Source organism: Nonomuraea sp. B12E4 (assembly GCF_039871825.1).
Taxonomy (GTDB): domain Bacteria; phylum Actinomycetota; class Actinomycetes; order Streptosporangiales; family Streptosporangiaceae; genus Nonomuraea.
In genome coordinates this window covers 222,553-337,895 of sequence record NZ_JBDPME010000009.1, presented here as the reverse complement: position 1 = coordinate 337,895, position 115,343 = coordinate 222,553, and the positions used below count along the sequence as shown (strand labels likewise).

Sequence of the window (115,343 nt, the reverse complement as noted above, 5' to 3'; positions counted from 1 at the left end):
CCCCCGGTTAGGATCATGAACATCTTCACAGAAGATGCCAGTGACCGCCCAGATCCGGGTATATACGGCTGGGAATGGACTGCAGGAGGCCCCCCATGCAGGTCAAGAAGGTGATCACCTACGTGGCTGTCGCGTTCGTGGTCTTCTACCTGTTCACCAAGCCGGCCGAGGCTGCTGCCGCAGTGAACGGGGTGTTCGACGGAATCCTTCAGGGAGCGGATCAGTTGGCCACATTCTTCACCGCGGTTCTGACCTGACGGCGGTTCTGTCTGCGTTGGACGCTTCCCCGCGCTGCCAGATCGTGTTACGCAGGCAGAATGAGAGATCGCCCGAGCGGGACCAAGTCACATCAGCTCGACCCCAACGCACGGCGGATCCTCGAGCGTGCTGAGCTCGAGGGCATCGAGCTGATCCGTTTCCTGTACGCCGACCACGGAGGCGTGATCCGTGGCAAGGCGGCATCCAGGTCCCGGCTGGCCGAGCGGCTCAGCACGGGCATCGGGCACACGGTGGCCATGATGGCGATGAACATGCTCGACCAGCTCCAGGAGGTCGAGCAGATGGGTCCGGTGGGCGAGGTACGCATCGTCCCCGACCCCGCCACATACGTCCCCCTGCCGCACGCGCCAGGTGCGGCCGCGATGCTGTCGGACCTGCGACTGCCGGACGGCTCGCCGTGGGGAGCTTGCGCGCGCACGTTCCTCAAGGACGCGATCGCCGAGCTCGCCACGGAGGGTTACACCTTGGTGGCGGCGTTCGAGCCGGAGTTCACGCTGGGCCGCCGCCTGCCCGACCCGAGCGGCCACGACCGGCTGGTGCCGCTCGACGACTCGCTCTGCTATGCCGGCAACGGGTTCGACACGGCGCACGACTACACCATCAAGCTCATCCGCGCCCTGGAGACGCAGGGCCTGCGTGTCGAGCACTACCACCCCGAGCTGGGTCCGGGGCAGCAGGAGCTGTCCATCCGGCACGCGCCCGCGCTGCGTGCCGCCGACAACCACGTCCTCTACCGCGAGACCGTGCGCGGGGTGGCCCTGCGCATGCAGATGTGGGCCACGCTCGCCCCCAAACCGCTGGCCGACCAGGCGGGCAACGGCGCGCACCTGCACCTGTCACTGTGGCGGGAGGCGCACAACGTGTTCGGCGAGGACGGCGAGACGCGCGACGGGTTCATCGGCGGCCTGATCGCCCACCTCCCCGCCCTGACCGCGCTGACGTGCGGCAGCGTCAACAGTTTCCGCCGCATCACGCCGCGCACGTGGGCCGGCGCCTACACGGTGTACGGCCCCGACAACCGCGAGGCCGCGGTACGCGTCTGCTCACCGCTCGGCGAGAGCGGCGAGGCCAACCTGGAGCTGAAGCCGTCCGACTCCTCGGCGAACCCCTACCTGTCGCTCGGCGCCGTCATCCACGCGGGCCTGGACGGCATCCGGCGCAAGCTCGACCCCGGCGCGCCCGTGGACGTCGACCCGGACACCCGCCCGGGCCGGTATCCGCGGCTGCCGACCTCGCTGGACGAGGCCCTGGACGCGCTGGAGGCGGACGAGGTCCTCATGGAGGCACTCGGGCCGCTGCGGCGCAGCGCGTATCTGGCGGTCAAGCGGTCGGAGGCGGCGGCCTTCGCCGCCAAGGACACCGCCTTCGAGCTCTTCCACCACCTGCGGGTGTTCTGACCCGCGGGCTCAGCGAACCGGGTGACCCGCCGAGCGGAGCGTGTCCTTGACCGCGGAGATCTTCAGCGTGCCGAAATGGAACACCGAGGCCGCCAGGACCGCGTCGGCGCCCGCCGCGACCGCCGGGGGGAAGTCCTCCAGCCGGCCCGCGCCGCCGCTGGCGATCACCGGCACCCGCACGGCCGCCCGGACCGCGCGCAGCATCTCCAGGTCGTAACCGTCGAGTGTGCCGTCGCCGTCCATCGAGTTGAGCAGGATCTCGCCCACGCCCAGCTCCTCGCCGCGTGCCGCCCACTCCACCGCGTCGATCCCGGTGCCGCGCCGGCCGCCGTGCGTGGTCACCTCGAACCCGCTCGGGGTGCCCGGCGCCCGGCGGGCGTCCACGGACAGCACCACGCACTGGGCGCCGAACCGCCGCGACGCCTCGGTGAGCAGCTCCGGCCGGGCGATGGCGGCGGTGTTGAGCGACACCTTGTCGGCGCCCGCCCGCAGCAGCCGGTTGACGTCCTCGACCGCGCGCACGCCGCCGCCGACCGTGAGCGGGATGAACACCTGCTCGGCCGTCCGGCGCACCACGTCGAGCATGGTCTCGCGCTCTCCCGAGGACGCGGTGATGTCGAGGAAGGTGAGCTCGTCGGCGCCCTCCTCGTCGTAGCGTCTGGCCAGCTCGACCGGGTCGCCCGCGTCGCGCAGGTTCTCGAAGTTGACGCCCTTGACCACGCGTCCGGCGTCCACGTCGAGACAGGGAATGACTCTTACCGCCACGGTCATGCTCGCAGTGCCTCGATTTCGATCTCGACCAGCATTCTCGGATCGACCAGTCCGGCCACCCTCACTCCGGTGCAGGCGGGCCGTACTTTGCCGAAGACCTCGCCGATGGCCTTGCCGACGAGGTCGAAGTGCCGCTGATCCACCACGTAGTAGCGGACCATGACAACATCTTCGCAGGTCAGGCCGCCCATCAGCACGGCCTCCAGCGCGATGTCGATCGCCGTCAGGCTCTGCAGGTAGGCGTCGCCGAGGTGGCGCACCTCTCCGTTGATCGTGGCCGTGCAGCCGGACACGATGACCCGATCGCCCGCGACGACCGCCCGGGCATAGCCGTACTTCTCCTCCCAGACACCGCCCGAAAACACCCTCAGGCCGGTGCTTTCCATCTCCACGCTCATTCCGCCCCCTCCCGGCGAAGTTACACGCGTACAGCGGCCAGCGCGTTCTCCAAGGTGAACGCGTGAGCGTACAGGGCTCTGCCCACGATGGCCCCCTCCACCCCGTCCGGGACGAGAGAAGCCAGTGCCACCAGGTCGTCGAGAGTGGACACGCCGCCGCTGGCCACCACGGGCCGGTCGGTGCGGGCACAGATCTGGCGGTAGAGGTCGAGGTTCGGGCCCTTGAGCATGCCGTCCTTGGTCACGTCGGTGACGACATAGCGGGGGCAGCCGTCGGCCTCCAGGCGGGCGAGCACCTCCCACAGGTCTCCCGCGTCCTCGGTCCAGCCGCGAGCGGCCAGCGTGGTGCCGCGCACGTCGAGCCCGACCGCGATCTTGTCACCGTGCTCGGCGATGATCTTCCGGCACCAGTCGGGCCGCTCCAGCGCGGCGGTGCCGATGTTGACCCGGCGGCAGCCGGTGGCCAGGGCCGCGGCCAGGGAGTCGTCGTCGCGGATGCCACCGGACAGCTCCACGTTGACGTCGAGCCGGCCGATCACCTCGGCGATCAGCTCCCGGTTGCTCCCCCGGCCGAAGGCGGCGTCCAGGTCGACCAGATGGATCCACTCGGCACCCGCCTCCTGCCAGGCCAGCGCGGCGGCGAGCGGCGCGCCGTAACCGGTCTCGGTCCCGGCCTCACCCTGGACGAGGCGCACGGCCTGGCCGTCGACCACGTCCACGGCGGGCAACAATACGAGCGACATTCAGATCCTCCGGTCGAAGGCGAGGGTCACCACAACGGGTGCGAGCAACAGGGAGAACACCAGCACGGCCAGGCTGACCGCGAGCGAGCCCCAGACCAGCCACGTGGCCACCTGGACGAGCAGGAAGCCCAGCGCCACCACGGCGTTCTGGGCGCGATGGCGGCGGGCCAGCACGCCGCCCTGGCGGTAGAAGCGCACCGGGCGCGGAACCAGGCGGGCGAGCAGGGCACGACGGCGGGCGCGGCGTGCCTGCCGCTCCTCGTTGAGCCGCATCGCGCGTGCGCGCTCCGCCTCCCGCGCGGCCCTGCGCCGCGCCCGCTCCTTGCTCACGAGGCCGCCGGACCTGCGAGTAAGGGGCTCACGTGTCTCATCGGCCGCCCGCTCACAGGGTCTCGAGCCAGTTCTTCAGCAGGACGGCCCCCGCGTCCCCGGATTTCTCCGGGTGGAACTGGGTGGCCATCAGGGGGCCGTTCTCCACGGCGGCCACGAACGGCACGCCGTGCTCGGCCCAGGTGACGAGCGGCTCGGCGAACCCCTCGCCGGGACGCAGCTCCCACTCGCGCACCCCGTAGGAGTGCACGAAGTAGAAACGCGTGGCCGCGTCGAGCCCGGCGAACAGGACGCTGCCGGCCGGCGCCTTGACCGTGTTCCAGCCCATGTGGGGCAGCACGGGGGCGTCGAGCCGCTCGACCGTGCCCGGCCACTCGCCGCAGCCCTCGCTCTCCACGCCGTGCTCCACGCCCCGGGCGAACAGGATCTGCATGCCGACGCAGATGCCCAGCACCGGGCGGCCGCCCGACAGCCGGCGGCCGATCGCCTGCTCGCCGCGGACGCCCCGCAGGCCCCTCATGCACGCCTCGAACGCGCCCACCCCCGGCACGACCAGCCCCTCGGCCTCCAGGGCGGCGTCGAGGTCGGCGGTCACCGTCACGTCGGCGCCCACCCTGGCCAGCGCGCGCTCGGCCGAGCGCAGGTTGCCCGAGCCGTAGTCGAGCACCACGACGTCGCGTTTCCTCACCACCACAACACCCCCGCCGTGATCGCCATCACCGCGCCCACCACGCAGACGGCCGCGCCGATCTTGATCCCCTGCTTGAACAGTGAGATCACGCCGCCGATCAGGAACAGCCCGACGAACACCATCACGACGGCGAGGAGGTTGTCCGTCACAACACCCCCTTGGTGCTGGGGACGCCCGTGGCGCGCGGGTCGGGCTCCGACGCCTCGCGCAGCGCCCGGGCCAGCGCCTTGAACTGGGCCTCCACGACGTGGTGCGCGTTACGCCCGTACGGCACGTGCACGTGCAGGCAGATCGCCGCCTGGGCGACCAGCGACTCCAGGATGTGGCGCGTCATCGTCGTGTCGTAGTCGGGGCCGATCATCGGTGCCAGGCCCTCGGGCTCGGAGTGCACGAGGTAGGGGCGGCCGGACAGGTCGACGGTGACCTGGGCCAGCGACTCGTCCAGCGGGCACGACGCGCTCCCGAACCTCCTGATGCCCGACTTGTCGCCCAACGCCTCGCGGAAGGCCGCGCCCAGCGCGAGCGCGGTGTCCTCGATCGTGTGGTGCGCGTCGATGTGCAGGTCGCCCTCGGTCTTGACCGTCAGGTCGAACAGCCCGTGCTTGCCGAGCTGGGCCAGCATGTGGTCGAAGAAGCCGACCCCGGTCGCGACCTCCACCCGGCCGGTGCCGTCGAGGCCGACCTCCACCAGGACCGAGGTCTCCTTCGTCACGCGCTCGACGCGGCCTACCCGGCTCACAGGATCCCTCCGCTGGTGAGGCTGGAGTCGCAGGGCATCGTGTTCTCCTCGTCGTGTCGGTGGAGCGTCATTGGGTGGGCGGCGGTCAAAGCACTCCTTCCAGAGCCCGTCGGAAGGCCGCCATCTCCTCGCCGGTGCCGATCGACACCCGTAGCCATTGTGGCGGGCCCACCTCGCGGATCAACACCCCGCGCTCCAGCAGCCCCTCCCACACCTGGCGCCGGTCGGGGAACCGCCCGAACAGCACGAAGTTCGCGTCGGAGTCGGCCACCACCAGGCCCCTGGACCGCAGCCACGCCACGATGTCGTCACGGTCGCGCCGCAGCACGTCCACGGTGCCGAGCAACTCGGCGTGGTGCCGCAGCGCCACCCGCGCCGCCGTCTGGGTGAGCGTCGACAGGTGGTACGGCAGCCGCACCAGCAGCAGCGCCTCCACCACGGCCGGGTGGGCGGCCAGGTAGCCGAGCCGCGTGCCCGCCATGGCGAACGCCTTGGACATCGTCCGGGTGACGATCAGGCGCGGGTGCCGCGGCAGCAGGGTGAGCGCCGACGGGGTGCCCGTGCGGGCGAACTCGGCGTAGGCCTCGTCCACCACCACCATGCCCGGCGCCGCGGCCAGGATCGCCTCGATCGTCTCCAGCGGCTGCGCGGTGCCCGTGGGATTGTTCGGGGAGGCGATGAAGACGATGTCGGGCCGGTGCTCCTCGATCGCGGCGACGGCTTTGCCGGGGTCGAGCGAGAAGTCCTCCTCCCGGCTGGCCTTGATCCACTCCGTGTTGGTGCCGCTGGTGATGATCGGGTGCATGGAGTAGGACGGCTCGAACCCGATGGCGCTGCGGCCGTGGCCGCCGAAGGCCTGCAGGATCTGCTGGAGCACCTCGTTGGAGCCGTTGGCGGCCCACACCTGCTCGGTGGTCAGGCCGTGGCCGAGGTAGGCCGCCAGGCCGGCGCGCAGCGCGGTGGCGTCCCGGTCAGGATAGCGGTTGAGCTCGCCCGCCTCCGCCCCGATCGCCGCGGCCAGGTCGGCGACCAGCTCGGGCGAGGGCGGGTAGGGGTTTTCGTTGGTGTTGAGCCGGACGGGCACGTCGATCTGGGGCGCGCCGTACGGCGACTTGCCCCGGAGGTCGTCCCTGATGGGCAGATCGTCGAGAGTCACGCGTTCTCCGTGGGGATTTGCCAGTCGAAACGGGCGCGGATGGCCGCCCCGTGGGCGGGCAGGTCCTCGGCGTCGGCCAGCGCGGACACGTGCCCCGCCGCGCCCGCGAGCGCCTCGCGGGTGTAGTCGACGACGTGGATGCCGCGCAGGAACGACTGCACCGACAGGCCGCTGGAGTGGCAGGCGCAGCCGCCCGTGGGCAGCACGTGGTTGGAGCCCGCGAGGTAGTCGCCGAGCGACACCGGGGCGTACGGGCCGACGAAGATGGCACCGGCGTTCCGGATTTTTCCGGCTATCGCCGCCGCGTCGGCCGTGTGGATCTCCAGGTGCTCGGCCGCGTACGCGTCCACGACCTTGATGCCGTCGCCGATGGAGCCCACCAGCACGATGCCCGACTGCCTGCCGCTCAGCGCCTCGGTGATGCGCTCGGAGTGCTTGGTGGCCGACACCTGGCCCGGCAGCTCCTTCTCCACCGCGTCGGCCAGCTCAGCGCTCGTGGTGACCAGCACCGCGGCGGCGATCACGTCGTGCTCGGCCTGGCTGATCAGGTCGGCGGCCACGTGGACCGGGTCGGCCGTCTCGTCGGCCAGGATGGCGATCTCGGTCGGGCCGGCCTCGGAGTCGATGCCGATGCGCCCCTTGAGCAGCCGCTTGGCCGCCGCGACCCAGATGTTGCCGGGCCCGGTCACCATCGTGGCGGGCGGGCACTCCTCGGTGCCGTAGGCGAACATGGCCACCGCCTGCGCCCCGCCCACCGAGTAGACCTCGTCCACGCCGAGCAGCGCGCACGCGGCCATGATCGTGGGGTGCGGCAGCCCGTCGAAGGCCGCCTGCGCCGGGCTCGTCACCGCCAGCGAGCCGACCCCGGCCTCCTGAGCGGGGACGACGTTCATCACCACGCTGGACGGATAGACCGCGCGCCCGCCGGGGACGTAGAGGCCCACCCGGTCGACCGGCACCCACCGCTCGGTCACGGTGCCGCCGGGCACCACCCGGGTGGTGACGTCGGTGCGCCGCTGGTCGCGGTGGACCAGCCGGGCCCGCCTGATCGACTCCTCCAGCGCCGCCCTGACCTTCGGGTCCAGCTCGCCGAGGGACCTCTCGATGGCCTCGGCGGGGACGCGGGTGGTGGCGATCTCGACGCCGTCGAACCGGGCGGTCAGCTCCCGTACGGCCGCCACCCCACGATGGCGCACGTCGTCGCAGATGGTCCGCACCTTCTCCAGGGCGGCCTCGACGTCGAGCTCGGCGCGCGGCAGCACGTCGCGCAGATCATCAGGCAAGGAAGCGCGCATGTCGATACGGGAAATCACCCTGACAGTCTACGGAGGTCCGACCCCCGAATCCGGTTCTGTCCGGTATACGGGACACCACACGCCCGGTCTCTGACCGAAACCCCCGGGCGAATCCCTGGGTGGATCTTGGCCGGATCTTGGCCGGGCCTCCGTACGCGGCCCCCGGCTTCGGCGGGCGGGCGGCCGGATTTCTGGCAGCCGCGGGGGCGGCGCTCGCCGACGCCGCGCCCGCGGCCACCGATCGCCCCGGACCGGGCCTGCCGGGACGCTGCCGTGGCCGTCACGGGGGCACGGCCACGACCGGGAAAAGCCTGAGAGCATCCCTATTGCCCGAGCCGGCCGCCCCTCTAACGCGTCATGCCAAGAAAAACTTTGAGTAACTAAAATCTAACCTGAAGTACGTTTTATCCAAGGTGCGTGTCGCGCCCTTAGAGCTGGCGAACGCTTTGAGATTATCTGTCCATTATGTTCGGGCCCTTATTCTGATTTGTCATGGGACAGTGGCGGGGCCCGGGGGGCATCCTGGTCGAGGCGATCATCCTGGATGATCGCCCGATGCTACGCGTCTCCCACCGGGTCAACGGCATCACCTACCTGCGCGGCTACTGCGCCTCCGTCGACGAACTCGGCGAGCACGGCGTCGACCTGGCCGAGCTGATGGAAGACACCGCGCTTGACCATCTGTAGACCTCGGTCCGCCACTGTCGATCAGCCGGACCGGGTACGGCCTGCACCATGGTGCGGCTGCCGGCCTACGCGCCGATGCTGGCCCAGCTCGGGACCCTGAGCTCCGTCCAGGGGACGGGCTGGGCCGTGGAGATGAAATGGGACGGCGTACGCGCGCTGGCCTACGTCGAGGACGGCAGGGTCCGCCTCATGTCGCGCAACGGCAAGGACATCACCCCCGCCTACCCCGAGCTCCAGCTCATGGCCGCCGCCACCGGCGGGCACGCCGCCGTGATCGACGGGGAGGTCGTGGCCTTCGACGAGGCCGGGCGGCCCAGGTTCGAGGCGCTGCAGCCCCGGATGCACCAGCGCCACCCGGCGGCCGTGGCCGAGCTGACCCGGGCGGTGCCGGTCACGTTCATGGCGTTCGACCTGCTCCACCTCGACGCCGACAGCATCGTCTCCCGCCCCTACACCGAGCGCAGGCAGGCCCTGGAGACCACCCTGACGCCCGGCTACCGGTGGGAGGTGCCCGTCTGGTTCTCCGACCAGGCCGAGCGGGCCTTCGACTCCTCCAGGGAGCTCGGGCTCGAAGGCGTCGTGTGCAAGCGCCTGACCTCCCCCTACCGGCCGGGCCGGCGCAGCTCCGAATGGACCAAGGTCAAGAACGTGCGTGCCGTCGAGGTCGTCGTCGGCGGCTGGAAACCGGGCGGCGGGCGGCGCTCGGGCATGATCGGCTCACTCCTCATCGGCGCTCACGACCCGCGCGGCCGGCTGCTGTTCGTGGGGCATGTGGGCACCGGGTTCACCCAGGCCATGCTGCGCGATCTGAGCGAGCTGCTGGCGCCGCTGGAGCGCCCCGACCCGCCGTTCGACGTGCCGGTGCCGCGCGAGCACGCCCGCGACGCCCACTGGGTCGAGCCCCGGGTGGTCGGCGAGGTGCAGTACGCCGAGGTCACCGGCAACGGCCTGCTGCGCCACCCCTCCTGGCGCGGGCTGCGGCCCGACCGCGAACCCATCGAGGCCAGCACGGCGGAGATCCTGCCGCCGGGGATGACCGGGGACACCGCCGCCGGCTGACCACGAACCCCACCCGAACACATTTCGCGTCCATATGATTACTTATAGTGATCGGACGTAATCGAGCTGTTTGGGGGCATCGTGCCGAAGACCTTGGTCATCGCGCTGACGCTGGCCGGCGTCACGCTCACAACACCCGGCCCGCCCCCAGCGGCCACCGCCTCGGCCCACCACCAGCCTGCCGCCCCCGCAGCAGGCGATCGGCCCGTGCTCGCCGCCGACCGGCCGGTGCCCGCCGCCGTGCCGGACGTGGCCTGGGGGGCCGAGGTGTCACCGTCGATGCGCCCCCGCCGGGCCGTGCGCCACTGGACCGCCGCCATGCAGGCCAAGGCCGCCGACCCGCCGGAACGCCTGCCGCGCCCCGCCGCCGCCCCGCGATCCGGCCAGGGCGTCGCCCACCGGCACAGCGTGCCCACGGGCAAGCGGCTGACCCCCCGCGCCGACGCCAACGGCTACACGCACATGCGCCGCCCCTACACGCGGTCGGCGCTGAGCCGGATCAGCGGGCGGCTGTTCTTCGTCAACGCCGCCGGGACCGGCGACTCCTGCAGCGCCTCCGTCATCCGCTCCGCCACCCGGCTGCTCGTCGTGACCGCCGCCCACTGCGTGTACGGGGTGCCCGAAGGCTCGCTGACCGGCCAGTGGCACACCGACATCGCCTTCGTCCCCGCCTACGACGGGCGGGCGGCCTCCGCCCGGCAACGCGAGCCCTACGGGCGGTGGGGCGGGCGGCGGGTGTGGAAACCCGACGGCTACACGGGCCTGACCGGCGGCGACTGGAACTCCGTCTACGACATCGCCCTCATCGAGGTCGGCCGGCGCGACGTCACCCTGCAGGAAGCCGTCGGCGCCTTCACCCCCATGCTCAACGAGGGCGGCCGGCACTCCGTCATCACCACGGGCTACCCCGGCCTGTCCGGCAGGAAGCCGTACGACGGCCAGGACCAGCTCTTCTGCCTCGCCAGGACCCGGCCCGCCACCCGGCCCCCCGCCGACGACACGGCGCTCGCCGCCCACGCCACCGCGCCCGGGCGCATGGAGACCGACAACTGCCACCTGCACAAGGGGCACAGCGGCGGCCCATGGCTGATCAGGGGCACCGACGACCTGGTGGGCGTGCTGTCGGCGGGCAAGGAGGACGGCGAGTCCGAGGGCAACTCCATCGCGACCACCCTCAACGTCGCCGGCTACGGCGCGATCGTGCGGCACGCTGACCCACACGGCGTGTACGACGCGCTGTCCATCCGGGCCTCGGGACCGTCCCGGCCCGTCCGGCGTGGCACCACCACCACCGTCGCCGCCGTCGTCACCATGCGCGGCCTCATGGCCGCCGCCCAGGTGCCCGTCACGCTCACCCTGCCGCCCGGCACCAGCCTGGGCACCGTCACGGGGGCCACCTGCGTGCCGGCGGACCGCCGGGCCACCTGCACGATCGCCGCCGTCCATCCAGGCAGGCCGGTCAGGATCTCGGCCAAGGTACGCGTCGGACGCCACGCGGCGGGCCGGCTCGAACTCGCCGCACACGTCACGTCCACCCGCCTGGACCCCTCCCAGGGCGACAACGACGCCACCGCGCCCATCCTCACCCACTGACTCCGCACCGGCCGGCAGAGCTCCGGGACGCGGTGGGGCAGGCCGGGTGGTCCCGCCGGTCAAGCATGCGACGTCACGGTCCTCACCCGCGCGCCCGAGGGGCGTTGAACGGACGGGGCTCCGGGACGGCGGCGGGGGGCGCCTTCCCGTGCTGTGCCGTAAAAGATCATTCAGGTTCGTGCAGCGTGCGGGAGAGAAGCCACGCCAGGACGGGGAACACGATCAGGCACGAAAGCGCCGTCCGTAACGTCGTCGCCTCCGCCACAGCCCCCACCAGCGGGCTGGCCAGGCCGCCCGCGCTCACCGCCAGCCCCAGGGTCACGCCCGCGGCCGTCCCCACCCGGCTCGGCAGGAAGTCCTGCCCCAGCGTGACGTGCAGCGAGAACGGGGCGTAGAGGGTGAGTGAGGAGGCCGCGATGAAGACGAACGCCATCGGCCCGGGCGCCAGCACCACACCCGCCACCGCGGGCACGGACAGCGCATACGCCAGGCGCATCGTGCGCATCCTCCCCCATCGCGCCGCCAGCCTGCCGCCCAGCACCGTGCCCACCGCACTACCGGCGAACAACACGAACAGCGCCACCGCGCCCTCCGTCCCGCCCCCCATGTACAGGGCCACGAACGCGCTCAGCCCCACATACACGACCGAGCGGAACACGATCACCAGCGTCAGCCGGATGAACGACGGCCAGTCGTCTCGGCCGGACACCGACGCCGCCGCGGCCGCCCGGCCTCCGTTGACCGTCGCCAGGATCGCCGGCAGCGTCACCACCGCCCCCAGCACCGCCGGCACCGCCAGGAACGGCGACGCCCCGAGACCCCACCCCGCCAGCAGCGGCGTCACCAGCACCGGAGCCATGGCGAAACCGAGCGTGCCGCCCAGCGAGAACCAGCTCATCCGGACGTGGCTGCCCGCGCTGGCGATCCTGGCCAGCCGCGCGGCCTCGGGATGGTATGCCGCCACGCCCAGCCCGGACAGCGCCACCGCCAGCCAGGTCAGCACGTAGGAGTCCGTCACGCCGCCGAACGCCACCCCGGCACCCGCGACCACCATGCTCAACGGGATCAGCCACGGCATCCGCCACCGGTCGGTCAGCACGCCGAACACCGGCTGCACGATCGACGACGACAACGTGGCCGCCAGCACGATGCCGGAGACGGCGACGTACCCGTACCCGCGGCCGGCCACCAGGAAAGGCACCAGCGCCGGGACCGCACCCTGATAGAAATCCACGGCCGCGTGCCCGCCCGAAAGCATGGGGACTCTTTTCACGCCCTCGATCCTTTACCCGGCGATCGCTGGCCTACTTCCGATAAAATGCCAACCAATGCCGGAAATCCGCCATATCTCGCAAGCCCCCACCGGACGCCGCCCCCTGGCGCGGGGATCCGGCATCGACGCGCACCGGCACGACACCCACCAGATCGTGTACGCCTGCCGCGGAGTGGTCTCGGTCACCACCGACGCCGGCGTGTGGGTCGCCCCGGCGAACCGGGCCATCTGGATCCCGGCCGGAACCGTCCACGAGCACCGCGCCCACGGCGACACGGACCTCCGCCTGGTGGGCCTCACCGACAACCCGCTCGGCCTCAACCGCCCGGCCGTCCTCGCGGTCGCCCCGCTCCTCCGCGAGCTGATCACCGCCTACACCGCCGCTCCCGAACCCCCAGCCCGCGACTGTGAACCCCCGACCCCCGGCACCCATGAACCCACAACCCCCGCCCACCCCGCGTCCAGCACGGAACCCGCTGACGGCACCCACCTCGACGGGCGCCACACGGCCGCGGGCATCCCGCCTGAACGCGACGCGGCCGGAGGCGGCACAGCGGACGCCCACGCCTTCGGAGTTGGTGCGGCTGAAGACGGCGCCGCGGGACACGAAACGACCGCTCTGGGTGAAGCGGAACACAGCACGACCGCCCGGGGTGCGGCGGGAAGTGGTGTGGTCGGGGGCGACGAGCGGGGGCGGTTGCTGGCGGTGCTGCTCGATCAGCTCAAGCGGGCCCCCGAGCAGCAACTCCACCTGCCCACCCCGGAAGACCCCCGGCTGACGGCCGTCTGCACCGCCCTGCACGAGGATCCCGCCGACAACAGGACCCTGGCCCAGCTCGCCAGGCAGGCGGGGACCAGCGACCGCACGCTCGCCAGGCTGTGCCGGCGCGAGCTGGGCATGAGCTTCCCCCAGTGGCGCACCCAGCTACGCCTGCACCACGCACTTCTCCTGCTGGCCGACGGCGAACCCGTCACCGCCGTCGCCCACCGCTGCGGGTGGGCCTCGGCGAGCGCGTTCATCGACGTGTTCCGACGGGCGTTCGGGTACACCCCGGGCCGGGCCTTTACATTGTAGATTCGCTACAATTGAATCCCGTGAGCAAGTCGAAGAGCAAGACCGGGGGCACCCCGGCCACCGTGGCGCTGACCAAGGCGAAGGCCGAGTTCACCCTCCATCCGTATGAGCATGACGCCTCCGCCCAGGCATATGGCGAGGAGGCGGCGGACGCGCTCGGCGTCCCGTACGAGCGGATCTTCAAGACGCTGGTGGCCGAGGTCGAGAGCGGCCTGGCGGTGGCGGTGGTGCCGGTGGCGGGCAAGCTCGACCTCAAGGCCCTGGCCGGCGCCCTGAGCAGCAAGCGCGCCGCGATGGCCGACGCCGCCAAGGTGGAGCGGGTGACGGGTTACGTCGTGGGCGGCATCAGCCCCCTCGGCCAGCGCAAGCAACTGCCGACGGTGGTCGACTCCTCGGCCCTCGGCTTCGAGACGATCTACTTCTCGGCCGGGAAGCGCGGCCTGCAGATCGAGACCGCGCCCGACAACCTCATCACCCTCACCCGAGCCGTCACCGCCCCCATCGGCAAGGCCGGTTAAGAGGACTCAGTCGAGCGGCCAGTTCCGCAGGCCCGGCAACTCACCCCACGGCCGCCCGCCCCTGGATCGCTCCCCCGAAGCCCGCTCCCCCGAAGCCCGGCCACCAGAAGACCGCTCCCCCAGGGTCCGCCCACCGCTGGGCCGCCCAACCGAGGGCCGCCCACCGGGCCGCTCGCCCAAAGGCCGCCCCTCCAAGGACCGCCCACCGCTGGGCCGCTCAGCCGGGGGCCGCTCAACGGGAGGGCGCTCAACTGAGGGCCGTTCACCACCGGATCCCCCTCCCGAGGGCCGCTCACCCCAGTCACCCGAGAGGGGCGGCTGATACCCCTCCTGCCGCTGCTCAGGCGCGTACCGCTGCTCCTCCCACCCGAGCCGCGACTCCAGCGGCCGCCGGCCGAGCAACCAGTCGAAGAGCCGGCGATAGCGACGCCCGAACGGATGGTCGCCATCGCGCCCGCGATTGCCGCGATCCTGCTCGGCCAGCGCCTCCTCCAGGCCGGGCGTGTGCCCGCCACCGAAGCGCGCCATGTTCGGCGCCGTGAACCCGGTGGCCTCGACCCGCCGCAGCGCGGGCCCCATCGACTCCACCCAGATCGGCCCCGGCAGCGAGGCCCCCTGCACCGAGCCGTAGTACTGGTCCCCGATCTGCACCCCCTGCAGCGGGAACCGGTAGGAGCCCCGGATGTCCCCGACGCTGACCGCGGCGGCCAGCTCCGGCGTGTATCCGGCGAACCAGGCCGAGGTGTAGCCGTTGTTGGTGCCCGTCTTGCCCGCGGCCGGCCGGCCGATGCCCTGCCCCTGCATGGTGCCCTTGTCGAACACCCCGGACAGCACGTGGTTGACGGCATCCGCGACCGGCTGCTCGATCGCCTGCTCGCAGGCGGGCGGCACCTGAGTACGCCGCCCGTCCCTGCCGACGATCTCCACGATGGCCAGCGGCCGGCAGTAGAGCCCGCGGGCCGCGAACGCCGCGAACGACGCCGCCACCGTCACCGGGTCCATCTCGTTCACGCCCAGCGTGAACGTGGGCACCTCCTTCAGCGGCTTCCCGTCCGCCCTGACCACGCCGAGCGCCTTGGCCGTGCGGACCACGTTGCAGAGCCCGACCTTGCGCTCCAGCATCATGTAGAAGATGTTCACCGACTTCCAGGTGCCGGTCTCGATGCTGTGCGGGCCGCCCTCGCCCTCACCGCTGGCGTTCAGGATGCGTGTGTCCGGGTCGTTGACCGGCTTGCCGGTGCAGTCGCGGTAACCCGCCGAGGGCACCAGCGCGCCGGGCGTGTCGAAGCCCTCGCCGAACCTCCATCCCTGCTGCAGGGCCGTGGCCAGGGTGAACACCTTGAACGTCGATCCGGCCTGGAATCCCTGGCCGCCGCCGTGGGCCACGTCGGCGGGCAGGTTGAAGGTGGTCTTGGGGCCGTTCTTGCTGTTGCCGCGGTTGCGGCCGAACCGCTTGCTGGCCGCCATCGCCCTGATCCGCCCGGTCCCCGGCTCCACCATGGCCTCGGCGGCCACCTCGGTGTCCTCGGGCGCGACGTGGCCGCGGATGGCCTTGTCGGCGGCGCGCTGCGCGATCGGGTCGAGGCTGGTCCTGATCACCAGCCCGCCCCTGGCCATCCTGGCGCGCCGCTCGGCGGGCGAGTTGCCGAACACGGGGTTCGACAGGAGCTCGCGCTGCACGTACAGGCAGAAGAACGGGAACTCGCTCTGCTCGCACCCGCCGGGCTCGGGCCTCAGCCGCAGGCCGAGCGAGGCGCTCTTGGCGCTCGCCGCCTCCTGCTCGGTGATGAGCTTGAGCCCGGCCATCCGGTCCAGCACGAGGTCGCGCCGCTCGCGCAGGCGCGCCCGCTGCGAGGCGCCGAGCGAGGGATCGGTCGAGTACGGCATCCGCACCGCCCCCGCCAGCGTGGCCGCCTGGATCAGCGTCACCTTGCTCGCCGAGGTGGAGAAGAAGCGCCTGGCCGCCGCCTCCACGCCGTACGCTCCGGCGCCGAAGTAGGCGATGTTCAGGTAGCGCTCCAGGATCTCGTCCTTGCGGTACTTCTTCTCCAGCGCCAGCGCCAGCCGCAGCTCGGTGAACTTGCGGGCGAGGTTCGGGGCGCGGGCCCGGTCGCGTTCGGCGTCGGTGCGGGCGCTCTCCACCAGGATGTTCTTGACGAGCTGCTGCGTCAGCGACGAGCCGCCCTGCCGGATGCCGCCCGCCTGGGTGTTGGTGAGCAGCGCCCGGAACGTGCCCCGGACGTCGAGGCCGCCGTGCTCGTAGAAGCGGGCGTCCTCGATGGCCACGATCGCCTTGCGCATCACCGGCGCGACCGCGGCGAGCGGCACGTTCGTCCGGTTGGCCTCGTAGAACTGGGCGAACTGGCGGCCGTCCTTGTCCAGCAACCTGGTCACCTGGGCGAGCGGCTCCTCGCGCGGGGCGGGCGGCAGCTCGATGAAGGTGTTCGCGACACTCTTCGCGACCAGGCCGCCGCCGCTGACCAGGGGCGCGACCAGTGCCGCCGTCAGCACGCCGCCGAGCGCCCCCGCCAGTGCGAGCGCCCCGACGGATCTGAGTACGGTCACGCAAGATGATCTGCGACGTCCCGATCGTCGGCAAACGCCCGCTTAGGACCTCTTTACCGTTGCCTGCGGATGTTCAGACCGAGCGAGGCGAACTGCTCGAACGGACGGTGGTAGCCGCGTTCGATATGGTGCACGCCGCGCAGCGTGGACGTCCCGTCGGCCACGGCGGCGGCCAGCACGGCGGAGAACCCCGCCCTGATGTCGGGCAGCGTCACGTCGGCGCCCTTGAGCTGGGACACGCCGCGCACCACGGCCGAGTGCCTGGCGTTGCTGTCGTGGTAGCGGCAGGCCGGGCCGCCCAGGCACTGGTCGAACACCTCGATCTCGCAGCCCAGCTTCTGCAGCGCGGGCACGTACACCAGGCGGTTCTCGAAGACCGTCTCGTGCAGCACGGACATGCCCTTGCTCTGCGTGAACAGCACCATGAGCGGCGTCTGCCAGTCCGTCATGAACCCGGGGTGCGTGTCGGTCTGCACCGCCGCCGCGCGCAGCCCCTCCGGGGGCGCGGTCGCGCACAGGTACTCGTCGTTGATGTCGAACCGCGCGCCCATCCTGGCCAGCGTGGTGATCGCGGTGACCAGGCGGTCCTGCGGGCAGCCGTGCACGCGTACCTCGCCCTGGGTGACCAGGCCCGCCGCCAGGTAGGAGAACGCCTCGATGCGGTCGCCGGTCAGCCAGGTGGAGGCGCCGCGCAGCGACTCGACGCCCTCGATGACGATCCTGCGGTCGGGCGAGAGCTCGATCCTGGCCCCCATGCGCTGCAGGAACAGCGCCAGCTCCACCACCTCGGGCTCCATGGCGGCGTTCTTGAGCACCGTCTTGCCCTCGGCCAGCACCGCCGACATGAGGATCGTCTCCGTGGCACCCACACTCGGATAGGGCAGCTCGATCCGGGTGCCGACGAGCCGGTTGGCCTTGGCGAAGACGCCGGTGTCGCCGACCTCGACCTCGGCGCCCATCGAGCGCAGGGCCTCCACGTGGAAGTTCACCGGCCGCCGCCCGATCGGGTCGCCCCCGACCAGCGGCACGAACGCCTCCCCCGCCAGGTGCAGCAGCGGCCCCAGCATGAGGATGGGGATGCGGTTGAGCCCGGTGAACGCGTCCGGCACCCGCGGCTCGATGTCCTTGCCGCGCGCGATCCTGATCTCCGTACGGGAGATCTCCACGTTGATCCCGAGCGCCCGCAACATGGCGGCGGTGATTTCGACCTCGCCCACCTCGGGCGCGTTGTGGATGCTGCTCTCTCCGTTGCCGAGCATGGCGGCGACCATGTGCTTGGACACGCCGTTCTTCGAACCGCGCACCTCGACGTCCCCGCGGAGCGGGCCGGAGGGTTCAATGAGCCAGACCTCTTCTGCAATCACGAGGTGAGCCTAGCCGGGGGATACCATCGAGCTGATTCAGGCGTACATGTGAGGGGGAGTGGCGTGACGAGGGAAGTACGCGCTTTTGCGGTAACTGTCCTCACACTCGCCGCTCTCGGAGTCGCCGCCGGACTGCTCTGGTCGGGGCTGACGCCCCGGGCGCCCTACGAGGTCACGACGCAGGGGACGGTGCTGGCCGACCCCTCCACGCAGGCGCTGATCGCGGCCGACGGCTGGTTCGCGGTGATCACCGGCGGGCTGGGGCTGCTGTGTGGCGGGGTCGCGTGGTTCGTGGGACGGCGGTTCATGCTGGCGGTGCTGCTCGGGCTCTGCGCGGGTGGGCTGCTGGCGGCGATGCTGACGTTGTGGGCCGGGTCCACGTTCACGATCGGGGCGGTCGTGGTCGAGGCCGCCGCCGTGCCCGGGGTGAAGGTCGTCCCCGGGGCGCTGAGGCTCACCGCCTCCGGGGTCCTGGTGTCCTGGCCTCTTCTCGCGGTGGGGTTCTTCGGGCTGCTGGAGGGCATGCACGGGTATCGCGAGTCGCCGCTGCGGCAGCCGTTCGGGGGACTTCCCTAGAGGGGTGGGCGGCGCAGGCCGTGCTGGGTGGCCTGCTCGAACGCGCGGGCCACGCGCAGCACCCTGGCGTCCTCGAACGGCCTGCCGACGATCTGCACCCCCACCGGCAACCCGTCCTCCGTGAACCCGGCCGGCACCGACGCGGCCGGGGCGTGCAGGACGCTGATCCAGTACGCCGAGCGCATCCACGCCAGGTAGTCGGGCATCCGCTCGCCGTTGATCTCGCCGACGTAGGGGTGTTCGACCGGGAACGGCGGCACCTGGCTGACCGGCGCGATCAGCACGTCGTAGCCGTCGAAGAAGGCCGCCATGCGCTGGTAGAGGCGGCTGCGGGCGACCTCGGCCCGGGCCAGGTCGGCGCCGGTGACCTGGCGGCCCTGCTCGACGTTCCAGGCGGTGTTGGGGCCGAGCCCCGCCAGGTCGTCGAACGACAGCGCGTAGTTCCAGGCCCGATAGGTCCTGAACGCGTCCTCGGCGTCGGACAGGTCCAGCTCCACCCGCTCGACGCGGGCCCCCAGTCGCTCGAACACCGCGGGCGCCGTCGCCGTGACCGCCGCCGTCCTCGGATCCACCGGCAGCCCGCCCAGGTCCGGACTCCACGCCACCCGCAACCCCGCCACGCCCTGCTCGGGCTCGGGCGCGAACACCTCCTTGATCGCGTACGGGGAACGGCGGTCGAACCCGGCGATGGCCCCGAACATCAGCGTGACGTCCTCGACCGTCCTGGCCATCGGGCCCTTGACGGACAGGGTGTACCAGGCGGCGGTGTCGGACACGGACGGGACACGCCCGGGGGTGGGGCGCAGGCCGACGACGTTGCAGAAGGAGGCCGGGTTGCGCAGGGAGCCGCCCATGTCGGAACCGTCCGCGAGCGGGACCATGCCGGTGGCCAGCGCGGCGGCGGCGCCTCCGCTGCTGCCGCCCGCGGACTTGGTCAGGTCGTAGGGGTTCCTGGTGGCGCCGAAGACCTCGTTGACGGTGTGGGAGCCGGTGCCGAACTCCGGGGTGTTGGTCTTGCCGATGGTGATGGCCCCGGCGGCGCGGAGCCGCTCGACGATCAGGTCATCCTTGTCCGGGATATTTTGCGAAAAAAGCGGTGATCCGTAGGTTGTCCGGATATTTGCGGTGTCGACGAGATCCTTGTGGGCCACGGGCACGCCGTGCAGCGGCCGCTCCCCCACCTCCCCCGGCCCCGCCTTGTCAGCCGCCCTCGCGGCATCGAGCGCCTGCTCGGCCACCAGCGTCACGATGGCGTTCACGCGAGGGTTGACCTGCTCGATCCGTTCGAGGTGCGCCTGCAGGACCTCCACGGCGCTCGCCTGCCCGGTCCTGATGAGGTGTGCCATCTCGGTCGCTGTCATGTAGTGCGCTTCACTCACACTGCGATCCTCCTTCACCACACCACCAGAAGGCCACGTCGCGCTTTGCCATCCCCTCCCCCTCATTTCACACCCCGGCCCCCCATACCCGGCAACAGCCACCCACGGGGGTGCCGTTCCCACACACCCGGTGCACGACGCCGGCCCCGTCCAGGATCGAGTATCCCGTATGGACATGCAGGTGGACGAACGAGTCGCTGGACGACATGGAGCGGCGCCTCCCGGTCTCGTGTTGTTCCGGTGCGCTCCGAACTCTGGTTGCCCCCACCGACAGAACCGGCGCGCCGGGACCTCCCCGCCCAGCGGCACCGATATCGTCGTGCTCACCTTATGTAGTCGAGGAGACACCGAGTGCGCACGCCGGAAGACGAAGGATACAAGCACGCGCTGGGCAACCGGCAGGTCCAGATGATCGCCATCGGCGGTGCGATCGGCGTCGGCCTGTTCCTCGGCGCCGGGGGACGGCTGGCCGCCACCGGCCCCGCCCTCGTGCTCTCCTACGCCGCCGCCGGGGTGGCCGCGTTCTTCGTCATGCGGGCACTCGGCGAGCTGGTGCTCTACCGCCCGTCGTCGGGATCGTTCGTCGAATACGCCAACGAGTTCGTCGGCCCGTGGGCGGCCTTCGCCAGCGGCTGGATGTACTGGATCAACTGGGCGTTCACCGGCATCGCCGAGCTGACCGCGATAGCCGCCTACATCCATTACTGGGCCCCCGTCTTCCCCCAGTGGCTCACGGCCCTGATCGCCCTGGGCTTCGTGCTCACGGTGAACGCGCTGTCGGTCAGGCTGTTCGGCGAACTGGAGTTCTGGTTCGCGATGCTCAAGGTCCTGGCGATCTCGGTGTTCCTGGTCGTTGGGCTGGTGCTGGTGGTGTTCGCGGTGGGCGAGGCGGGCCCGCACAACCTCGTCTCCCACGGCGGCTTCTTCCCGACCGGTTTCCCGCTGGTGCTGATGAGCCTGCAGTCCGTGGTGTTCGCGTACGCGGCGATCGAGGTGGTCGGCATCACGGCGGGCGAGACGGCCCGGCCGCACGAGATCATGCCGAGGGCGATCAACGGCGTCGTGTGGCGCATCGCGATCTTCTACGTGGGCTCGGTGGCGCTGCTCGGGATGGTCCTGCCGTGGACCGCCTACCGCGCGGACACCTCGCCGTTCGTGACGGTCTTCTCCGGTCTGGGCGTGCCCTGGGCCGCCGACGCGATGAACCTCGTCGTGATCACCGCCGCGCTCTCGTCCTGCAACTCGGGCCTGTACGCCACGGGCCGCATCCTGCGCTCGATGGCCATGAAGCGCGAGGCCCCCCGCTTCGCCGGGGTGCTGAGCTCCCGCCACGTCCCGATCGGCGGCATCGTGTTCACGGCGAGCACGTTCCTGGCCGGGGTGGCCCTGTTCTACTTCCTCCCCGAACGCGCCTTCAACATCGCCACCGCCGTGGCCTCGCTCGGCGTGATCACGACGTGGGGCGTGCTGGTCTACTGCCAGCTCCGGCTGCGCAAGTCGGGCCACCGCTCGACGTTCCCGATGCCGGGCTCCCCGTACACCAACTGGCTGACGCTCGCGTTCCTGGCGCTGGTGGTGCTGCTGATGCCGTTCGCCGACCAGGACCAGCGGGTGGCGTTCTTCCTCATCCCGGCGCTGGTCGCGAGCATCGCCGTGGGCTGGCGGACCGTACGCCGCCGCCGCGCCGCGCGCAGGCCCCAGCCGTGCCTGGAGTCCGGCGACTGATGCCGACCGATCCGACCGGCCGCTGGGTAGTCTCGATGGCGCAGGAGGTCGCCATTCGGGGCTCGGGAGGACGCGCTGGACGCCACAGACCGAAAGGACCATCCGGGACCTGCGAGCCAACCGGCCACCACGGCCCCGGCCGCCCGCCCCGGACCGGTGAGCCCGCCCGACGTGGCCACCCCTCCCGGAGCCGCGAACCCGCCCGACGTGGCCGACCGCCCCAAACCGGCGGGCCCGCCCGACGTGGCCGACCGGCCGTCGCCCGAGGTCGTCCCGGCTGCCCGCCGGACGCCGGTCGGCCGGGTCGGCCGGGTCGTCCGGCCGCTCGTGGCCGCCGCGATCGGTGTCGCGCTCGCCCTGGCCTGCGTCTCCCTGGATGTCTATCCGAAGCTGGCCTGCGCCCTCCTGGACGCCGGCTGCCCGGCGGACACCCCGCCCCCGGGCCAGTTACCTCACCTGACCCGCCTGTCTCCCGTCCAAGTCGCCCAGAAGGGCAAATACGTCGCCCTCGGCGACTCCTACTCCTCCGGCGAGGGCGTCTACGACCTCGACAGGCAGCCGGTCGACGACGGCGCCGACCGCTGCCACCGCGCGACCGGCTCGTACGTGCCCGTGGTGGCGCAGGCGTACCGGTTTCCCGGCGGCACCGCCTTCTACGCCTGCAGCGGCGCCACCACCCGCCAGCTCCTGTCCGGCCAGCACGGCCAGCCGCCCCAGATCTCCCGCGTCGACTCCTCGGCCGGCCTGGTGACGCTGAGCATCGGCGGCAACGACGCCGGCTTCACCAAGGTCCTCACGAGCTGCATCGTCAAGCTGCCGTGGTCCACGGCCTGTGTCGACCAGGAGCCGGCGGTCTCCCGCCGCATCGAGGAGCTCGGCCCGAGCCTGCTCAAGGTCCTCAAGGAGCTACGCGTACGAGCGCCGGACGCCCGCATCATCGTCCTCGGCTACCCCCGCCCGTTCCCCGCGAACCCCACGGAGACCGTCGACAACCTCAGCCCGGCCGACCAGCGCTGGCTCAACACCGTGGCCAGGCGCCTCAACGACCTGGCGGGCTCGGTGGCGGCGGACTTCGACCGCGCCATCGCGGCCTTCGGCGCGCCCGGCAGCGTCGAGTACGTCGACGCCTACGAGTCGTTCACGGGCCACGAGGTCGGCCGGCCACAGCCGTATCTGAACGGGCTGAACGTGGACATGGAGGAACTCACGGTCAACGCCCGCAGCTACCACCCGACAGGCGACGGCTACCGCCGCTTCGCCGACCTGATCACGCGCCAGATCGCCGCCGGCCCCGGCCGCCCCATGAACAACTACCGTTTGACGCCCCCCTGACCGGACAGGTCGTGCCAGGCTGCCCCCTGACCGGACGGGCGTGCCCGCCCGCCGCACCACCACCGGAGGCGTAGGGAGACGCCTACTCGCGGCCCCGCTGCTCCGACAGGTGCAGGCCCGCCTCGATGATCGCGTTCATGATCGGCGCCAGCAGGGCCTCGCCGAGCGTCGGCGCCCGCCGTGCCATCGCGACGACGAGCGCGTGTTCCCTGTCCGCGTCGCGCCCCGCGAACCCGCCGACCGGCTTGAGCCGCTGCACGGTCCCCGCCAGCTCCACCCGCCGCTCCAGCAACGTGGCCAGCGCGGCGTCCACCCGGTCGATCGCCTCCCTGCATTCCGGCAGGGTGGCGGGTGTCTCGTGCCGGATCAGCGCCCCGACGATCGTGACGGCCTCCTCGGCGACGCGCCGCGCCTCCGCCTGGCCCGGCACCGGCGCCTGGTCCGCGGTCGGGCCCACTTGGAGCCGCGCCACCAGGCCGTCCGCCAGGTCCTCCGCCCGTACGAACCCCCGAGCCGCACCCCGCACGGGATCCGCGACCCCTGCCCCCTTGTAGGTCCCGATCACGCCGGAACGCCCGGCCCCGCCCGTACGCCCGGACTCGCCCGTGAGGTCCCGCTCCGGCCCGCCGTCCACGATCAGCCCGTCGGCCCCGGCCGCCACCGCCGCGGCCGACAGGCCCACGTCCTGGGACACGTCCGCGAGCACCGGCCGCCCGGAGGCGGCCCGTGCCGCCCGCATCAGCCCCAGGTCGAGCCGACCCCGCTCGCACAGGATGACCCGCCCGTCACCCTCGGCGGCGCAGTAGTCGGCCAGCATCAGCCACTCCTCCATGGAGGCCGACGAACGCCGCTCCACCACCACCGGCAACCCGAGCCCGGAGGCCGCCCGCACCAGCGGGATGTCACGCGTCCACGCGGCCCCCACCACCACGGCGTCGGCCAGCTCGGCGATGGCCGGCAGCTCGGCCGCCGAGAACGGCTCCACCAGCGCGGCCCGCTCTCTCAGCACCTCGCGCGCGTCCACCTGCCCGCGGTGCGCCCGCAGACTGACCCGTCCGCCGATCACCACGGCGGGCCCCTCGCCGACGAGCAGCTCGCCCACCGCGACGGCGTGTCTTTCCAAGGTCGATGACATCCCGACTCCCCCACTCGGCCGGTCCCTGGAACCGGCAGCAAACCAAAAAGGCAGAGACCGGGTCGTCTCTGCCCTGTGCCGACTCCAGGTGGTCGCTATCCGACGACCGGCCCTCCTGGAGCCGGCTCGGTAAACGCGTGGCGACAAGTCATATCTGAACCTTACACCCCCCACTCCACCTGCTGGACAGCTAGGCTCACATGGTGGACTGACCTTCCGGCGAGTCGCCGTTGATCCGTCGCTATGGGAGTATTTCTTGGCCTAGAGGAGGGTACGAGGCCGTTGACGTCGGATCGCAAGCAGGAGGGGCGCCGCATCGCCGGCCGCTACCAATTGCAGGAGCCCATCGGCAGGGGCGGCATGGGCATCGTGTGGCGTGCCCATGACGAGCTGCTCGACCGCACGGTGGCGGTCAAGGAGGTCAGATACGCCGCCGCGCTGGGCGAAGAGGTGCAGCTGCTGAACCGGCGGACGATGCGGGAGGCGCGGGCGGCGGCCAGGTTCGAGCACCCGAACGTGATCGTCGTGCACGACGTGATCGAGGAGGACGACCGGCCCTGGATCGTCATGCAGCTCGTGCAGTCGCGGTCCCTGGGCGCCGTGATCAAGCAGGACGGGCCGCTGCCGGCCAAGCGGGTGGCCGAGATCGGCCTGGCCGTGCTGGACGCGCTGCACCGCGCCCACGAGTCGGGCGTGCTGCACCGTGACGTCAAACCGGAAAACGTGCTGCTGGCCGACGACGGCAGGGTCGTGCTCACCGACTTCGGCATCGCCACGCTGGAGACCGAGACGCAGCTCACGGTGACGGGCCTGGCGGGCACGCCGGCGTTCATCGCGCCCGAGCGGCTCAAGGGCCTGCCCGCGCGGCGCGAGTCGGACCTGTGGTCGCTGGGGGCCACCCTGTACACGGCCGCGGAGGGCCGCTCGCCGCACGAGCGCGGGATGGCGCTGGCCACGATGCACGCCGTGCTGACCGACGAGCCGGATCCCGCCGAGCACCTGGGCCCGCTCGCCGAGGTGGTCAACGGCCTGCTCCTGAAGGAGCCGGTGCAGCGGCTGACGTACGAGGAGACGCAGCGGCTGCTGCGCAAGGTCATCGCGGACGCGAGCCCGCCGCCCACCGCGCAGTTCCCGGTCACCCAGCCGTCGGCCGGGCCGCGGAAGTCGCCGGTGGCCAAGCGGCTGCAGATGCCGGCCGTGGCCGCGTTCAAGCGCGCGCCCGTGGAGGACGACACCCCGACCGACCCGGACCTGGTGCCGGCCCCGGATTTCCCCCAGACCGGGGCCCGGCTGGCCGGCGTGGGGGCCGGCACGCCCCAGGAGCCGCCTCCGCCGTCCGGCGAGTCCACCGTGAACGCGGCCAGGCCGGACGGCACGCTCCGCACCGGGCTGGTCGTCTCGGCGGCTCTGGCGGTGGTGCTGGTCGCCGGCGTGGGCGGCTACCTCGGCCTGCGCGCGGCTCCGGACGAGACGCCGGAGCCGCGCGACACGCAGGCCCAGACGGTCCCGCGGTCCTCCCCGAGTGTCTCCCCGCCGCCGTCGGCGCCTTCCACGGCCCCCACCACGGTCCCGCCGTCGGCCTCGGCCACCCCCGCCGAGACCGCGACCGAGAAGCCGAGCGAGGAGCCGACGAAGGACCCGCTGCCGGCCGGCTGGAAGACGCACAAGGACAAGATGGGCTTCTCCATCGGGCTGCCCAAGGGCTGGAAGGAGTGGACCCGCAGCGGCAGGCAGGTCCAGTTCAGGGGTCCCGGCGCCGCGTCCCACGCCACCTACCTCATGATCGAGGAGGCGGCCAAGCCGGGCAAGGACCCGGTCGAGGACTGGAAGAAGCAGGAGCCGAAGCTCAAGAGGGGCTTCGGCGGCTACAAGAAGATCGGCATCACGAAGGTCGACGACCTCCCGGAGGGCATCAAGGCCGCCGCCGACTGGGACTTCACCTGGAACACCAACACCGGCAAGACCCGGGTGCGCGACCGCGCGGTCGTCATGGACAACGGGCGGGCGTACGCGATCTACTGGCACACCCTCAACAGCCACTGGAAGGCCGACTACGACTTCTTCGAAGGCTTCTACGCGACCTTCAAGGGCAAGAAGTAAGCTTCCCCGCGTGGAAAGGCAGGTCGGCAACCGCTATCGGCTCATCGAGCCGCTCGGTGAGGGCGGCATGGGCGTGGTGTGGCGGGCCTACGACGAGCTGCTCGACCGTACGGTGGCGGTCAAGGAGGTTCGCTACACGGGCGTCGGAGAGGCCCAGCGGGCCGAGCTCAACCGCAGGACCATCAGGGAGGCGCGGGCGGCGGGCCGCCTGGACCATCCGTCCGTGGTGGTCATCCACGACGTCGTCGAGGAGGACGGGCGGCCGTGGATCGTGATGCAGCTCGTCCGGTCCCGCTCGCTGGCCCAGGTGGTGCGCGAGCAGGGGCCGTTGCGGGTGGAGCAGGTCGCGGTGATCGGCGGCCGGGTGCTGGACGCGCTGCGGGCCGCGCACGCCACCGGGGTGCTGCACCGCGACGTCAAACCGGAAAACGTGCTGCTGGCCGACGACGGCAGGGTCGTGCTCACCGACTTCGGCATCGCCTCGCTCGACGCCGAGGCGGGGCTGACGGCGACCGGCAACCTGGTGGGCACGCCCGCGTACATGCCGCCCGAGCGGCTGAACGGCCGGCCCGCCGGGCCGGAGTCGGACCTGTGGTCGATGGGCGCGACGCTGTACACGGCCGTCGAGGGCGAGCCGCCGTTCAAGCGGGACTCGTGGGCGGCGACGGTGGCGGCGGTGCTGCGCGACGTCCCCAGGCCGCCGGCCCGCGCCGGCGCGCTGGAGCAGGTCATCATGGGCCTGCTGCACAAGAACCCGGCGGCCAGGATCCCCGCCGCGGAGGCCGCCAGGCTCCTGTACGCGGCCACCACCGCCCGCCACCCGCCCGCCCGCCCGGACAACCGGTCCCCGGCCGGGTCCTGGAGCGCCGTCACCGGCCCCCACCCGGGCGACACCCGGACGACCGCCCCCCGGCAACCGGACCCGGGCACCTCGGAGACGACCGGCCACGCGCACCCGCACCGCCCGGAGACCACCGGCCACGGACGCGGACCGGAGACGACCGGCGGCGGGCGCTCGACCGGGCCCGGCGCGGCCGGCGGCCGGCCCCACCAGGCGGTCTCGACCCGCCCCAGGCGCGGCAAGGCGCTCTGGATCGGCGTTCCCGCCGCGGTCGCCGCGCTCGCGGTGCTGGGCACGGGCGGCGTGCTGCTGTCCGAGCGCTGGACGACGAACCCGCCCCCGACCAGCCCCGTCCCCACGACCGGCCCGGCCACCGGGCCGGCCACGGGGCCGGCCACGGGGCCGACCGCCGGACCGACCGCAGAGCCGACCGCAGAGCCGACCGGTGAGCCCACCACAGATCCGACCGCTGGGCCGACCACGAGCCGCCCCGTGCCCGCCGGTTGGCGGCCCTTCACCAGCAAGGAGGGCCGGTTCTCCATCGCCGTGCCCGACCGCTGGACCGCCACCAGCCACCCCACCAGGGACAGCGTCTCCATGAGCGGCCCCGGCACCCCCGGAACGCTGATCGTCGAGTGGACCGTTCCTGAGACCCCCTGGCAGGATCCGGTGAAGCAGTGGCAGGCCCTGGAGAAGGAGATCCTGGCCAAGGGCGAGTTCCAGGGATACGACCGCCTCGGCATCACCCCCCTCACCTACCTCGGCCGCAAGGCCGCCGACTGGGAGTTCACCCGGCTGCGCGACGGCTCGCCGATCCACGTGATCAACCGCAACTTCGTCACCGCCGGCGGCCGCCCGTTCGCCATCTACTGGGAGACCCCGCACTCCCGCTGGACCAGGGACCGGCACTTCTTCGAGACGTTCACGAACACCTTCAAACCGCGGTGAAGGAGCAGGCACGCTTCTGGCGGCACCCGGCGGTGCCCGGGACCGACCTGCTCAAGGCCCGCTACGTCACCCACCGCTTCGCCCGGCACGCGCACGACGGCTACGCGATCGGCCTGATCACCACGGGCGTGGAGGAGTTCGACTACCGGGGCACCCTGCACCGCGCCGCCGCGGGCGAGATCGTGCTGGTCAACCCGGACGCCGTGCACACGGGCCAGGCGGGCACCCCGGGCGGGTGGTCCTACCGGATGCTCTACCCGTCGGTGGAAGCGCTGGCCGGGATCGCCGCCGATCTGGGCGCGCCGCGCTCGACCCCGTACTTCCCCGAGCAGGTGGTGCGCGACGAGGCGGTGGCGGCGCTGCTCGGCCGGGCGCACCTGGCGGCCGAGCGCGGTGACGCGCTGGCGGCCTCGACGCTGAGCCGCGCCCTGTTCGCCCGGCTGCTGACCAGGCACGCCGCGCCCCGGCCCGCCGCGGCGGCGCCCGGCGCGGGGCGCGGTGCCGTGCGCGAGGCGCTCGACCTGCTGCACGAGAGGCTGGTCGACCCGCCGACGCTGGACGATCTCGCCGGCGCGGTGGGGGCACGGCCGTTCGCGCTGCTGCGGGCGTTCAAGGCCGCGACGGGCCTGCCGCCGCACGCCTACCTCACCTCGCTCCGGGTACGCCGGGCGCGCCACCTCCTGCTGACCGGCATGCGCCCGGCCCAGGTGGCCACCGAGGTGGGCTTCACCGATCAGGCTCACCTCAACCGTCACTTCAAGCGCATCATGGGCGTTCCGCCCGCCGCCTACCAGCGCGCTGCAGGAACGTACAAGACCGGCGATTCCCCCGCCGCCTAGCCTCGGGCGGCATGGAACAGACAACACACCGTTCCGCCGCCGTGCGGGACGGTCTGGGCGTGGGCCTGGCCGTGGGGCTGTCAGGTGTCGCCTTCGGCGCCGCGGCGGTCACCGCGGGCCTGACCGTGCCCCAGGCGTGCGTGCTGAGCCTGCTGACGTTCACCGGCGCCTCGCAGTTCGCGCTGACGGGCGCGGTGGGCGCGGGCGGCGACCTGGTGGCCGCCACGCTGGGCGCGCTGCTGCTGGGCGGCCGCAACACCCTGTACGGCCTGCGCCTGGCCGGCCTCCTCCGCGTGCGCGGCCCGCGCCGGCTGCTGGCCGCGCACGGCGTGATCGACGAGACCTCCGCCGTCGCTCTCGCCCAGCCCTCCCCCGAGGCGGCGCGCACGGGCTTCACGGTCACGTTCGCCGGCCTGTACGTCACCTGGAACCTCACCACGCTGGCCGGCTCCTTGGGCACGTCGTCCCTGGGCGACCCCGGCGTGCTGGGGCTGGACGTGGTGGGCCCGGCCGCGTTCCTGGCCATCCTGTGGCCCCGGCTGGCGGGCAGCGCCGAGCTGCGCCGGCTCGCCGCGGTCGCGGCGGCGATCGCGCTGTGCGCCACCCCCTTCCTCACGCCCGGTCTCCCCGTGCTGCTGTCGGCGGCGGCGGTGCTGGTGGTGTCGGCGCGATGACGTTGTGGTGGGCGATCGCCGCCCTGTGCGCGGGCTGCTACGCGCTCAAGCTGGCCGGGCTGGCCGCGCCGCGCAAGGTGCTCGATCATCCGGCGGTGCGCAGGTTCGCGGAGCTGGTGCCGGTCGCTTTGCTGGCGGCGCTGGTCGCGGTGCAGATGTTCACGGAGCGGGGCGAGCTGGTGTTCGAGCCCGCGCGCACCGCCGGGCTCGCGGCCGCGGTGGTGGCGCTGCTGTTCAGGGCGCCTTTCCTGGTCGTACTGGCCACGGCGGCTGTGGTGACCGCGCTTGTCCGGATACTTCTGGGGTAGTCGCCGTGCATGTCCGACTCAGCGGGGATGATCGGTGGGCGATATCGGCTGCTCAGGATGATCGGCAAGGGCGGCATGGGCACGGTGTGGCAGGCACACGACGAGGTGCTGGGCCGGGACGTGGCGCTGAAGGAGATCCTGCCGCCGCCCGACATGACGGGTCCTGAACGCGAGGAGTTCGCCGTACGGACCTTCCGCGAGGCCAGGGCGGCGGGCCGGGTGGCCCACCCCGGCGTGGCCACCGTGTACGACGTCCTGGAGGAGCACGATCACCCCTGGATCGTCATGCAGCTCGTCCCCTCCCGCACCCTGGGCGAGGTCATCCGCGACGAGGGCCCGATGCCCCCGTCGCGGGCCGCCGACCTCGGGCTGCAACTCCTGGAGGCGCTGCGCGCCGCCCACGCGGCGGGCGTGCTGCACCGCGACGTCAAACCGGACAACGTGCTGGTCGCCGCGGACGGCAGGGCGGTGCTCACCGACTTCGGCATCGCCACCACGGAGGACGAGGCGTCCGTCACGAGGACGGGCGTGCTGATCGGCACCCCGGCGTTCATGGCGCCGGAACGCGCGGCGGGCGGCCAGGCCAGGCCCGCCTCCGACCTGTGGTCGCTGGGCGTGACCCTCTTCCTGGCCGTCGAGGGCCACTCGCCGTTCCATCGCGAGAACCCGCTGGCCACGCTGGGCGCGGTCATGCACGCCGAGCCGCCGCCGCTGGCCCGGGCGGGGCCGCTCGGGCCCGTACTGCTCGGGCTGCTGCACAAGAACCCGGTGCGGCGCATGTCGCTGGAGGAGGCCGAACGACGGCTGCTGGCGATCATGGAAGGTGGCCCGGCCACGCAGACGCGGCCGTTCACCGTGCCGCGGCGCCCGGCGCGGCGCCGCCGGCCGCCGCTGGTCGCGATCGTCGCGGGCACGCTGGCGGTGGCGGTCGTCACGGGCGGGGCCGCCTGGTGGACCACCCGTCCCGACGACGTGCCCCCCACCCCGCGTGGCTCCGAGCCGGCCGTGCAGACGACGGCCTCCCACTCCTCCCGGCCTTCGGCTGAGGCCACCGTGCCGGTCCCACAGCCGGCCTCAGAGGCTCCCGCGCCGCCTACGGAGGGAACCCATGCCCGGCGAACGGCGAGCGCCTCTCCGCCCGCCAGAGAGCGGTCCAGGACCGCCACGGCCGGCCCGAGCGAGTCGCGGCGGCCGACGCCGGCCGCGTCCGGGGAGGAGGAGGCCCCCTCCGAGACCCCCGGCCGGGTCGAGGGATCGGACGACCCGGCGGAGGACTGATCAGGAGCGCTTGACCGGGACCGGGCGGCTGATCAGGACTCGGCGCGCACGATGTCGAGCGCCTTCTGCAGGTCCTGCGGATAGTCCGTGCTGAACGACACCCACTCCCCGCTCGCCGGGTGCTCGAACGCGAGCGTGACCGCGTGCAGCCACTGCCGGGTGACCCCCAGCCGGGCGGCCAGCGTGGGGTCGGCGCCGTAGAGGAGGTCGCCCACGCACGGGTGGCGCAGCGCCGCCATGTGCACCCTGATCTGGTGCGTGCGCCCGGTCTCCAGCTTGATGTCCAGCAGCGAGGCCGCCCGGAACGCCTCCACCGTGTCGTAGTGGGTGACCGACGGCTTGCCGCCGGCGACCACCGCGAACCGGCCGTCGCCCGACGGGTGGCGGTCTATGGGCGCGTCCACAGTGCCCCTGAAAGGGTCCGGATGCCCCTGGACCAGGGCATGGTAACGCTTGTCCACCGTGCGTTCCTTGAAGGCCCGCTTGAGCCGCGAATAGGCGTGCTCGCTCTTGGCCACCACCATCGCCCCCGTGGTGTTGGCGTCGAGCCGGTGCACGATGCCCTGACGCTCGGCCGCGCCGCTGGTGGCGATGGTGTGCCCGGCGCCGAGCAGGCCGCCGATCACGGTGGGGCCGGTCCAGCCGACCGTCGGGTGGGCGGCCACCCCGATCGGCTTGTTGACCACGACGATGTCGTCGTCCTCGTACACGATCGACATGCCCGGCACCGGCTCGGCCACCGGCATGGGGGTGGTGACCGGGGGCGGCAGTGTGACGTCGAGCCACGCGCCGGCGTGCACCCGGTCCGACTTGGCCGGCTGCCTGCCGTCCACCAGCACCTCGCCGTCACCGATCAGCTCGGCCGCGCGCGTGCGGGAGAAGCCGAACAACCGGGCGAGTGCGGCGTCGAGCCGCTCGCCCTCCAGCCCGTCGGGCACGGGCAGGCTCCGCTGCTCAGTCACCCTTCGGCACCTCCCTGGCCCCATCGATCTGTACGTTGCGCCAGGCCAGGAACACGGCGAGGATGCCACCGCAGACGATCGCCGAGTCGGCGATGTTGAACACGGGGAAATAGCCGATCACGGGGAAATGGCCGGGGAGCACCTCGATGAAGTCGACCACGTGCCCCTGGAACTGGGTGGGGCGGCCGAACCCCGAGGGGTAGCGCAGCAGCCGGTCGGTGAGGTTGCCGAGCGCTCCGCCGAGCAGCAGGCCCAGGGTCCCCGCCCAGGCCTTGCTGCCCAGCTTGCGGGCGGTGCGCACGATGGCGACGACCACGCACGCCGCGATGATGGTCAGGATGAGCGTCATTCCGGTGCCGATGCTGAAGGCGGCACCGGAATTGAAGATGACCCGGAACTGCAGCACGTCCGGGATGACGACCAGCGGCGCCTTCCCCTCGAGTGTGCGCAGCACCGCCGTCTTGGTGACGAGGTCGGCCGTGTAGATCACGGCCGCCGGCACGATGAGGACGGCGAAGAGGAGCTTGCGCGACTTGCGTACCGGCGCTGCAGGCGCTGACGGCTCTGACGGCTCTGCCGGCGCCGGAGACTCCGCCGGAGTTAGCGGCGCTCCTCCTTCTGCTTGCAGGCCACGCACAGCGTCGCCCTCGGGAACGCCTGGAGACGCTCCTTGCCGATCGGCTTGTGGCACGATTCGCACACTCCATAGGTCCCTGCGTCGATCCTGGCGATCGCGCGCTCGTTCTGCGCGACCAGATCGCGCGCATTCAGGGTAAGGGCGATCTCGCGTTCGCGCTCATACGTCTTGGCGCCGGCGTCCGCCTGGTCGTCGCCGGCTCCCTGGGTGACGTCTCCAGAGGCTATCTCGGACTCGTGGCGGAGGATGTCCGCGTTGAGCTCGTCGATCTCGCTCTGGAGCCTGCCGCGTACCTCGGCCAGCTCCTCGCCCGACCACATCGACGGTGTAGCGGTCTGCGTGACTGCCGCCATGGCTGCCTCCCATTGCTGATCAAGGTCGTAAAGGGTGCGGGCAGCTTAGGATCCTGATAACGGAACGGCAAACGACCCGCCGGACGGTTTACCTCCCCCGTACTATCCCGCCTCGCGCATTCAACTCCTCAACACGGACGTCCATTCCCACAACTTTGTCGGCTTTACGTCTTCACGACCGGAGTTGTGACACTTACGGTGACACCCCTGTGCGTCACCAGGAAAACCGGGAAGCCTTCGCCTCCACTCTGCGTTATGGTTTGAGACTGCAAGGCGTTGATGGGGCCCGACTGTGAGGGATATCACCCCGGAGCCGCCGGAAGAACGGCTCATCCGAGCTCATTAGACCCGGCAGCAGACCAAAAGAAGAGGGCCCCGCCCCGGCGGGGTCAAGAAGGGTGGTACCGCGGAGCCGCCAGGCTTCGTCCCTTCACGCCGTCCAGCCGGTCCACGCGTGGAGGTCCCACCAGAAATGTCGTCTTTCCGCTCTCTTCCTTCGCAGGTCGACCTGCCCGCGCTGGAGCGCGAGGTGCTCGACCGGTGGCGCGACGGGAAGGTCTTCGAGCGTTCCGTGGAGCAGAACTCCGGCAATCCGGCCTGGGTCTTCTACGAGGGCCCGCCCACCGCCAACGGCCTGCCCGGGGTGCACCACGTCGAGGCGCGCGTGTTCAAGGACCTGTTCCCGCGATACAAGTCCATGCGCGGGTTCAGCGTCCCGCGCAAGGCCGGATGGGATTGCCACGGCCTCCCGGTCGAGGTCGGCGTCGAGCGCGAGCTGGGGCTGTCCGGGAAGAAGGACATCGAGACCTACGGCATCGCCGAGTTCAACGCCAAGTGCCGCGAGTCGGTGCTGCGGCACGTGGACGCGTTCGAGCAGATGACCGAGCGGATGGGCTACTGGATCGACCTGTCCCAGGCCTACCGCACGATGGACCCCTCCTACGTCGAGTCGGTGTGGTGGTCGCTGAAGGTCGTCTTCGACAAGGGGCTGCTGTTCCGCGACTTCCGCATCACTCCGTACTGCCCGCGCTGCGGCACCGGCCTGTCCGACCACGAGCTCGGCCAGCCCGGCGGCTACGAGACCGTCTCCAGCCCGTCGGTCTACGTGCGCATGCCGGTGACCTCGGGGCCGCTGGCCGAGCTGGGCGCCGCGCTGCTGGTCTGGACGACGACCCCGTGGACGCTGGTGTCCAACACGGCGGTGGCCGTGCACCCCGACGTGACCTACGTCGCGGCCCGTACCGCGGACGGCGAGATCCTGGTGGTGGCCGAGCCGCTGCTGCCGGTGCTCGGTGAGGACACCACGGAGGTGGCCCGCTACACCGGCCGCGACCTGGAGCGCACCACCTACACGCGCCCGTTCGACCTGGTCGACATCCCGGGCGCGCACTACGTCGTGCTCGGCGACTACGTCACCGTCGAGGACGGCACCGGCCTGGTCCACCAGGCGCCCGCCTTCGGCGCCGACGACCTGGCCGTGATCAAGCGGTACGACATGCCGATCGTCAACCCGATCGGCCCCGACGGCCGCTTCCTCGACGACGTTCCCATGGTCGGCGGCAGGTTCTTCAAGGACGCCGACGAGGAGCTGACCGAGGACCTGCGCGCCCGCGGACTGCTCTTCCGCGGCGGCCACTTCGAGCACAGCTATCCGCACTGCTGGCGCTGCCACACCCCGCTGCTCTACTACGCCCTCCCGTCGTGGTACATCCGCACCACCGCGGTCAAGGACCAGATGCTGGCGGAGAACGCCAAGACCAACTGGTACCCGGACACGATCAAGTGGGGCCGGTTCGGCGAGTGGCTGCGCAACAACGTCGACTGGTCGCTGTCACGCTCGCGCTACTGGGGCACGCCGCTGCCGCTGTGGGTGTGCACGGCGGACGAGTCCCACGTGACGTGCGTGGGCTCGCTGGCGGAGCTGGGCGACCTGGCGGGCCGGGACGTCTCCGCGCTCGACCCGCACCGCCCGTACGTCGACGACGTGACCTTCGACTGCCCCTCGTGCGGCGCGCTCGCCCGCCGCGTGCCCGACGTCATCGACGCCTGGTACGACTCCGGCTCCATGCCGTTCGCGCAGTGGGGCGAGCGCGGCAGGCCGGAGGGCGTCTACCCGGCGCAGTTCATCTGCGAGGCCACCGACCAGACCCGCGGCTGGTTCTACTCCCTGATGGCCGTCGGCACCCTGGTCTTCGGCCAGTCCTCCTACGAGAACGTGCTCTGCCTGGGCCTCATCCTGGCCGAGGACGGCCGCAAGATGAGCAAGCACCTGGGCAACATCCTGGAGCCGATCCCGCTGATGGACCAGCACGGGGCCGACGCGCTGCGCTGGTTCATGGCCTGCTCCGGCTCGCCGTGGGCGGCCCGCCGGGTGGGCCACAACGGCCTGGAGGAGATCGTCCGAAAGGTGCTCCTGACCCTCTGGAACACCGCGTCGTTCTTCACCCTCTACGCCAACGCCGAGTCCTGGACGCCGTCCCGGCTGGCCCAGGCCACGCCGGCCGCCGAGCGCCCGCTGCTCGACCGCTGGGCGCTGGCCGAGCTGCACAGGACGGTGGCAGAGGTCACCACGGCCCTGGAGGACTACGACACCCAGCGGGCGGGCCGCCGCCTGGCCGACTTCCTGGACGACCTGTCCAACTGGTACGTCCGCCGTTCCCGCCGCCGCTTCTGGCAGGGCTCGGAGGAGGCGTTCGCGACCCTGTACGAGTGCCTGGAGACGGTGACGCGGCTGATGGCCCCCATCACGCCGTTCCTCACCGACTACCTCTGGGACGTGCTGCGTGCCGCGGACGCGCCGGCCTCGGTGCACCTGGCGGCCTGGCCTGAGGTGCGCGAGGACCTGCTCGACCCCGTGCTCTCCGACCGGATGGCGCTGGTCCGCCGCCTGGTGGAGCTGGGCCGCTCGGCCCGGGCCTCCTCCGGTGTCAAGACCCGGCAGCCACTGGCCCGGGCCCTGGTCGGGGCGCACGACTGGCCGCAGCTCCCCGGGGAGCTGCGGAGCCTGGTGGCGGACGAGCTGAACGTGCAGGCGCTTGAGGACATGTCCGGATTTAGCGCTGATCTCGTGTCTTACACCGTGAAGCCCAATTTCCGGGCTCTGGGCAAGCGTTTCGGCTCCCAGACCAAGCTCGTGGCCGCCGCGGTGGCCGCCGCCGACGCCACCCGCGTGGCGCGTACGCTGCGCTCCGGTGCCACGGTCATGGTGGAGTCCGACGAGCTGGGCGAGATCATGCTCGGCCCCGACGACGTCATCGTCACCGAGCAGCCCCGCGCGGGCTGGGCGGTGGAGACGGGCGCGATCGGCACGGGCACGGGCGAGACGGTGGCCCTGGACCTGGAGCTCACGGACGACCTGCGCCGCGCCGGCCTGCTGCGCGAGGTCATCCGTCTGGTCCAGGAGGCCCGCAAGTCGACGGGTCTGTCCATCACCGACCGCATCGACCTGTGGTGGACCACTTCCTCCCCGGACCTGGCCGCCGCCCTGCGCGCCGAGGGCGGGGTCGTGGCGGAGGAGGTCCTGGCGACCACCCTCACGGAGGGCACGGCCACGGACGTCCCGTCCCACACGGACGAGGACCTGCCCCTGACCTTCCAGCTCCGCCGCGCATAACCCTCACGTCCAGACACCCGCGGGGCCGCGACCACACCAGGTCCCGGCCCCACGACCGGGACAGGCCCGGGACGGTTGCCACTCAGTGGAAGGTCGTCAGCTGACCGTCTCGCGGTCGTGCTGGCAGACCGAGCAGCTCGTCAGACCCGCCGCCTCGGCCGCCGCCAGCGTCATCGTCTCCACGCCCGTCTCGCCCGCGCCCCGGATCAGCGGGCACGCGGTGCTGTGGTAGCGGCGGGTGCCGACGATGACCTTCACCGGGCCGGTACGCTCGCCCTCGGCTCCCGCGCCACCACCCGTGGACGAGTCACCGGCCTTGGGGGAACCGGCGGCGTCGGACTCGGAGCCCGCTGCCGGCGTCTTCGGGGGTGTGCCGGCCGTCTGCGGCCTGGACGTGCCCGAGGATGACCCGCCCTTGGCCGTCACACCGGACCCACCCGTCTTGGGGGCAGCGCTCGGGCTGTCGCTCTTGGCAGCGGCGCCCGAACCGCTCGTCGCGGCCGTCGCACCCGGCGTGCCGGTCTTCGGCGTCCCGGCCGGCCCACCCGCTGCGGGCGAGCCGCCGGTCTTCGGCGCGTCACCAGATCCGCCGTTCTTCGACGCGGTGACCGGCGCTCCGCCGTTCCTTGACGCCGAACCGGACCCCTCGCTGGCGGTCCCCTCGCCTCTTAGTCCCTCGCCTCTGGCCGTGGCACCCCTGGCCGCACCGCCCTTGGCCGCGTCGCCCCCGGTCACGCCTGCCTTGGCGGCGGTGTCGGCCTTGGAGGTGTCCGTCCTGGCGGTCGTCTCGCCCTTCGAGCCCGCGCCGGAGCCGCCGGGCCTCGGGCTGGGCGTCCCGGGCTTGCCCCCAGCACCGGGGGCTCCAGGCTTGGAGCCGGAGGCCGAGCCGCCACCGGTCCTGCCACCCGCGCCCATCCCCGTGCTCGCGGCCGTATCCGCGCCCGCGCCTGCGTTCGTGCCTGTGCCCGTACTCGTGCTCGGGCGCTCGCCCGACGACCTGGTGGATGCGCCCCCACCGGGCCCCGTGGGCAGCGGGCCCTTGGGCTTGGCCTCCGACTCGGCCGAGGATGCGGGACGCGGGTGCACCACCGCGCCCGGCTCTCCCGAGGCGGTCTTCTTGGCGGCCCCAGAAGGGCGCTGCGACGGCTCGGAAGCGGATCCCGGGCGTACGGGTGCCCCGGAAGCGGTGACACGGGGCTGCGGGGCCGTGGCGGGCTCGAAGGCGTCGTCGTCATCGGACGCGTTGGAGGCGGCCTGCCCCGTCCGGGTGCCCGGCGATCCGGGCTTGCCCGGGGACTGCCCCGGCCTGGCCGCCGGCCGGCCGGGCGTCGTCGACGGCTTGGCGCCGGACCGCTCGGGCGTCCCGGCAGGCTGCGAAGGCTTACCGGACGACTGCGAGCCGGAAGACTGCGAACCCGGGGACTGCGTACCGGACGGCTTCGCGCCCGGCGGCTGGGACGGAGTGCCGGGGCGGGAGGAGGCCGGGCCCGCTGGCGGCTCGGATCTGAGCGCCGACGGCGGCCGGAAGTAAGAAGTCTCTTTCTCCGCCGGCTCGTCATCCGACTCGGCGGCGGAGGGCGGTGTGCCCCGGCCCGCGGGCGAGGCGGGCGAAGGACCGAACCACGCGGCGGCGCCCTCCTCGGGGGAGGTCGCGGGCTCCGTGGCGGGGGTGGAAGCCTTGGTGCCGGGCTTCGGCGGTGCGACCGGCGAACGGACGTCGCGGGTCTCCGCGGAGTTTTCCGCCCGGCCCTCCGCGGCGAACGCGGAGCCGGGTGGGACGACGGGGTCGGCGGCAGGCGGCAACTGCCGTCCGCCGAGCGCGGCGTCGGGCAGGCACGTCGTGCAGGGCGTGAAACCCTCCTCGCGTGCCTCCTCGTAGGTGAGCTCTTCGTGACCCCGACCGCTCAACTGCCGGCAGCCGGGCACGTGGTATCTCCTGCGTCCCGGGATCACCAGCACGATCGCGCCGGGAGCGACGCCACTCCCCGCTGGCCTGCGCCCGCCGGCCGCCGGGACGGTCGCGGTACGCGGACGGGGTGGTGGCTGGTGAGCCGTGGGGCCGGTCTGGGAGTGCGGGAGGCCGGGCGGCATGAGCCCTTTCGGGGGGGTGGCCGGCGCAGCGGCCTGCCCGCCACCGGGAAACAGCTCGTTACGCCGCAAGAACGCCCCGATCACCAGGAACAGCGCGGACAGCACGCTGACCACGATGGACCACATGATCAGGAACGGCTTCGCCAGTACGAAGCCCGCGATCAGCAGCACGACCGCCGCGAGCACCAAACCAGCACTGATAAGGATCACAGGGGGCTCTTTCGAGTGACAGGTCCTAGTGACCCGCTACTTTACCGGCGGTCGTTGTGCGGACCGTCACCACCGGGGAAGGCGCCCTGCGGAGCCTCGCCGCCGAACGGGCTGGGACCACCGGGCAGCGGCGGCTGACCCTGCGGCACGGCGTGCGACATGGCGGGGGCCTGGCCCTGCTGCGGACCACCGGACATCACCGGGAACCCGCCGCTGCCCTCGGCCGCGACGTTGAGCTCGGCGAGCTGGTTTTCCAGGTAGAGCTTGAGCCTGCTGCGGTATTCGCGCTCGAAGCTGCGCAGCTCCTCGACCTTGCGCTCGAGCTCGTCGCGGGTCTGCACCAGCGAGCCCATCGCCTGGCGGTGGCGCTCCTGCGCGTCGCGCTCCAGCGTCTCGGCGCGGGCCCGGGCGTCGCCGATGACCTGCTCGGCCTGGCGGCGGGCCTTGGTGAGGATCTCGTCGGCCTCGCGCCTGGCGCGGGTCACCGTGTCGTCCGCCTCCCGGCGGGCGTCGGAGATGGCCTGGTCGGCGGTCTGCTGGGCGAGCGCGAGCACGCGGGCCGCGGTGTCCATGTTGTCCTCGGCGGGAGGCATGTTCATGGCCACGGGGACCGGCTGCTGCACGGGCGGCGGCTCGGGGGCCCGCATGGGCTCGGGCTGCGGCGGCGGGGGCGCCATCATCTCGGGCTTGGGCTGCTCCTGGACGGGGGCGGAGGCCATGGGCATGTTCATGCCGCCCGGCACCTTCCCGCGCAGGCACTCGGCCAGCTTGGCGCGGAGCTCCTCGTTCTCTTGGATCAGGCGGTCGAGCTCAGCCTCCACCTCGTCGAGGAACGCGTCGACTTCTTCCTCGTCGTAGCCCGGCCGCAACCGGGTGGTACTGAACTGCTTGTTCCGCACATCAGCGGGCGTCAGCGGCATTTTTGGTCTCCTTGGCGCGCTTGGAGTCTGTCCGGAGGGACGGTAACCCGAATCACTTCAGCGCGGACACGAGTTGGATCACGACCGGTGCCACACCGGCCCTGTCATCGCAGCGACCCGGCGATCTGGATCAGGATCAGCACGACGATGAAGAGCACGGTGAAGCTTAGGTCAAAGGCCACCGTACCCAACCGGAGCGGAGGAATGAAACGGCGGAGGAACTTGAGGGGTGGGTCTGTAGCGGTGTATGTGGCCTCGGCCAGCACCAGGACGACACCGGACGGTCGCCACTGCCGGGCGAACGCCTGCACCGTCTCAAAGATCATCCTGCCGATGAGCAGCACCAAATAAAGAGACAGGACAACGACCAAGATCTGACTGACGATCCCCACGGCCCGGCCGTGCCTCCACTTCTGATGCGCCCTCCCGGTCTCGGCGAGACCTGGTTGGGTGCGATAGACATACAGAGACTCTAACTCTGGTTGAAGAACCCGCGTTCCGCGATTCGGGCCTTGTCCTCGGCGGTCACCTCGACATTGGCAGGGGACAACAGGAACACCTTGTTGGTAACACGTTCAATGCTGCCATGTAGGCCAAAGACCAGACCTGCCGCGAAATCGACGAGCCGCTTCGCGTCACTGTCAACCATCTCGGTCAGGTTCATGATGACCGGGGTGCCGTCCCGGAAGTGCTCCCCGATCGTACGCGCTTCGTTGTACGTCCGTGGGTGGAGGGTGGTGATGCGGGCCAGATCGGTCGTGCGGCGCTCCAGAATCGTCGTGGCGGGCCTGGGGGCGGGCACTCCTGGGTCGGACTCGTCGTCGCGGTCCTGGACCGCCACGGGCCGCTCCTCGCCGGTCCGCTGCACCTCGTCCTCGTAGGCGTAGTCGTCCGGATAGGTCTCATACCTCTCGTAGCGGTCGTCCTCCACGAGACCGAGGTAGACCGCCATCTTGCGCATCGCGCCGGCCATAGCTACGTCGTCCTCCTGCTCATGGTCGCACTCGCTCGGGCCCGTGTCAGGGTCCCGAGGCGGTAGGCGTACCCCCCTGGAGCTCACCGCTGATCGACCTCTACTTGGTCATGGGCCTGAAGACCCACTTGAGGGGACATTACCTGACGAAGGGCTTGCGGCGACCGAGCAACGCCGTACCGATCCGCACGTGTGTCGCGCCGTAGGCGACGGCCTCGGCGAGGTCATCGCTCATCCCGGCCGAGATCATCGTGGCCCGGGGGTGCTGCTCCTGCAGGAGCAGCGCCAAGTCACGGAGCCGGGCGAACGCCTTGGCCGGGTCCTCGCCCAGCGGCGCGACCGCCATCACGCCGCCCAGCCACAGGCCCTCGGCCAGCGCCACCTCGTCCGCGAGCGCGAGCACGTCACCCGGGCGGGCGCCGCCCCTGGCGGGGTCGTCGTCGAGGGCGATCTGCAGCAGGCAGCCGATCCTGCGGCCCTGGCGCACCGCCTCCTTGCTGATCGCCTCCACCAGCCTGAGCCGGTCGACGGAGTGGATCACGTCGGCGTAGCCGACCACGGAACGGACCTTGTTGGTCTGCAACTGGCCGACGAAGTGCCAGGTCAGCTGCAGCCCTGCCAGCTCACGGGCCTTGGGGGCGGCCTCCTGGTCGCGGTTTTCGCCGATGTCCCGCACGCCGAGGTCGGACAGGATCCGTACGTCCTCGGCGGGTCTGGTCTTGGTGACGGCGATCAGCGTGACCTCGCCGCGGTCGCGCCCCACCGCGTGGCAGGCCTCCGCGATGCGCGCGTCGACCTCGGCGAGCCCGGCCGCGATCTCGTCCCTTCTCACCAACTTCTCCCCCTCACTACCGGCAGCCTCGCGTCCGTCAGCACCGCTCGCGCACGCCTTCAGCACAGCAGCCACCTTTCCTGCCCCGCGGGCCGGGCCTTCCACCCCTCGCGCGACCATCTCACAAGAACGCGACGGCGCCGCTCCCGTCGCAGCGGGGAGCGGCGTCAGGCGGCGGGCTACTTGAGGAAGTCCGGGACGTCGAGCTCCTCTTCCTGCTCCTCGAAGACGACCCGAGGACGTTTCGCGGGCTCCGACATGCGGGAGGTGATGGGCGTGGGCGGGTTGGCGGGCTCGGGCGTGGGCCGGGGGATGGAGACGGGGCCGGACGGCTCGTCGGCGACGGCCTCGTCGGCGTCCGGGGCGGGGCCCACCGTAGGCTGCACGGACTCCACCGGCCGCACCGGCTCAGGACGGGGCTCAGGGCGGGCCTCCGGCCGGAAGTCGGATCGCGGCTCGGGCCGGAAGTCGGCGCGCGCCTCGGACCGCATCGGCTCAGGACGGGGCTCAGGGCGGGGCTCGGGCCGGAAGTCGGATCGCGGCTCGGAGCGGAAGTCGCGCGGCTCGGGACGCGGCTCAGGGCGCGCCGCGGGCGGCTCGGACTTCACGCTGGGAGACGAGAGGCTCGGCCGCGCGGGAGACGACACGGGCGGCGCGGGCGGCGGCGCGGCGGGACGGCTCGCCGGGCGCGGCACCTGCTTCTCCGCCGGTGCCGGCACGTCGTCGAAACCGGCGGCGATCACCGTCACCCGCACCTCGTCACCGAGCGCGTCGTCGATGACCGTGCCGAAGATGATGTTGGCGTCGGGCGCGGCCGCCATGGACACGAGCTGCGCGGCCTCGTTGATCTCGAACAGGCCGAGGTCGGAGCCGCCCGCGATGGACAGCAGCACGCCGTGGGCGCCGTCGATGCTGGCCTCCAGCAGCGGGCTGGAGACCGCCATCTCGGCCGCCGCGACCGAGCGGTCGTCGCCGCGGGCGTGGCCGATGCCCATGAGGGCCGAGCCGGCGCCGGACATGACCGACTTGACGTCGGCGAAGTCGAGGTTGATCAGACCGGGAGTGGTGATCAGGTCGGTGATGCCCTGCACACCGGACAGCAGCACCTGGTCGGCGGCCTTGAACGCGTCGAGCACGCTCACCTGCCGGTCGGAGATCGACAGCAGCCGGTCGTTGGGGATCACGATCAGCGTGTCGACCTCGTCGCGCAGCGTCTCGATGCCCGCCTCGGCCTGTGAGGCCCTGCGCCGTCCCTCAAAGCTGAACGGCCGGGTCACGACACCGATGGTGAGCGCGCCGAGCGACCTGGCGATGTTGGCCACGACGGGGGCGCCGCCGGTGCCGGTGCCGCCGCCCTCGCCCGCCGTGACGAAGACCATGTCGGCCCCCTTGAGGACCTCCTCGATCTCCTCGCGGTGGTCCTCGGCCGCCTTCCGGCCGACGTCGGGGTTGGCGCCCGCGCCCAGTCCGCGCGTGAGTTCACGGCCGACGTCGAGTTTCACATCGGCGTCACTCATCAGCAGCGCCTGGGCGTCGGTGTTTATCGCGATGAACTCGACGCCCTTGAGTCCCTCTTCGATCATCCGGTTGACGGCGTTGACTCCGCCGCCGCCGATGCCGACGACCTTGATGACCGCGAGGTAGTTCTGCGGTGCTGCCACGACGAGGGGCCTTTCCGCTCGTTGACTTGCAATTCGGTGCGGATTGGATCCGCTTTTTCTTAGTTCGGGTAACTCTCAACCTCAGGTTGAGATTTAGATTTATGTCAACCTGAGGATTGATACGGACAGTAGGAGTTACGCTCCAGGCGGGTCAACTAACCGCGCCGCAAGCACGTCCGGCGTGTCGCGGGCTGTCCGTTTCGCTCCGCAGTCGCGCCTGGTCGGGGCACTCCTCCGTCCAACCACAGGCTTACAGGCTCTCACGCCGCGACCCCCGCCTCGCACCGCCTGGGCGATGCCCTTGCCCCGCAGTTGCCAGACCCTGACGATCGTGATCACTTCAGGGTCACCACGTCCGGGGAGCTGACGTCGTACAGGGTGACCGCTTTTTCGCGTTTTAGGAGCGAAGTAAGGATGCGGGCCTTCTCCTCGGGCCGGTCGGGGCCGCCCCAGATGACGGTACGCCCGTCGGACAGCTCCAGGGTCACGCCCTCCGCCGTCCCGGCGCGCACCTGCCGGAGTCTGCCCGCGATCACGTCCGGCACCGCCTGGACGACCTGCAGCGCCGCCGTCATGACGGGGTCGCCCGTGGCGGGGTTGTCCACCTTGAGCAACGGCAGCATGGGCGGTACGGAGTTCTTCACCTCGATGACCACGCCCTGCTTGTCGATGATCGCGAACTTCCCTCCCGCCGCGATCGCGGCGACCGGCTCCCGCTCGACCACCTGGATCTTGAGCGTGCCCGGCCAGATCCGGTCGACCTTGGCCGTGGCGAGCTGTCTGATGTCCAGCACGCGGGACTCGACGTCGGCGAGGTTGACCGTGGCGAGGGGATGGAGGTCGGGCACGCCGGCCTGCTGCTTGATCCGCTCGCTCGGGACTGTGATATTTCCCACGATCTCGATCGAGCGCACGCCCAGCACGGGTGAGAAGAACACCAGCCAGGCGGCCGTGCCCACCACCCCCGCCGTGAGCAGCACCAGGAACACCGTACGAGCCTTCATCGCCCTCCCACCCGCATCCGGGGCCCCAACATGTAGGCACCGAACCTACGCCGCCACAGGACCCAACACCGCACGCCACGCCCAACGGCGCGGACGGCATAAGGCCGCCTGCCGGGCGACGGCACAACACCGCCTGCCGGGCGACGGCACAACACCACCTGCCGGGCGACGGCACAGGAGCGGCTCAGGAAAGACGCGCCACGATCTGCGGGCCGAGCTCCGTCACGTCGCCGGCTCCCATGGTCAGCACGATGTCGCCGGGCCGGGCCCGCTCGGCCACCAGCCCGGGCACCGAGGCCCGGTCCACGGCGTAGGACACCCGCTCGGCGGGCAGCGGCACCCGCTCGGCCACCATCGCGCCGGACACGCCCGGCTCGGGATCCTCCCTGGCGCCGTAGACGTCGAGCACGATCACCTCGTCGGCCAGCCCCAGCGCCGCCCCGAACTCGTCGGCGAAGAACCGGGTGCGCGAGTAGAGGTGCGGCTGGAAGACCGCGATGACGCGGCCGCTGCCGGAGTAGGAGGCGACCACGTCACGCGCGGCCCGCAGGTCGGCGGTCAGCTCGGTGGGATGGTGGGCGTAGCTGTCGAAGACCGCGATGCCGCCGGCCTCGCCCTTGGCCTCGAAGCGCCGCTTGGCCCCCGTGAAGGCCCCCAGCCCCTGCCTGATCTCCTCGAACGGCAACCCCAGCTCGTCGGCCACGGCGATCACGGCGGTGGCGTTGAGAGCGTTGTGCGCCCCTGGGACGGCCAGCCGTACGTTTCCCCTGCCCTCGATGGCGAACACCGTGCCGAACCCGTCGGGCCTGACCCCGCTCACGCGGTAGTCCTCGCCCGCGACGCCGTACGTCCTGACCCGCAGCCCCCGCTCCCGCGCCTTGCTCGCCAGCTCGGCCGCGCCGGGGTCGTCGGCGCACACGATGAGCAGCGAGCCGACCCGCTCGGCGAAACGGGCGAAACTGTCGTAGACGGCCCGCGGGTCGCCGTAGTTGTCGAGGTGGTCGGCCTCGACGTTGGTCACCACGGCGATGTCGGGCGCGAGCATGAGGAAGGAGCCGTCGCTCTCGTCGGCCTCGGCCACGAACACCTCGCCCTGGCCGTCGTCGGCGCCGAGCCCGGTGGTGACGAGCTGGCCGCCCACGCAGTAGGAGGGGTCGGCGCCGGACTTCTGCAGCGCCACGGTGAGCATCGAGGTGGTGGTGGTCTTGCCATGGGTGCCCGCGATGGCCACCGCCGTACGACCGGCCATGACCGAGGCCAGCGCGGCGGCCCGCGGGATGATCCGCAGCCCCTGCTTGAGCGCCTCGCCCAGCTCCGGGTTGGAGTCGCGGATGGCGGTCGAGACGACCACGGTGTCGACGTCCCTGATGTGGGAGGCCGCGTGGCCGATGTGCACCGTCGCGCCCAGCTCCCGCAGCTCGGTGACCAGCTCGGAGCTGCGCGCGTCGCTGCCCGTCACGCGGACGCCGCGCTTGAGCAGGATGCGGGCGATGCCGGACATGCCCGCCCCGCCGATGCCGATGAAATGCACCCGCCCCAGGTCCGCGACGGCGACGGGATCGACCAGCTTGACGAGACTCATCGGGCTATCTCCAACACTTTCCTGGCAAGCATGATATCGGCGTCTTTGCGCCCCAACCGGGAGGCGGCGTCCGACATGGCGACGACCCGCTCGGGGGCGTGCAGGATGGGCAGCACGTTCTGGATGATCCAATCGGGTGACAGATCGGCGTCGTCGACCACCAGACCGCCGCCGCCCTGGGCGATGCGGTCGGCGTTGATCCGCTGCTCGCCGTTGCCGTGCGGCAGCGGCACGTAGGCGGCCGGCAGCCCGACGGCGGTCAGCTCGGCGCACGTCAGCGCCCCGCTGCGGCACAGCGCCACGTCGGCGGCCGCATAGGCGAGGTCCATGCGATCGACGTAGGGCAGGAGCACGTATTGCGGGTCGCCGGGCGGCGGCTCGTGCTGGACGGTGTTGTCCGGGCCGAGCACGTGCAGCACCTGCACGCCGGACCGGCGCAGGACGGGCGCGGCGGCCAGCGCCGCCTGGTTGATCGACATCGCGCCGCGCGAGCCGCCGAACACCAGCAGCGTCGGCCGGTCGTTCTCCAGCCCGAACCAGGAGCGCGCCTTGTCGCCCGTGGACAGCCGGTCGAGCGTGACGATCTCGCGCCGCAGCGGGGTGCCGATGTATTCCGCCTTGGGCAGCGCGCCGTGCGGGAAGCCGGCGAAGACGTGCTCGGTGAGGCGCGCGCCGAGCCGGTTGGCCAGCCCGGGCCGGGGATTGGCCTCGTGCACGACGATCGGCAGGCCGCGCCGCTTGGCCGCCAGGTAGGCGGGCGTCGCCACATAGCCGCCGAAGCCGACCAGGATGTCGGCCTTGACCCGGTCGAGGACGCCGGCCATGGCGTTGATCGCGCCGGCCAGCCTGCCGGGCACGGTGAGCAGGCTCGGAGTGATCGTCCGCGGCAACGGCACGGCCGGCACCAGCTCCAGCTCGTAGCCCCTGGCAGGCACGAGCCGCGTCTCCAAGCCGCGCTCGGTGCCCACGCAGGTGATGCCGACGCTCCGGTCAAGATGGCGCAGCGCGTCCGCAAGGGCTAGCGCGGGCTCGATGTGCCCGGCTGTCCCCCCACCGGCGAGGACCACCCTCATCTCGGTCACTCCCTAACGTTTCGCTCGGCCTTTGGTCGTAGCCCCCAGGCCCAGCCAGCTTAGGGCCCGGGCGGCCGGTCCGGGGCCACGAGCCGCCAAGGCCTCCCGCGCGCCGGGCTCATGTTTGGCGAACGACAACAGCATGCCGAGCGCGGCCAGGGTGGGTAGCAGCGAGGATCCGCCGTACGAGACCAGCGGCAGCGGGATGCCGGTGATCGGCAGCACGCCCAGCACGGCTCCCATGTTGACGGTCGCCTGCCCGACGATCCAGGCCACCATGGCGGCGGCGGCGAGCCTGGTGAAGGCGTCGTTGACCCGCATCGCCACCCGCAGCCCGGCATACCCCAGCAGTCCGAACAGCGCCACCACCATCAGCGTGCCCATCAGCCCGAGCTCCTCGCCGAGGATGGCGAAGATGAAGTCGCTCTCGCCGTGCGGCAGCCAGCTCCACTTCTGGCGGCTGCTGCCCAGCCCGAGCCCGAACCAGCCGCCGGAGCCCATCGCGATCTGTCCCTGCACCGCCTGGTAGCCGGTGTTCTGCGCGTCGGCCCACGGATTGAGGAAGGACCCGATCCGCGCCATCCGGTACGGTTCCACCTTGATCATGATGGCAGCGGCCAGCACCGCCAGCGCCATGATGCCGCCGAACAGCTTCACCGGCGCCCCGACCACCCACAGCAGGGCCAGGAAGATCATGAACAATACCAGCGTCGTGCCCAGGTCGCGGCCCAGCATGACCAGGACGGCCAGGATCGCCGTGCCGGGCATGAGCGGGATCAGCATCTGCCGCCACTCGATCCTGCCCTGCCGCGCCCGCCGGGACAGCAGGTCGGCCCCCCACAGCATGAGCCCGAGCTTGGCCGGCTCGGACGGCTGGATGGTCAGCTCGCCGATGTAGATCCACCGCTGCGCGCCCTGCTCGGACGAGCCGATGAACAGCACCATGACCAGCGCCAGGATGGACAGCGCCATCAAGGGGTAACCGGCCCAGCGGAAGAACTTGACCGGCAGGCGCGAGCAGATGTACATCACGGGCACGCCCACGGCGGCCGACACCGACTGCCGCAGGAACCACGAGAACGGGCTGCCGGTCTTCTGCAGCGCCTCGATGCTGGAGGCCGACAGCACCATCATCAGGCCGAGCGCCAGCAGCAGCGCACTGCACATGATGATCAGGTAGTAGGTGGTCAGCGGCTTGTCGAGCAGCTCCTTCAGGGTGCCGAGCTGCTCGCGGACCCAGGTTGCCGGCCCTTCCTGCTTGACCGGCCGCTCAGCGGTCGTGCTCACGTCGCCGCCTCAGCTCGCGTACGGCACGTGCGAAGGCCTCCCCCCGCGCCGGATAGTTGGCGAACATGTCCAGGGAGGCCCCCGATGGGGAGAGCAGCACGGTGTCCCCGGGTGAGGCCAGCCGGGCGGCTTCGGCGACGACTCGTTCCATCACTCCAGTCTCGCGGTCCTCTATGTCCACGACGGGGACATTCGGTGCGTGTCGCGCGATGGCTTCCGCGATCCTGCCGCGGTCGACGCCGAGCAGCACCACGCCGCGCAGCCGGGGCGCCGCCTCCCGCACCAGGTCGTCGACGTCGGCTCCCTTGAGCTGCCCGCCCGCGACCCACACGATCGACCGGTACGAGGCCAGCGCCGCCGCGGCGGCGTGCGGGTTGGTCGCCTTGGAGTCGTCGATGTAGTCGACCTCACCGATCCGGTCCACGTGCGTCAGCCGGTGGGGGTCGGGCACGAAGTCCCGCAGCCCCCTGCGTACGGCCTCGGACGGCACGCCGAGCGAGCGGGCCAGGGCGGCGGCGGCCAGCGCGTTGGCCACGTTGTGCGGGGCGAACGGGCGCACGTCCGCCAGCGTGGCGAGCTCCTCGGCCGCCTCCACCGGATCGGCCACGAACGCCCGGTCGATCAGCAGGTCCTCGACCACGCCGAGCTGCCCGCTCCTGGGCACCCGCAGGGTGAACCCGACGGCCCCGGGGTAGGGCGCGGCCAGCCGGGCGGCCTCGGGGTCGTCGGCGTTGTAGATCACGGTCCCGGCCCGCTCGTAGATGCGGGCCTTGGCGGCGGAGTAGTCCTCCATGGAGCCGTGCCAGTCGAGGTGGTCCGGGGCCAGGTTCAGGATGGCCGCGGCGTGCGGGGCCAGCGTGCTGGACCAGTGGAGCTGGAAGCTGGACAGCTCGACGGCCAGCACGTCGTACGGCTCGGCGACGGCGCGTACGACGGGCACGCCCACGTTCCCCACGGCCAGGGCCTTGCGCCCGGCGGCGAGCAGGATCGCGGTGAGCATGCGCACGGCGGTGGTCTTGCCGTTCGTACCGGTCAGCGCGAGCCAGGGGGCCGCCTGCGCGGGCCGCAGCCGCCAGGCCAGCTCCACCTCACCGACGACCTCGACCCCGGCCGCCAGCGCGGCGGCGATCATCGGGTGGTGCGGCGCCCAGCCGGTGGTGACGAGCCGGGTGGCGCCCGGCGGCGGCTCCGTAGCCCCGAACAGGGTCTCGACGCCGATCCCGGCCAGCTCCGCGGCGGCCGCGAGCTGCCGTTCGCCCTCGACCGCCTCCACGACCGTAACCCGCTCGCCGCGCTCGGCCAGCGCCCTGGCCACAGCGGTCCCGGACACGCCGAGCCCGGCCACGCACGTGAGACTCACCTGGGCATCCACTCGACGTAGAACAGCCCCAGCCCGAGCGCCGAGCAGAGCATCGCGATCAGCCAGAACCGGACCACGATCGTGGTCTCCGCCCAGCCCTTCAGCTCGAAGTGGTGCTGCAGCGGCGCCATCCGGAACACCCGTTTACCGGTCATCTTGAAGGACCCGACCTGGATGATCACCGACAGGGTGATGATCACGCACAGCCCGGCCAGGATGATCAGCAGGAGCTGCGTGCGGGTGGCGATGGCCAGCCCCGCCAGCACGCCGCCCAGGGCCAGCGAGCCGGTGTCGCCCATGAAGATCCGGGCGGGCGGGGCGTTCCACCAGAGGAATCCGATCAGCGCCCCCAGCACGGCGGCCGCCACCACCGCCAGGTCGAGCGGATCTCGCACCCAGTAGCAGTTGGGACCGAGCTGGTCGATGCAGTTGTTGCGGAGCTGCCAGTTGCCGATCAGCACGTACGCGGCCAGCACGACGCCGGTCGCGCCGCTGGCCAGGCCGTCGAGGCCGTCGGTGAGGTTCACCGCGTTGGAGAACCCAACGATCATGAACAGCACCCAGATGGTGAACCCGATGATGCCGATCGAGGGGCCGATGTCCCGCAGGAACGACAGCCGGGTCTCGGCGGGGGTGATGCCGTAGACGTTCGGCGAGCGGGTCACCAGGAAGGCGAACACCGCGCCGACGATGAGCTGCCCGAGCGCCTTGGCGCCGCTGCGCAGGCCGAGGCTGCGCTGCTTGTAGATCTTGATGAAGTCGTCGAGGAAGCCGACCAGCCCGAGCCCGGTCATCAGGAACAGCACCAGCATGCCCGACACCGTCGGGGGGTCGAGGAGGGCCAGGTGGGAGGCTCCGTAGGCGAGCAGCGAGGCCAGCACGAACACGATGCCGCCCATGGTGGGGGTGCCCCGCTTGCCGTGGTGGCCGCCCTGCTGCAGCTCCTCGCGGATCTCCTGGCCGTAGCCACGCCGCGAGAGCAGCCGGATCGCCAGCGGGGTGCCCAGCATCGAGAGGATCAGGCCCACCGCACCGGCGATGATGATGTTGTTCACTGGGGGGCACCTCCGAGCACCAGCTCAGCCGTCCGCTCCAGTCCCATGGCCCGCGGCCCCTTCACGAGCACGGCGTCGCCGGGCCGCAGCCATTGGGCGAGCTCGGCCGCCGCGGCCTCGGCGTCGGGCACGTGCACGATACGCATCGCCTGCGCAGGATACGCCGTCAGGACACCGTGCGGCCCCACCACGGGTCCGGCGACCGGTCCGCCCTGCGCGGGCAGGCCCACCGGAGCGCCGTGCCCGGGCGCCTGCCACGCCGGCGGCGGCCCACCGCCGTCCGGCACCGGCCATCCGGCCGGCCCGCCCGGGTGCGCACCGGCCGCGTACGACCCTGCCCCCTGAGGACCCGGCATTCCGGGCATTCCAGGCACCTGAGGGCCTGGCACCTGAGGATTGGGCGCCTGGGGACCCTGAGCATGCGGACCGGGCGTTTGGGGACCCAGAACCTGAGGACTGGGCGCCTGAGGACCCGGAACATGCGGGCCGGGCACCTGGGGGCCAGGAGGGTGCGGGACGCCGTTCGCGACACCCTCGGCCGCTCCGTGGGCCACCGCCTGGGCGGCCGTGCGCGCGCCCTCCAGCACCGGCCCGGCCTCCGGCCCCGCCACGATCAGCCCCGCCAGCCCCGCGCCGCCGGCCATCCGGCCCAGCTCGGCGTTGAGCTCGGGCCCGTCCTCCCCCAGCTCCCGCAGCGCCGCGATGACGGCGAAGCGCCGCCGCCCCCGGCCGACGACCGCGAACGCCTCGAAGGCCGCCCGCATCGAATCCGGATTGGCGTTGTAGGCGTCGTTGAGGACCGTCACGCCGTCGGCCCGGTCGTGCACCTCCATCCGCCATCGGCTGGCCGGAGTCGCCTGGGACAGCTCCGCGGCGATGGTGGCGACCGGCAGCCCGAGCTCGTAGGCGGCCGCGGCGGCGGCGAGCGCGTTCTCGACCGCGTGCTCCCCGTGCAGCTTGAGCGACACGTGCGCGGTGCCCGAGGGGGTGCTCAGCGTGAAGGAGGCGCGCCCGCGCACGTCCACCACGACGCCCTCGGCCCGGATCGCCGCGGACTCACCCCGCCCGAAGTAGGTGACCCGCGCGTCGGTGCGCGTGGCCATGGCCCGCACCAGGGGATCGTCGGCGTTGAGCACCGCCACGCCGGAGCGCGGCAGCGACTCCACCAGCTCGCCCTTGGCCTTGGCGATGGCCTCCTTGCCGCCGAACACGCCCAGGTGCGCGGTGCCGACGTTGAGCACCACGCCGATCTGCGGCGGCGCGATGCGGGTGAGGTCCTTGATGTGGCCGACGCTGCGGGCGGCCAGCTCCAGCACCATGAACCGGGTGTCGGCGTCGGCCCGCAGCACGGTCAGCGGGTGGCCGAGCTCGTTGTTGAAGCTGCCGACGGGGGCGATGGTCGGCCCGACCCGGGCGGTGAGCCTGGCCAGCAGGTCCTTGGTGGTGGTCTTGCCGGCCGACCCGGTCACGCCGATCACGGTGACCCGCGGCAGCGCCCGGATCTGCGCGGAGGCCAGCTCGGCCAGCGCCGCGGCGGCGTCGGGCACGATCACCCCCGGTCCCTCGACCGGCCGGGTGGCCAGCACGGCGACGGCTCCTGCCCGGATGGCCTGGGCGGCGTAGTCGTGACCGTCGACCCGCGCGCCCCGGATGGCGACGAACAGGGATCCCGGCTCCACAAGCCGCGAGTCGATCACGACGGGCCCGCGCACCACCGCGCGGGGGTCGGCCATGCCCGACAGAGCGCCCGAGGTAATTTCGGCGATCCTGGCCAGAGGCAACGGGATCATTAGTGCTTCCTGCTTTCCTTGCGTGCGTCGATCGCTTCGGCGACCACTTCGCGGTCGTCGAAGGGGATCACCTCGCCTGAAACGTACTGACCCTGCTCGTGACCCTTGCCGGCCACGACGATCATGTCGCCGTGCCCGGCCCTGGCGATTGCCAGGCCGATGGCGGCCGCGCGGTCGGGCTCAATGATCACATGAGCGCGGTCGTGCTGCGGAACGCGGAGCGCTCCTTCCATCATCGCCGCGAGGATGGCCAGCGGATCCTCCGAACGGGGATTGTCACTCGTAAAAATTGCCACATCTGCCAGCCTTGCGGCGCATTCGCCCATGATGGGCCTTTTGCCGCTGTCGCGGTCGCCGCCGCAGCCGAGCACGATCGTCAGCGTGCCCGCCGTGACGGCCCGCAGCGAGCGCAGCACCGACTCCACGGCGCCGGGCTTGTGGGAGTAGTCCACGACCGCCTGGAACTCGTCGTCGGCGCCCGTGACGCGCTGCATGCGCCCGGGGACCCCGGTGAGGGTGCCCACGCCGTGCACGGCGGTCTGCAGGGGCACGCCGGCCTCGACGAGGGTGACGACGGCGCCGAGCGCGTTGGCGACGTTGAACGGGCCCGGCAGCGAGATCTGCGCGTCCGCCTCGACCCCGCCGGGCCCGACCACCCGGAACGCGCTCCCGTCCGCGCCCAGCCTGACGTCCAGCGCCCGCCACTCCGCCTCGGGATCGCCGAGCGCGGAGTATGTGGTCATCGGCACCTTGGCCAGGCCCAGCAGCTCGCGCCCGTACCGGTCGTCGATGTTGGTCACGCCGACGCGGCTCAGCTCCGGCTGGAACAGCCGCACCTTGGTCGCGAAGTAGTCCTCGAAGTCCTTGTGGAAGTCGAGGTGGTCCTGGGAGAGGTTGGTGAACAGGGCCACGTCGTAGTAGATGCCGTCGACCCTGCCGAGCGCGAGCGCGTGGCTGGAGACCTCCATGGCGGCCGCGCTCACGCCCACCTCGCGCATGAGGGCGAACAGGCCGTGCAGCTCTGATGCCTCCGGGGTGGTGAGCCTGGGCTCGAAGCGCAGGTCGCCCGCGTGGATCTCGACCCCGCCCACCAGGCCCACCGGATGCCCGGCGGCGCGCAGGCCGGCCTCGATCATGAACGTGGTCGTGGACTTGCCGCTGGTGCCGGTGACGCCGAGGATCTGGATGTCGTGGGCCGGCTGCCCGTACACCCAGGAGGCGATCTGCCCGAGCAGGGCCCGCGGGTCGGGGACGATCAGCACCGGCAGCCCGGTCGCGACCGCCTGGTCGCGGCCCTCCGGGTCGGTGAGCACGGCCACGGCACCGCTCGCCAGCGCCTCGGCGGCGTAGGCGGCGCCGTGGGCCTGCTTGCCGGGCAGGGCCACGTAGAGGTCTCCGCGCCGGATGCCGCGGGAGTCGATGGTGACGCCGGTGATGGCGGCGTGTGGCGACCGTGACGTGCCGGAATCGGCGTCGAGCATGGTCGCGAGCCCGGTCAGCGGACGGGGCGGGCTGGTCGTGGGACGCATAGACGACGGGGGACGCACGGCGAGAGCGTACCTTCCCTGGTCACTGTCCCGCGCGCGTCCGCACCGGCGGCGCGACGGAGCCTGTGGGAGGAATCTTCTTGCTCTTGATGGCGAACGTCATCACATCCTTGAACACGGGGGCCGCGAGCTGACCGCCGAAGTGCCCGTTGCGGGGGTTTTGCAGGACCGACAGCACCACCAGCCGGGGCTTGTCGGCGGGCGCGAATCCCACGAACGAGGCAGTGTAGCCGTCGTAACGCCCCAGTTTGGCATCGTAGCGGTTGGCCGTGCCGGTCTTGCCCGCCACCCGGTAGCCGTCGATGGCGGCGGCCTGTCCGGTGCCCTCGGCGCCCACCGCGCTCTCCAGCATCGTCGCGATCTCCTTGGCAGTCGTCGTGCTCACCACCCTGGTCTGCTTACCGGGAGGAGCGGGCACGAACCTGCCCGACGGATCGGTGGTGCCCGCGACGATCTGCGGCTCGATCTTGACGCCGCCGTTGGCGATGGTCTGGTAGACGCTGGCCATCTGCAGCGCGGTCACCGACACGCCCTGTCCGTAGGCGACGGTGCAGCTCTGGCTGCCCGACCAGCTCTTGTAGTTGGGCAGCAGGCCCGCCTCGGCGCCGGGCACGCCGCCGCCCGGCTTCGAGCCGAACCCGAACGCCTTGAGCATCTCGTAAAGTCGCTGACTGCCGATCTTGCGCGCCGCCATGACCGTGCCGACGTTGCTGGACTGGGCCATGGCCTGGCGGAACGTCATCGACTCCGACTTGTGGGCGTGCGCGTCGCGCAGCACCCGGTCGGCGCACCTGATGTTGTCGGGCACCTGGAACACCGTGTCGGGGGTCACCTCCCGCGCCTCCAGGGCGGCCGCGGCGGTGATGACCTTGTTCGTGCTGCCGGGCTCGAAGACGTCGGCGGCCGCCTTGTTGACGTAGGCGGCCGCCGGGGCCTTGCGCCAGTTGTTCAGGTCGAGCTCGGGGCCGTTGGCCATGGCGATGATCTGGGCGGTCTGCACGTCCATGACGATCACCGTGCCGCTGTCGGCGCCCGACTTGCGCACCTGCTCGGTGACCGACTTCTGGGCGGCCCACTGGATGTCGCGGTCGATGGTCAGCCGCACGTCCTGGCCGTTGATCGGGGCGGTGCGCTGGCTGCTGGTCATGGGGATGCGCTGGCCGTCGCGGCCCGTCTCCACGCGCTGCTCGCCGTCCTGGCCGGCCAGCAGCTTGTTCTTGGACTGCTCCACGCCGCCGAGGCCGTCGCCGTCGTCGCCGACGAACCCGATGAGGGTGCCCGCCAGGTCGCCCGCCGGGTAGAGCCTGCGGTAGGTCTTCTTGGCCGACAGCGTGGGCACGCGGGCCTGTAGCAGGCGGGTGGACACGACGGGATCGACGTCCCGGGCCAGGAGCTGGTAGCGGGTGTCCGTCCTGGCCAGTTTGCCGGCGATCTCCTGCTCGCTCTTGCCGAGCTGGGCCGCCAGGGTCGAAATCGTTTTCGCGCGTTCGGCCGCCGGCACCTTGGACGGGTCGATCGACAGCTCGCGGGCCTCGACGGTCACGGCCAGCTCGTGGCCCTTGACGTCGGTGATCGAGCCGCGCTTGGCGGGGATCTCCTCGGTGTGCTGGCGCTGGTCGGCGGCGGCCTCCTCATAGACCTTGGAGTCGAGGCCCTGCATCTGGATCAGCCGCCCGGCGAAGATCGACAGGATGAACGTCATACCGATCAGGCCGATGTTGATCCGCCGGCGCGGGTTGCCCAGCCGCAGCACCAGCGGCGGGCGCGGCGGAGCGGGCGGCCGGCGCGGCCCTCTCGGCGGCGGCCCGTCACCGCCCCGCCCCTTGGACGCCCCGTCACCACCGCGGCCCCGGGGCGACGGCCCGTCGCCGTCGCGGCCCCGGGGTGGCGGCGGCACCTCTCCGCCGCGGCGGGCCGTCACCCGCTCACGACCGCGCCCCGGTGGCGGACCGGCGGTTCCCGGCCGGGAGCCGCCGGACTGCGTGCGGCGCAGCGGCCCGTCCTCCTGGCCGTCCCGGCGCAGCGGGTCGCCGGCCCCGGGCCGGCCCTCGTCACGGCGCGACCGCCCGCCGCGCGCCGCCGCGCCGGACCCCTCGGCCCGGCCGCCCTGGCCGCGCGACCGCTCGTCGCGTCCCCTGGCCCCCTCGTCGCGCCCCTGGAAGGCGGCCCTCCCCCGGGGCCGGTCACCGTCCCTGGCACGGTCGCCGTCGTCGCGGGAACGCCCGCGGGTGCCGTCACCGGCGTCCCCGGGTGTCCGGGAACGAGCTCCCCCGTCCCTGGACCGCGTACGAGAGCCCTCGTCCCTGGACGTCCGCCCACGAGAGTCCTCGTCCCTCGACGACCGCCCACGTGAACCCTCGTCCCGGGCGCGGTCGGAATCGTCCTGGCGGGGCCGGCCGCGCCCGGCGGGATCCTGCGGCGGCCGGCCGCGGAAGACCGGGTCGTGACCGAAGGGCAGATCGAGGGGATCGTCGTCGGAACGTTTGCGCGGCGGATCATCCGGCGGAGCCGGGCTGCCCGCCCCCTCCGAACGGGCGGAGCCTCCCTGACGCCCTGCCCGTCCCGGGCCACCGGAACCGCCCGGCGTACGACGAGCGGCGCCTGGCCCTCCCTGAGAGCCGGCGCCGCCAGCGCCGCGGCCGGGACCCTGCCCCCTGCCGCCTGAATCCCTCACCGTTCCGTGTCCACCCGGCTGGCCTGATCCCCTGCGCTGCTCCAGCCGTTGACCGTGTCCCAGTCGGTGTGCTGGCCCTGCATCTCCGCCAGCTTGGCCAGGACGTCCGGCTGCGTGTTGCGCTGGTATTGCTGCTCGATCTGATCGTTCTCCTGGCGGGCCACCGAGATCTGGTCACGCAGGGTGGCGTCGGTGATGGCGTCCTGCGCCAGCATGGTGTTGAGCAGCAGCAGGCTCACCAGGCCGCCGCAGAGCAGACCCACGACGAGCAGCACGAACGGCGCCCGCTGCCGCCGCGCGGGCCGCCGCGGCACCGGGCGCGGCGCCCCGGCCTCGGCGCGGGACCGCTCCCCGGCGCCGGCGACCCGCTTGCCGTCGGTACGCGGCCGCTCGGCGACGGACCGCCGGCCACCGACGTCCGTCCGCCCGCGCTCCGCCACGGACCGCTTGGCGTCGGCGTCGGCCCGCCCGCGCTCGCCGGCGGCCTCGACGCGCGCGCGTTCGGCCGCCGACCGCTTGGTCTCGACGTCGGGGCGCGTGTCAGGACGGGGCCGCGGCTTGGACTGGTGTGACGCCCCCGACCGACGCGTGCCCGTCTTGGGCACGGCGCGGCGGACGGGCGCACCCCGGCCGGTCTCCTGCTCAGTCGTCAACACGGATCCTCTCTGCCGCCCGTAGCCGGGCCGAGGCCGCCCGCGGGTTGCGGGCGAGCTCTTCGTCGCTCGGGAGCTCAGCTCCCCTCGTCAGGAGGCGGAACCTGGGCTGGTGAGCCGCCAGTGGAACGGGCAGCCCGGGGGGGCTGGTGTCCCTGGTTCGCGCCGTGAGGGCCTGCTTGGTGAGCCGGTCCTCCAAAGAGTGGTAGGAGAGCACGACGACTCGCCCACCCAGCGCCAGCGCGTCGAGCGCCGCGGGGAGCGCCACCTCGAGGGCGGACAGCTCCGCGTTCACTTCGATGCGCAACGCCTGGAAAGTCCTCTTGGCGGGATTACCGCCGGTGCGCCGCGTGGCGGCGGGAATCGCCTCGCGCACGATGTCCGCAAGCCGCTTAGTCGAGGTTATTGCCTCTTTGGCCCGTTCTTTGATGATCAGGCCCGCGACACGCGGGGCGAATCGTTCCTCGCCGTAGTCGCGAAGGATGCGGGTGAGCTCCGCCGCGGAATAGGTGTTGACCACCTTCTCCGCCGTCAGCTCCTGCTCGGTGTCCATCCGCATGTCGAGCGGCGCGTCATAGGAGTAGGCGAAACCCCGCTCCGCCTCGTCGAGCTGGGGCGAGGACACCCCGAGATCGAACAGCACCCCGTCGACCGTGGTGTGCCCCGCGCGGGCGAGGACGCCGGCCAGGTCGGCGGAGGAGGCGTGGACCAGGGTGATCCGCTCTGCGTAGGAGCTCAGCCTGCGGGTGGAGAACTCGATCGCGTAGGGGTCGCGGTCGATCCCGATCAGGTGCAGCGATGGGTGGGCGGCGAGCAGGGCCTCCGAGTGGCCGCCGAGGCCGAGGTTGGCGTCGACGACGACCGGCTGCGCCCCGGCCGCCGCCGGGCGGGTCAACGCCGGGCCGAGCAGCTCCAGAACGCGCTCAAGCAGCACCGGAACGTGACCGCCTGTGCTTGTGTTGTCGTCCATCTCCAACCCCCCTCTCGCGTCTGCTCGCGGATGACGCGTGTCGATCGATCGCCGGTCATTCCTGGGTCCCCACCCCGGCGCCGCCCGGCCAGGTCCCCATCCGCACCCTCTTCGTGGACGCCTGCCATCTGACACCGGGGAAGGTGCATCAGCTGCAGACAGTGGTTGCGGGTGGAGACCTCGCCGAACGACATCACCGACGGATCGACCGTGGTCACTACAAGATCCCTGGCAGCACCTCCTCCGACAGTTCGGCGAACGCCTGCTCCTGCGCGCTGAGGTAGGTGTCCCAAGCCTGCGCGTCCCAGATCTCCAGCCGGGTGTTGGCCCCGATGACGACGCAGTCACGTTCCAGCCCCGCGTATTGGCGCAGGCTCTGCGGGATCGTGATGCGTCCTTGCTTGTCTGGTTTCTCGTCGGACGCGCTGGCGAAGAAGACGCGGCTGTAGTCACGCACCGCCTTGGCGGTGACCGGGGCGGTGCTGAGAGCCTCGGTAATGCGCTGGAACTCCTCCACGGGAAAGACGTAGAGGCATCGCTCCTGGCCTTTGGTGATCACAAGACCCTCCGCCAGCTCCTCACGGTACTTAGCCGGCAGGAACAGCCGTCCCTTGTCGTCGAGACGCGGTTGATGGGTGCCGAGGAACATCGGCGCCACCTCCCGTGCCTCGTGAAGCGCTCAGCGCTGGTGCACCGGGCTCTCCACTGCGCACCACCATACTCCACTTCTCCCCACCGTCAACTGATTCGAACCGTCTTCATCATCGGTTTCCGTTGCGTTACCGCAGGTCAGAGCGATGGAGCGGAGTGGAGGGGGCCGACGGCCCGGTCAACCCTCATGGGCGTGTCGAGGGTTCAAAACGCCGTGGAAATAGGGGATCCAGCGCTTCGCCGGCCTTCCGGGAAGGTGCCGGTGGGGGAAAGTGGTGGACACCGTGCGGACGGAGTGTCACAAGATTCGCACTGCTATGCGACATGAACCAGAACATCACCGGGGTTCCCTGAATATCCACAAATGTCGCCCAAGAACCCGCAGCGTCGTAGGGTCGTACAGACAATGGAAAAGGAATGGCATGGCTCCCGCAATGGCACCGTCCGGGGCAGCCGTCGCACTTCTCATGGAGGCCTGGTGGCAGTAACCCATGACGTCCCTCCCCAGCTCGATGAGCTGGTCACCACCGCTCACCGGATCCGGCAGGCCATCGAGTCGGTGATCGAGGGGAAGAGTGACGCCGTCCGCCTCACCCTGACCGTCCTGCTGGCAGAGGGTCATCTCCTGATCGAGGACGTGCCCGGGGTCGGCAAGACCATGCTGGCCAAGGCGCTCGCCCGGTCCATCGACTGTCCCGTCCGCCGGGTGCAGTTCACTCCCGACCTCCTGCCCAGTGACATCACCGGGGTCAGCGCGTACAACCAGCAGACCCGGGAGTTCGAGTTCAAGCCCGGCCCGGTGTTCGCCAACATCGTGGTGGGTGACGAGATCAACCGTGCCTCCCCCAAGACCCAGTCCGCGCTGCTGGAGTGCATGGAGGAGCGCCAGGTCACGGTGGACGGGGTGACCTACCAGCTCGACGCGCCGTTCATGGTGATCGCCACTCAGAACCCGATCGAGATGGAGGGCACCTATCCCCTGCCCGAGGCGCAGCGGGACCGCTTCACCGCCCGGGTCGCGATGGGCTATCCCGAGCCGACGGCCGAGCTGGAGATGCTCGACGTGCACGGCGGCACCTCGCCGCTGGACAAGCTGGAGCCGGTGGCCACCACGGCCGAGGTGCGGGACCTGATCACCGCCGTCCGCGGCGTCTACGTCTCGCAGCCGGTCAAGAAATACGCCATCGACCTGGTGGTGGCCACCCGCCACTCCCCCGACCTGCGGCTGGGCGCCTCGCCCAGGTCCACGCTGCAGCTCGTACGCGCCGCCAGGGCGCACGCCGCCCTGGCGGGCCGCGACTATGTCATCCCCGACGACCTGCAGGACCTGGCCATCCCCGTGCTCGCGCACCGGCTGCTGCCCAGCGTCGAGGCCCAGGGGCAGCGCCGCCTGCCCGAGCAGGTGGTGACCGATCTCCTCAGGCGCGTGCCGGTGCCGGAGACGCGGGGCCGCTGATGCAGCGTAGCGAGGATCTCCGTCCGCGGCACGGGCTGGGTGAAGCGTCGTGAGGACCGGACTGCGGGCGTTGACCTCCAGGGGCCGGTCGTTCCTGGCCTCCGGGATCGCGGCCCTGCTGATGGCCGTCATCCTGGGCGAGAACGACCTGTTCAGGATCGGGGTGCTGGTGACGGCGCTGCCGCTGCTGGCCGCGATGGTGGTGGCGCGCACCCGCTACCGGCTGAGCTGCGCCAGGCGTCTCGACCCGCCCAGGGCGGAGGCGGGCGGCGAGGCCACCGTGACCCTGCGGCTGGAGAACGTCACCAGGCTGCCGACCGGCCTGCTGCTCATCGAGGACACGGTTCCGTACGCGCTGGGCGTGCGGCCCCGGTTCGTACTGGACCGGGTCGAGGCCAGGGGCGTGCGCGAGATCGACTACCGGGTGCGCTCGGACCTGCGCGGCCGCTACACGATCGGCCCGCTGTCGATCCGCATCGCCGACCCGTTCGGGCTGGTCGAGCTGGCCCGCTCGTTCACGATCAGCGACACGCTGGTGGTGACGCCGCACGTGGCGGCGCTGCCCCACGTACGGCTGTCGGGCGAGTGGACGGGCGGCGGCGACAGCCGTACCAGGAGCGTGGCGGCGGCCGGCGACGACGACGTGGCGCCGCGTGAATACCGGCAGGGCGACGACCTGAGGCGGGTGCACTGGCGTTCGACGGCCCGCCACGGCGAGCTGATGGTGCGCCGCGAGGAGCAGCAGTGGCAGAGCCGCGGTGCGCTCCTGCTGGACACCCGCAGGCACGCCCACCGCGGCGAGGGCCCGCGCTCGTCCTTCGAGGTGGCGGTCTCCGCCGCGGCCTCGATCGGCGTGCACCTCGCCCACGAGGGACTCGGCCTGCGGCTGGTGACCGACCAGGGCGCCGAGCACCTGACGGACACGGGCCTGAGCTGGTCGCTGCTCGACACCCTGGCCATGGTGCGCAACAGCCCCGCCCGCTCGCTGGAGATGGGCGTGTCGGCTCTGCGGCAGGGCGGCGGCGACGGGCTGATCGTGGCCGTGCTCGGCTCGCTCGATCCGGAGGAGGCACGGGAACTGGCCAGGATCAGGCACAGTGGCATCACCGGAGTGGCGGTCCTGCTCGATGTGAGCACGTGGGAGGGCGGTGAGCGGCAGGCCGCCGACGACCACCAGGCCGTGCAGACCGTCCTGGCCGGGTACGGCTGGCGCATCGTCCGGCTGCCCGCGGGCACCTCGATCGCCTCCGTCTGGCAGGACGCCGCCAACCGCGGCAGGTACGCGCTCAACCCGACCGGAGGAGCGGCATGAGGTTGACCATCGCCTCGGGGGTGGCCGCGTTCGCCGCGGCGTTCCTGCTCTACCCCCTCTTCCAGGGCGGCGCCTGGTTCTGGGCGTCGATGGGCGCGGTGCTCGCCGTGGTGGCCGCGGGCCTGCTGAGCAGCCGCCTGGCGTTGCCCGCGTGGGCGGCGCCGCTGCTGTCGGTGGCCGCGGTGTGGATCTATCTGACCCTGGTCTTCGCCTCCGACAAGGCGTGGGCGCTGCTGGTGCCGACGAAGGAGTCGGTGGCGGAGCTGATCCGGCTGCTGGGCGTCGGCTGGGACGACATCCAGCGGTTCGCCGCCCCCGTGCCGACGACCGCGGGCATCACGCTGCTGACCACCGGCGGCGTGGCACTCATCGCCATCGCCGTGGACCTGCTGGCCGCGCGGCTGCGGCGGGCGGCCCTGGCCGGGCTGCCGCTGCTGGCGCTGGCCACGGTGCCGGCCACGATTCTTTCCGACCCCATCAGCTGGCCCGCGTTCATCGTCGCCGCGCTCGGGTTCGTCAGCCTGCTGATCGCCGACGGGCGCGAGCGGGTGGGGCACTGGGGCCGGGCGGTGCTGGTGCGGCGCACCACCCGCGCGGTCACCTCACGGACCACCTCCCCGGCCACCTCACGGACCACCTCCCCGGCCACCTCGCGCACCGCCGCCGACACGAGCGGGCTGCGGCTGTCGGGCAAGCGCATCGGATTCGCCGCCATCATGCTGGCCGTACTGGTGCCGGCCCTGCTGCCGGCGATGGAGCCGGTGTCGTTCTTCACGTTCGGGGTGGGCGGCAACGGGTCGGGGCGGGGCAACTCGATCAGCATCCCCAACCCGATCGCGAACCTGAAGGGCCAGCTCGAACTGCCCGAGCCGCGCGAGGTCCTCACCTACACCAGCAACGACGACCAGCCCCGGTATCTGCGGATCTACGCGCTGGACGCGTTCGACGGCAACCAGTTCGGCATGACGGAGCCGAAGGGATCGCCGGAGAACAGGACGGAGAACGGCCCGCTGCCGCCGCCACCGGGGATAGGCCGGGACGTGAAGCTCAACAACGTGACCACGAACGTCCGGATCAGCGACGAGATCGCGCGCCTGTCGTTCCTGCCGCTGCCCTACCCGCCCCGGCGGATCCAGGCGGACGGCGACTGGCGGGCCGACGTGGACACGCTGATGGTCTTCTCCACCCGCGACGAGGCCGCGGGCCTGGAGTACGAGGTGCAGACGAGCGAACCGGCGCCGACCCCGGACCTGCTGGACTCGCTCGACGGCCTCCAGCCGACGGTGGACGGCCGGTACCTCGATTTGCCGCGGAACCTGCCTCCGGGCATCGCCGACCTGGCCACCAGGATCACCGCGGACGCCGGGACCAAGTACGAGATGGCCGTGAAGCTGCAGCAGTTCTTCACCACGGACGGCGGCTTCGAGTACGACCTGCGCACGCAGGGCCACAGCAACTCCGCGCTGCGCGACTTCCTGCTGAACGACCGGGTGGGCTACTGCGAGCAGTTCGCCGCGTCGATGGCGGTGCTGGCCAGGCTGGTGGGCATCCCATCCCGGGTGGCCATCGGCTACACCGGCGGAACGAAGGTCGGCGACCACTGGACGGTCGGCACGAACGACTCCCACTCCTGGCCCGAGCTGTATTTCGAGGGCGTGGGCTGGTTGCCGTTCGAGCCCACCCCGTCGGGGCCGCTGGGGCAGGGCAGCGCGCGGGTGCCTCTCTACTCGCTGCCCCGGCCGGAGCCCACGAGCACGTCGGCGACGCCGACGCCGGGGGCGAGCAGCTCCGCCGGCGACGAGCCGGCCGACCCGGGCGCCCGGCAGAACTCCCGCGCGCTGGACCGGGAGGGCCTGATCTCGACCGGGACGGTGCCGCAGGACGAGTCGATGCCGCTGATCGGCAAGATCGGCATCGGCGCGGGAGCCCTCGTGCTGCTGCTGCTGATCCCCGCCGGCCTGCGGCTGATCACCAGGAACCGGCGCGTGCGCGCGCTGGGCTGGAAGGTGTCGGAACCGGCGGACGACCTGACGGCCAGGATGGTGTCGGAGAAGGTCAATGCCTCGGTCGCGGCAGCGTGGTCGGAGCTCGACGACGTGCTGTACGACTACGGCATGGCCCGCCTGCCCAGCGAGACCCCGCGGGCGCTGGCCCGGCGGCTGACCCAGCAGTACGAGTTCGGCTCCGACTCGGCGGCGGCCGTCGCGGCCATCGCCTCGGCGGTGGAGCGGGCGCTGTTCGCCAGGGATCCCGGGCCGGTCGGGCCGATGGGCAAGGACCTGCGCAAGGTGCGGCAGGCGCTGGCGGCCACGGTGTCGCGCGGGCGGCGGCTGCGGGCGGTGCTGCTGCCCCCCTCGACGCTGCGGCGGCTGCGGAGGGTCGGCGAGCGCCTGCTCGACGGGTTCGACCTGCTGGAGAATGTCAAACTGCGCAGGACGGCGGCCCAGAAGGGCTCCTGAGCCGCGCAGCGGGGCGGCCCGGAAGGGCTCCCTGCGCAGGACGGCGGCCCAGTGAGGCTCGCTGCGCGTGCCGGGCGGCCCGGAAGGGCTCCCGAGGCCGGACTGATCGAGCGTGCGGCCGATCCCCCGTCAGGGGAACGGCCGCACGCTCAGTCGTCTGTCGATCGGATCCTCCGGGCTCTGGGCCGGGCCGGAGGGGGGTCAGCGCTCGTCGTGGCGACGGCGCCAGCGCTCTTCCATCCGCTCCATGAAGCTGCCCCGGTTGCGGCGGGCCTGCTTACCCGGCGGGGAGGCCGCGCCGGGGGCCGGCGGGGAGTCACCGAACCCATTCATACGTTTCCAACTGGACAGGCCCCACAGACACGCGGCGAGCATGACCACGAAACCGCCGACGCCGAGGGGGATCAGGCTCATCACCACGCCGACCATCATGATGACGACGCCGAGAGCAAAGCCGATGCTGGCCTTGATCAGGCGACGTTTGTAATGGCTGCGCGGGTCACTGATCCTTACGGTGTTGGCCCACTTCGGGTCCTCGGCGTAGAGGGCCTGCTCGATCTGGTCGAGCAAGCGCTGCTCGTGCTCAGAGAGCGGCACGGCGCCTCCCAAGGACAGCCCCAGGACGGGGAAGACGGCAACGGACGACACGGGGTGTCCGAACCTCGCGGTCGGTTATCCCCAGAATACGAGGCTGTAGACGTAGGCGAAAGCAAACGTCCAACGCAGACCAAACCGGAGGTGACGTCATGGCTCCATTGTGGCCCATCTCGCCCCCCTTCCCCCAAAATCGCGACACTGATGCACCACAAAATCCGGACATCTACGTCATGTCCCTGTGCCATCAAGCTTGCCACGTACAAGCGAAGCTGGGAGCACCGCATCCGGCCCAAATCGGCGGATCGCCTTGTCCATCGCCTGTTCGGCCTCGCGCCAGCCGGTTTCCCGCTCACCCAGACCGAGCTGACGGGTGGCCTCCTCCGCGGGCCGCAGATTCTCCATCCGGACGCCGACCAGGCGCAGACGCACCCGCTCCAGCCCGGCCGCCTGGTACAACTCACAGGCGGTGGCGTAGATCACCTGAGCCACGTCGGTCGGCTCACGCAAGGTCCGGGAACGGTTGATCGTGGTGAAATCGGCTCGGCGTAGCTTCACACTTACAGTCCTGCCCACGTGTCCGGCCTTACGCATCCGGGCCGCCACCCGCTCCGACAGCCGCAGCAGCTCTCGTCTGATCACCTCGGGGTCGTCCACGTCGGCCGCGAAGGTCTCCTCGTTGCCGATGCTCTTGTCCGGCACGTGGGAGCTCACGGCCCGATCGTCACGCCCCCAGGCCAGCTCCGCCAGGTGCCCGCCGACGGCCTGGCCGAGCTCGCGCCGCAGGGTGGCGGTCGGCACCCTGGCCAGGTCGCCGACCGTGCGGATGCCGAGGCGCACCAGGCTCTGCTCGGTGCGCTCACCCACGCCCCACAACGCCGACACGGGCAGCGGATGCAGAAAGTCCACGACCTGGCCAGCGGGCACCACCAGCAGCCCGTCGGGCTTGCACTGCTTGGAGGCGAGCTTCGCGACGAACTTGCTGCCGGCCACGCCGACCGAACACGTGATGCCGTAGCGGTCGAGGACCTGCTCCCTGATCATGGCCGCGATGGCGGCGGGCGGGCCGAGCCGCCGGCGGGCGCCGCCGACGTCGAGGAAGGCCTCGTCGGAGGCGATGGGCTCGACCAGCGGGGTGATCGCGTGGAAGATCTCCATGACGCCCCGGGAGACCTCGGCGTATTTGCCGTGACTCGGCGGGATGATCGTGGCCTGCGGGCAGAGCCGGCGCGCCCTGCTCATCGGCATCGCCGAGTGCACGCCGTGGGCCCTGGCCTCGTAGGTGGCGCTGAGCACGACCCCGCGCCCGGCGGGCGAGCCCACGATCACCGGGCGGCCGCGCAGCTCCGGACGGTCGAGCAGCTCGACGCTGGCGTAGAAGGCGTCCATGTCGACATGCAGGATCGGGCAGCCGCTGTCATCGGCCCCGCTTCGCGGAGCGGGGCCGATGCCGGTGATCTGCTTGCGAGACACGCTTCCGATTCTATCCGAACACGCGTTCTACATCGAGAGGGCCGCCAGGGCGGCTCAGGTCCTGTGCCCGAGGACGTGCAGTTGCGTGGCGATGTCCCGGAGCACGGGGTGGGTGGCGGCGGCCTGCTCCAGGGCCACCAGCGCCTCGGCGGCGCCCGGCTCCCCGTCGAGGAGCCGGCCCGGCACCAGGTCGGCGAAGACCCGCACGCCGTGGATGGCGCCGACGGCGAACCCCGTCGCGGCCAGCAGCTCGGTGAGCGTGTCGGCGGCGAAACGCCGCGGCGTGGGGTCGCGGTCGCCCCAGCTCCCCCGCGGGTCGTCCAGCACGGCCCGCGCCTCGTCGAACTGCCCCGCGAGCGCCCGGTGGATGGCGGTGGCGACCGGGTTGGCGGCCAGCACGCTCACCGCGCCGCCCCGGCGCAGCACGCCCGCGACGGCGGTCAGCGCGCTGATCGGGTCTTCGACGTATTCCAGCACGCTGTGACACAGCACCAGGTCGGCGCTGTCCCGGCTGAGCAGCTCGCCCAGGTCGGCGGCGTCGCCCTGCAACGACCGCACCCCCACGCCCCGCTCCTTGGCGCGGCGCTCCAGCGCGGCCAGCGAGTCGGGGCTGGGGTCGACGACGGTGACGTTGTGGCCGAGCGCGGCCAGCGGGACGGCGAACCCGCCGGTCCCGCCACCGGCGTCGACGATGTCGAGCCCCTCGCGACGGCTGACCGCCGTCCGCTCGGCCAGCACGGACCGCAACGCGTCCCAGACGACGGCGGTCCGCACCGCCGGGGTCCTCGTGACGCCTTCACCACGCAACGTCGGCTCCTCTTTCTGCTCACTGATCGAGTCCGCCGCACCTGGCACCGGGCGCCGCCCACCCGGCTCCGGGTGCCCGGTCCGGCTCCCTCACCCTGGCGAGCTGCTTCTTCGCGGACGGGCCCAGCCTACGCCGTACGCGCGATCGCCCGCTCGCCACCGGCCACACCGGTGACGAACAGGCCGGGTGGGGCCGCTTCAGCCGATGGGGTGGCGCCCGGCGTCGAGGTCGGCGACCAGGCGCCGGGGCGCGCGCAGCCGCCACGCCTCGGTCAGCAGCTCGCCCATCTCCCCGGCGTCCACCGCCCCGAACCGCGCCAGCACGATGGCGTGGCAGTCGTAGTGCGGCGTGGTGAAGAACTTGGCGGGCTCGGAGGCGACGAGCCCCGCCTTCTCCTCCTCGGTGCCCAGCGGCAGCACCAGGACGTCGCCCTCTTCCCCGATCCGGGCGAACCACTTGCCCCGCACGTAGAAGGCGGGGGTGCCGTACATGGTCTTCTCCGTGGTCTCCGGCAGCGTCAGCGCGATCCGGCGGACGTCGTCTTCGGTCACCATGGGGACACAGTAGCCGGGACGCCGGAGCACGGCACGGGGCCCGGACACGGAAAATGGCGCGTCGCGGCTGGTGACGCGCCACTTCTCCGTACGGCTCGGGCCCCGGCGACACGGTCAGGCTCGCCTCCGAGGGCGGAGCGAGGCCTGACCGCGCAACGGCGTCCCTCGCCTCCGCGAGCCGTGCAGGCCGGCGTGGTTGGAACGTACCCCTAATCCGCGGATCTGACCGCGCCGAACGGGGTGTCTAAAGGGTGAGGCTTGGCTTGAGTTGCTTGAACCGGGCCAGCAGCCCGTTGACGAACTGGGGCGACTCGTCGGTCGAGAGCTCGCCCGCCAGGTGCACCCACTCGCTGATGACCACACCCTCGGGCACGCCCGGCATCCACAGCAGCTCGTACGTGCCGCCGCGCAGCAGGTTACGGTCGACGGCGGGCATACGGTCGAGCGTCCACCCCTCGGCGTAGGTGGTGATCAGCTCGTCGATGCGCGCGTGCTGCTTGGCGACGCCCTCGACGATGGCCGTGGTGTACTCGTTGACCGGGGGGTCCCGCCGCTCCACCCGCTCGGCGAGGATCGTGAGCGGATCCTCGCCGCGCAGCTCCGCCTCGAAGAGGATGTCGAGCGCCCGCCTGCGTGCCTTGCCGCGTGCCGACACCTCAGGCCCGGCCGAGGTATTCGCCGGTGCGGGTGTCGACCTTGACCTTCTCCCCGGTGGTGATGAACAGCGGAACCTTGATCTCGGCGCCGGTCTCCAGCGTGGCGGGCTTGGTGCCGCCGGTGGAGCGGTCGCCCTGCAGGCCGGGCTCGGTGCTGGAGATGGTCAGCTCGGCGGCGGCGGGCAGGTCCACGTAGAGCGCGGAGCCCTCGTTGAACGCGACCGTGGCCAGAGTGTTCTCCAGCATGTAGTTGGCGGCGGCGCCGACGGTGCCGCTGGGCACGTTGACCATGTCGTAGGTCTCGGTGTCCATGAACACGAACTCGTCGCCGTCCTTGTAGGAGAACTGCATCTCCCGCTTGTCGACGTTGGCCACCTCGACCTTGACACCGGCGTTGAAGGTCTTGTCGACGACCTTGCCGGAGAGCACATTCTTGAGCTTGGTGCGCACGAACGCGCCGCCCTTGCCCGGCTTGACGTGCTGGAACTCCACAACGGCCCAGAGCTCACCACCGTCGAGCTTCAGCACAATGCCGTTCTTGAGGTCGTTGGTCGTCGCCACTCGTTCTTCTCCCGCGTGCGGCCGCTCTTAGGGACGAGCAGCTCCTTGGTCGTTTCCGTGAAAAGTTCCGGCCCGCCCTCACGTGTCACGAGGGTGTCCCCGATGCGAACCCCCGCCCTGACCCGGGAGGTAGACCCCAGGCTCGACGGTGATCGGAACTCGATCCTCTAGTCTACCGGTCCGAGCGGGGCCGAGGAACGGATCCTCGTACGGTCAGCGTTGCGGCAGGCTCCATTTGCGCACGAAATCGGGCAGCGGCCCGCTCGGCTCCAGCTCGTTCTCCCGCTGGGCCTTGCCGAGGTCCTCGTACATGTGCCTGATCTCGTCGAGCGCCGGCCCGACGTGCCCCTCGTCGAACCGCCTCCCGGCCTTCCTGAGCTTGTCGCGCGCCCTGGCCGCGGCCCGCGGGCTGATCCCGTTCAGCGCCTGCTGGCTCATCAGCGCCTCGTCGAACGCCTCCAGCCACCTGCCCCACCCGCCCGGCGGGACCGCGCCGCCGAGGCTCTCGTTGGCCGGCTCCGTCCCGCGCAGGACGTCGCCCGGCCCGAGGGTGCTCACGGGGCCGGGGGTCGCCTCGGCGGCGGGCGGCTCGCTGGGCGGCTCCGTGGAGGACGGCAGGGACGGCAGGATCTCGGGCTGGGTGACCGGCGCGAAGGTCGGGGTGGGGGTGGCCACCGGCTCCTGCCGGGCTCCGGCCCACACGACCATGCCCACGCTCACCAGCGCGATGATCGCCACGGCCGCGCCGAGCTGGAGGAACAGCTTGCGGTTCGAGGAGGCCTCGGGCGGCAGGTCACCGGCCTGGTAGATCGCGGTGTCACCGGCGCGCGGCCCGGGGCGCCCGTACGAGGCGGTGACGCCCGGCCGCGTCTGACCGACTTCACGCAAGGAGACGCCGGTGACGGGCGGGGCGACACCGGTGACGGGCGGGGCGGCCGGGTTGGCGCGCGGCCTGGCGATGGCGGCCAGCGCCCGCCGGATCGCCTCCCCGCTGGCCGGCCGCCGGGCGGGCTCCGCGGCGAGCATGGCCAGCACCAGCCGGTCGAGCTCGGCGGACACCTCGGGCCTGATCGCGCTGGGCGGGGCGGGCTCGGCCCGGATCTCGCCCGACTCCCCGGCGGGGTTCGGCGGCTGTTCGCCGGACGGCGGGCGCCCGCACAGCAGCTCGTAGAGGACGCATCCGAGCCCGTACAGGTCTCCGGGAGCCTGCGCCGGCTGCCCGGCCGCCCGCTCGGGCGCCAGGTGTCCGGGCGGGCCCGGCTCGCGGCCGTCCATCCCGAAACCGACGACCTTGAGCACACCGCTCCCGGCCCGCCGGAAGCTGTCGGGATTGACCTGCCCGTGCACGACCCCGGCCCGGTGGGCGGCGTCGAGCCCGGCCGCCGCCTGCCCGATCAGGTCGCACACGTCGATGACGGGCATCGGCCCCCGGGCGGCCAGCTCCTCGCCGAGGCTGAGCCCGGTGAGGTACTCCATCACCAGGAACGGCCGCCCGTCCTGGTCGCCGACGTCCAGCACCATGGCGACGTTCGGGTGGATCACCTTGGCGACGGCCTGGGCGTGCTGCCGCAGCACCTCCCGTGTGGCGGCCCCCGCCGCCCGGGCGCCGAGCACCTTCACCGCGACCACCCAGTCGGCCCGCGTGTCGTAGCCCCGCCACACCTCGCCCATCGGCCCGCTGTCGATGCGCTCGTCAAGCCGGTACCGGTCAGCGACCAAGGACGGCGTCGCGTCGGACATATCCCCGCCAAATACTCGAATATAGGATTTCCGACAACCATAGGCCCCCGCAGCCTCCCGTGCCCCGCCATCGGCGCTGACGGCACAAGGGCGTGCGGCGGCTAGGCGGCGATCTCCTTGATCTTCTCGATCAGCCGGATCCGCTCCTCGTGCGTCCTGCCGAGCGGCGTCACGTTGAGCGTGGTCACCCCCGACTCCCTCATCGCCCGCACCCGGTCGCGTACGAACCCCTCGCTGCCGACCAGCGACATCTTCTCCAGCAGCTCGGCCGGGACCAGCGCCGCCGCCTCGTCCTTCTGGCCCTTCAGGTAGAGGTCCTGGATCTGCTCGGCCTCCTTCTCGTAGCCGTAGCGCCGGGCCAGGTCGTTGTAGAAGTTCCTGCCCTTGGCGCCCATGCCGCCGATGTACAGGGCCGCCGTCGGCCGCCCGAACTCCAGCAGCCCCGCCACGTCGTCGCCGATCGCCAGCGACGCCTGCGCGATCACGTCCAGCTCGCCCAGCCCGGGGTCGCGGGCGGCCCTGCCCGCGGCCAGGGACCGGCCCCAGACGTCGGCGGCCTTCTCCGGCACGTAGAAGATCGGCTGCCAGCCCTCGGCCACCTCGGCGGCCAGCTCGACGTTCTTCGGGCCGATGGCGGCGATCACGACGGGGACGCGCGGGCGTACCGGGTGGTTGATGAGCTTGAGCGCCTTGCCCAGGCCGGTGCCCTGGTCGGGCGGGAGCGGCAGCGTGTAGTGCCGGCCGTCGTACTGCAGGCGCTCGCGCCGCCACACCTGGCGGCAGATCTCGATGATCTCCCTGGTACGCCCCAGCGGCGCGGTGTACGGCACCCCGTGGAACCCCTCGATCACCTGCGGCCCCGAGGCGCCGAGCCCCAGCGTGAAACGCCCGTCGGAGACGTAGTCCAGCCCGGCGGCCGTCATGGCCAGCAGCGTCGGCGTGCGCGAGTAGATCGGCAGGATGCCCGAGGCGATCTCCAGCCGCTCGGTCCTGGCCGCGATGTAGCCGAGCTGGCTGACGGCGTCGAAGGAGTAGGCCTCGGCCACGAAGACGATGTCCAGCCCCGCTCTCTCGTAGTCGGCCAGCTCCGCCACGGTCTCCTTGAAACCGCCCGAGTAGTTGAGTGCCATACCGATACGCATGCCGGGCTCCCGAACCGAATCATATTCCGTTTGGACGCGAACAGGTTATCGTGTCGGCGTGTCGGGCAGGGAGCGACTAGCCTGGTGCGGATGTTGAGCCGGGTTGTCGTCGTCGTGTCCGCCGTGCTGGCCGTGGCCCTGGCCGGGCACCGGCTCATCCCGGCGTTGGGGGGATTCACCCCCGTGATGGAGAGCCTGCTGCCCTGGCTGGGCTGGGCGGTCCCGCTGTTGCTCGTGGCCGCCACGGTGGCACGTTCCAGAGTGGCCGCCGTGACGGCGCTGGTCCCGGGCGTGGTGTGGGCGGCGATGTTCGGCTCCACGCTGTTCCGCAGCCCGCCGGGCGGCCCCCACGACCTGGCCGTCGGCACGGTCAACGTGGGCGTGCGCAACAGCGCCTCCGGCGAGGCCGTGCGGTCCATCGCCAAGGGCCTCGACCTGCTGGCCGCCCAGGAGCTGACCAGCGGCGGGCCGGCGGCCAAGCAGCTCAACAAGATGTTCCGCTACCGCTACCCGGTCAGCACGGTCGGCCTGTGGAGCCGCTACCCGCTCAGCGACACCAAGCCGCTCGACCTCGGCATGGGCTGGCCGCGGGCGCTGCGCGCGGTGGTCAGCACGCCCAAGGGCAAGGTGACCGTCTACGTGATGCACCTGGCCTCGGCCCGGCCCGGCGCCACCACCTCCCGCGACGCCACGCTCGCCCAGGCCCGCAAGCTCATCGACGCCGACTCCAGCAAGCGCATCCTGCTGCTCGGCGATCTCAACACCGCCACCACCGACCGGGGCATGCGGGGGCTGACGCCGCCGCTGACCGACGCGCAGGGCGCGGCCGGCGATGGGTTCGGGTTCACCTGGCCGTCGGAGTTCCCGATCACCCGGCCCGACCACATCCTGTTCAGGGGGATGACGGCCACCGAGGCGGGCGTGGCGCCGGCGACCGGCAGCGACCACCGGGCCGCCGTGGCGTCACTACGTCTCTAGCAGGCGCAGGTCCTCGGGGGTGTCGATGTCGGACGGGTCGCCGTGCCCGTCGCACGGCACCTCGGTGACCAGCCCGGAGTGGGCCTTCAGGTACGGCCTGGCCCCGACGTCGCCCACGGCCAGCTCGGCCACCCCGGCGAAGTGCTCGCGGGCGATCAGCACGGGGTTCCTGCGCCGCCCGCCATACGTGGCGACGGCCAGCCCGGCGCCGGAGTCGATCAGCGCGCGCACCGCGCCCGGCCGGATCAGCGGCTGGTCGACCAGCGCGACCACCACGGCCTCGGCCTGCTCGGGCAGCGCGGCCAGCCCCACCCGCAGGGACGAGCCCATGCCGGTCGCCCAGCCGGGGTTGCGCACGACGACCGCCCCGCGCACCTGCACGGTGACCGCGCCGAGCACGACCACGACGGGATGGCAGCCGCCGTCGGCGAGCAGCCGCACGCCGCGGTCCACCAGCCGCTCGCCCTCGTACTCCACCAGCGCCTTGGGCGTGCCCAGCCGGGCGCCCCGGCCGGCCGCCAGCAGCAGCCCCGCGACCCCGCCTCTCTTCATCGAACCTCCTTGAACGTGGCGACCCCAGGTTTCGGCCTTGGGGAACCTGGGGGAACGCTGTACTCATCCGGCGGCTCCGCGCCGTCGTTACGGTCGTCCGGCGGGCCAGGCCGCAAGACCTACCGCCGGGCCGGCGGGACTGCGACGGCCGTGTGAGACCGCCGGACGGTTCAGCCGCGGCGGGGAGGTCACGACGCCTCGTGGTGGATGCGGCCGTGCGTGCTGGTCAGCGGCCTGCCCGAGCCGCCCCAGCGGAGCTGGATCAGCTCGGCGGCGATCGACACGGCCGTCTCCTCGGGGGTGCGCGCGCCGAGGTCGAGGCCGATCGGCGACCTCAGCCTGGCCAGCTCGGGCTCGGTGAGGCCGGCCTCGCGCAGCCGTTCGAGACGGTCCTCGTGGGTGCGGCGCGAGCCCATCGCGCCCACGTATCCGGCATCGGTGCGCAGCGCCACCTCCAGCAGCGGCACGTCGAACTTGGGGTCGTGGGTGAGCACGCAGATCACCGTACGCTCGTCCACCTGCACGGAGCTCAGGTAGTCGTGCGGCCACTTGACCACCACCTCGTCGGCGTCGGGGAAACGCTTCGGGGTGGCGAAGATCGGCCGGGCGTCGCAGACCGTGACGTGATAGCCGAGGAACTTGCCCACCTTGGCCACCGCGGCGGCGAAGTCGATCGCCCCGAACACCAGCATGCGCGGCGGCGGCGCGAACGAGTGCACGAACACCGCCAGGTCGTCCAGCCGCCGCTCCCCCTGGCCGCCGTAGCGCCGCAGGCCCGTCAGGCCCTGGGCGAGCATGCCGCGGGCGTCGTCGTCCACGGCCTCGTCGAGCCGGGCCAGGCCGAGGGTGCCCGACGAGCGGTCCGGCCAGATGATCCGGCGGGCGCCGACCCGGCCGGGGCCGGAGGCGATGGTGGCCACGGCGACCGGCTCGTGCGACTCCACGGACGCGGCGACCTCACCCAGCTCGGGGAACGTCTCGATCGAGATGGGCTCGACCAGGATGTCGATGATGCCGCCGCAGGTGAGCCCGACGGCGAACGCGTCGTCGTCGCTCACGCCGTACCGCTGCAGGACGGGGGTCTCGATCTCGGCGGCCAGCTCGAACACGGCGCCCTCGACGCAGCCGCCGGACACGCTGCCGACGACCTCGTCGCCGCGCACCGCCATGGCGGCGCCCGGCGGCCGGGGCGCGCTGCTCCAGGTGCCCACCACCGTCGCCAGCCCGAACCGGAGTCCGGACCTCCACCACCGCAGGATCTCCGGTAGCACGTCACGCATGGGCGAGCCTTTCGCTGAGTTGTTCGTACGCGGCCAAGCTGTGTCCCGCCACCAGGTCGTCCAGGTACGGGAGGGCGGCCCGCATCCCCCCGGTGAGCGGTTGATAATCCTCATACCCCTTGTGCGGGTTGACCCAGATCACCCGGTGCGCCTGCCGGGCCAGCCTGGCCATCTGGGTGCCCAGCAGCTCCGGGTCACCGCGTTCCCAGCCGTCCGAGGCGATCACGGCGAGGGCTCCCCTGGCGCTGAACCGGGCGAGGTACTCCCTGAGCTCCTCGCCCAGCCGCGTGCCGCCGCTCCAGTCGGGGATGGCCTTGGACACCTCGTTCAGCGCGGCGTCCGGGTCGCGGTGGCGCAGCTCGGCCGTGATCGGGGTGAGCCGGGTGCCGACCGAGTAGACGCTGGTGGCCCTGGGCTCGCTCCTGACCAGCGCGTGGGCGAAGCGCAGCAGCGTCTCGGCGTAGGGCGCCATCGAGCCGCTGACGTCCACGAACAGCACGACCCTGCGCGGCCTGGTGGTGTGCCTGCGGCGCCGCAGCCGGGCCACCTCGCCCTTCCTGAGCGCGTCGCGGATGGTGCGGCGCTGGTCCAGCAGGCCGCGGTGCGCGCTCTCGAACCGGCGTGAGCGCCGCCGGGCGCGCCCGTTCCTCAGCAGGGTCAGCATCCGGTGCACCTCGGCCCGCTCCGCCTCGCTCAGCCGGGCCACGTCGCGCTGCCGCAGCACCTCGATCCGGCTCGCCGTGGCGGCCGCCGCCGTCCCGTCGTCGTCCGCCCGCTCGCCGTCGCCCCGCTCGGCCAGGTGCCGGGTCACGCTCGTGCTGCTCGTACGGGCGAGCCCCGCCTTCCGCCCGCCGAAGTACGCGGCGAAGCAGCGGTCGTAGCGGGCCAGGTCGTCGGGCCTGGCGCACAGGGTGAGCCGCCCGGCCCAGTAGACCTCGGCGGGATCGGTCACGTCGAGGTGATCGAGCGCCTCCAGCATGCTCCGCGTCCGCTCGTGATCGGCGCCCACTCCGGCCGCGCGCAGCGTCCTGGCGAATCCCGTCATGGTGGCGGCGAACCCGTCCATGGGCGAGACCGGGGTGCCGCCGTCCCCGCGCGCGGTCGGCCTGGCGGCCCGATCAGCCATGGGCGAGCAGCCCGTTCCCGAGCACGGTGGAGACGTCCTCGCGGTATTTCAGCGCCGCCCCCAGCGTGGCCGCGGCCAGCCCGGGGTCGAGCTCCTTCGCGCCCAGCGTGAGCAGCGCCTCGGTCCAGTCGAGCGTCTCGGCGACGCCGGGCGGCTTGACCAGGTCGGCCTGCCGCAGCCGCGCGGCCGCCCCGGCCACCTGCGCGGCCAGCGTCTCGGTGCACTCGGGCAGGCGGCGCAGCAGGATGGCGACCTCGCGGTCGAAGCCCGGATGCTCCAGCCAGTGGTAGAGGCAGCGCCGCTTGAGCGCGTCGTGCACCTCGCGCGTCCGGTTGGAGGTCACCACGACCACCGGCGGCGTATCGGCCTTGACCGTGCCCAGCTCGGGAATCGAGATCGTGAAGTCGGAGAGCACTTCGAGCAGGAACGCCTCGAACTCGTCGTCGGCCCGGTCGATCTCGTCCACGAGCAGCACGCTCGGCTGCGTCTCGATGGCCTTCAGCAGCGGCCTGGCGATCAGGAACCGCCGGTCGTAGATCTCCCCTTCCAGCCTGCCCACATCGGTGATCCCGGCGGCCTCGGCGGCTTTGAGGTGGAGGAGCTGGCGGGCGAAGTCCCAGTCGTACAGGGCCTGGGCCGCGTCCAGCCCCTCGTAGCACTGCAGCCGGATGAGCGGCGCGTCCAGCAGCGTCGCGAGTGTCTTGGCCAGCTCGGTCTTCCCGACCCCGGCCTCTCCTTCGAGGAAGAGCGGCCGCCCCATCCGCAGCGCGAGGAAGGCCGCCGTGGCCAGCCCTTCGTCGGCCAGGTAGGCGTGCCGGTCGAGCAGCTCGATGAGCCTGTCCGGAGACTCGATGTCCACCGTCCTGATTGTCCGCCGCAGCACGCCTTCAGGCTACGCCTGACACCCGCCTCCGCGATATTCGCCTCTGCATTCGATCGCTCACAGTAATATTTCCATCACCGAACGAAAGGATCCCAGGGCATGCCCCCCAGCCTTCAACATGAAATACCACTGGAGATGTTGCGCCGCCGCCCCGATCTCGGCCTGGAACTCCTGGTCCGCGCCCTGGACGCGCACGGCGACGGCTACAGCGACGCCCGCGAGGAGTCGGTGGACATGAGCCACCGGGTCACCGAGGCCAGAGCCGACTCCGTCATCTCCGTGAAAGGGCCGGACGGCGAGAGGCGCTACCTGATCATCGAGATCCAGCGCCGTTACAAGGTCGACAAACTCTGGGACTGGTTCGGCTACGTCGGCGGCCTCATGGCCAGGAAGCGGTGCGGCGTCATCCTGCTGGTGGTCTGCCCGGACGAGACATCGGCCGCCAGATACCGCGAGGGCATCAAGATAGCGGACACCTGCATGCTCTTCGTCCCGGTGGTCCTCAGTCCCAAGCAGATGCCCCGCATCCAGGACCCGGAGGAGATCCGTCGCTTCCCCGAGCTCGCCATCCTGTCCGCGGCCGCCCACCCGGACGACCTCGACACGGCTCAGGCCGTCGCGAAGACGCTGCTCGCCACCGACGACGACTACAGCCTCTTCTACTACGACTTCCTGCGCGAGCAGCTCAGCGAAAAGATCCGCATCAAACTGGAGGACATGATGATCGACCTCAACCAACGCCTTCCCGACCGCTTCACCAAGCCCCTCGAAGACGCCGCGGAGGCACGCGGAAAGGCCCTCGGGGAGAAGCTCGGCGAAGCACGCGGAAGAGCCCTCGGGGAGAAGCTCGGCGAGGTCCAAGGGCAGCGCTTGTCGCTGGTCTCATTGCTGGAGGCCCGAGGCCTGGGCATCAGCGAGAAGCAACGCGAGATCGTCGATGACTGCACGGACAGCTACCAGTTCACCGCCTGGATCGTCCAGGCCGCCACTGCGGAAACAGCCGCCGAGATCTTCGGCGAGACCCTCTGACAGCCCGCGCACCAACGAGATCCCCACTCAACTGGAGGACGGTATGTCCCGCAACCTTTCCGGCTTTTTCGCCAGGCGCCTCGAAGAGGCCACGGAGCCGCGCGAGCTGATATTCGCAGAAAGGCGCGGAATGGCGGAAGGGATGATGCTCGGCGAGATCGTAGGCCGGGTCAGGGCACTGCTCGTGGTGCTGGAGGCCCGTGGCTTGCAGATCAGCTGGGACCAGCGGATAAAGATCGAGAGCTGCGTGGACAACTACCAGCTCACCGCGTGGACCATGCACGCCGTCACCGCGGAGACGGCCGACGAGATCTTCGGCGAGGTGATCTGAGAGCCTCCCGCCGGAGCGGGCTAACTCACTTCGCGGGCCTCCCCGCGCTCCCGGATCAGGGCCTCGAGTTCGGCCGTGGCCCGTCGGGCGCGGGGTTTCTCCGAGCCCTGGATGCCCATCGCCCCGATGGTGCGCCCGTCCGAGAAGTCGATCCTCGGCCACGGGTCGCCCACCAGGAGGGTGACGTCCAAGATCTCCGGCCAGGTGTAGCGGTGGGTGCGCATGGCGTTGACGATCGTGACGCCCTCGTTGTCGGCCTCCACCCGCACCCGCCCCAGCAGATGCAGCACGAACGCCACCGCGCACCCGAACGCCACGATCGCCAGCCGGTCGGCCAGCGTGAACGGCTCGGCGATGAAGATCGCCATGACCACCGCCCCCGCCACGATCAGCACGGCGAAGCCGTAGGCGACGAACCTTCCCCGGCGGGGACGCCAGGTGACAGGCAGGGACGGCGGGGGCACGAGCTCGGACACGAGGGAAACCTATCGCAGCTCAGTGCAGATTCCGCAGCAGGAGAGCGGTCTCCAGCGCGGCGATGGCCGACTCGTAACCTTTGTCCTCCTTGCTCCCAGGTAGGCCCGAGCGGTCCAGGGCCTGGTCCAGCGTCTCGCAGGTGAGTACGCCGTTGCCGACCGGCGTTTCCTCATCCAGCGCGATGCGGGTCAGACCCGAGGTCACCGAGTCGCAGACGTAGTCGAAATGGGCTGTCTCGCCTTTGATGACCGCGCCCAGGGCCACCACCGCGTCGCAGCGGCGGGCCAGCGCCTGGGCGACCACCGGGATCTCCAGCGATCCCGGCACCCGCACCACGGTCGCCGTGGCACCGCTGTCGGCGCAGGCCTGCACGGCCCTGGCCACGAGCTGGTCGGTGATCTTGGCGTGCCAACTGGCCGCCACCACCCCGACCGTCAGCCCCGAAGCGTCCGGCGCGGCGGCACCCGGCCGTCCTTCCCCGCTCATATCCTCTCCTCCGTCGCACACATGAGGGGGCCCCGGCCACGTCTGATGGTTCCCGCGCTCACGAAGCCTCCGAGATGACGTGGCCGAGGCGGTCGCGCTTGGCCTTCAGGTATCGCTCGTTGTGGGGGTTCATGGCCACGGGCACGGGCTCGCGGCCGAGGACCTTGATGCCGTACCCGTCCATCCCCCTGAGCTTGGCCGGGTTGTTGGTGAGCAGCCGCACCGACTTGACCCCGAGGTCGGCCAGGATCTGGCCCGCGTTGGAGAACTCCCGGGCGTCCACCGGCAGCCCCAGCTCCACGTTGGCGTCGACGGTGTCGCTGCCGTTGTCCTGCAGGTTGTACGCCTTGAGCTTGGCCAGCAGGCCGATGCCCCGGCCCTCGTGCCCTCGCAGGTAGACGACCACCCCGCGGCCCTCCTTGGCGATGGCCGCCATGGCGTTGTCGAGCTGCACCCCGCAGTCACAGCGCAGCGAGCCGAACACGTCGCCGGTCAGGCATTCGGAATGCGCCCTGACCAGGACGTTCTCGCCGCCGTTAAGGTCGCCGAAGACCAGCGCCACGTGCTCGCCGCCGTCCAGCGCGCTGGCGTAGCCACAGACCTGCCACATGCCGTACGCGTTGGGCAGCCGCGTCTCCGCGACCCTGGTGACCATGCTCTCGACCCGGCGGCGGTGGTCGACGAGCTGCTCGATCGACACGAGCGCCAGGTCGTGCTCGTCGGCGAAGCGCCGCAACTGGGGCAGCCTGGCCATGGTGCCGTCGTCGTTGACCACCTCGGCCAGCGCGCCGGCCGCCGACAGCCCGGCCAGCCTGGCCAGGTCCACCGCGGCCTCGGTGTGGCCGCGCCGGGCCAGCACCCCGCCCTCCTGGTAGCGCAGCGGGAAGATGTGACCGGGCCGCACCAGCTCGTCGGGCTCGGTGGCGGAGTCGGCCAGGGTGCGGATGGTCCGTGCCCGGTCGGCGGCGGAGATGCCGGTGGAGACGCCGTCGCGGGCGTCCACGGTGATCGTGTACGCCGTGCGCATGCGTTCCTTGTTGTGGAAGACCATGAGCGGCAGACCGAGCCGGTCGAGCTCCTTGCCCTCCATGGCCACGCAGATCATTCCGCTGGTGTGCCTGATGGTGAACGTGCACAGCTCGGGCGTGGCCTTGGCGGCGGCGAAGATGAGGTCGCCCTCGTTCTCCCGGCTCTCGTCGTCGACGACCACGACGGGCTTGCCGATGCGGATGTCCTCGATGGCCCGCTCGATCGGGTCGAGCTTGATGTCGTTCATGACGCCACCGCCACGGACAGCGGCGCGGAGCGGTATTCGCGCAGCCATTTGACGAACCCGATCACGACCAGCACGAAGAACAGACCGTAGACGGCTCCGGAGACCACCAGGCCCGAGCGGAACGCCACCGGCACCCCGACCAGGTCCACCGCGACCCAGACGATCCAGAAGTCCACCAGCGCCCGGCCCTGCGCCCAGGTGGCCATCGCGCTGCCGACGAAGATGTAGGCGTCCGCGGCCACCAGGAAAGCGCCCTCCGGCAGCGGCACCGCGGCGCCCCACGACAGTCCGGTGACGAAGAACAACCATCCGATCACGGCCGTGCCCACCACGATGCCGCCGATCAGCACGGCCCGCTCCCACCAGTGGGCCGGGCGGACGGCCAGTTGCCTGCCGTCCTGCGTGCCGCGCCGCCACGCCCACCAGCCGTAGACCGCCAGGCCCGCGAACATGGCCTGCTTGAGCGCGTTGCCGGTGATGTGCGCGTTGATGGAGGCGACGAACAGCAGCACCGAGCCGGTGAACTGCACCGGCCACGTCCACATCGACTTCCGTATGGCCAGCAGGACCGTCGACAGGGCGGCGATGTTGCCCACGAGGTCGGTCCACAACACATGCGTGCCGAATATCTCAAATCCGGCGTCGGCCCAGTTCACTGCCTGACCACCAACCTCTCCACGTACTTCGCGATCACGTCGACCTCGATGTTCACGACGTCGCCCACCTGGCGCTCGCCCATCGTGGTCAGCTTCAGCGTGGTCGGGATGAGGCTCACGCCGAAGCCTTCGTCGTCAACCGTCGTGACCGTCAGGCTGATTCCGTCGATGGCGATCGAGCCCTTCTCCGCGACGTACCGGCTGATCGGCGCGGGGAGCGAGAAACGCAGGTCGTCCCACTTCTCGCCGGGGTCTCGCGACAGCAGCACGGCGGTGCCGTCGACGTGGCCCTGCACGATGTGGCCGCCGAGGCGCTGGTCGGCGCGTACGGCCCGCTCCAGGTTGACCGCCGACCCCTGGTCGAGCCCGCCGAGGGAGCTGCGGTCGAGCGACTCCCTGATCACGTCCACGGTGAAGACGTCGTCCTTGACCTCCACGACCGTGAGGCACACGCCGTTGACCGCGATCGAGTCGCCGTGCTTGGCGTCGGAGGTGACGAGCGGGCCGCGCACCGACAGCAGGGCTCCGCCGCCCGCTTGTTCGATGGCCACCACTTCGCCTTTTTCCTCAATGATTCCGGTGAACATCACTTCTCCCTGCCTGGTTCTCTGGGCCGGGCGATTAGCCGCACATCCGGCCCGATGGGGGAAATTTCGTCAAAAGTCAGGCGGTGGATCTCGCCGATCGTGCCCACTCCGGCCGCGCCGAGCGCGGCCCGCCCGGAGCCGAGCAGCGCCGGCGCCACGTACGCGACCACGCGGTCGACCAGCCCCTGCCGGACGAACGCGCCGGCCAGCGTGGGGCCGCCCTCCACGAACACGCTGACCACCTCGCGCGCCGCCAGCTCCTTCAGCAGCGCGTGCAGGTCGAGGCCGGCCGCGTGCCGGGGCAGGCGGAGGAGGTCGGCCTTGAGCTCGGTCCCGGCGTCGTGGGCGACGGCGACGAGGGTGGGCGCCCGGTCGTCGAGCACCCTGGCGGACTGCGGCGTCCGGCCTTCGGTGTCGACCACGACCCGCAACGGCACCCGCCCGCCCCGGCCCGCCCGGTCACCCCCGCCCTCGGCGGGGGGTGCGGTGGATTCGGCGGATGGGGCGGAGCGGGCGGTGAGGTGGGGGTCATCCGCGAGCACCGTGCCGATGCCCGCCACGATCGCGTCCGCCGCCGCCCGCATCCGGTGCACGTCGGCCCGGGACTCGGCCGAGGTGATCCACTGGCTGGTGCCGTCGGCGGCGGCCGACCGGCCGTCCAGCGTGGCGGCGAACTTCCACGTCACATGGGAGCGCCCGAGCCGCGCATAGGTGAGCCACTCCTCGTTGGCCCGCTCCGCCGCACCGGCGAGCACCCCGGCGATCACCTCCACCCCGTGCGAACGCAGCCGCGCGGCGCCACCGGCGGCCTTGGGATTGGGGTCGGACACCGCGATCACCACGCGCGCGACCCCGGCCTCCAGCAGCGCCCGGCTGCACGGTCCCGTCCTGCCGGTGTGGTCGCACGGTTCGAGCGTCACGTAGGCGGTGCCGCCCCGGGCCCGCTCCCCCGCCTCGGCCAGCGCGGCGACCTCGGCGTGCGGCCCGCCCGCGTACGCGTGGAACCCCTCGCCGGCCACCTGCCCGGCGGCGTCGAGCACGACGCAGCCCACCACGGGGTTGGGGCTGGTGGTGCCATGTCCGTGCCCGGCCAGCTCGACGGCGCGCGCCATGTGCGCGGCATCTCGCGCGGGTATCTCCACCCAGGGTCTCCTACCTGCCAGTAGCCTTCAAGCCACGGCGGGCCCCGGGGGATCCATGATGCGCATGTGCATCACGACAGGCGCCCGGCTGGGAAACCGGACACCTCGCGCGCTACCTCCCATCCGGACTTTAACCGTCGGTCCCGGAATTTCACCGGGTCAACCGGCCGATGGCATCGGCCGGGTCGCGGACTGTCACCGCCGGTTCGGAATTTCACCGACCCCGGAGCACGCTAGCTCTTTCTTCTCCTACCAGTTTGCCATGCCCCGTCGGCCGCATGCGACCGCCCCACCCCCCTATAGCAAGCGCTAGGCGGCCATGAGGCGACGGGCCCGGCGGGCCGCCGGGGCGTACCGGACGCTGGCCGGGACGAGCCCGATCCCGGTGTGCAGGGTCCGCAGCGTCGCGGTCGCCCACAGGTCGCCCAGGGGAGTGGCGGGCAGCCCGTAGAGCCGGCGTGCCCAGCGCGGCAGCGTGGCGAACGCGAGCAGGGTCAGCGCGGGCAACGCGGGCTTGAGCGGCGTCAGCATGAGTGGCAGCGGGGCGTTGACCGACATGCGCAGCGGGTGGGCCGCCTCGGGGACGAAGCGCAGCCCGGGGCGTTCGGCGTCGATGTAGTCGCGCAGCTCGGCCACCGAGCCGGGGACGTCCTGCGGCGCCAGCCCCACCACCTCGGCCGCCCGCCGCCACTCCGCCACGAACGTGTCCGCCTCGGCGTCCGACAACCGCACCCCGGCCCGCCGGGCGACCGACAGGTAGGAGTCCACCTCGCCGACGTGCACCCAACGCAGGGCGGCGGGGTCGTCGAGGCGGAAGGTGACGCCGGTGTCGGGGTCGTGCGCGGTCAGCGTGGCGTGGATCTTGCGCACCCGGCGTCCGGCCCGTTCGACCTCGTCGTGGGTGCCGTAGGTGCGCACGCGTACGAACTCGCTGGTCCGTACGAACCGCGACCAGGCCTCGCTGGGATCCATGAACGCGGAGTTCTGTAGCACCCCGCGCATCGCCCGGGGATGCAGGCCCTGCATCAGCAGCGCGCGGAAGCCGCCGACGAGCTGGATCGGCTCACCCATCACCCGCCATGTCACCGAACTCGGTCCGAAGATCCCATGGTCGGCCATAAGTGATTGATTACCCTGGTCATGGGATGTTCAAGCCCACTGCCGGTAGGCGGCGGCCCGCAGGGTGTCGATGGCGGCCACCGGGTCGGCGGCCCCGTAGACGGCACTGCCCGCCACGAACACGTCGGCGCCCGCCTCGGCGCAACGCTCGATGGTGCCGGCGTCCACCCCGCCGTCCACCTGCAGCCAGATCCGGCCACCGTGCCGCTCGATGAGCGCCCGCGCCCGTCGCACCTTGGGCAGCACCACGTCGAGGAACTTCTGCCCGCCGAAGCCCGGCTCCACGGTCATCAGCAGCAGCATGTCAACCTCGCCCAGCAGGTCTTCGTACGGCTCCACGGCGGTGGCCGGGTTGAGCGCGAGGCCCGCCCTGGCGCCGAGCGACCGGATCTCGCGCAACGTCCGGATGGGCGCCTTGGCCGCCTCCGCGTGGATGGTCACGCTGCCCGCCCCGGCCTCCGCGTAGGAGGGCGCCCAGCGGTCGGGGTCCTCGATCATGAGGTGGCAGTCGAGTGGCGTCGCGGTCGCCTTGCGAAGCGCCTCGACCACCGGCAGCCCGAGGGTCAGGTTGGGCACGAAGTGATAGTCCATGACGTCGACGTGCAGCCAGTCGGCGTTAGGAACGGCGGCGGCCTCGTCGGCGAGCCTGGCGAAGTCGGCGGCGAGAATGCTGGGCGAGATCTGTACGGCCATGATGTCGCCAAGTCTATTGAACGACCGGCGCCCACCCCACCCAAGGCATCCACCCGACGAACCCCACCACCCCGAGGCGCCCCCAGCACACCCCGCCACCGCCAGCCCCCACGCCCAAGACCTGGGAACCGACCAGCGTCACCGCGAAGCCCGGACCAAGCCCGCCCCGCGGCGCCGCTGTGGAACCCGGCCAGGACCGACCCACCGCGACGCCTGCGGAACGCCAGGCCCGGCTCCTTAGCGACGCCTGCGGAGCAGGGCCAGGAACATGGCGTCCGTGCCGTGCCGGTGGGGCCAGAACTGGGCGTACGGGCCGTCGCCCAGGCCGTCGACCTCGGGCAGGTAGTCGCGCGCGTCGAGCTCCTCGACGTCGTCCCTGCGCCGGACGACGTCCCCGACCACGACACGCGTCTCGGCGAGGTGCGGCGAGCAGGTGACATAGGCCACGACACCACCGGGACGCACGGCGTCCAGCGCGGAGCCGAGCAGCCGCCGCTGCAGCTTGCCCAGGTCGGCGATTCCGGCCGGATCGCGCCGCCACCGTGCCTCCGGCCGCCGCCGCAACGCACCGAGCCCGGTGCAGGGGGCGTCGAGCATGACCCGGTCGAACACGCCCTCCCGCCACACAGGCACGGTGCCGTCGGCCGCGACCACCGCGGCGTCCCTGGTGGTCTGCCACACCAACCGTGCCCGGTGCTCCTGCACGTCGGCAGCCAGCAGCCGCGCCCGATGCCCGTCCCTCGCCACGCCGGCGGACCGCGGGACCTCACCCGCCAGCCCACCCCGATCGCCATGCGTGGCCGACCCTGCCGGACGTTGCCGTGCGGCTCCACCGACCGAGTCGCCAGGCGTGGCGAGACCTGCCGGACGTCCCTCTGCCGTCTCCCCGCCCAGATCACCATGCGTGGCGATGGCGTCGAGCAGTCCGGCCTTGCCGCCGGGCCCGGCGCACATGTCCAGCCACAGCTCCTCGCCATCCCCGTCGAGGGGCACCCGGGTCAGGGCGAGCGCGACGAGCTGGCTGGCCTCGTCCTGTACGGCGGCCCGCGTCTCGGCCACGGCCGCGATCTGTCCGGGATCGCCTTCGCGCAGGTAGGCGGCGTACGGAGAGTAGCGGCCCGGGTCGGCGCCCGCGCTCTCCAGCTCCGCCACCGAGCTGCGCCCGGGCCGCGCCACCAGGGTCACCAGGGGCCGGGCGTTGTCGGCGGCGAGCAGGTCGGCGAGCTCGCCGGGCCCGCCGAGGGCGTCCTGGAAGGCCGAGACGATCCACCGGGGATGCCCGTGGGCGATGGCGAGGTGGCCGACCGGGTCATCGGCCGGGTCGGGCGCGACGATGGGCAGCCACTCGTCCAGCGTCCTGGAGCCGATCTTGCGCAACACCGCGTTGACGAACTTGGCCGCGCCCTGGCCGATGCGCAGGCGCACCAGATCGACGGTGGTGCCGACGGCGGCGTGCGGTGGCACGCGCATGCGCAGCAACTGGTGCGCGCCCAGGCGCAGCGCGTCGCGCACGTCGGGATCGGGCGCGCGGTCGCTGCACATCTCGATCACGGCGTCGTAGGTGCCGAGCCCGCGCAGCGTCCCGTAGGCCAGCTCGGTGGCCAGCGCCGCGTCCCGGCCCTTGATGCCACGCTCCCGCAGCAGGCGCGGCAGAAGCAGATTGGCGTACGCGTCCCGCTCGTCAACGGCGCGCACCACATCGAAGGCCGCATTACGCGCATGATCGCGCGCCGGCTTACGCGGCCGCCCGCCGCCGCTCCGGCCGCCGGCCCCCTGCCCCCCTCTGGTCTTCATCCCCTCAGACTTTCCTCACAGCTCGGACACCGGCGCGGAGCTTGACACCAGCCACCACCAAGGTCAGCCGCCGAAGCTCTCCTTGCCTTCCGGGCGCACCCCACGGGCCCACTCCTCGGCGCCCATCACCCGCTTGCCCTGCGGCTGCACCTCGCTCAACTGCACGACCTCGGTGGCCGTGCCGACCAGCACCCTCGTCTTCGTGGCGGCGATCTCCCCGGGCGCCAGCCGCTCCCCGGCGTCGGCCACCACCCGCACCGGCCCCAGCTTCAGCCGCTGCCCCCGGAACTCGCTCCACGCCCCCGGGTTGGGGGCGCAGGCGCGGATCAGCCGGTCGACGTGCATGGCGGGCGTGGCCCAGTCGACCTGGGCGTCGGTGACGGAGATCTTGGGGGCGACGCTCACCCCGTCGGCCGGTTGCGGCCGGGCCTCCAGGGTGCCGTCCGCGACACCGTCGAGGGTGGCGGCCAGCAGCCCCGCCCCCGAGACGGCCAGCCGCTCCAGCAGCGACCCGCTCGTGTCGGTGGCGCGGATCTCCTCGGTGACCACGCCGTAGACGGGCCCCGCGTCCAGCGCCTTGACGATCTGGAACGTGCTGGCCCCGGTGATCTCGTCGCCGTGCAGGATCGCGTGCTGGACCGGGGCGGCCCCGCGCCAGGCGGGAAGGATCGAGAAGTGCAGGTTGATCCACCCGTGCCGGGGCACGTCCAGCGCCGGCTGTGGCAGCAGGGCGCCGTAGGCGACCACCGGGCAGCAGTCGGGCTCCAGGGCGCGCAGCCGGTCGAGGAACTCCGGGTCACCGGCCTTCTCGGGCCGGAGGATCTCGATGCCCGCCTCTTCGGCGAGCTCGGCCACCGGCGAGGGATGGACCTTGCGGCCGCGGCCCGACTGCGCGTCGGGACGGGTGACGACGGCCACCACGTCGTGCCGTGGCGAGTCGATCAGGGTGCGCAGTGACGGCAGCGCCGTGTCCGGGGTGCCCGCGAAGACCAGACGCATGCCCTCAGAGCGCCTTTCCGCCGGTGGCGTGGGGCGAGACCTTGATCACGGGAGCGGACAGCCCGCTCCACTCGGCCTCGCGCACGGCCTTCATGGCCAGCTTGCGCTGCTTGGCATCCATCCGGTCGATGAACAGGACTCCGTCGAGGTGGTCGGTCTCATGCTGGAAGCAGCGGGCCATCAGGTCGGTGCCCTCCAGCGTGATGGGCTCGCCGTGCATGTTGTGGCCCTTGGCCACGGCCCGGACGGCACGCGGCGTCGGGAACGACAGGCCGGGGAAGGACAGGCAGCCCTCCTCGCCCTCCTCGTCGAGCTCCGGTGACAGGTCGAGGTCGGGGTTGATCAGGTGGCCGAGCTGCTCGTCCACGTAGTAAGTGAACACCCGCAGCCCGACGCCGATCTGCGGGGCCGCCAGGCCCGCGCCCGGCGCGTCCATCATCGTGTCGGTGAGGTCTTTGACCAGCTTGCGAAGCTCCTTGTCGAAATCGACAACCGGGGCCGCCGGGGTGCGCAGCACCGGGTCTCCGAACAGCCGGATCGCCTGGATCGCCAAGGGGTCACTCCGTTTTCTCGACGGTTGATCAGGCCAGTTTAGTGTGTTGCAGCGAGCGGGCCTTCATCGCAGCCTTGCGCGCCGCCTTGACCACGGCCTGGTCGTCGTGCGCGGTGGCGAGCATGTCGAGCACCGCGATCGTGTCGGGGTGCCCGACCGCGGGCATCTCGTCGACCAGCTTGATCAGGTCCTCTCCCGGCTCGGGCGGGTCGAGCCGGCCGGCCGCGGAGCCGGACAGGTGCATGAGGGCGGCCAGGGAGTCGACGGCGATCCAGGTGTGGTCCTCGGGGCTGAGCGGCGGCGCCTCGAGGTCGCGGATGTGCAGCCAGGAGGCGGCGTAGCGGCGCATCAGCGGGTCGTCGAGCGCCTGCCTGACGGGGGCCTCGGCCTCCGGGCCGAGCTCCTCCAGGATGGCGCCGACCGCGCCGCGCTGGCCCGCCGTGCCGGACGCGGCGATCTCGATCAGGTCGCGGGCGGCCGACTCGGGCGCGCGGCGTTCGAGCCAGCCGGCCACGGCGCTCTGCGTGGCCGTGCCCTTGACCAGCTCCGCGACCAGCTCGGCCGCCGACAGGTCGGCGAACACCTCCACCTCGGCGGTGGTCGGCGCGTCATGCCCCTCGCGCAGCAGGTCGCGCCGGACGGCCCAGACCCCGAGCGGGGTGAGCGCCGTGCGGCCGGCGGTGGTCTGCTCGACCAGGCCGCAGTAGGTCAGCAGCGACAGCGCCTCCAGCAGTTCGGCGGGCAGCGCGGCGGCCAGGCGGCGCATCTCGGCCGGGCCCGGGGTGCAGGCGACCTCGTGGGACTGCAGGATGCCGCGGGCGAGGTTGGCGGTGGCGACGCCGGAGCGCACGGAGTAGATCGTGGCGAGCATCTCGGCCAGGTGCCCGTCGACCACGGCCGAGCCGGTCAGGCCCTCGTCGGCGCGGTCGAGCACGTCCATGACCACGCCGTCCCAGAACTCCAGGGTGGCCTCGACGGTGAGCCGCATCGACAGCGGCCCCCTGGCGGCGCGCCCGCCGAGGATCTGCAGCAGGCCGGTGTTGACGGCGACGATCCAGACCAGCCGCAGCCGGGCGGCGGACAGGCCCAGCGCCGCGGCCGCGGCCGCGGCGTCGGGCGCGGCCAGGTGACCCTCCGGGGTGACCTCGCGGGTGCCCGTCCAGGTGGTGAGACGGATGGCGTCGGCCACGAGCGGCACCGTGGGCACCGCGGCGGCCAGCTCCGCGTCCGGCGCGAGCAGAACCGGCGGGAAGGTCAGCGCCTCGTGCTCCAAGGCGGTCTCCTCAGGAGGCCGTGCGGGCACGGCGGCCTGCTCATCGATCAGCTTGCGCAGCTCGGCGAGGTCGAAGACGTTGTTGGCCACCCAGGAAACTTACTGCACACAGGTCACATGGGCGTACTCAACGGATGGCACGGGAGCGGGCTTTGAAGGCCGCCTTGCGTGCCGCCTTGGCCACCGTACCGTCCGGTATGGAGCGTCCGAGCAGCTCCAGCACCTCGACCACGTCGGGATGGTCCACCCGCCACATCTCCTCGATCACGTGGGCGGGCGGGCCGGAGGCGGCCATGTTCTCGGCGAAGATCTCGGGATCCTCCTCGGCCGCGGGCATCGCCAGCGCGAGCATGTCGACGCTGACCCAGAGCGCCTCCTCGTGGGTGAGCGGCGGCGCGGGCAGCCCTCTGGCGGTGAGCCAGTGGATGGCGTGCGGCCGCAGCTCCTGGTCGTCGAGGTAGTCGCGCACCTGCGACTCGGCCTGGACGTCCAGCCGGTCGACGATGGTGATCGCGATGCCGCGGGCCACGGCGGGCGCGCCCGAGGCGGCCGCCAGCAGCTCGGCCGCGGCCTCGCCGGGTCCCCGGCCGGACAGCCAGCGGCTGATGTCGTGCTCGGCGATCTCGGCCGGCACGCCTTCTAGCAACCCCTCGATGAGGCCGAGCGCGTCGGCGTCGGCCAGGTCGGGGGCCTGCGGGGCCTCGATCCCGAGCGAGAGGTAGTGCTCGCGCAGCCCCCACACGGCCAGCGGCGTGAGCTCGGCGGTGTCGCCCGCGACCTTGATCATGCCGTGCCAGGCCAGCCGGTCGAGCACCGCGCCCAGGTCGATGTCGCCCTCGTCGGCGATCTCCACGAGATAGTCGCCGATGACCCCGACCGGCACCCGCGCCTGCAGCCGGTAGAGCATGTCGAACAGGTCGTAGAGCCCCTCGTCGAGCTCGGACACGCCGGTCACGGTGCCGGCCGCGCCGGGGTCGAGCAGGTGGGCGACGTCCGCCGCCCACCCCCGCAGCGGCTCGGCGGAGCCGTCCGGCGGGCGCTCGGCGAGCATGGGCACGCTCGCCAGCGCGGCCGCCAGCTCCTCCTCCGGGGCGAGCCGGACGGCGGGCAGCGGCGTGCACCCGGGGCAGTCGCAGGGCGCCTCGCCCAGGTCGGGCACCTCGCCGGAGGGGATGGCGACCGACTGCTCGAGCGACTCGGGCCCGATGGAGCTGAACAGGCTCTTGGCCATGCCGAAGTTCGCCGGGTCGGCGAGGGCCGCGCCCATGCGCGGCGCGATCCCGTCGAGCCTGTCACGCATCGACGCCGCCGTCACCTCGCTGACGGCACCGGCCTGGCTGAGGTAGTCGACCAGCGTACGGGCGGCGGCGACGGTCTCCGGCGCGCTCTCCGGCGGCGCGATGACCTTGCGCGGGTAGATGGACAACAGCAGCTCGTCGAAGGTCTCGGGAGCGAAGTCGCCGAGCTCGTTGACGTTGAGGTAGTCGCTGGCGTAGTCGCAGAGCAGGCGGACCTCGTCCGCGTCCACTTCGACTTCCCGCGCGCGCCCCCAAGCGCGCAGGTCGTCGATGGCCTGGTTCACCCATTCGATCGACACAGGGGCACGCTAACGGCTGGTCTCCAGATGAGCGAATCGGGGAAACGGTCTAAATCAGGTCGAGCGGGTCGACACTCACCCTCACGACATCTGGCGTCTTACGCGCCGCACGTACCCCAGTGGCCCCTTTGAGCGCAGCCGACAGGGCGGCGCCGGCGCCGCGGCGTACCCGGATCATGGCGCGTTCCTGCCCGGACTCGTCCACCGGCACGGGGCCGAGCACCTGGGCCTCGGGCGGGAGGCGCAGCTCGTCGAGCATCTGCCTGACCGCGCTCGCCACCCCGGTGAGCGTGGCCATCCGCACCGCGGGAGGGAACCCCAGCTCGGCTCGGTCGCCCAGCTCGCGCTCGGCGTGCGTGACGGGATCCCAGCGCAGCAGAGCCTGTACGGCGGGCAGCCCGGTGTCGGCGAGCACCACCAGCTCGGCGGCGGGGCGGAGCAGAGCGGCGGCGTTCATCCAGCGGCGCACCGCCTCCTCGGCGGCCCGCAGGTCGGCCCGGCCGAGCAGCGCCCACGCGTCCAGCAGCACGGCCGCCGCGTAGCCGCCCTCCACCACGGGTTCGGCGCCCGGGGTGGCGACCACCAGCGCGCGGGCGGGCGGGACGGTGGCGAGCACACCGTCGCGGCCCGACGTGCGCACCGGGACCGAGGGGAAGGCCCTGCCGAGTTCCTCGGCCGTGCGCCGGGCGCCGGTGACCACCGCCCGCAGCCGGGGGCTGCCGCAGGACGGGCACCGCCAGGCGGCGTCCACCCGGCCGCACCAGCGGCAGTAGGGCGCCACGTGACCGCCCCGGAGGGCGAGCGGGCCGTGACATGAGGACCCGGGCCCGCCCGGCGGCTCCTCCTGGTCCGTGTTGAGTGCGATCGGGGCGATGCGGGTGGGGGGCAGGACGCAGCGGGCGGGGGCGCGGCAGTGCCGGCAGGCCAGCGCGGGCAGGTAGCCGCGCCTGGGCACCTGCACCAGCACCGGCCCGCTCTCCAGGCCGTGGCGCAGCGCCCGCCAGGCGAGGCTGGGCAGCCGGGCCTGGCGGGCCGCCTGGTCCCTGGCCAGCTCGGCGTCCTCGCCCGCGGGACGGACCCGGGGGGCGAGGCTCCTGACCGTCGTGCGGGCGGCCACGATCGGCCTGGCCCAGTGGCCGGCGACAAGCTGGGTGGCCTCGGCGGTGCGCGCGTAGCCGCCGATCAGCATGGCCGCGCCGGTCCGGTGGGCGCGCAGGCCCAGCACCTCGCGGGCGTGCGGGTAGGGGGCCAGGCGCTCGGCGTGCAGGTCGTCGCCGTCGTCCCAGATGGCCACCAGGCCGACCTCCGCGACGGGGGCGAACATGGCGGCCCTGGTGCCGACGACGGCGCGTACCTGGCCTCTGAGCACCTTCAGCCATCGCCGGTAGCGCTCGGCGGGGCCGAGGTCGGCGGTGAGCGCCACGTGCCCGCCGGGGCCCAGCGCCTGCTCGAACTCGCCGTCGGCCAACGCCACGTCCTTGCCGTCGGGGACCACGACGAGCGCGCCCCTGCCGCCGTCCAGCGTCGCGCGTACGGCCTCGGCCATCGCCCGTGCCCACCCTCCGGCGCCGGGCAGGGCCGACCACACGGCGCGGGGCGCGCGGCCGCCGCGCAGCGCGTCGAGGAACGAGGGCCCGGTCGGGTACGCCTTCCACGCGGACTCCCCGGGCACCGGCACGGGGGGTTGCGGCTCCTCGGCCTCGGACGGCTCCGACTCGGCCTTGGCGTGGCGCGGCGGGACGGCCAGGCGGAGCACGTCGGCCAGCGTGCCCGCGTACCGGTCGGCGACCGCCCTGGCCAGGCCGGCGATCTCCGGCGTGAGCACCCGTTCGGCGGACACCACCCGTTCGAGCGGCATCAGCCTGCCCTCGTGCTCGCTCTCATCGGCCCGCTCCAGCAGGAACCCGTCGGTCAGCTTGCCCGCGAACCGCACCCGCACCCGCACCCCGGGCTCGGCCGTCTCATGCATCGAGGCGGGCACCAGGTAGTCGAAGGGCCGGTCGAGGTGCGGCAGCGGATTGTCCACCGCGACCCTGGCCACCGGCCGCTCAGGAGCGGGGACGGGCGCGCCCTTGGTCTCCTTCGACGACACCGGCGGCCGCACGGCGTCGAGCGGCAGCAGCGCGTCGTCGGAGTCGGTCACGCATAACGTCTACCAGACCCCACCGCCCCCGAACGCCCACCACCCGCACCCCGGAAACGGCAACACCACAGCATGCCCCGCCAACCGGACACCCACCGGCCCGAACGGACTGCCTTCGGAGTTGTGCCGCCCGTCATGCTGACGCGTGCCCAGCCCGGAGGGTGAGCCCGCCGGCACCCTGCCCGCCCGAACGCGCTGATCATCCGGCGGGGCGCGGCTCGGCGACGCGCGGCGGCGAGAGACCTGACGATGTCGCCGCCGCACGGGCGGGCGCTCCCCTCACGGTGAAGGGCCGATGGGCGGGCGCTCCCATCACAGGTGAAGGGCCGATGGGCGGGCGCTCCCATCACGAGTGAGGGCCTCGATGGGCGGCAGGCGACGGCCCGCCGAGCGACACCCACCCTTGACCGGGTGTCACCGGCGGGCACTGCCCCGCCGACGCCAGGTCGTGCGGGGTCTCGGCGTTGCGGCCGGACGCCACGAGCCGGTGTCGTCGTCACCGGCCAGGCCCGCCGTCGCGGGCCGCGAAGGCGCGGCGGGTGTTACAGGCCGGCGGCCGTGCGCAGGGACTCGGCGCGGTCGGTGGACTCCCAGGAGAAGCCCTCGCGGCCGAAGTGTCCGTAGGCGGCGGTCTCCGAGTAGATCGGGCGCAGCAGGTCGAGATCGCGGATGATGGCCGCCGGGCGCAGGTCGAACACCTGCAGGACGGCGGTCTGGATCTGCTCCACCGGCAGCTTCTCCGTGCCGAAGCACTCCACGAACAGGCCCACCGGCTGGGCCTTGCCGATCGCGTAGGCCACCTGGACCTCGCAGCGGTCGGCGAGGCCGGCCGCCACGACGTTCTTGGCGACCCAGCGCATGGCGTAGGCGGCCGAGCGGTCCACCTTGGACGGGTCCTTGCCCGAGAAGGCACCGCCACCGTGACGGGCCATGCCGCCGTAGGTGTCGATGATGATCTTGCGGCCGGTCAGCCCGGCGTCGCCCATCGGACCGCCGATCTCGAACCGGCCGGTCGGGTTGACCAGCAGCCGGTAGCCCTCGGTCGCGATGTCGAGGCCCGCGAGCACGGGGTCGACCACGTGCTCCTTGATGTCGGGCGCCAGCATCTCCTTGAGGTCGATCTCGGCCGCGTGCTGCGTGGAGACCACCACGGTGTCGAGGCGGATCGGCGTGTCGCCGTCGTATTCGATCGTGACCTGGGTCTTGCCGTCGGGGCGCAGGTAGGGCACCGTGCCGTTCTTGCGCACCTCCGACAGGCGCTGCGCCAGCCGGTGGGCCAGCGTGATCGGCAGGGGCATCAGCTCAGGGGTCTCGCGGCACGCGAAACCGAACATCAGGCCCTGGTCGCCGGCGCCCTGCCGGTCGAGCTCGTCCACGTCACCGTCGATCCGGTGCTCGTAGGCGTCGTCGACGCCCTGGGCGATGTCCGGCGACTGCGCGCCGATGGACACCGACACGCCGCACGAGGCGCCGTCGAAGCCCTTGTGCGAGGCGTCGTAGCCGATCTCCAGGATCTTCTCCCGGATGACGCCGGGAATGTCGACGTAGGTCTCGGTCGTGACCTCGCCTGCGACGTGGACCTGGCCGGTAGTGATCATCGTCTCGACGGCGACCCGGCTCCTGGGGTCGTCCTTGAGCATGGCGTCGAGAATCGCGTCACTGATCTGGTCGGCGATCTTGTCCGGGTGGCCCTCTGTGACCGACTCGGAGGTGAACAGGCGACGTGACAACTCAGTGGCTCCTCATGCAGCGGCTGCTGACGAATCTAAGGCCCGGGACATCTGGGCATGCCTGGGCTTCGCCGAAGTCTAGCCCCACCCGATGCCGGGTCGCGAAACCGCACACGCCTCGGCTTCCATCACAGCTCCGGCAACGGGTCGGGTGGCATGGTCTCCGGCGCGAAGATCTCCGCGTCGGCGGCCGCGACCACGGCGGCGTACTCCTCGTCGAACTCGTAGGTCATCAAGCCCAGCTCGATGACCGGTCCAGGCAGGATGGGGCCGAGCCTGGTGTGTCGCGGGAACTCGGCGAAGACCGATACCGGCCGATCACTCCTGAGGGTCCTGGTGGCCAGCACCGATATGGCCGAGCCGGTGACCACGATGAGGAAGTTCCCCGTCCCCGCCGCCCCCGCGGACAGCGCGGGGAAGACGTAGTGGATCTCACCCTGGTCGCCGAGCAATGTTCTACAACGATCCCTGACAGCGGAACCCACCGGCATTCCATCCCCCCTCGGCCTAAGTATCCGCAGGCGCCAGGGGGTGTCGCAATATGTGATCGAGTAATTGGTCTTGCACAATTTGTACGTTGTGCGGCGATTCGTACGGTCTCAACCGCGGAAAGGACTCACGAACGCCCCAGGAAAGCGTCAGGACAGGCGCGCGGCGACGAGGTCCCACACCGCGTCGGCCAGGTCCTCCTTCGGCCCGAACGGCACCTCGACCGGCTCGCCCCCCGCCACCAGCACGGTGGCGGCGTTGTCGGGGGCGCCGAAGGCCAGCCCCTCCCCCACCTGGTTGACGACCAGCAGGTCGCAGCCCTTGCGCTCCAGCTTGGCCTGCCCGTTGGCGAGCACGTCGTGCGTCTCGGCGGCGAACCCGACGATCACCCGCGGCCCCACCCGGTCCGCCGGAACCCCGGCACCCGAGCCGGCCTCGCTCTGGGAGCCGGCCTTGGAGTCTGCCTCGGCCTGGGGGGCCGGCCCGCCTTCACGACCCGAGGGAACGGCTGTGCCCGCCGCGGCTCCGCCCTGGCGGCGGCGCTCGCCAAGCTCGGCGAGAATGTCCGGATTTTTCGTCAGATAGATGGGGTCCGGCTCCCCGTCCGTCTTCTTGATCTTCTCGTCATGCCGCTTCGCCGGCCGGAAGTCGGCCACCGCGGCGGCCATCACGACCGCATCGGCGCCCTCGGAGGCGGCCAGCACCTCCGCACGCAGCTCCGCCGTCGACTCCACCCGCACGACCCGCGCCCCGGCGGGGTCGGGCAACGCGACGTTGGCCGCGACCACGGTCACCTCGGCGCCCCTGGCGACGGCGGTGCGGGCCAGGGCGTATCCCTGCAGCCCGGACGAACGGTTGCCGATGAAGCGCACCGGGTCGATCGCCTCACGGGTGCCACCCGCGGACACCACGACCCTCCGCCCGGCCAGATCGCGCTGCCGCCCGCGCAGCACCCGCAGGCAGACCTGGAAGATCTCGGCGGGATCAGGCAGGCGCCCCGGGCCGGTGTCGGCGCCGGTGAGCCGCCCCACGGCCGGGTCGATCACGACGGAGCCGCGCGAGCGCAGCGTCGCGACGTTGGCCCGGGTGGCCGGGTGCTGCCACATCTCGGTGTGCATCGCGGGCGCGAACACGACCGGACATCGGGCGGTCAGCAGCGTGTTGGTGAGCAGGTCGCCCGCCAGCCCGTGCGCGGCTCTGGCCAGCACGTCGGCGGTCGCGGGCGCCACCACGACGAGATCGGCCCCCTTGCCGATCCGCACGTGGGGCACCTCGTGCACGTCGTCCCACACCTCGGCCGACACGGGGTGCCCCGACAGGGCGGCCCAGGTGGGCTCGCCCACGAACTTCAGCGCCTCACGGGTCGGCACGACCCGCACCTCGTGCCCGGACTCGGTGAACAGCCGCAGCAACTCGCACGCCTTGTATGCGGCGATGCCGCCGCTGACGCCCAGGACGACCTTCATCGAAGGGGTCAGACCGCGCCTTCGATGGGCTCGGCGTTGAGCAGGCCCTCGGAGACCTCGCGCAGCGCGATGGACAGCGGCTTCTCCTGGGCGTGCGTCTCGACCAGGGGCCCCACGTATTCCAGCAGGCCCTCGCCGAGCTGGGAGTAGTAGGCGTTGATCTGGCGAGCGCGCTTGGCGCCCATGATCACCAGGGAGTATTTGCTGTCGACGATGTCGAGCAGCGCGTCGATCGGCGGGTTGGTGATGCCCTCCGCGGCCGGGGTGCTGCCTGCCACGATTGTCAGACCTCTCGGTTGGTGGTTGTCGTGACCCCCTGAGGGTCAGTCATCAAGGCTATCAGCCGATGGCACACATGTTGGACGCTCGTGTTCACCAGCGTGAGGTCGAATTCCTTCTCGGCGGCCATCTCGATCCGCCCGGCCTGCAGGCGGCGGGCGATGACGTCCTCCGGCTCGGTGCCGCGGCCGCGCAGCCGCTTCTCCAGCTCCTCCCACGAGGGCGGGGCCAGGAACACCAGCAGGGCCTCCGGCATGCTCCGCCGCACCTGCCTGGCGCCTTCGAGGTCGATCTCGAGCAGGGTGGGCACGCCCTCGGCGAGTTTCCCCAGTACGGGCACGCGCGGCGTGCCGTAGCGGTTGCCCGCGAACTCCGCCCACTCCAGCAGCTCGCCGGCCTTCACCAGCCGGTCGAACTCCTCGCCGTCGACGAAGAAGTAGTGGACCCCGTTGACCTCGCCGGGCCGGGGTCTCCTGGTGGTCACCGAGACCGACAGCCACACCTCGGGGTGTGCCCGCCGGAGCTCGGCGACGACCGTGGACTTTCCGACGCCCGACGGCCCCGAAAGGACCGTCAGCCGCCGCTCGCTCAGGGGCGGGAAGTGGGCCTCCGCTCCTGGTCCGACCGCCTCGTGGGCGCTGACTTCGCCGGACCAGGACCTGTCGGTCACTTCCTACCCCCCGTTGAACCTGCGCTTTCGTGTGGAACAGAGATTAGCTCTCGTTGCCACCGAACTCGCGCTCGAGGGAGGCCCTCTGGTTCGCGCCGAGGCCCCGCACGCGGCGGGACTCGGCAATGGCAAGCCGCTCCATGAGCTGCTTGGCGCGGACCTTGCCCACGCCGGGGAGCGATTCCAACAGTGCCGAGACCTTCATCTTGCCGATGACGTCGTCGGTCTGCCCATCCTTGAGCACCTCAGCCAGAGAAACCGCGCCATGCTTGAGCCGGTTCTTGACCTCGGCACGCTCTTTACGGGCCTTGGCAGCCTTCTCCAGGGCTGCGGCGCGCTGCTCAGGGGTCAATGGAGGAAGAGCCACGCCGGGTCACCTCGAATTTCTGTCGATGTACTCGGACGGGAAGGGAAACTAGCTGGTCATCGCCCCCTAAGCAACGTCAAGCGCGGTTTCTCCCCTGACAAAATCCACTTCATCACTGTGCGTATTCGTAAAATTACATTGCGCTGATCAAATCGCCCTCACTTCCCTCTTCGCGCGTCGGCGCACGACGGTGTCGCGAAACGCAACGGTGATCGCATTGGCACCCCGGGCCGATGTCCGAAAACCTCGCCGCACCAGGGCCGAAACCCAAATGCCGAATGGCGTGCGAGGGCCTGCGCGGATGCATTATGATCTTGCCAGTGAGCCCGGAGCCGACCGGCGACGGCGTGCCCGCGACGGCGTCCTCTTCCCCCTGTGGACGACTGTGCGGGCCGACGATTCACCACGGCCAGGGCCAAGCGGGCGTTTCGTCACGGCGAGCGCTCCGTGAGCCTTGACGACCGGCCATGACAGAGGGAAACCGGCGTCGGCACGTGCGGGTAAGCCGGCCCGCGTAAAAAAGGGTATTGCCCTTTGTGCGGCGGGAAAGCGATCGCGCAGGCGCGTCAAAGTGCCATATGTGGCCGCGCACAAGTCCCTCAAACCGCGTATGCGTCCGCATGCATGCCGTCAAAGCACCATATGCGCGCGGACGCGAAGCCCATCGAAACGGGCACGAAGCCCGTCGAAACGGCCGGGAAACCCGACGAACGGGCACGAAGCCCATCGAAACGGGTGGGAGCCCGACGAGCCGGCGCGAGGTCCTACGAACGGGCGCGAGGTCCTACGAGAGCTGGCGGCGGAGGGAGGCGGCTATGGCGGCGGCGGCCGCGCCCGGGTCGGCGGCGCCCGTGATCGGGCGGCCGATGACCAGCAGGTCCGCCCCGTCCGCCAGGGCCTGCTCCGGCGTGGCCACCCGCGCCTGGTCCTGCGCGGCGGCCCCGGCCGGCCGCACCCCCGGCGTGATGAGCGTGACCCCCGGCCCCACCTCGGCCCGCACCGCCGACACCTCGTTGGGCGAGCACACCAGCGCCGTGGCCCCCGCCTCCACCGCCATGCCGGCCAGGCGGCGCACCGCCTCGTCGGCGGGCCCGAGGAGCCCGATGCGGCCCAGGTCGTCCTCGGTCAGGGAGGTCAGGATGGTCACGGCGGCGATCTTGGTGTTGTCCGCGGCCGACTCCACGGCGGCCCTGATCATGGCGGGCCCGCCGGCGGCGTGCACCGTGAGGATCGCCGGGCGCAGCCGGGCGACGGCACGGGAGGCGCCGGCGACGGTGTTCGGGATGTCGTGCAGCTTGAGGTCCAGGAACACCTGTACGCCGCTGGCGCCCCGCACGGAGGCGATCACGTCGGGCCCGTAGCGCAGGTAGAGCTCCAGGCCCACCTTGACCGTGCTGACGTGCGGCGTCACCAGGGACGCCCACTGGGCGGCGGTCTCCAGGTCGGGAGCGTCCAGGGCGACGGCGATGGGCGCGGGGGTCACGGGGTCTTCTCCTCGGGATCGCGAGACAACGGATCGGTGGTCATGGGGTCTTCCCCCAGAAGTCGCGGGAAACGAATCGGCGGTCGTCTTCCCGAAGGCGCGCGGCGCACGGATCGGCGGTCACGGGAGGCTCTCCTCGGAATCGACCAGCAGGTGCCGGGGCGCGCTCCCCGGCGGGCGGTGGGCCAGCCCGACGGCGTCGGCCAGCCGCTGGAAGCCGCGGGCCCGCAGCAGGTCCTCAAGCTCCCGCTCGACCCGCAGGCAGGCGTAGGGGTCGTGGAACAGCGCGGTGCCCACCCCGACCACGCAGGCGCCCGCCAGCACGAGCTGGAAGGCGTCCCTGCCGCTCATGACGCCGCCGATGCCGATCAGCGGCACACCGGGCAGCGCGGCGTGCACCTGCCACACACACCGTACGGCCAGCGGCAGGATCGCGGGACCGGACAGCCCGCCGGTGACGGCGGCGAGCGAGGGCCGCAGCGCCTCGGTGTCGATGGCCATGCCCAGCGGATTGTTGATCATGGACAGCGCGTCGGCCCCGGAGTCCACGCAGGCCCGCGCCACGGACACGATGTCGGCGACGTCGGGGGCCAGCTTGGCCACGACCGGGACGTCGTAACGCATGATGGAGCGTACGGAGGCGATCACCTCGGCCGCGGCGCTGCCCTCGCGGGCGAAGACGCGCCCGCGGTCCTCCATGTTGGGGCAGGAGAGGTTGACCTCCAGCGCGGTCACGCCGGGCGCGTCGGCGAGCCTGCGGGCCAGCTCGGAGTATTCGGCGACGGTGCCGCCGCCGATCGAGACGATGGTCCTGATGCCCCGCTGGGCCAGCCAGGGCAGCTCGCGCTCCAGGAACGCCTCGATGCCCGGCCCCTGCAGTCCGACGGCGTTCAGCATGCCGGAGGGCGTCTCGGCCATGCGCGGCGTGGGCCGGCCGGCCCGGGGCGCCATGGTGATCGAGCGGGTGGTGAGCGCGCCGAGCCGGTGCAGGTCGAAGAACTGGGCCAGTTCCCGCCCGGAGGAGGCGCAGCCGGCGGCGGTGGTGATGGGGTTCGCGAGCTCCACGTGCGCCAGAAACGTACGCATATCAACTGACATGTCGGACACCGCCCCCGGGAGCGCCGAGCGCGTCGAACGGGATCGTTCCCACGTCCTCGAACCGCACCTGCTCGCCCCGGAACACCGGCCCCTCCGCGCACGCCCTGACCATCCTGGTCACCCCGTCGTCCCCGATGACGGGCAGCACGCACGTCATGCACACCCCGATGCCGCAGGCCATCGACTCCTCGACCGCCACCTGCACCGGGATGTCGAACTCCATCGCCACCGCCGTCACGGCCCGCAGCGTCTCCATGGGCGCACAGGCGTAGACGGCGTCCGCCCGCGTGTCGGCGATCACCGAGGGCAGCGCGTCGGTGACCTTGCCACGCACGCCCAGCGAGCCGTCCTCGGTCGTCAGCGTCGTGGTCTCGGCCATCCGGCGCGCCCGCATGGCCCCGAACACCCGCTCGGCCCCGGCCCCGCCCAGCACGAAGTCCACCCGGCAGCCCCGCGCCAGCAGCGCGTCGGCCAGCGGGAACAGCACGGCGGAGCCGTATTCGGCGCCGACCAGCACACAGTGCGCGGGGTCGCGCGGCAGCGGGAAGGGCCGCCCGAGCGGCCCGACCAGGTCGAGCGTGTCACGGGCGCGCCGCTCGGCCAGCCAGGCCGTGCCCGGCCCGCCGGCGGTGAAGACCAGCTCGACCGTACCGCCGTAGTCGGCCTTGACGTCATGGATGGAGAACGCGCGCCGCGTCACCATCGACGTGTAAGCCCCGCCGACCGCCACGGAGACGAAGTGACCGGGACGGTAGCGCTCGGCGATGCCGGGCGCCACCACCGTCAGCGCATGGTAGGCGTCGACCCGGCGCGTCGTCAGCACCGTGCCCGTCACCTGCACCGGAGTACCGGCCAGCCGTCTTCACCTCCCGTGCGGGGTCAGCCCCGAATCGCCTGTGCGTGCTCCTGGAGCGACCGTACGCCCACGTCGCCGCGCACGATCGCCTGGATGCCCGCGGCCGCGGCGGCGAGGCCGGCGACCGTCGTGATGCACGGGATGCCGCGCAGCACCGCGGCGGTGCGGATGTCGTAGCCGTCGAGCCGCGGCCCCGACTGCCCGGGGCCGCCGAACGGCGTGTTGATGATCAGGTCGACCTCGCCGTCGAGAATGGCCTGCACGCTCGTGGGCTCACCTCCAGGCCCCGTCCCCTCGCTCTGCTTTCGCACGATCTTGGCATGGACGCCGTTGCGGCGCAGCACCTCGGCCGTGCCCTCGGTGGCCAGGATCTCGAACCCGAGATCCGCCAGCGCCTTCACCGGGAAGATCATCGCACGCTTGTCCCGGTTGGCCACGGACACGAACGCGCGTCCCTTGGTCGGCAGCTCGCCGTAGGCACCCGCCTGCGACTTGGCGTACGCGATCCCGAAGAACTCGTCGATGCCCATGACCTCGCCCGTGGAGCGCATCTCGGGCCCGAGCACGATGTCCACGCCCCGGAACCGGTTGAACGGCAGCACGGCCTCCTTGACCGCGATGGAGGCGTCCATCGGCAGCGTGCCGCCGTCCCCCGTCGCGGGCAGCATGCCCTCCTCGCGCAGCGACGCGACGGACGAGCCGAGCATCACCCGGGCCGCCGCCTTGGCCAGCGGCACCGCCGTGGCCTTGGACACGAACGGCACCGTACGGCTGGCGCGCGGATTGGCCTCCAGGACGTACAGGACGCCGGCGGACATGGCGTACTGGACGTTCAGCAGCCCGCGCACGCCCACCCCGGCGGCGATGGCCTCGGTGGCGGCGCGGATGCGCTTGATGTCGTGGCTGCCGAGCGTGATGGGCGGCAGCGCGCACGCCGAGTCGCCGGAGTGGATGCCGGCCTCCTCGATGTGCTCCATGACCCCGCCGAGGTAGAGCTCCTCGCCGTCGTAGAGGGCGTCCACGTCGATCTCGATGGCCTCGTCCAGGAACTTGTCCACCAGCACCGGGTGGCCGCCCTCCTGGGCCGCCATGTACGTGGTCAGCGTCTCGTCGTCGTAGACGATGGCCATGCCGGCGCCGCCGAGCACGTAGGAGGGGCGCACGAGCACGGGATAGCCGATCTCCTCGGCGATCTCCAGCGCCTCCGGCACCGTCAGCGCCGTGCCGTGCTTCGGCGCGGGCAGGCCCGCCTCGGCCAGCACCCGCCCGAACGCGCCGCGCTCCTCGGCCAGGTGGATGGACTCCGGCGAGGTGCCTACCACGGGCACCCCCGAGTCCTTGAGCGCCTGCGCCAGCCCGAGCGGCGTCTGCCCGCCGAGCTGCACGATCACGCCCGCCACCGGCCCGGTCTGCTGCTCGGCGTGCACGACCTCCAGGACGTCCTCCAGGGTGAGCGGCTCGAAGTAGAGCCGGTCGGAGGTGTCGTAGTCGGTCGAGACGGTCTCGGGGTTGCAGTTGACCATGACGGTCTCGAACCCGGCCCTGGCCAGCTCGAAGGAGGCGTGCACGCACGCGTAGTCGAACTCGATGCCCTGCCCGATCCGGTTGGGCCCGGAGCCGAGGATGATGACCTTGCGCCGCTCGCCGGAGGGCACCTCGCTCTCCTCGTCGTAGGTCGAGTAGAGGTAGGGCGTCTTCGCGGCGAACTCGGCGGCGCAGGTGTCCACCGTGTTGTAGACCGGCCGCAGCCCGAGGGCGTGCCGCAGGTCGCGCACCCGCGCCTCGTCGATGCCGCGGATCTCGCCGAGCTGGATGTCGCTGAACCCGAGGTGCTTGGCGTCGGCGAGCACCTCGGCGGTCAGCTCGGGCGCCGCGGCGATCCGCCGGGCCTCCTCGTCGAGCAGGAGGAGCTGGTCGACGAACCACGGGTCGATGTGCGTCGCCTCGAACAGCTCCTCCGCCGTGGCGCCCGCCCTGATGGCCTGCTGCATCGTACGCAGCCGTCCGTCGTGCGGGGTGCGGCAGGCCGCCAGCAACTCGTCCTTGTCCCCGGGCGGGCCCGCCCAGGTGAAGGAGGAGTCGCGCTTCTCCAGCGAGCGCAGCGCCTTCTGCAGCGCCTCGGGGAAGGAGCGGCCGATGGCCATGGCCTCGCCCACGGACTTCATGTGCGTGGTGAGCGTCCGGTCGGCACCGCGGAACTTCTCGAACGCGAACCTCGGCACCTTCACCACGATGTAGTCGAGCGTCGGCTCGAACGAGGCCGGCGTCTCCTTGGTGATGTCGTTGGGGATCTCGTCGAGCGTGTAGCCGATGGCCAGCTTGGCGGCGATCTTCGCGATCGGGAAGCCGGTGGCCTTGGAGGCCAGGGCGCTCGACCGGGACACGCGCGGGTTCATCTCGATGACGATCATGCGGCCGGTGGCCGGGTCCACCGCGAACTGGATGTTGCAGCCGCCGGTGTCGACGCCGACCTCGCGGATGACGGCGATGGCGACGTCGCGCATGTTCTGGTATTCGCGGTCGGTCAGGGTCAGCGCGGGCGCCACGGTCACGCTGTCGCCGGTGTGCACGCCCATGGGGTCGATGTTCTCGATGGAGCACACGATGACGACGTTGTCGTTCCTGTCGCGCATGACCTCCAGCTCGTATTCCTTCCAGCCGAGGATGGACTCCTCCAGGAGCACCTCGGTGGTCGGAGAGGCGTCGAGCCCGGCGCCGGCGATGCGCCGCAGGTCGGCCTCGTCGTGGGCGAACCCGGAGCCGGCGCCGCCCATCGTGAACGACGGCCGGACCACCATCGGGTAGCCCAGCTCACCGGCCGCGGCCAGGCAGTCCTCCATCGAGTGGCAGATGACCGACCTGGCCGACTCCGCGTTGAGCCCGCGCTCGCGGGCGACCTTGGCGACGATCTCCTTGAACCGCTCGCGGTTCTCTCCCGCCTGGATCGCGTCGAAGTCGGCCCCGATCAGCTCGACCTGGTATTTGTCCAGCACGCCCGCCTCGTGCAGGGCCACCGCTGTGTTGAGCGCGGTCTGCCCGCCCAGGGTGGGCAGCAGCGCGTCGGGGCGCTCCTTGGCGATGATCTTCTCGACGTATTCGGGGGTGATCGGCTCCACGTACGTGGCGTCGGCGAACTCGGGGTCGGTCATGATCGTCGCGGGGTTGCTGTTGACCAGCACGACGCGGAACCCCTCGGCCCGCAGCACCCGGCACGCCTGGGTGCCCGAGTAGTCGAACTCGCACGCCTGGCCGATCACGATCGGCCCGGAGCCGATCACCAGGACGGACCTGATGTCCTCACGCTTGGGCACGGCTCATGACCTCACAGAACTCGTCGAAAAGATAGGCGGCGTCGTGAGGCCCGGCCGCGGCCTCCGGATGGTACTGGACGCTGAAGGCCGGCCCGTCCAGCAGGCGCAGGCCCTCCACGCAGCGGTCGTTGAGGTTGACGTGGCTGACCTCGGCCCGCCCGTACGGGGTGTCGAAGGGCCCGCCCAGGGGCGCCTCGACCGCGAACCCGTGGTTGTGCGCCGAGATCTCGACCTTCCCCGTGCGCACGTCCTGGACCGGCTGGTTGACGCCCCGGTGCCCGTAACGCAGCTTGTACGTCGACAGCCCCAGGGCCCGGCCGAACAACTGGTTGCCGAAGCAGATCCCGAAGAACGGCACCTTGGCCCGCAGGATCTCCCGAAGCGCCGTCACGTCCGCGGTGGCCGGATCGCCGGGCCCGTTGGAGAAGAACACGCCGTCCGGCTGGACCGCCATGATCTGCTCATAGGTGGCGTTCGCCGGCAGCACGTGCACCTCGCAGCCGCGTTCGGCCATCCGGTGCGGGGTCATGCCCTTGATGCCCAGGTCCACGGCCGCGACGGTGAACCTCTTGGGGCCGGCGGCGGGCACGACGTAGGGCTCGGTGGTGGCCACCTCGGCGGCCAGGTCGGCGCCCTCCATGCGGGGCGAGTCGCGTACCCGCTCGACGAGCTCCTCCAGCGGCTGGTCCGGCGCGGTGAAGATGCCGGCGCGCATGGCGCCGCGCTCGCGCAGGTGGCGGGTGAGCGCGCGGGTGCCGGGGATGGCGATGCCGACGACGCCCTGCTCCTTGAGGTAGGCGTCGAGCGAGCGGTTGGCCCGCCAGTTGGACACCACCCGGGACGGCTCGCGCACGACGTAGCCCGCGACCCAGACGCGGCCCGACTCCGGATCCTCGTCGTTGACGCCGGTGTTGCCGATGTGCGGCGCCGTCATGGCGACGATCTGGCGGTGGTAGGAGGGGTCCGTGAGGGTCTCCTGGTAGCCGGTCATGCCGGTGTTGAAGACCATTTCGCCGAACGTCTCGCCTCCGGCGCCGTAGGGAGTCCCGTGGAAGACGCGGCCGTCCTCCAGGACGAGCACTGATGTGTTCAAACCAGCTTCCCTTCGAGGACGGTCGGCGTGCCGCGCAGGAACGTGGCCACTACCCTGCCGGGCAGCGTCATCCCCTCATAGGGGGTGTTCCTGCTCTTGGAGGCGAACGCGGAGGGGTCCACCTCGGTGCGCACGGACGGGTCGTAGAGCGTGATGTTGGCCGGCGCGCCCGCCTCCAGCGGGCGGCCGTGGCCGGTGAGGCGGCCGATGCGCGCGGGCAGGACCGACATGCGTTCGGCCACGCCCGCCCAGTCGAGCAGGCCGGTCTCGACCATGGCCTCCTGGACCACGCTGAGCGCCGTCTCCAGGCCGACCATGCCCATGGCGGCGGCCGACCACTCGGTCTCCTTGTCCTCGACCGGGTGCGGCGCGTGGTCGGTGGCGACGATGTCGATCGTGCCGTCGGCCAGCGCGGCCCGCAGCGCCTCGACGTCGGCGCGGGTGCGCAGCGGCGGGTTGACCTTGTAGATCGGGTTGTACGCGCCCACCGGCGACTCCTCGACGAGGTCGTCGGTGAGCAGGAGATGGTGCGGGGTGACCTCGGCGGTGATGTTCCAGCCCTTGGACTTGGCCCAGCGCAGGATCTCCACCGAGCCCGCCGTGGAGACGTGGCAGACGTGCAGCCGGGAGCCGACGTGGGCGGCCAGCAGGCAGTCGCGGGCGATGATCGCCTCTTCGGCCACCGCCGGCCAGCCGGTCAGGCCGAGCCTGCCGGAGATGACGCCCTCGTTCATCTGGGCGCCGGCGGTGAGCCTGGGCTCCTGGGCGTGCTGGGCGATGACGCCGTCGAAGGCCTTGACGTATTCCAGGGCGCGGCGCATCAGCACGGCGTCGTCCACGCACCTGCCGTCGTCGGAGAAGACACGCACGCGGGCGGCCGAGTCGGCCATCGCGCCCAGCTCGGCGAGCTGCCTGCCCTCCAGGCCGACGGTGACGGCCCCGACCGGGTGCACGTCGCAGTGCGCGAACTCGCGGCCGAGCCGCCACACCTGCTCGACGACGCCCGCCGTGTCGGCCACCGGCGAGGTGTTGGCCATGGCGTGCACGGCGGTGTATCCGCCGCGGGCCGCCGACTGCGTGCCGGACTGGACGGTCTCGGCGTCCTCCCGGCCGGGCTCGCGCAGATGCGTGTGCAGGTCGACCAGCCCGGGCAGCGCGATCGCGCCCTGGCCGTCCACCACCCGCTCCCCGCCGGTCCCCGCGGTGTCCGCGGCGGGGGTGATCGAGGCGATCGCCCCGTCCGCCACCTGGATGTCCACCGGCTCCCCGCCGAGGATCCTGACGTTCTTGATGATCACCGAGCCTCCTTCACCGGCACAATGATCACGACGCTGTGCCCCTTGGTTCGTTCGCTGCGCTGGATCACGCCGTTTCGCCTCCGAGCAGGAGGTAAAGAACGGCCATGCGGATGGTCACACCGTTGGCGACCTGCTCGACGATCGTGGACCGCGCCGAGTCGGCCACCTCCGCCGCGATCTCCATACCCCGGTTCATCGGGCCGGGATGCATGACGATCGCCTCTTCCGGCATCTTGGCGAACCGCTCGCGGTCCAGCCCGTACCGCCGCGAGTATTCACGCTCCGACGGGAAGTACGCGGCGTTCATCCGCTCCTTCTGCACCCGCAGCATCATCACCACGTCCGACTTGGGCAGCACCGCGTCGAGGTCGTAGGAGACCTCGCACGGCCAGGTGCCGACGGACACCGGCACCAGCGTGGGCGGCGCGACCAGCGTGACCTCCGCGCCGAGGGTGTGCAGCAGCAGCACGTTGGAGCGGGCGACCCGGCTGTGCAGCACGTCGCCGACGATCGCGACCCTGCGCCCGTCGAGGCTGCCCAGGCGGCGGCGCATCGAGAAGGCGTCCAGCAGGGCCTGGGTGGGGTGCTCATGGGTGCCGTCGCCGGCGTTGACGACACTGCCGTGCACCCAGTTGGCCAGGCGGTGCGGCGCGCCCGAGGCGCTGTGCCGGATGACGACCGCGTCGGCCCCCATGGCCTCCAGGGTGAGCGCGGTGTCCTTGAGCGACTCGCCCTTGGACACGCTCGACCCCTTGGCCGAGAAGTTGATCACATCGGCGGACAGCCGCTTGGCCGCCGCCTCGAACGAGATCCGCGTCCGGGTGGAGTCCTCGAAGAACAGGTTGACCACCGTACGCCCGCGCAGCGTCGGCAGCTTCTTGATGGAACGTTCCGAGACCCTCGCCAGCTCCTCGGCGGTGTCCAGGATGAGCAGCGCGTCGTCCTTGGTGAGGTCGCCCGCGGAGATCAGGTGCCGGTTCACTTGGCCGCCCCCTTCATGAGCAGGACGGCGTCGCGGCCGTCCGTCTCCCGCAGATAGACCTTGACCTTCTCGCTCTTGGCCGTCGGGAGGTTCTTGCCGACGTAGTCGGCGCGGATGGGCAGCTCGCGGTGGCCGCGGTCGACCAGGATGGCGAGTTGGACGGCGGTCGGGCGGCCGAGGTCGTTGAGCGCGTCGAGCGCGGCGCGCACGGTGCGGCCCGAGTAGAGCACGTCGTCGACGAGCACCACGATCTTGCCGTCGATGCCGTCCTGCGGCACCTCGGTGTGACCGAGCGGCCGGGCGGGCTTGAGCCGCAGGTCGTCGCGGTACATCGTGATGTCGATCGAGCCGACCGGGGTCTTGACGCCCTCGAACTGCTCGATGCGCTCGCCGAGCCGGGTGGCCAGCGTGGCGCCGCGGGTCGGGATGCCGAGCAGGACGACGTCACCGGCGCCCTTGGTGCGCTCGAGGATCTCGTGCGCGATCCGGGTCAGCGCGCGGTGGATGTCCGGGGCTTCCAGCACGGCCCTGGAATCGGGTCCCCCGGGGCCGGGCTGCTGGGAATCGGGCCCCATCGAATCGGGCCCCATGGAATCGGACATGGCGAATCTCACCACCTTTCCCGCCTCACGGGACGGGTCTTAAAAGGGTGTTGGTCGGGACACACAGTACCAGGGGCCACCTGGAACAACGGGAGCACCCTCCGGTGGCGTCGGACCGGCGTGACGTGCACCGGAGAGGGGATAGAGCAAAGATGACATTCCATGTCGATTCCGAGGTCGGGCGCCTCCGGCAGGTACTCCTGCACAAACCGGACCTGGCGCTCAAGCGGCTGACCCCTACGAACAAGGACGGATTCCTCTTCGACGACGTGCTCTGGGTCCAGCGCGCCATGGAGGAGCACGAGGAGTTCCAGCAGGTGCTGCGCGGCCGCGGCATCGAGATCCACCTGCTGTCCGACCTGCTCAAGGAGACGGTGGAGATCCCGGAGGCGCGCAAGCACATCCTCGACGCGGTCATCGACGAGCGCTGGCTCGGCCCGGGCGCCATCGACGACGTCCGCAACGCGCTCGACGGCATGGATGCCATGACGCTGCAGGTCTACCTGACCGGCGGCATCACCAAACGGGAGCTGGCCGAGCTGGGCTGCGCCCCCGACTCGGTGACCTTCCACACACTGGGCGGGGAGGACTTCATCCTGCCGCCGCTGCCGAACCACCTGTTCACCCGCGACACCTCCTGCTGGGTGTACGACGGCGTGGCGATCAACGCGATGAAGAAGAAGGCCCGCATGCGGGAGACGGTCAACATGGAGGCCGTCTACATGTACCACCCGACGTTCGCGGGCGGCTACAACCGGCCCGACCAGGGCGGTTACCACTGCTGGATGCCGGGCCAGCCGGTGGCGCCGGCCACCATGGAGGGCGGCGACGTGCTGGTCCTCGGCCGGGGCGCGGTGCTGATCGGGATGAGCGAGCGTACGCAGCCGCAGGCGGTGGAGATGCTGGCGCGGCGGCTGTTCCGGGCCGGCTCGGCCTCGAAGATCGTGGCGCTCGACATGCCGAAGGCGCGGGCGTTCATGCATCTGGACACGGTGATGACGATGCTGGACGTGGGCGTGTTCACCCAGTACGCGGGGCTCGGCATGCTGCCCGCGTACACCATCGAGCCCGGCACGACGCACAAGGAGCTCAAGGTCACCGACCACCCGCCGGAGGACATGCACCAGGTCATCGCCCGCGCCCTGGACATGCCGGGCATCACGGTCCTGACCCCCACGCAGGACGTGTCCGCCGCCGAGCGGGAGCAGTGGGACGACGGCTGCAACGGGCTGGCGCTGGAGCCCGGCGTGGTCGTCGCCTACGAGCGCAACACCACCACCAACAACTACCTGCGCGACCACGGCATCGAGGTGATCACCATCAGGGGCAGCGAGCTGGGCAGGGGACGCGGCGGGCCGCGGTGCATGAGCTGCCCGCTCGAACGCGACGGCATCTAGGGGAGACCAATGCGGGTCATCGTGGCACTGGGCGGCAACGCGGTGCTCAGGCGCGGCCAGCGGCCGGACGCCGACACGCAGCTCGCCAACGTGCGCTCGGCCGTCAGGACGCTGGCCAGGCTCGCCGCCCGGCACGAGCTGGTCATCACCCACGGGAACGGCCCCCAGGTCGGCATGCTGGCGCTGCAGAGCGCGGGCGACCCGAGCCTGAACCGCCCGTACCCGTTCGACACGCTCGGCGCGCAGACGCAGGGCATGATCGGCTACTGGATGCAGCAGGCGCTGCAGAACGCGCTCCCGGGCCGGCAGGTGCTGGCCATGATCACGCAGACGCTGGTGACGGCCGTGGACCCGGCCTTCGAGAAGCCGACCAAGTTCGTCGGCCAGTCCTACGATCGGGAGGAGGCCGAGAAGCTGGCCGGCGAGTACGGCTGGACGGTCGCCAGGGACGGCTCCCACTGGCGGCGCGTCGTACCCTCCCCCGCCCCGCGGCGTGTCATCGAGACGCGGCTGATCCGGCAGATGATCCGCGAAGGCGTGATCGTGATCTGCGCGGGCGGCGGCGGCATCCCGGTCGTGCGCGACGAGCGCGGCCGGCTGGCGGGCATCGAGGCGGTCGTGGACAAGGACCTGACCGCGGCGATGCTGGCCGAGGTGCTGGAGTGCGACGCGTTCCTGAGCCTGACCGACGTGCCGCGGGTGATGCGGGACTTCGGCACGCCGGCGCAGACGGAGATCGCCCACACGACGCCGCACGAGCTGCGGGCCATCGACTTCCCCGCGGGATCCATGGGGCCGAAGGTGGAGGCCGCCTGCCGGTTCGTGGAGACGACCGGGGATATGGCCGCCATCGGAAAACTGGACGATGCTGAACACATCCTGGACGGATCGGCGGGCACCATCATCACTCCCAACGGCAGGTGGCCGCTGACGAGCACCCTGTAGGGGGTGTCGGATGACACCACCGGTCCGACGGCTTCTGCGTACCAAGCCGGCCGAGCGCATCATCGCCGAGGGCGGCCACGGCGCCGGCGGCGAGCTGCGGCGCACGATGTCGCTGTGGCAGCTCACCCTGTTCAGTGTGGGCGCCACGCTGGGCACCGGGATCTTCGTGATCCTGGGGCAGGCGGTGCCCAAGGCGGGGCCGGCGGTGGTGCTGTCGTTCGTGCTGGCGGCGATCACGGCGCTGTTCTCGGCGCTGTCGTACGCCGAGCTGGCCGGGACGATCCCGGTGTCCGGCTCGTCCTACTCCTACGCGTACGCGACGCTGGGCGAGCTCGTGGCCTGGATCTGCGGCTGGTGCCTCATGCTGGAGTACGCCGTGTCCGTGGCGGCCGTGGCCGTGGGCTGGGGCGAATACCTCAACTCGTTCCTGCGGGCCCTGTTCGGCGTCACCCTGCCGGACGCGATCACCCGCTCCCCCGGCCAGGACGGCGGTGTGGTCAACGTCACCGCGATCGCCATCGTGTTACTGGCCACCTGGCTGCTGCTCCACGGGGCCTCGGAGAGCGCCACGGCCAACGCCGCCTTCGTGCTGATCAAGGTCGTGGTGCTGCTGTTCTTCTGCGTGGTGGCGTTCACGGCCTTCCGGTCCGGGAACCTCGCGCCCCTCGCCCCCATGGGGGTCGCCGGGATCACGGCGGCGGCCTCGCAGGTGTTCTTCTCCTACATCGGCTTCGACGCCGCCTCGACCGCCGGGGAGGAGGCGAAGAACCCCGGGCGGGACCTGCCTCTGGCGATCATCCTGTCGCTGGTCCTCGTGACCGCCGTCTACGCGCTGGTGGCCCTGGCGGCCGTCGGGGCGATGCCGTGGACGGACTTCGGCCCCGAAGGCGGCGGGGCCGGCCTGTCCCACATCGCGGAGCGGGCCGTGGGCGCCACCTGGCCGGGGCTGATCGTGTCGTTCGGCGCGGTGATCGCCATCGCCAGCGTCGTGCTGACCGTCATCTACGGCCAGACCCGCATCCTGTTCGCGATGTCCCGTGACGGGCTCATCCCGCGCGTCTTCCAGCGGGTCAGCCCGCGCCGCGCGATCCCGGTCGCCAACACCCTCATCGTGGCGGCGTTCATCAGCGTGCTGGCCGGGCTGGTGCCGCTCGGGCAGCTCGCGGAGGCGACCAGCATCGGCACGCTGTTCGCCTTCGCCCTCGTCAACGTCGGCGTGCTGGTCCTGCGCCGCCGCAGTCCGGAGCTGCCGCGCAACTTCCGTACGCCGCTCTTCCCCGTCACGCCGGTGCTCGGCGCCATCTGCTGCGGCGTCGTGATGGCGGGGCTGGCGGGGGTCACCTGGCTGGCGTTCGGGCTGTGGATGCTAGTGGGCCTGATCTGCTACTTCCTGTACGGGTATGGCCATTCGCGGCTGAATGCCGAAGAGTCCTGAGAGGGCTTGACGACGTACCGGCCGGATATGCCCGGGGCGCGCCGTACCGGCCGGATACGTGCCCGGGGCGGCGTTCGGGCTCGGCGTGCCACTGCGGCCGGTCACGCCGGCGCCCGGCGGCGGCAGGCGGGCGCGGATCGAGCGGAAACGCCCGTACGCCCGCGCGACCGGGCCGCCCCCTGCGGTCCGCGGCGCGCGCGGCGCCGGGCGGAGATCGCGGTGCTGGAGGGTCGCGACGTCGCCCGGACCCTCGGGCGACCGCGTGACTCCCCGGCGAGATGATCATATGCGCTTCGGGCGACACCGGCCACTCAGGAGGGTCTCCCTCGGCGACGTCTCCAGCAAGATCATCATGGTCTCGACCTGCCCTGTCATGACTCTCACCAGGGAGCCTGAGGACAATGCGCCGCTCGGCGAACTCTGACGAAGCACTGTTACCACCGGGACATGAGGGGCTTTTGTTGCGTTCCCTCCCGGACCGGATTCGGCATCTTTTTTCCAATCAGCTTGACCTTAGGCGTCCGCCCCTTTACCGTCACTGTGCGTAACCACACCGCGCGGCGTTCTGGGGTAAACCCAGGGCCACGGCTACCGTTGGTGCCGACCTTGGCACCAGACCCCCCGGTGGCTCGGGCATACGCCGCAAGGGAGCACAATCTACTGAGAGCGATACATACGAGAGCCGGGGGGCCACACGATGCCGTCTGAGTACGCAAAGTCGCTGGGTGCACGACTCCGCGCCATCCGCACCCAGCAGGGGCTGTCCCTGCATGGAGTCGAGGAGAAGTCGCGCGGCAGGTGGAAAGCCGTAGTCGTGGGCTCCTATGAGCGTGGCGACCGCGCGGTGACCGTGCAGAAGCTTGCCGAGCTTGCCGACTTCTACGGGGTGCCCGTCTCCGAGCTGCTGCCGGGCGGAGCCGCGCCCAGCCCGCTCGGTCCGACACCCAAGCTTGTGATCGACCTGGAGCGCCTTGCCACGCTGCCCAAGGAGAAGGCGGGGGCCCTGGCCCGCTATGCCGCCACGATCCAGAGCCAGCGCGGCGACTACAACGGCAAGGTGCTGTCGATCCGCCAGGAGGACCTGCGCTCGCTTGCCGTGATCTACGACAAGTCGCCGAGCGAGCTGACCGAGGAGCTCATCAGCTGGGGCGTCCTCGACGCCGAGGCTCGTCGAGCCGTCGAGTCCTTCTGACCCCACCCGCCCCGAGGGGCGGCCCGCCTCAGGCCGCTCCTCCCGAGTCACCCGGGCCAGAGGCCGGTCCACCTTGTGCTCTGTCCGGCCCGCGCAAGCCTCCCCTGCCCGAGCCTCCCAAGCCCGGGCCCACGTCGCTCTGAGACCGCGCAGCCGCACGACCACTTGCCCTGACCTCGTCGGCCCCCGGAGACGGCCCTGGGAAGCGTCTCCGGGGCCGGGACACGGCCCTGAGGGCCATCTCCGCCACGGACATGGCCCTGACGGTTTGCCAGGTGCGCCAGATGCCACCGGCCTGGTTGACCCCGATCACTTCGAGGCGACCGTCCTCGTTGCGTCCGACGAAGAGCGTGTTCAGATGGCCGACATCGCTGTAGAGCCCGAACCGGCGGCCGGCCGGCGTCTCCAGCGCCTGGGTGCGGATCTCAAACGCTGAGCCCAGGCTCGCGGCCCCAGCGGGTCCCGGGCTCGCGGGCCGGGCAGGGGCTCCGAGCGCCGTGGCCGAGCGCACGCCATCCACCCAGGGGCAGCCGGGCACGGGCGTGCCGGGCCCACGGCCCATCGAGCCACCGGAGCCCCGGAACTCGTCAGAGGCGTGCGGCATGAGGCGGCGGCGAAAGTGGGGTCAAGGGGCGTGCCTCGCAGGGATCAGGTCAGCCTGCCAGGGGGACGTTGACGGGGAGTTGGGGCTGAGAGGGGACCCCGAGGATGTCCTCGATCGCCGAGACGAACGTCTCCGCCTCGGCCAGGATCTCCTCGGCGTCGGCCGTGCTGATCCTGCGGACCATGCCCGCCTCCGCGGCGGCGCGCTTGTCGGCGGTCGCCGCGAAGTAGGTGGCCCACTCGGCCAGGCGCGGCTCCGCCTCGGGCAGCAACTCCCACGCGCTGCGCAGGCGGCGCCTGCGGCCCTCCATCGGACGAGGCCGGGCGGCCAGGATCGCCGCCGCCGCCCGGAGAGCTGCCAGGTGAGCGGCCACGAATCGGGATGCCGGGGTGCGAGCGGCCGCCGCCTCAGCCAGGCAGGAACGTGAATCGGTCAGATGCGCCCGAACCGCAGGCGACAGCCGGGGCCCGGGCGTGTCTCTAGGCCTTGGTGCCATCTTGCGCGCCTCCTTGGAGTCATGGGCCGCTGCCGACGTCTCCGCCAGTGGAGCCAACACTTGCAGACCCCACTGACATTTCCGCCAGGCCGGCCGGACGAGGAGCTTCCCCTCTCCCCGTCCGGCCAGGACGCGCCCACTCGTCTCCGCCGACGACGAGGACGCATCCTTCGCCCGTGGACCCGGCCGCGGGGATCGCTTGGGGAAGCGAACGGCCCGCGGCCAGGTCCTCGTGACGCTGAGCCGCGAGCCTCACCGCCACTAGATCGAACATAATTTCGATCACGCTCGGTGTCAACCTGTTCCACGAACATAGGTTCGACGACCATGAACGGAAACCACCGACACACGGATTCCGCCGCTCCGCCGCCCCTCATCTCTCCCCTGACGGCCTGACAGCCCGACCCCGGGTCCCTCCGCGGGGGCCAAGCCGTGGCCGTTGGCGCGGCAACGGCACGGCGGCGCCGCATGGCGCGACCGGGGCGTGGGCGGGAGGTCACCGAAGGCGAGACGGCACGTGAGCCGCGTGAGAAGGACCGGCATGGGGCCAGGCGGGGGAAACTCGCGTGGAGCCACGAGGCCGTGCCGGCAAGGTCTCCGGCATGGCGCGGGGCGCGAGGCCGTGACGCGGGGATGATGGGGCCGTCGCCGGGTGGTGGGCGGCGGCCCCGTACTTCAGGGGGGCGCCAAGGGGCGAAAGGGGGTTATGCGATCGAGATGGCCCCCGACGGGCACAGGGTCACGGCACGGCGGACAGCGTCCTCCAGGTCCTCCGGCGGGACCTGCTGGAGGAGCAGGACCGTGCCCTCCTCCTCGCTCTGGTCGAACACCGCCGGCACCGTCAGCGCGCACATC

The 115,343-nt window shown here is 71.7% G+C and carries 104 protein-coding genes and 1 riboswitch (1 of these 105 running past the window's edge); of the genes, 27 read left to right on the top strand and 77 right to left on the bottom strand.

Annotation, left to right across the window (positions count from 1 at the left end; all coding sequences use genetic code 11):
* Positions 1-95: 95 nt before the first annotated feature.
* The gene (locus ABGB18_RS22750) at positions 96-257 is read left to right on the top strand and encodes a hypothetical protein (RefSeq protein ID WP_176993118.1); all 162 of its coding nucleotides are present in this window, start codon (positions 96-98) and stop codon (positions 255-257) included.
* Positions 258-317: 60 nt separating this feature from the next.
* Positions 318-1,676: a glutamine synthetase family protein gene (locus ABGB18_RS22745; RefSeq protein ID WP_347697568.1), complete on the top strand. Its 1,359-nt coding sequence runs from the start codon at positions 318-320 to the stop codon at positions 1,674-1,676.
* Between the two features lie 9 nt (positions 1,677-1,685).
* Here ABGB18_RS22745 and hisF read toward each other — a convergent pair whose 3' ends face one another.
* The 9 genes from hisF to hisD all read right to left on the bottom strand — a co-directional run bounded on the left by hisF (position 1,686) and on the right by hisD (position 7,817).
* A complete protein-coding gene (gene hisF, locus ABGB18_RS22740; RefSeq protein ID WP_347697567.1) occupies positions 1,686-2,447 on the bottom strand; it encodes an imidazole glycerol phosphate synthase subunit HisF in 762 nt (253 codons plus the stop codon).
* Positions 2,444-2,833 (bottom strand): Rid family hydrolase, encoded by a 390-nt coding sequence (locus ABGB18_RS22735; RefSeq protein ID WP_347697566.1) that lies wholly within the window; start codon positions 2,831-2,833, stop codon positions 2,444-2,446. The genes hisF and ABGB18_RS22735 overlap by 4 nt, the downstream gene beginning before the upstream one ends.
* 32 nt (positions 2,834-2,865) lie before the next feature.
* Positions 2,866-3,588 carry a bifunctional 1-(5-phosphoribosyl)-5-((5-phosphoribosylamino)methylideneamino)imidazole-4-carboxamide isomerase/phosphoribosylanthranilate isomerase PriA gene (priA, locus tag ABGB18_RS22730; protein ID WP_347697565.1) on the bottom strand — a complete coding sequence of 241 codons (723 nt, stop codon included), beginning with the start codon at positions 3,586-3,588 and terminating at the stop codon, positions 2,866-2,868.
* Positions 3,589-3,918 (bottom strand): hypothetical protein, encoded by a 330-nt coding sequence (locus ABGB18_RS22725; protein WP_347697564.1) that lies wholly within the window; start codon positions 3,916-3,918, stop codon positions 3,589-3,591.
* Positions 3,919-3,970: 52 nt separating this feature from the next.
* Positions 3,971-4,609: an imidazole glycerol phosphate synthase subunit HisH gene (hisH, locus tag ABGB18_RS22720; protein WP_347697563.1), complete on the bottom strand. Its 639-nt coding sequence runs from the start codon at positions 4,607-4,609 to the stop codon at positions 3,971-3,973.
* The gene (locus ABGB18_RS22715) at positions 4,603-4,758 is read right to left on the bottom strand and encodes a hypothetical protein (protein WP_347697562.1); all 156 of its coding nucleotides are present in this window, start codon (positions 4,756-4,758) and stop codon (positions 4,603-4,605) included. The genes hisH and ABGB18_RS22715 overlap by 7 nt, the downstream gene beginning before the upstream one ends.
* Positions 4,755-5,348: an imidazoleglycerol-phosphate dehydratase HisB gene (gene hisB / locus ABGB18_RS22710; protein WP_090930701.1), complete on the bottom strand. Its 594-nt coding sequence runs from the start codon at positions 5,346-5,348 to the stop codon at positions 4,755-4,757. The genes ABGB18_RS22715 and hisB overlap by 4 nt, the downstream gene beginning before the upstream one ends.
* 85 nt (positions 5,349-5,433) lie before the next feature.
* Positions 5,434-6,504, bottom strand: a complete 1,071-nt coding sequence (locus ABGB18_RS22705; RefSeq protein WP_347697561.1) for a histidinol-phosphate transaminase — start codon at positions 6,502-6,504, stop codon at positions 5,434-5,436.
* Positions 6,501-7,817: a histidinol dehydrogenase gene (gene hisD, locus ABGB18_RS22700; RefSeq protein ID WP_347697560.1), complete on the bottom strand. Its 1,317-nt coding sequence runs from the start codon at positions 7,815-7,817 to the stop codon at positions 6,501-6,503. Before hisD ends, ABGB18_RS22705 begins: the two co-directional genes overlap by 4 nt.
* 474 nt (positions 7,818-8,291) lie before the next feature.
* Here hisD and ABGB18_RS22695 point away from each other — a divergent pair, with 474 nt between their 5' ends.
* The 3 genes from ABGB18_RS22695 (at position 8,292) to ABGB18_RS22685 (ending at position 11,138) form a co-directional block, all read left to right on the top strand.
* Positions 8,292-8,486, top strand: coding sequence for a hypothetical protein (locus ABGB18_RS22695; RefSeq protein WP_347697559.1), 195 nt, complete (start codon positions 8,292-8,294; stop codon positions 8,484-8,486).
* Positions 8,487-8,534: 48 nt separating this feature from the next.
* Positions 8,535-9,545 (top strand): non-homologous end-joining DNA ligase, encoded by a 1,011-nt coding sequence (ligD, locus tag ABGB18_RS22690; RefSeq protein ID WP_347697558.1) that lies wholly within the window; start codon positions 8,535-8,537, stop codon positions 9,543-9,545.
* Positions 9,546-9,626: 81 nt separating this feature from the next.
* Positions 9,627-11,138: a trypsin-like serine protease gene (locus tag ABGB18_RS22685; protein WP_347697557.1), complete on the top strand. Its 1,512-nt coding sequence runs from the start codon at positions 9,627-9,629 to the stop codon at positions 11,136-11,138.
* A gap of 166 nt (positions 11,139-11,304) precedes the next feature.
* Here the strand turns inward: ABGB18_RS22685 and ABGB18_RS22680 are convergent, their stop codons facing one another.
* Entirely contained in the window at positions 11,305-12,411 is a 1,107-nt protein-coding gene (locus ABGB18_RS22680; protein WP_347697556.1) for an MFS transporter, read from the bottom strand.
* A 55-nt stretch (positions 12,412-12,466) separates the two neighbouring features.
* Between ABGB18_RS22680 and ABGB18_RS22675 the strand changes: the two genes are divergently transcribed.
* Together ABGB18_RS22675 and ybaK are read left to right on the top strand one after the other, a co-directional pair.
* A complete protein-coding gene (locus ABGB18_RS22675) occupies positions 12,467-13,486 on the top strand; it encodes a helix-turn-helix transcriptional regulator (RefSeq protein WP_347697555.1) in 1,020 nt (339 codons plus the stop codon).
* Positions 13,487-13,506: 20 nt separating this feature from the next.
* On the top strand, positions 13,507-14,004 hold the full coding sequence (ybaK, locus tag ABGB18_RS22670; RefSeq protein WP_347697554.1) for a Cys-tRNA(Pro) deacylase: 498 nt from the start codon (positions 13,507-13,509) through the stop codon (positions 14,002-14,004).
* A 6-nt stretch (positions 14,005-14,010) separates the two neighbouring features.
* On the opposite strand, the gene ABGB18_RS22665 is transcribed toward ybaK, so the two are convergent.
* Positions 14,011-16,569 (bottom strand): transglycosylase domain-containing protein, encoded by a 2,559-nt coding sequence (locus ABGB18_RS22665; protein WP_347697553.1) that lies wholly within the window; start codon positions 16,567-16,569, stop codon positions 14,011-14,013.
* Between the two features lie 53 nt (positions 16,570-16,622).
* Complete coding sequence (gene murA / locus ABGB18_RS22660) at positions 16,623-17,933, bottom strand: UDP-N-acetylglucosamine 1-carboxyvinyltransferase (protein ID WP_347697552.1); 1,311 nt, start codon at positions 17,931-17,933, stop codon at positions 16,623-16,625.
* A gap of 63 nt (positions 17,934-17,996) precedes the next feature.
* On the opposite strand from murA, the gene ABGB18_RS22655 reads away from it, so the two are divergent.
* Complete coding sequence (locus ABGB18_RS22655; RefSeq protein WP_347697551.1) at positions 17,997-18,509, top strand: hypothetical protein; 513 nt, start codon at positions 17,997-17,999, stop codon at positions 18,507-18,509.
* Here the strand turns inward: ABGB18_RS22655 and ABGB18_RS22650 are convergent.
* Positions 18,506-19,888, bottom strand: coding sequence for an amidase (locus ABGB18_RS22650; protein ID WP_347697550.1), 1,383 nt, complete (start codon positions 19,886-19,888; stop codon positions 18,506-18,508). The two genes, ABGB18_RS22655 and ABGB18_RS22650, sit on opposite strands and share 4 nt — an antisense overlap.
* Positions 19,889-20,239: 351 nt before the next feature.
* Here ABGB18_RS22650 and ABGB18_RS22645 point away from each other — a divergent pair, with 351 nt between their 5' ends.
* Both ABGB18_RS22645 and ABGB18_RS22640 read left to right on the top strand, forming a co-directional pair.
* Positions 20,240-21,613, top strand: coding sequence for an amino acid permease (locus tag ABGB18_RS22645; protein ID WP_347697549.1), 1,374 nt, complete (start codon positions 20,240-20,242; stop codon positions 21,611-21,613).
* A 171-nt stretch (positions 21,614-21,784) separates the two neighbouring features.
* Entirely contained in the window at positions 21,785-22,945 is a 1,161-nt protein-coding gene (locus ABGB18_RS22640) for an SGNH/GDSL hydrolase family protein (protein WP_347697548.1), read from the top strand.
* An 82-nt stretch (positions 22,946-23,027) separates the two neighbouring features.
* On the opposite strand, the gene ABGB18_RS22635 is transcribed toward ABGB18_RS22640, so the two are convergent.
* Positions 23,028-24,080, bottom strand: a complete 1,053-nt coding sequence (locus ABGB18_RS22635; RefSeq protein ID WP_347697547.1) for a chorismate mutase — start codon at positions 24,078-24,080, stop codon at positions 23,028-23,030.
* A 282-nt stretch (positions 24,081-24,362) separates the two neighbouring features.
* Between ABGB18_RS22635 and ABGB18_RS22630 the strand changes: the two genes are divergently transcribed.
* Genes ABGB18_RS22630 through ABGB18_RS22605 form a run of 6 tightly spaced genes read left to right on the top strand, consistent with a single transcriptional unit; the run spans position 24,363 to position 31,068 of the window.
* Positions 24,363-26,180 (top strand): protein kinase, encoded by a 1,818-nt coding sequence (locus ABGB18_RS22630; protein ID WP_347697546.1) that lies wholly within the window; start codon positions 24,363-24,365, stop codon positions 26,178-26,180.
* A 10-nt stretch (positions 26,181-26,190) separates the two neighbouring features.
* The gene (locus tag ABGB18_RS22625) at positions 26,191-27,969 is read left to right on the top strand and encodes a protein kinase (RefSeq protein ID WP_347697545.1); all 1,779 of its coding nucleotides are present in this window, start codon (positions 26,191-26,193) and stop codon (positions 27,967-27,969) included.
* Positions 27,966-28,808, top strand: coding sequence for an AraC family transcriptional regulator (locus tag ABGB18_RS22620; RefSeq protein WP_347697544.1), 843 nt, complete (start codon positions 27,966-27,968; stop codon positions 28,806-28,808). Before ABGB18_RS22625 ends, ABGB18_RS22620 begins: the two co-directional genes overlap by 4 nt.
* Positions 28,809-28,819: 11 nt before the next feature.
* Entirely contained in the window at positions 28,820-29,482 is a 663-nt protein-coding gene (locus tag ABGB18_RS22615) for an AzlC family ABC transporter permease (RefSeq protein ID WP_347697543.1), read from the top strand.
* The gene (locus ABGB18_RS22610) at positions 29,479-29,790 is read left to right on the top strand and encodes an AzlD domain-containing protein (RefSeq protein WP_347697542.1); all 312 of its coding nucleotides are present in this window, start codon (positions 29,479-29,481) and stop codon (positions 29,788-29,790) included. Before ABGB18_RS22615 ends, ABGB18_RS22610 begins: the two co-directional genes overlap by 4 nt.
* Positions 29,791-29,799: 9 nt before the next feature.
* The gene (locus ABGB18_RS22605; RefSeq protein ID WP_347697541.1) at positions 29,800-31,068 is read left to right on the top strand and encodes a protein kinase; all 1,269 of its coding nucleotides are present in this window, start codon (positions 29,800-29,802) and stop codon (positions 31,066-31,068) included.
* 32 nt (positions 31,069-31,100) lie between these two features.
* On the opposite strand, the gene ABGB18_RS22600 is transcribed toward ABGB18_RS22605, so the two are convergent.
* From ABGB18_RS22600 to ABGB18_RS22590, 3 genes are all read right to left on the bottom strand, one after another.
* Entirely contained in the window at positions 31,101-32,030 is a 930-nt protein-coding gene (locus ABGB18_RS22600; protein ID WP_347697540.1) for an RluA family pseudouridine synthase, read from the bottom strand.
* Positions 32,023-32,535 carry a signal peptidase II gene (lspA, locus tag ABGB18_RS22595; protein WP_347697591.1) on the bottom strand — a complete coding sequence of 171 codons (513 nt, stop codon included), beginning with the start codon at positions 32,533-32,535 and terminating at the stop codon, positions 32,023-32,025. The genes ABGB18_RS22600 and lspA overlap by 8 nt, the downstream gene beginning before the upstream one ends.
* A gap of 95 nt (positions 32,536-32,630) precedes the next feature.
* Positions 32,631-33,020 carry a TraR/DksA C4-type zinc finger protein gene (locus ABGB18_RS22590; RefSeq protein WP_347697539.1) on the bottom strand — a complete coding sequence of 130 codons (390 nt, stop codon included), beginning with the start codon at positions 33,018-33,020 and terminating at the stop codon, positions 32,631-32,633.
* Positions 33,021-33,492: 472 nt separating this feature from the next.
* Here ABGB18_RS22590 and ileS point away from each other — a divergent pair, with 472 nt between their 5' ends.
* Positions 33,493-36,633: an isoleucine--tRNA ligase gene (gene ileS / locus ABGB18_RS22585; RefSeq protein WP_347697538.1), complete on the top strand. Its 3,141-nt coding sequence runs from the start codon at positions 33,493-33,495 to the stop codon at positions 36,631-36,633.
* A gap of 96 nt (positions 36,634-36,729) precedes the next feature.
* On the opposite strand, the gene ABGB18_RS22580 is transcribed toward ileS, so the two are convergent.
* The 18 genes from ABGB18_RS22580 to mraZ all read right to left on the bottom strand — a co-directional run bounded on the left by ABGB18_RS22580 (position 36,730) and on the right by mraZ (position 58,964).
* Positions 36,730-38,934, bottom strand: a complete 2,205-nt coding sequence (locus ABGB18_RS22580) for a hypothetical protein (RefSeq protein WP_347697537.1) — start codon at positions 38,932-38,934, stop codon at positions 36,730-36,732.
* Positions 38,935-38,975: 41 nt separating this feature from the next.
* Positions 38,976-39,854 (bottom strand): DivIVA domain-containing protein, encoded by an 879-nt coding sequence (locus ABGB18_RS22575; protein WP_347697536.1) that lies wholly within the window; start codon positions 39,852-39,854, stop codon positions 38,976-38,978.
* Positions 39,855-39,958: 104 nt separating this feature from the next.
* Positions 39,959-40,246 (bottom strand): YggT family protein, encoded by a 288-nt coding sequence (locus ABGB18_RS22570; protein ID WP_138667303.1) that lies wholly within the window; start codon positions 40,244-40,246, stop codon positions 39,959-39,961.
* A gap of 80 nt (positions 40,247-40,326) precedes the next feature.
* Positions 40,327-40,827: a cell division protein SepF gene (gene sepF / locus ABGB18_RS22565; protein ID WP_347697535.1), complete on the bottom strand. Its 501-nt coding sequence runs from the start codon at positions 40,825-40,827 to the stop codon at positions 40,327-40,329.
* A gap of 139 nt (positions 40,828-40,966) precedes the next feature.
* A complete protein-coding gene (locus ABGB18_RS22560; protein WP_347697534.1) occupies positions 40,967-41,659 on the bottom strand; it encodes a YggS family pyridoxal phosphate-dependent enzyme in 693 nt (230 codons plus the stop codon).
* Positions 41,660-41,838: 179 nt separating this feature from the next.
* A complete protein-coding gene (gene ftsZ, locus ABGB18_RS22555; protein WP_347697533.1) occupies positions 41,839-43,320 on the bottom strand; it encodes a cell division protein FtsZ in 1,482 nt (493 codons plus the stop codon).
* Between the two features lie 335 nt (positions 43,321-43,655).
* Positions 43,656-44,324, bottom strand: coding sequence for an FtsQ-type POTRA domain-containing protein (locus tag ABGB18_RS22550; protein WP_347697532.1), 669 nt, complete (start codon positions 44,322-44,324; stop codon positions 43,656-43,658).
* 184 nt (positions 44,325-44,508) lie between these two features.
* Positions 44,509-45,906: a UDP-N-acetylmuramate--L-alanine ligase gene (gene murC / locus ABGB18_RS22545; protein ID WP_347697531.1), complete on the bottom strand. Its 1,398-nt coding sequence runs from the start codon at positions 45,904-45,906 to the stop codon at positions 44,509-44,511.
* Positions 45,903-46,979, bottom strand: coding sequence for an undecaprenyldiphospho-muramoylpentapeptide beta-N-acetylglucosaminyltransferase (gene murG, locus ABGB18_RS22540; RefSeq protein WP_347697530.1), 1,077 nt, complete (start codon positions 46,977-46,979; stop codon positions 45,903-45,905). Before murG ends, murC begins: the two co-directional genes overlap by 4 nt.
* A 12-nt stretch (positions 46,980-46,991) precedes the next feature.
* On the bottom strand, positions 46,992-48,266 hold the full coding sequence (gene ftsW, locus ABGB18_RS22535; protein WP_347697529.1) for a putative lipid II flippase FtsW: 1,275 nt from the start codon (positions 48,264-48,266) through the stop codon (positions 46,992-46,994).
* Entirely contained in the window at positions 48,250-49,626 is a 1,377-nt protein-coding gene (gene murD, locus ABGB18_RS22530; protein WP_347697528.1) for a UDP-N-acetylmuramoyl-L-alanine--D-glutamate ligase, read from the bottom strand. The genes ftsW and murD overlap by 17 nt, the downstream gene beginning before the upstream one ends.
* Positions 49,623-50,681 (bottom strand): phospho-N-acetylmuramoyl-pentapeptide-transferase, encoded by a 1,059-nt coding sequence (mraY, locus tag ABGB18_RS22525; RefSeq protein ID WP_347697527.1) that lies wholly within the window; start codon positions 50,679-50,681, stop codon positions 49,623-49,625. Before mraY ends, murD begins: the two co-directional genes overlap by 4 nt.
* On the bottom strand, positions 50,678-52,471 hold the full coding sequence (gene murF, locus ABGB18_RS22520; protein ID WP_347697526.1) for a UDP-N-acetylmuramoyl-tripeptide--D-alanyl-D-alanine ligase: 1,794 nt from the start codon (positions 52,469-52,471) through the stop codon (positions 50,678-50,680). Before murF ends, mraY begins: the two co-directional genes overlap by 4 nt.
* Positions 52,471-54,000 carry a UDP-N-acetylmuramoyl-L-alanyl-D-glutamate--2,6-diaminopimelate ligase gene (locus tag ABGB18_RS22515; protein ID WP_347697525.1) on the bottom strand — a complete coding sequence of 510 codons (1,530 nt, stop codon included), beginning with the start codon at positions 53,998-54,000 and terminating at the stop codon, positions 52,471-52,473. Before ABGB18_RS22515 ends, murF begins: the two co-directional genes overlap by 1 nt.
* 40 nt (positions 54,001-54,040) lie before the next feature.
* Complete coding sequence (locus ABGB18_RS22510; RefSeq protein ID WP_347697524.1) at positions 54,041-56,692, bottom strand: penicillin-binding transpeptidase domain-containing protein; 2,652 nt, start codon at positions 56,690-56,692, stop codon at positions 54,041-54,043.
* Positions 56,689-57,345 carry a hypothetical protein gene (locus tag ABGB18_RS22505; protein WP_347697523.1) on the bottom strand — a complete coding sequence of 219 codons (657 nt, stop codon included), beginning with the start codon at positions 57,343-57,345 and terminating at the stop codon, positions 56,689-56,691. Before ABGB18_RS22505 ends, ABGB18_RS22510 begins: the two co-directional genes overlap by 4 nt.
* Positions 57,335-58,315 carry a 16S rRNA (cytosine(1402)-N(4))-methyltransferase RsmH gene (gene rsmH / locus ABGB18_RS22500; RefSeq protein ID WP_347697522.1) on the bottom strand — a complete coding sequence of 327 codons (981 nt, stop codon included), beginning with the start codon at positions 58,313-58,315 and terminating at the stop codon, positions 57,335-57,337. Before rsmH ends, ABGB18_RS22505 begins: the two co-directional genes overlap by 11 nt.
* 217 nt (positions 58,316-58,532) lie before the next feature.
* Positions 58,533-58,964 carry a division/cell wall cluster transcriptional repressor MraZ gene (gene mraZ / locus ABGB18_RS22495; protein ID WP_106244593.1) on the bottom strand — a complete coding sequence of 144 codons (432 nt, stop codon included), beginning with the start codon at positions 58,962-58,964 and terminating at the stop codon, positions 58,533-58,535.
* Positions 58,965-59,444: 480 nt separating this feature from the next.
* On the opposite strand from mraZ, the gene ABGB18_RS22490 reads away from it, so the two are divergent.
* From ABGB18_RS22490 to ABGB18_RS22480, 3 genes are read left to right on the top strand one after another with little or no spacing between them, the layout of a single operon-like run.
* The gene (locus ABGB18_RS22490; RefSeq protein ID WP_347697521.1) at positions 59,445-60,422 is read left to right on the top strand and encodes a MoxR family ATPase; all 978 of its coding nucleotides are present in this window, start codon (positions 59,445-59,447) and stop codon (positions 60,420-60,422) included.
* Positions 60,423-60,471: 49 nt separating this feature from the next.
* On the top strand, positions 60,472-61,734 hold the full coding sequence (locus ABGB18_RS22485; protein WP_347697520.1) for a DUF58 domain-containing protein: 1,263 nt from the start codon (positions 60,472-60,474) through the stop codon (positions 61,732-61,734).
* Positions 61,731-64,193 carry a DUF3488 and transglutaminase-like domain-containing protein gene (locus ABGB18_RS22480; protein ID WP_347697519.1) on the top strand — a complete coding sequence of 821 codons (2,463 nt, stop codon included), beginning with the start codon at positions 61,731-61,733 and terminating at the stop codon, positions 64,191-64,193. The genes ABGB18_RS22485 and ABGB18_RS22480 overlap by 4 nt, the downstream gene beginning before the upstream one ends.
* Before the next feature lie 201 nt (positions 64,194-64,394).
* Here the strand turns inward: ABGB18_RS22480 and ABGB18_RS22475 are convergent, their stop codons facing one another.
* From ABGB18_RS22475 to ABGB18_RS22440, 8 genes are all read right to left on the bottom strand, one after another.
* On the bottom strand, positions 64,395-64,790 hold the full coding sequence (locus tag ABGB18_RS22475) for a DUF3040 domain-containing protein (protein WP_347697518.1): 396 nt from the start codon (positions 64,788-64,790) through the stop codon (positions 64,395-64,397).
* Positions 64,791-65,018: 228 nt separating this feature from the next.
* The gene (dinB, locus tag ABGB18_RS22470) at positions 65,019-66,260 is read right to left on the bottom strand and encodes a DNA polymerase IV (protein WP_347697517.1); all 1,242 of its coding nucleotides are present in this window, start codon (positions 66,258-66,260) and stop codon (positions 65,019-65,021) included.
* 54 nt (positions 66,261-66,314) lie between these two features.
* Positions 66,315-67,067: a methyltransferase domain-containing protein gene (locus ABGB18_RS22465; RefSeq protein WP_347697516.1), complete on the bottom strand. Its 753-nt coding sequence runs from the start codon at positions 67,065-67,067 to the stop codon at positions 66,315-66,317.
* A 198-nt stretch (positions 67,068-67,265) separates the two neighbouring features.
* Positions 67,266-67,622, bottom strand: coding sequence for an MmcQ/YjbR family DNA-binding protein (locus ABGB18_RS22460; RefSeq protein WP_347697515.1), 357 nt, complete (start codon positions 67,620-67,622; stop codon positions 67,266-67,268).
* Between the two features lie 244 nt (positions 67,623-67,866).
* On the bottom strand, positions 67,867-68,277 hold the full coding sequence (gene nusB / locus ABGB18_RS22455; RefSeq protein WP_347697514.1) for a transcription antitermination factor NusB: 411 nt from the start codon (positions 68,275-68,277) through the stop codon (positions 67,867-67,869).
* A 1-nt stretch (position 68,278) separates the two neighbouring features.
* Positions 68,279-68,839 carry an elongation factor P gene (efp, locus tag ABGB18_RS22450; RefSeq protein WP_347697513.1) on the bottom strand — a complete coding sequence of 187 codons (561 nt, stop codon included), beginning with the start codon at positions 68,837-68,839 and terminating at the stop codon, positions 68,279-68,281.
* Positions 68,840-69,052: 213 nt separating this feature from the next.
* On the bottom strand, positions 69,053-70,579 hold the full coding sequence (locus tag ABGB18_RS22445) for a protein kinase (protein WP_347697512.1): 1,527 nt from the start codon (positions 70,577-70,579) through the stop codon (positions 69,053-69,055).
* Positions 70,580-70,680: 101 nt separating this feature from the next.
* Positions 70,681-71,721, bottom strand: a complete 1,041-nt coding sequence (locus ABGB18_RS22440) for an LLM class F420-dependent oxidoreductase (protein WP_347697511.1) — start codon at positions 71,719-71,721, stop codon at positions 70,681-70,683.
* A 90-nt stretch (positions 71,722-71,811) separates the two neighbouring features.
* Here ABGB18_RS22440 and ABGB18_RS22435 point away from each other — a divergent pair, with 90 nt between their 5' ends.
* Positions 71,812-72,699 (top strand): endonuclease/exonuclease/phosphatase family protein, encoded by an 888-nt coding sequence (locus ABGB18_RS22435; protein ID WP_347697510.1) that lies wholly within the window; start codon positions 71,812-71,814, stop codon positions 72,697-72,699.
* On the opposite strand, the gene ABGB18_RS22430 is transcribed toward ABGB18_RS22435, so the two are convergent.
* From ABGB18_RS22430 to ABGB18_RS22415, 4 genes are all read right to left on the bottom strand, one after another.
* Entirely contained in the window at positions 72,688-73,251 is a 564-nt protein-coding gene (locus ABGB18_RS22430) for a nucleotidyltransferase family protein (protein WP_347697509.1), read from the bottom strand. The genes ABGB18_RS22435 and ABGB18_RS22430 overlap by 12 nt on opposite strands.
* Before the next feature lie 188 nt (positions 73,252-73,439).
* A complete protein-coding gene (locus ABGB18_RS22425; protein WP_347697508.1) occupies positions 73,440-74,531 on the bottom strand; it encodes an XdhC/CoxI family protein in 1,092 nt (363 codons plus the stop codon).
* Positions 74,524-75,657 carry a VWA domain-containing protein gene (locus ABGB18_RS22420; protein ID WP_347697507.1) on the bottom strand — a complete coding sequence of 378 codons (1,134 nt, stop codon included), beginning with the start codon at positions 75,655-75,657 and terminating at the stop codon, positions 74,524-74,526. Before ABGB18_RS22420 ends, ABGB18_RS22425 begins: the two co-directional genes overlap by 8 nt.
* Complete coding sequence (locus ABGB18_RS22415; RefSeq protein WP_347697590.1) at positions 75,650-76,516, bottom strand: MoxR family ATPase; 867 nt, start codon at positions 76,514-76,516, stop codon at positions 75,650-75,652. The genes ABGB18_RS22420 and ABGB18_RS22415 overlap by 8 nt, the downstream gene beginning before the upstream one ends.
* 123 nt (positions 76,517-76,639) lie before the next feature.
* Between ABGB18_RS22415 and ABGB18_RS22410 the strand changes: the two genes are divergently transcribed.
* Together ABGB18_RS22410 and ABGB18_RS22405 are read left to right on the top strand one after the other, a co-directional pair.
* Positions 76,640-77,569, top strand: coding sequence for a hypothetical protein (locus ABGB18_RS22410; RefSeq protein WP_347697506.1), 930 nt, complete (start codon positions 76,640-76,642; stop codon positions 77,567-77,569).
* Positions 77,570-77,612: 43 nt separating this feature from the next.
* Positions 77,613-77,900: a hypothetical protein gene (locus tag ABGB18_RS22405; RefSeq protein ID WP_347697505.1), complete on the top strand. Its 288-nt coding sequence runs from the start codon at positions 77,613-77,615 to the stop codon at positions 77,898-77,900.
* A gap of 20 nt (positions 77,901-77,920) precedes the next feature.
* Here the strand turns inward: ABGB18_RS22405 and ABGB18_RS22400 are convergent, their stop codons facing one another.
* The 28 genes from ABGB18_RS22400 to pyrR form a co-directional block, all read right to left on the bottom strand.
* Complete coding sequence (locus ABGB18_RS22400) at positions 77,921-78,376, bottom strand: PH domain-containing protein (RefSeq protein ID WP_347697504.1); 456 nt, start codon at positions 78,374-78,376, stop codon at positions 77,921-77,923.
* 19 nt (positions 78,377-78,395) lie between these two features.
* On the bottom strand, positions 78,396-78,863 hold the full coding sequence (ribH, locus tag ABGB18_RS22395; RefSeq protein ID WP_347697503.1) for a 6,7-dimethyl-8-ribityllumazine synthase: 468 nt from the start codon (positions 78,861-78,863) through the stop codon (positions 78,396-78,398).
* Positions 78,864-78,921: 58 nt separating this feature from the next.
* Positions 78,922-80,139 carry a bifunctional 3,4-dihydroxy-2-butanone-4-phosphate synthase/GTP cyclohydrolase II gene (locus tag ABGB18_RS22390; RefSeq protein ID WP_347697502.1) on the bottom strand — a complete coding sequence of 406 codons (1,218 nt, stop codon included), beginning with the start codon at positions 80,137-80,139 and terminating at the stop codon, positions 78,922-78,924.
* A complete protein-coding gene (locus ABGB18_RS22385; protein ID WP_347697501.1) occupies positions 80,136-80,795 on the bottom strand; it encodes a nicotinamide mononucleotide transporter family protein in 660 nt (219 codons plus the stop codon). Before ABGB18_RS22385 ends, ABGB18_RS22390 begins: the two co-directional genes overlap by 4 nt.
* Entirely contained in the window at positions 80,792-81,382 is a 591-nt protein-coding gene (locus tag ABGB18_RS22380) for a riboflavin synthase (protein ID WP_347697500.1), read from the bottom strand. Before ABGB18_RS22380 ends, ABGB18_RS22385 begins: the two co-directional genes overlap by 4 nt.
* Positions 81,382-82,524 carry a bifunctional diaminohydroxyphosphoribosylaminopyrimidine deaminase/5-amino-6-(5-phosphoribosylamino)uracil reductase RibD gene (gene ribD / locus ABGB18_RS22375; RefSeq protein ID WP_347697499.1) on the bottom strand — a complete coding sequence of 381 codons (1,143 nt, stop codon included), beginning with the start codon at positions 82,522-82,524 and terminating at the stop codon, positions 81,382-81,384. The genes ABGB18_RS22380 and ribD overlap by 1 nt, the downstream gene beginning before the upstream one ends.
* A 105-nt stretch (positions 82,525-82,629) precedes the next feature.
* Positions 82,630-82,760: riboswitch (FMN riboswitch) on the bottom strand.
* 73 nt (positions 82,761-82,833) lie between these two features.
* Complete coding sequence (locus tag ABGB18_RS22370; RefSeq protein WP_347697498.1) at positions 82,834-83,595, bottom strand: oxygenase MpaB family protein; 762 nt, start codon at positions 83,593-83,595, stop codon at positions 82,834-82,836.
* A gap of 78 nt (positions 83,596-83,673) precedes the next feature.
* Positions 83,674-84,336, bottom strand: a complete 663-nt coding sequence (gene rpe / locus ABGB18_RS22365) for a ribulose-phosphate 3-epimerase (protein ID WP_347697497.1) — start codon at positions 84,334-84,336, stop codon at positions 83,674-83,676.
* 237 nt (positions 84,337-84,573) lie between these two features.
* Positions 84,574-86,130, bottom strand: a complete 1,557-nt coding sequence (locus ABGB18_RS22360) for a transcription antitermination factor NusB (protein WP_347697496.1) — start codon at positions 86,128-86,130, stop codon at positions 84,574-84,576.
* Between the two features lie 63 nt (positions 86,131-86,193).
* On the bottom strand, positions 86,194-87,129 hold the full coding sequence (gene fmt / locus ABGB18_RS22355) for a methionyl-tRNA formyltransferase (protein WP_347697495.1): 936 nt from the start codon (positions 87,127-87,129) through the stop codon (positions 86,194-86,196).
* 4 nt (positions 87,130-87,133) lie between these two features.
* Positions 87,134-87,682: a peptide deformylase gene (gene def, locus ABGB18_RS22350; protein WP_347697494.1), complete on the bottom strand. Its 549-nt coding sequence runs from the start codon at positions 87,680-87,682 to the stop codon at positions 87,134-87,136.
* A 28-nt stretch (positions 87,683-87,710) separates the two neighbouring features.
* Positions 87,711-89,045 carry a hypothetical protein gene (locus ABGB18_RS22345; protein ID WP_347697493.1) on the bottom strand — a complete coding sequence of 445 codons (1,335 nt, stop codon included), beginning with the start codon at positions 89,043-89,045 and terminating at the stop codon, positions 87,711-87,713.
* 37 nt (positions 89,046-89,082) lie between these two features.
* Positions 89,083-90,552: a hypothetical protein gene (locus ABGB18_RS22340; protein ID WP_347697492.1), complete on the bottom strand. Its 1,470-nt coding sequence runs from the start codon at positions 90,550-90,552 to the stop codon at positions 89,083-89,085.
* A gap of 49 nt (positions 90,553-90,601) precedes the next feature.
* The gene (locus ABGB18_RS22335; protein WP_347697589.1) at positions 90,602-92,656 is read right to left on the bottom strand and encodes a primosomal protein N'; all 2,055 of its coding nucleotides are present in this window, start codon (positions 92,654-92,656) and stop codon (positions 90,602-90,604) included.
* A 581-nt stretch (positions 92,657-93,237) separates the two neighbouring features.
* Positions 93,238-94,425 (bottom strand): methionine adenosyltransferase, encoded by a 1,188-nt coding sequence (gene metK / locus ABGB18_RS22330; RefSeq protein ID WP_347697491.1) that lies wholly within the window; start codon positions 94,423-94,425, stop codon positions 93,238-93,240.
* A 128-nt stretch (positions 94,426-94,553) separates the two neighbouring features.
* Positions 94,554-94,916, bottom strand: coding sequence for a hypothetical protein (locus tag ABGB18_RS22325; RefSeq protein ID WP_347697490.1), 363 nt, complete (start codon positions 94,914-94,916; stop codon positions 94,554-94,556).
* Between the two features lie 147 nt (positions 94,917-95,063).
* On the bottom strand, positions 95,064-96,380 hold the full coding sequence (gene coaBC, locus ABGB18_RS22320) for a bifunctional phosphopantothenoylcysteine decarboxylase/phosphopantothenate--cysteine ligase CoaBC (RefSeq protein ID WP_347697489.1): 1,317 nt from the start codon (positions 96,378-96,380) through the stop codon (positions 95,064-95,066).
* 8 nt (positions 96,381-96,388) lie between these two features.
* Positions 96,389-96,658, bottom strand: coding sequence for a DNA-directed RNA polymerase subunit omega (gene rpoZ / locus ABGB18_RS22315; RefSeq protein ID WP_090930634.1), 270 nt, complete (start codon positions 96,656-96,658; stop codon positions 96,389-96,391).
* A gap of 5 nt (positions 96,659-96,663) precedes the next feature.
* Positions 96,664-97,251: a guanylate kinase gene (gene gmk, locus ABGB18_RS22310; RefSeq protein ID WP_347697588.1), complete on the bottom strand. Its 588-nt coding sequence runs from the start codon at positions 97,249-97,251 to the stop codon at positions 96,664-96,666.
* 121 nt (positions 97,252-97,372) lie between these two features.
* Positions 97,373-97,696, bottom strand: a complete 324-nt coding sequence (gene mihF / locus ABGB18_RS22305; RefSeq protein ID WP_020541698.1) for an integration host factor, actinobacterial type — start codon at positions 97,694-97,696, stop codon at positions 97,373-97,375.
* 784 nt (positions 97,697-98,480) lie between these two features.
* Positions 98,481-99,179 carry an orotidine-5'-phosphate decarboxylase gene (gene pyrF, locus ABGB18_RS22300; RefSeq protein ID WP_347697488.1) on the bottom strand — a complete coding sequence of 233 codons (699 nt, stop codon included), beginning with the start codon at positions 99,177-99,179 and terminating at the stop codon, positions 98,481-98,483.
* 120 nt (positions 99,180-99,299) lie between these two features.
* Entirely contained in the window at positions 99,300-100,277 is a 978-nt protein-coding gene (locus ABGB18_RS22295; protein WP_347697487.1) for a dihydroorotate dehydrogenase, read from the bottom strand.
* Positions 100,267-101,118, bottom strand: a complete 852-nt coding sequence (locus ABGB18_RS22290) for a dihydroorotate dehydrogenase electron transfer subunit (protein WP_347697486.1) — start codon at positions 101,116-101,118, stop codon at positions 100,267-100,269. The genes ABGB18_RS22295 and ABGB18_RS22290 overlap by 11 nt, the downstream gene beginning before the upstream one ends.
* Positions 101,119-101,156: 38 nt before the next feature.
* Positions 101,157-104,444, bottom strand: a complete 3,288-nt coding sequence (gene carB, locus ABGB18_RS22285; RefSeq protein WP_347697485.1) for a carbamoyl-phosphate synthase large subunit — start codon at positions 104,442-104,444, stop codon at positions 101,157-101,159.
* Complete coding sequence (gene carA / locus ABGB18_RS22280; RefSeq protein ID WP_347697484.1) at positions 104,431-105,537, bottom strand: glutamine-hydrolyzing carbamoyl-phosphate synthase small subunit; 1,107 nt, start codon at positions 105,535-105,537, stop codon at positions 104,431-104,433. Before carA ends, carB begins: the two co-directional genes overlap by 14 nt.
* Positions 105,534-106,835 (bottom strand): dihydroorotase, encoded by a 1,302-nt coding sequence (locus ABGB18_RS22275; RefSeq protein ID WP_347697483.1) that lies wholly within the window; start codon positions 106,833-106,835, stop codon positions 105,534-105,536. Before ABGB18_RS22275 ends, carA begins: the two co-directional genes overlap by 4 nt.
* A 64-nt stretch (positions 106,836-106,899) precedes the next feature.
* Positions 106,900-107,817 carry an aspartate carbamoyltransferase catalytic subunit gene (locus tag ABGB18_RS22270; RefSeq protein ID WP_347697482.1) on the bottom strand — a complete coding sequence of 306 codons (918 nt, stop codon included), beginning with the start codon at positions 107,815-107,817 and terminating at the stop codon, positions 106,900-106,902.
* Positions 107,814-108,392 carry a bifunctional pyr operon transcriptional regulator/uracil phosphoribosyltransferase PyrR gene (gene pyrR, locus ABGB18_RS22265; protein ID WP_347697587.1) on the bottom strand — a complete coding sequence of 193 codons (579 nt, stop codon included), beginning with the start codon at positions 108,390-108,392 and terminating at the stop codon, positions 107,814-107,816. The genes ABGB18_RS22270 and pyrR overlap by 4 nt, the downstream gene beginning before the upstream one ends.
* A 179-nt stretch (positions 108,393-108,571) precedes the next feature.
* On the opposite strand from pyrR, the gene ABGB18_RS22260 reads away from it, so the two are divergent.
* The 4 genes from ABGB18_RS22260 to ABGB18_RS22245 all read left to right on the top strand — a co-directional run bounded on the left by ABGB18_RS22260 (position 108,572) and on the right by ABGB18_RS22245 (position 113,388).
* Positions 108,572-109,816, top strand: coding sequence for an arginine deiminase (locus tag ABGB18_RS22260; RefSeq protein ID WP_347697481.1), 1,245 nt, complete (start codon positions 108,572-108,574; stop codon positions 109,814-109,816).
* Positions 109,817-109,825: 9 nt separating this feature from the next.
* The gene (gene arcC / locus ABGB18_RS22255) at positions 109,826-110,761 is read left to right on the top strand and encodes a carbamate kinase (RefSeq protein ID WP_347697480.1); all 936 of its coding nucleotides are present in this window, start codon (positions 109,826-109,828) and stop codon (positions 110,759-110,761) included.
* Between the two features lie 10 nt (positions 110,762-110,771).
* Entirely contained in the window at positions 110,772-112,196 is a 1,425-nt protein-coding gene (locus ABGB18_RS22250; RefSeq protein WP_347697479.1) for an amino acid permease, read from the top strand.
* Positions 112,197-112,893: 697 nt separating this feature from the next.
* Positions 112,894-113,388, top strand: a complete 495-nt coding sequence (locus ABGB18_RS22245) for a transcriptional regulator (protein WP_026214021.1) — start codon at positions 112,894-112,896, stop codon at positions 113,386-113,388.
* A 653-nt stretch (positions 113,389-114,041) separates the two neighbouring features.
* On the opposite strand, the gene ABGB18_RS22240 is transcribed toward ABGB18_RS22245, so the two are convergent.
* Both ABGB18_RS22240 and ABGB18_RS22235 read right to left on the bottom strand, forming a co-directional pair.
* The gene (locus ABGB18_RS22240) at positions 114,042-114,488 is read right to left on the bottom strand and encodes an SAV_6107 family HEPN domain-containing protein (RefSeq protein ID WP_347697478.1); all 447 of its coding nucleotides are present in this window, start codon (positions 114,486-114,488) and stop codon (positions 114,042-114,044) included.
* A gap of 704 nt (positions 114,489-115,192) precedes the next feature.
* A protein-coding gene (locus ABGB18_RS22235; protein WP_347697477.1) for a ferredoxin crosses the window boundary here: on the bottom strand, positions 115,193-115,343 show its 3' portion. 41 nt of this gene lie beyond the right edge of the window; only the last 151 of its 192 coding nucleotides appear in the window; the start codon falls outside the window, past its right edge; it ends in the stop codon at positions 115,193-115,195.

What these genes read in the sequence shown, in the direction of transcription:
- ABGB18_RS22750 (WP_176993118.1), top strand. Translation starts at nt 96, where the DNA reads ATGCAGGTCAAGAAGGTGATCACCTACGTGGCTGTCGCGTTCGTGGTC.
- ABGB18_RS22745 (WP_347697568.1), top strand. Translation starts at nt 318, where the DNA reads ATGAGAGATCGCCCGAGCGGGACCAAGTCACATCAGCTCGACCCCAAC.
- hisF (WP_347697567.1), bottom strand. Translation starts at nt 2,447, where the DNA reads ATGACCGTGGCGGTAAGAGTCATTCCCTGTCTCGACGTGGACGCCGGA.
- ABGB18_RS22735 (WP_347697566.1), bottom strand. Translation starts at nt 2,833, where the DNA reads ATGGAAAGCACCGGCCTGAGGGTGTTTTCGGGCGGTGTCTGGGAGGAG.
- priA (WP_347697565.1), bottom strand. Translation starts at nt 3,588, where the DNA reads ATGTCGCTCGTATTGTTGCCCGCCGTGGACGTGGTCGACGGCCAGGCC.
- ABGB18_RS22695 (WP_347697559.1), top strand. Translation starts at nt 8,292, where the DNA reads ATGGGACAGTGGCGGGGCCCGGGGGGCATCCTGGTCGAGGCGATCATC.
- ligD (WP_347697558.1), top strand. Translation starts at nt 8,535, where the DNA reads ATGGTGCGGCTGCCGGCCTACGCGCCGATGCTGGCCCAGCTCGGGACC.
- ABGB18_RS22675 (WP_347697555.1), top strand. Translation starts at nt 12,467, where the DNA reads ATGCCGGAAATCCGCCATATCTCGCAAGCCCCCACCGGACGCCGCCCC.
- ABGB18_RS22635 (WP_347697547.1), bottom strand. Translation starts at nt 24,080, where the DNA reads ATGTCATCGACCTTGGAAAGACACGCCGTCGCGGTGGGCGAGCTGCTC.
- ABGB18_RS22615 (WP_347697543.1), top strand. Translation starts at nt 28,820, where the DNA reads ATGGAACAGACAACACACCGTTCCGCCGCCGTGCGGGACGGTCTGGGC.
- ABGB18_RS22610 (WP_347697542.1), top strand. Translation starts at nt 29,479, where the DNA reads ATGACGTTGTGGTGGGCGATCGCCGCCCTGTGCGCGGGCTGCTACGCG.
- ABGB18_RS22605 (WP_347697541.1), top strand. Translation starts at nt 29,800, where the DNA reads ATGTCCGACTCAGCGGGGATGATCGGTGGGCGATATCGGCTGCTCAGG.
- ABGB18_RS22590 (WP_347697539.1), bottom strand. Translation starts at nt 33,020, where the DNA reads ATGGCGGCAGTCACGCAGACCGCTACACCGTCGATGTGGTCGGGCGAG.
- ileS (WP_347697538.1), top strand. Translation starts at nt 33,493, where the DNA reads ATGTCGTCTTTCCGCTCTCTTCCTTCGCAGGTCGACCTGCCCGCGCTG.
- ABGB18_RS22575 (WP_347697536.1), bottom strand. Translation starts at nt 39,854, where the DNA reads ATGCCGCTGACGCCCGCTGATGTGCGGAACAAGCAGTTCAGTACCACC.
- sepF (WP_347697535.1), bottom strand. Translation starts at nt 40,827, where the DNA reads ATGGCCGGCGCGATGCGCAAGATGGCGGTCTACCTCGGTCTCGTGGAG.
- ABGB18_RS22550 (WP_347697532.1), bottom strand. Translation starts at nt 44,324, where the DNA reads ATGAAGGCTCGTACGGTGTTCCTGGTGCTGCTCACGGCGGGGGTGGTG.
- murC (WP_347697531.1), bottom strand. Translation starts at nt 45,906, where the DNA reads ATGAGTCTCGTCAAGCTGGTCGATCCCGTCGCCGTCGCGGACCTGGGG.
- murG (WP_347697530.1), bottom strand. Translation starts at nt 46,979, where the DNA reads ATGAGGGTGGTCCTCGCCGGTGGGGGGACAGCCGGGCACATCGAGCCC.
- murF (WP_347697526.1), bottom strand. Translation starts at nt 52,471, where the DNA reads ATGATCCCGTTGCCTCTGGCCAGGATCGCCGAAATTACCTCGGGCGCT.
- ABGB18_RS22515 (WP_347697525.1), bottom strand. Translation starts at nt 54,000, where the DNA reads ATGCGTCCCACGACCAGCCCGCCCCGTCCGCTGACCGGGCTCGCGACC.
- rsmH (WP_347697522.1), bottom strand. Translation starts at nt 58,315, where the DNA reads ATGGACGACAACACAAGCACAGGCGGTCACGTTCCGGTGCTGCTTGAG.
- mraZ (WP_106244593.1), bottom strand. Translation starts at nt 58,964, where the DNA reads ATGTTCCTCGGCACCCATCAACCGCGTCTCGACGACAAGGGACGGCTG.
- ABGB18_RS22480 (WP_347697519.1), top strand. Translation starts at nt 61,731, where the DNA reads ATGAGGTTGACCATCGCCTCGGGGGTGGCCGCGTTCGCCGCGGCGTTC.
- ABGB18_RS22460 (WP_347697515.1), bottom strand. Translation starts at nt 67,622, where the DNA reads ATGGTGACCGAAGACGACGTCCGCCGGATCGCGCTGACGCTGCCGGAG.
- ABGB18_RS22445 (WP_347697512.1), bottom strand. Translation starts at nt 70,579, where the DNA reads ATGTCCGACGCGACGCCGTCCTTGGTCGCTGACCGGTACCGGCTTGAC.
- ABGB18_RS22440 (WP_347697511.1), bottom strand. Translation starts at nt 71,721, where the DNA reads ATGCGTATCGGTATGGCACTCAACTACTCGGGCGGTTTCAAGGAGACC.
- ABGB18_RS22435 (WP_347697510.1), top strand. Translation starts at nt 71,812, where the DNA reads ATGTTGAGCCGGGTTGTCGTCGTCGTGTCCGCCGTGCTGGCCGTGGCC.
- ABGB18_RS22430 (WP_347697509.1), bottom strand. Translation starts at nt 73,251, where the DNA reads ATGAAGAGAGGCGGGGTCGCGGGGCTGCTGCTGGCGGCCGGCCGGGGC.
- ABGB18_RS22425 (WP_347697508.1), bottom strand. Translation starts at nt 74,531, where the DNA reads ATGCGTGACGTGCTACCGGAGATCCTGCGGTGGTGGAGGTCCGGACTC.
- ABGB18_RS22420 (WP_347697507.1), bottom strand. Translation starts at nt 75,657, where the DNA reads ATGGCTGATCGGGCCGCCAGGCCGACCGCGCGCGGGGACGGCGGCACC.
- ABGB18_RS22410 (WP_347697506.1), top strand. Translation starts at nt 76,640, where the DNA reads ATGCCCCCCAGCCTTCAACATGAAATACCACTGGAGATGTTGCGCCGC.
- ABGB18_RS22405 (WP_347697505.1), top strand. Translation starts at nt 77,613, where the DNA reads ATGTCCCGCAACCTTTCCGGCTTTTTCGCCAGGCGCCTCGAAGAGGCC.
- ribH (WP_347697503.1), bottom strand. Translation starts at nt 78,863, where the DNA reads ATGAGCGGGGAAGGACGGCCGGGTGCCGCCGCGCCGGACGCTTCGGGG.
- ABGB18_RS22390 (WP_347697502.1), bottom strand. Translation starts at nt 80,139, where the DNA reads ATGAACGACATCAAGCTCGACCCGATCGAGCGGGCCATCGAGGACATC.
- ABGB18_RS22380 (WP_347697500.1), bottom strand. Translation starts at nt 81,382, where the DNA reads ATGTTCACCGGAATCATTGAGGAAAAAGGCGAAGTGGTGGCCATCGAA.
- ABGB18_RS22370 (WP_347697498.1), bottom strand. Translation starts at nt 83,595, where the DNA reads ATGGGTGAGCCGATCCAGCTCGTCGGCGGCTTCCGCGCGCTGCTGATG.
- rpe (WP_347697497.1), bottom strand. Translation starts at nt 84,336, where the DNA reads ATGGCCGTACAGATCTCGCCCAGCATTCTCGCCGCCGACTTCGCCAGG.
- ABGB18_RS22360 (WP_347697496.1), bottom strand. Translation starts at nt 86,130, where the DNA reads ATGAAGACCAGAGGGGGGCAGGGGGCCGGCGGCCGGAGCGGCGGCGGG.
- fmt (WP_347697495.1), bottom strand. Translation starts at nt 87,129, where the DNA reads ATGCGTCTGGTCTTCGCGGGCACCCCGGACACGGCGCTGCCGTCACTG.
- ABGB18_RS22325 (WP_347697490.1), bottom strand. Translation starts at nt 94,916, where the DNA reads ATGCCGGTGGGTTCCGCTGTCAGGGATCGTTGTAGAACATTGCTCGGC.
- coaBC (WP_347697489.1), bottom strand. Translation starts at nt 96,380, where the DNA reads ATGAAGGTCGTCCTGGGCGTCAGCGGCGGCATCGCCGCATACAAGGCG.
- ABGB18_RS22295 (WP_347697487.1), bottom strand. Translation starts at nt 100,277, where the DNA reads ATGTCAGTTGATATGCGTACGTTTCTGGCGCACGTGGAGCTCGCGAAC.
- pyrR (WP_347697587.1), bottom strand. Translation starts at nt 108,392, where the DNA reads ATGGGGCCCGATTCCCAGCAGCCCGGCCCCGGGGGACCCGATTCCAGG.
- ABGB18_RS22260 (WP_347697481.1), top strand. Translation starts at nt 108,572, where the DNA reads ATGACATTCCATGTCGATTCCGAGGTCGGGCGCCTCCGGCAGGTACTC.
- arcC (WP_347697480.1), top strand. Translation starts at nt 109,826, where the DNA reads ATGCGGGTCATCGTGGCACTGGGCGGCAACGCGGTGCTCAGGCGCGGC.
- ABGB18_RS22250 (WP_347697479.1), top strand. Translation starts at nt 110,772, where the DNA reads ATGACACCACCGGTCCGACGGCTTCTGCGTACCAAGCCGGCCGAGCGC.
- ABGB18_RS22245 (WP_026214021.1), top strand. Translation starts at nt 112,894, where the DNA reads ATGCCGTCTGAGTACGCAAAGTCGCTGGGTGCACGACTCCGCGCCATC.
- ABGB18_RS22240 (WP_347697478.1), bottom strand. Translation starts at nt 114,488, where the DNA reads ATGGCACCAAGGCCTAGAGACACGCCCGGGCCCCGGCTGTCGCCTGCG.